The sequence below is a fragment of the Paraburkholderia sediminicola genome (assembly GCF_046027355.1).
GTDB classification, from domain to species: Bacteria; Pseudomonadota; Gammaproteobacteria; order Burkholderiales; family Burkholderiaceae; genus Paraburkholderia; species Paraburkholderia sediminicola_B.
The window spans coordinates 455336-570678 of record NZ_JAQQEK010000002.1 but is presented as its reverse complement, the minus strand read 5'-3'; the positions used below and the strand labels follow the sequence as shown (position 1 = coordinate 570678).

The window sequence follows — 115343 nt, the reverse complement described above, 5'->3', positions numbered from 1 at the left end:
CAGCGCGCTGATGGTATTGCCGGTATCAGCCACCTCCACGGCAAGAATTTCGTCCGAGCGCGCCTTGAGTTGCCTTGCCACCTCCCGGAGCGCTTCCCCACGCGCCTCCACGCCGAGCGCATTCCATGCCGGCCACGCCTGCGTTGCCGCCTTTGCCGCTGCGTCTACGTCCGACGCGGCGGCGGCTGGCGTGTAGCCAATAACCTCTTCGGTAGCGGGATTGATGGACGGAAGCCATTCGCCCGTTTGGCTTGCCGTCAGTTCCCCTCCGATCAGCATCAATCGCTTGTTGTCTTCGCCTAACTTCATCGTCTGCTCCATTGCTTGATACGGATGCCTATGCGCGCTTGTTCACGCCACAAAACCATTCGGCGCGACCTGCGGGACCCTCGCCGGCATGATGCGAGAATCCGCGACCCCTCCGCCGAATAGAAATTATATGCTACATGATCGCTCATTTCGATATATAGGTTATAACCACTGATGCTTTTTTATCTTATTTCGATAAAACTTACACACCTATCGCATAGCACTGTTCCATATCCGCCCATCCAGTTTGGCCGGATTCGCCTTCCCTGCAGCCAGGACGCGACGGGAAACAGTGCATACCTACTACTGGAGATGCCGTGAAACCCGTCACCGTCGACGTTCAAGACTTCATCAACAAGCACCCGTTCTCGGGATATCAATGGCGGATCCTTCTTCTGTGCTTCCTCGTTGTCGCAGTCGACGGGCTTAACACTGCGTCAATGGGTTTCATTGCGCCGGCGCTGGCCGCACACTGGCACGTCTCGAGAGCGGCACTCGCGCCGGTCATGAGCGCGGCACTGTTCGGACTCGCGATTGGCGCGTTGACGGCCGGCCCGATGGCCGACAGGTATGGACGCAAAACCGTGATCGTTGTTTCCGTGCTGACGTTCGGTCTGAGCAGCCTGCTCGCCGCACGGGCCGGTTCACTTTCAATGATGGTCGGGTTGCGCTTCGTAGCGGGACTGGGTCTCGGCGCCGCCATGCCCAACACCAGCACGATGATGACTGAGTACAGCCCCGTATCGCGCCGTTCGTTGTTCGGCACGTTGATGCTATGCGGCTTTACGCTTGGCTCCGCGTCCGCCGGCTTTCTTTCGTCACAGCTCATTCCCGCATTCGGGTGGCGCAGTGTGCTGTTTGCAGGCGGGATCCTGCCGACCGTGCTCGGCATCGTGCTGATCGCCCTGCTGCCGGAATCCGCGCGCTTTCTCGTCGTCCAGCGCGCTCGCGCGGCGCGGATCGCGGCGATCCTGCAAAAGATCGCACCGGCCGAGAATCTCGATGGCGTGACGTTCAGCGTCCCCGAAGCAGCCAACGCCGGCCGGTCGTCCATCCGCGCCCTGTTCACACCGCAGAACGCAGGTGGCACGCTGCTCCTGTGGATGACGAACTTCTTCGGGCAGGTCGTCGTCTATCTGCTGACGGGTTGGCTTCCGACACTCATGAGGGATACAGGCATTCCGATCGAGTCGGCAGCCATGGTTACCGCCATGTTCATGTTTGGCGGCACCTTCGGTGCGGTGTTCATGGGCTGGCTGATGGACAGGATAAACCGGTACCTGGTACTAACCTTGGCGTACGCGGCGGCCGTCGTATTCATCGTCCCGATCGGCTCGCACCCGAGCAGCCTGGTTCTACTGAAAGTGCTGGTGTTCGCCGCAGGATTCGCGATGGGAGCGCAGGCGGCGCTGTCAGTCCTCGCGTCGCAGTTTTACGAAACGCCCTGCCGCGCGACGGGCGTAAGCTGGATGCTCGGAATCGGCCGTATCGGTGGTATCGTCGGCGCGTCTATCGGCGGAATTCTGTTGACGATGGGCTGGGACTTCCAGCTCATCTTCAACAGCCTCGCGGTACCGGTCGCGCTGGCCGCTGCGGCCATTGGCGCGATGGGTATCCAGGCGGGGAAGATTTCGGCACGTGGAAATCGCGAGGCGAGCGTCGATGCCCGGCCGGATCGATCTGCTCGCAGGCAGACCTGAAACCGGAGCAGCGAATCAGGACGGAACGGCAGCCGTTTCGTCGCGCAACTCCATCTCGATCTCCCGCGCACCGGTCGAGACCAGTGCGGCGAGGCGAGCAATCGTTTTCTCGTCTGTCTGCCCGGTCACGACATAGCTGATGCTTCCGACACCCGTCCTGTCAGCCGACAGAATGGCCGCCGCGATCCCGACCAAACCGGTATCGACCTCTCCTCGTGTCACGACACTGCCGGCTTTGCGCCATTCGCCCAACACAGAGCGGAAGGCGGGAAGTGTCTTGCCCAACCCCGCCTTCGCGATCGCTTTGGTGTGCTTCTCAAACAGCGCCTTCACACGCCTCGGCGGCAGATACGCGAGCAGCATCTTCGAAGTCGCGCCATAGAACAGCGGCATAGGCCGTCCCCGCTCGTAGCTGACCGCCGGCGAACTGCCCGGCGCATGCACGCGGTGAATGCACAGGACGCTTTCACCGACTGCACGGCACAGCAACACGACCGAGCCGGGCGGCGCGTAGGCAGACAGATCATTCATGACCGGGCGCGCGGCGATCAGCAGCGGGTCGGTCAACTGCAACTGCCGGTCGAGCTGTGTAATCGCCGGCCCCAGGCCGTAGCGACCAGGGCGGGTCGTGGCGATCAACCCCGCTTCGTCGAGCGCAGACAGATAACGATAGGCCGTGGCAATTCCAACGTCCAGCGCTGCGGCAACGTCTTCCGCGGTCCATTCCGGATGCTCGACCGTGAAGAGTTTCAGGACGGAAAGAGAACGGTCAGATGCGGCCATGGAAAGTATTTATTGGCAGGAAAGTGCTTAAATTTTCTCACCTTTAGATAATTTTGTGCAATCCATGTTAACACCGCGCCCCACATCGATCAAAGATTTGATCGATGTGGGACCAGGGCGGGAAGTCGCCGTCCGTGCGGACGGCTGGATTGCGGCCGATGCGGCCGTATTGAAGAATGCATATTGACCGGACAATCACGGCAGCAGCGATGTCAGCGTCTCGAGTCGTCTGAACTTGCGTCAGATTTCCGTCTTGCGCCGCGCCGCCGCCTGCTCGGCCCACAGGTCCCAGCAGCGGCTGGTCTGAGTCGCGTTGGCCCGGGTAGCGGCGCCGGATTCCGCAGCGGTCAGATAGTCGACTTCCGTACCGAGCGCGATCGCCTGAGTCTGGATCCGCGCGTTGACCTCCGTGTAGACAGCCCGATACACGGACTCGCGCAGGTTGCCACCGACCACGACCGAACCGTGACCGCGAAGCAGAGACACACAGGCGCCACCAAGCGCCTGTGCCAGATAACGGCCTTTCTCCGCATCGCGGATCAACAGGTCGGTTTCATCGCCGAAACCCTCACGGATCTCGAAGCGCGTAGCGCCGTGCAGGAACGAGGCCATGTGAAATACAGGCTTCAGGCTCACCCGGGATACACCGAACGGAATGACGGATGCCGAGTGACTATGCACCACCGAAGCGACGTCGGGCCGTGCCCGATAGATTTCGGCATGGATGAACCGTTCCAGATACACGCCTCGTCCATTCGCATCGATCGGTTCACCATTTTCGTCATGCTCGATGATGTCCTCGGCACGTACCCGCGATGGCGCCATGGAGCGCGAAAGCAGGAAATGCCCCGGCTTGCCGGGATGCCGCACGCTGACGTGCCCAAACGCGTCGACAACATGCTCGTCGAACAGAATATGATTCGCAACGACCAGCTCGGCAATGACCTGTTCTAGGTTCGAATCCATGCGCGTCCCCACGAATTCAGCGTACGTTCGCCATGAGGCCAGACGCCCGGCGCATCGTCAACACTGACGTGTGCCAGCTCCGCCGAGAATTCCAACCGGTTGCCATCCGGGTCCGTGACCATGAAGAAGAGGTTGTTGCCCGGTCCATGGCGGCCCGGCCCGAAGAAAATCGGCACTTCCGCTTTCGCGAACAGGTCGCCCCAATCGCGTATGTCATTCCATTCGCTCGTCTCGTAGCAGTGATGATCCCAGACATTCTGGCTGCCCTGAAAGAACGCGAGCGTGTGGTGTTCGTCGTCAGAACGCATGAAGACCACCATCGGTTTGCCGCTGTCGTCGACCACCTCGTCCGAGATCGCAAAGCCGATGACTTCCGTATAGAAGGCAATCACACGTTCCAGTTCCGTCGTCTGGAATACGGTATGTTGCAGGCGCCCCGGCATACCATTTCGCTGCGCACCGTCAGCCGCCAGCCCAAAAGAAACCAGCCGGCCCTGGGGATCACGAACCATGAACGCGCCGGACCGATACAGCACGCTGTCGGTAGGCAAGCATTGAACGTCGCTCATGGTCAATCGTTGACGCAGTCTGTCGAGGTCCTGCGTGGAGTTGAGCACGAAACCCGAATGAGGCAAACGCCCGCTGCGGGAATCGCTGATTTCCACCGCGCGCGACGGCCCCGTTAGCACGATCCGGTCGTCTGGCGACTCGACATCCTCCAGGCCAAGCCGGGCGCGATAGAAAGCAGCGAGCTGTTGCGGATCGTCCGACACGATATGCAGATGATGCAGTCGTGCCGGCGTGGCCTGCTGAAGCGTAGTTACCATGATATTCCCCTCAGACATGCGATGACGCAGCAGCGGACTCAGTCACCGTTGCAACATCCGCCACACGCTCGTCAAAGCGATCGATACCGAGTCGTGCCGCATAGACAGCGGCGAACCGTGACTGCTCCTCCACCTTGAAAGACCCGGCAACATAGCGATCAGGGCGTAACAGCAGCACACGTCCTTCGTGGTGTGCGAGCGGCGTTTCAAACACGCCATTAACGTCAACAACAACTCTGTGCGAGGCGTCACTTCGAAGCGTCGGAAAGGGCGAACCGGCAGGCAAGACATGCACCCTTGTACAACGTAACGTTCTCCACAGCGGATGATCCAGCGCAGCCAGCCCGCTGACATTGGCCGGACCATACTGGATGAGTGCGAACCCCTGACCAGCCATATCATCAAGCAGGCATGTCCTGCCATCGGCGGTCCGAACCAGGGGTTGCGGCAGCATGCGCCCGCGATAACTCTGTTTGCCGAGATCGTCCTCCGGTCCCAGCAACCCCTCCTTGAAGCGCGGCTTGGGCTTGAACTTCATCTGCAGGAAATAGTCGCGCAGCGGCGGGATATAACCGGCGAAGGTAAAGAACGACTGCCAGAGAAACGCGCTCAGACGCGATGACGGCGCCATCACCGTACCAAGATTGAGCGCAAGACGGATCAACGCCCATGCATGCTCGCGGCGCTCCATCTCATAGGTGTTGAGCACCTGGGCAGGCAAGCGCCCCTCCAGCACAGCGGCGATCTTCCAGCCGAGGTTGAACGCGTCCCGCACGCCGCTGTTCATCCCCTGCCCGGCATATGGCGGAGTCAGGTGAGCGGCGTCACCGGCGAGAAATACCCGCCCCTCCTGCCAGCGTTCAGCAACCCGCGCGTGGAACGTATAGACCACCTTGCGAATGATGTTCGTCTCCCGGTCGCCCCGGAACGGCATGAGCAGTTTCCGGATCGCTGCGGGTTCCATGATCGCGTCGGCGGACTCATGGGGATGAACCAGAATCTCGAACCGCCGCGTGCGGTGTGGCCCAGGCACGTCGACGACAGCCCGCTTCGCGTCGCAGTAGACCCGCATCTGCGAGAACGTATCGTCGTCGTCCTCCGTATCGATGACAAGCCATCGCGACTTGAACGTCGAGCCGACCATCTTGATACCGAGCATTTCGCGAACCGGACTGCGGCCGCCATCACAGGCAATGAGGTACTGTGCGCGAATTTCCATCTGCGCGCCGTCGTGAGCCGTGACCTGGGCGACCACCGCCTTGTCGTCCTGCGTGAAGGACTCGAGCGTATGACCGAACAGCACCTGGCCGCATTCGAACCGGTTCAACCCCTCGCGCACCGTTGCTTCGAACAGAGGCTGCCGGAACGCGTTCCGGCGCGGGAAGCCATATTCGCTGGCAGTCGGAATCACTTTGCCAAAGCACCGCCCACCGTAACGCGTAAAATAATGAACGCCATAACCAGGAACGACGTCTTTCATCACGGGCTCCGCAAGCCCGATTGCCTGCATGGTTCGCAGCGACTCGTCGTCGATCGATACAGCACGCGGCTCTGCGATTGTGGATGGCTTGCGGTCCACGAGAGTGAACTGCACGCCCGCGCTTCCGAGCACATTCGAGAGCGCCAGCCCGGTCGGACCGCCTCCGACTACGAGTACGTCGACATGGATAATCTTCAATTCGTGACTCCATCAGCATCAGCTACCGGCGCCGCCACCAGGGACGCGCACCAGCCGCCCACCGTAAGGCGGGCGCCTCCTGGACATTATTCCTAGCGGGCCTCGTCGACCACCACATTGCGCAGCGTGCCGATGCGGGAGATCTCGACCTCAACCACATCACCAGCCTTCATCCACAAGGGAGGTGAGCGGAAGGCACCGACGCCGCCTGTGGTTCCGGTGATGATCACGTCACCCGGGCGCAGTTCGGTGAACGTGGAGCAGTATTCGATCAATTGACCCACGTCGAAGATCAGATCGTCGGTTTTTGCTTCCTGGACCGCCACGCCGTTCAGGCGCGTGATCAACGTCAGTTTCGACGGATCGCCGACCTCATCGGGCGTGACCAGCCACGGTCCAAATCCGCCGGTTGACGGAAAATTCTTGCCCGGAATGAACTGGATCGTATGCTTCTGCCAGTCCCGCACGCTGCCGTCGTTGTAGCAGGAATATCCGGCGACGTATTGCGCGGCATCCTCTCGACGCACGTGACGCGCGGTCTTGCCGATCACGATTGCCAATTCGCCTTCAAAGTCCAGTTTTTCAGACGCACTGGGACGAACAATCGGGCCGCCGTGTGCGGTCTGCGAATCAGCCCAGCGGGTGAAGATCATCGGAAACGTGGGAATCTCCCGCCCCGTCTCCTTCACGTGCGACAGGTAGTTGATGCCGACGCACAGGATCTTCTCCGGGTCCGGCACAACGGGTAACAGCCTCACATCGGTCAGCGCGATGCGCTCCTTCGCGCCGGCGACCCATTGCGCGATTGCCGGCAGACTCCCTTTCGCCAGCGCCGCCTTCAACGTCCCGCCAACTTCGCCGGCGATGGGCGCCAGATCCACCAGGCTATCGCCATCCACCACGCCGAACGACGTGGCACCCCGATACTCGAAACTCACCAGCTTCATCTCATGTCCCTCCCGGAATCGATGCCTGAATCATAACGCAACTGGAATTCACGTCAACAAATTTATCGTATTTCGATAATTAAGCGTTAACGATAGTTATGTTTGTATTGGAATACGGTCAATATTCACCCCATTGCGCGGTTTCGAACACACCGGCAAACGCCCGGCTGACACAACAACATGAAGGAGACAGATAGATGAAAGCAGCATGGCTGGCGGCCGCGGTCTTATGCACAAGCGCCACAACCGGGTACGCGCAAAGCTCGGTCACGCTATACGGCATCGTCGATTCGTATCTTGGCGTGACCCATGCCACCGGCAAGGGAACGGCAGTCAGTATTGACAGCGCCGGGTATCAGCAAAGTCGTCTGGGCCTGCGGATCGTGGAAGATATTGGTGCGGGCTATCACGTCAACGCGGTGCTCGAGAATGGCTTCTCGCTTTCGCAGGGTTCGGCCGCCGATCCCACACGCGCATTCAGCCGCCAAGCCTGGGTGGGTCTTTCCGGCCCGTTCGGCGAAGTACGCGCGGGGCGGCAAAACTCACCGCAGTACATCATGCTGGCGCAACTCGATGCTTTCTACGGGGCGACCTACGGTTCGATCATCAACAACTCGTCAAGCCTCGGCATCCGCTACGACAACTCGCTCAGCTATATCTCCCCGAGTCTCTATGGATTCAAGGTGCAAGGACTCGTGTCGCTTGGCGGACAGGCGTCGCCGCACACCGGCAACAACGTCTATGTCGCGATGATCGATTATTCGCGCGGCCCCTGGTATTTCGGTCTGAACTACGCCGAACAGAAAAGCCAGAACGCGTCGTTCTCGATCAAATCAACCTTCGCCGCCGCGAACTACGACTACGGTCACGGCCGCATCTACCTGTCTTACTACCGTGGTGACAACCCCGGCGCCAATGCGCCGGCCAACGTGCGCGGCGTGTATGCCAGCATCTACTCGCTCTCGGGCGACTGGCGCATCACGCCGGACCTGGCCGTCGGCGCCGGTTGGGGATGGATTGATGTCAGCGGCGCAAACGCCCCACGGGCATGGCAGGCAAGCGCAATCGGAACCTATGCGCTATCCAAGCGCACGCTCCTGTTCAGCACGCTCGCCTACGTCAGCAACAGTAACGGCGGCGTGTTTTCCCTTGGCGGCGCCGGGCCCATCACGCGCAATGTGCCGCTTGCCGGTGGCAGCGAACTCGGCTTCCAGGCAGGTATCCGCCACACGTTCTAGGTTGGTCAATCCATCACGGATTAAATACGAGGAAATTTCATGCATATCGCTCACGTCACACCGGATGCCACCGGCCGCGGCAAATCTGGACAATCAGACCGGCCATTCGCGATCGGCGGCAGGCACGAAGCGCTCGTGGGCGACGTCATCGACGCGCGCCCCATGTCGGCCCTGCAACGCTTTACCGTGGCCTTATGCATGCTGGTCGCAGTACTGGACGGGTTCGACACGCAGACCATCGGCTTCCTTGCTCCCGCCATCTCCGCCGACCTGCACATTCCGCTGCACCAGTTCGGACCGGTATTCACAGCGGGACTCGTCGGCCTGATGTTGGGCGCGGTCGTATGCGGCACACTCGCCGACCGTTACGGCCGGAAAAAGATTCTGATCGCGTCCACGCTTGCGTTCGGCGCATTTGCACTCCTCACCGCTTACGCGACGACACTGCCACAACTGCTGATCGTCCGGTTCCTGACCGGTGTCGGCCTGGGCGGCGCCATGCCGAACATCGTCGCCATCGCGTCCGAGTTCTCGCCCCGCCGCCTCGCAAGAATCTCCGTGACACTGCTCTTTTGCGGCATGCCGGCCGGCGCGGTGTTAGGCGGGCTGGTCAGTGCGGCATTGTTGCCCCGCTTCGGGTGGCATGCCGTGTTCTATGTGGGCGGAGGCCTGCCGCTGATCATCGCAGCGGCGCTGGCGGCATGGATGCCCGAGTCGGTGCGCTACCTCATCTGTCGCGGCGATGCGAACCTGCGCGTCAATGCAATCATGCGACGGATCGCTCCGGATCTTGACTCGAACGCCGTCGCCTTTGTCGACACCGTCCGCGCTCCAGGTGGCGCAACGATCCGGCAATTGTTCACGGACGGCCGCGCGCCCACCACAATCCTGTTGTGGATCCCCTATTTCCTCAACCTGATGGTTCTGTATTTCTCGATCAGCTGGCTTCCCGCCGTGCTTGTTTTGAACGGGCAGAATGTGTCGATCGGTATCGAGGCAATTACGGCATTCAGCGTCGGCGGCATCATCGGATCGATCGCGCAGGGCAAATTGATGAACCGGTTCGGCGTGACACCGGTGCTCTTTACGGAATTCATCCTTTACATGGCATTTGTTGCGATGCTGGTGCTGTTGCCCCTCGACAGCGCGCTCATTCTGGCCTGCACGCTGGGCGCAGGCTGTGCCGTACAGGGCGCGCAGGCGGGCCTCAATTCGCTCGCGGCGGAAATCTATCCTGTCTCGATGAGGGCGACGGGGGTCGGGTGTGCGCTGAGCGTCGGCCGTATCGGATCGATCCTCGGTCCAATCGCCGGCACCCTGATGCTCGCGCAGCACTGGAATGCCCGGCAGATCTTTCTGTCCGGACTCGTGCCGGGCGCCATCGCCGCACTCGCACTGCTGGGCGGCGCGCTGCTCCAGCAACGCACGCGAATTCCTGCCGGCGAGCAAAGATAACGCGGCGCCGGCAGCAGCTGAACGAGCCGGATCCGTCCACCTTTTCGGCGGAGCTAGTCGCGCTTACATCGATTGGACTGTCATTTCGTCGAAGCCTTGACTGCCAAGGCAGTGAACCCGGGTCCGTTTCGCCTGCGCGGCGCACGGTCCCAGTGCCTGCCACACCGGAATGATCCGCAGCGCGCAGCGGCCCGTGCAGCAATGTTCGCCGGCGTGGTGTCAGCCGGGCGCCTGTCGCGATTTGTCATTTCGATCATTGCGAAAGCCGATGGTCATCCACCGTCTCGCCCTTTGCAGTGTGATTGGCCGCGCATTGCGCTGGCCGCCTTTGAAACGTGAATTGCTAATGCGTCGGCAATGCCGTCAAGTTTTACTAACAGCACCGACGCCTGATGCGTTTGCAATCTGAAGCCTCGACCCATTGAAGAAATGACTTCCCGGCAGGAATGGCGGAAAGCAGGGGTCGTCTCACTCCACGCTCCCGATATATTCCACAGCAAAAAACGCGGCCTTTCTATGCCTCGCAGACCCGGTTACGCCCGGTTGACTTCGCTTCGTACAGGGCCGAGTCAGCCATGTTTACCAGAGTCGCGCCGTCGTGGGCCGCCCGCCCGTGGGACGTCACCACGCCGATGCTCACAGTCACCCGGCCATACCGGCTTTGGACGTGTTCAAGATTGAGATCGAATACGGCGCGTCGAATGGTCTCCGCGACATTCGTGGCGCCCGTCGCGTCGGTATCCGCAAGGGTCACCACGAACTCCTCGCCGCCATATCGGGCCACCTGGTCGGCCGATCGTAGAACGCAAAGACCCACACATTGAGCAACGGCTCTCAGCACCTCATCACCCGCCTGGTGACCATAGTAGTCGTTGTATGCCTTGAACTGATCGATGTCGATGAACAGTAACGAGAGCGGACGGCCAGAGCGATTTGCCCGTTGCCACTCCTTTTGCAGCGTGTCGTCAAAGGTGCCCCGGTTGCTCAATCCCGTGAGGGCGTCCGTACGCGCCAGATGCTGTAGTTTCGATTCCGCAAGCTGTCGCCGCCGTAGTTCTCGCGACAACAGCAAGGATCCGGCCCCAAGGATCATGCTGAACACCGCCATCACGATCTCGAGTCGCCTGGCCCGGCGTTGCCACTCAGCGTAAATGTCGCTCTCCGCAGGCGCCACGTCGACGATGATCGGAAGCCCGGGTAAGTGCTTGTACACGTAGAGCCTGCGGATCCCATCGATTGAGGCAGTGCCCGAGAACGCACCTTCGTTCGTCGACATCGCCTGAATAAACACGGGGGCGTTTCTGATGTCACGCCCGACCACCTTCGGATCGTAGGGCAAACGCGTGATCATGGTGCCGTTAGTCTCGATCACCGCTGCTGTGCCGCGCTCCCCCACGGACAGGCCGTCCAGTAAAGCGCGAAAATAGTCGATACTCAGCGTCCCAACCGCGACACCACCGAAAGAGCCGTCCGTGCGCGTAATCCGGCGACTCAGGGCAATCGTGAGCGCCCCGTCGCGCAGTCGCGACGCGTAGGGTTTGCTGATGTACAGCTCGGTGTTGCCGCTGTCGCGGTGAAAGGTGAAATAGTCACGGTCAGCGAAGTTCCCGACGCGCGCCGGTATGAATCCGGAATCCAGGATGATGTCTCCGCGCTCACTCATCACGAAGATGGAGCCGAGGTATTTGCCTGAGGCGGCACGGTCGAACAACACCCCGTTTCGGATCTTCGCGGGGAGCGACATCACCTGCGGATCCGCGACCCCGTCCACCACCGCCTGCAGCGAAAGATCGTAAAGTTCGATGTTGCGAGCGATGTCCCGCTCGATGACCAGCATCAGGTTCCGTGCGTTCTCCTCAGCGCGGTTGTAGGCATCGTTACGTGACTCGAAAAGCACCCACGCGCAAAGGCTGCACGTGAACAGTATCAGCAGGACGCCACAAACGATCACACCGGATGGCGACAATACCCGCGAGGTGGATGACGAAAGGGATCGCCGCATAGAAAGCGATAGTGACGAACGCATGGAGCCTCATGAAACGAATTCATACCCACGGTCTGAACAAACGTCGCCGCGAACTGGGGGCAGCAGGTGCGCCTGGCGATCAACCAGTCATCGCTATTTCCTGCGACGCACGAAACCCCGAAAATGAATGCGATTATCGCTGCACAGGATCTGACAAAATCATTACTTGAGTAATTTACTGGAAAGCCAAAGACCGCCTTTTCAAATACTTGACGCGACACGCGCGCAGGCATCGCAGGCTAGACGAGTGGGTCGAAGTGAGCTTACCCGTGTTCAGGCGATGGTCTGGCTTGCGGAACGCTAGCACTGCGACCGAACCCGTATGGTAGCAGCGGACAATCATGGTGCGCCGTGTTTGTCGAACGACCGCGAGACGCAGAAAATTCTCACTCATGCCCGGGACGCGAACTCCAGGTACCCCACCCGATGGGGAATGAGCGGTAACGAGTACTCCGTCCTGAACGCTGCATTCGGGTCGCGGTCACCCGGCCAGAACAGCCCGAGGAAATGGCGACGCACCTCCTTCACCTGCTCTCGCATGACCCGGCGTCCGCGACCGTGCGAACATTGGAATGACCTGCGGCCGGCATCTGCAGCCAGTCTCTGATGGAGTCGAGGACGAGAAGGACTTCGCATGACCGAATCCCGGATGGTAACGATCGCCGGTCCGTCGCGCACCCTGGGTAAAAATCGGAACTGGCCTGCGCCTCACGGCGCATCGCTCACCGGGTCTTCATATACGCCGCATACAGCCCGGCATGCAGATCGCGCAGCGCCTTGCGACGTTCGACCAGTTCATGCTGGTTACCCTGCCGCTCGAGGCTGAGGATCTGCAGCAACAGTCGCGTTGCCCGCTCCGGTGCCGTCTGGCGTGACGGCTGCGCCTCACGGAGCAGCGGTGCCAAGGCGGGCTTTTCGGTCAGCACCCACGCGGGAAACCACGCGAGGTCGGCTGTCTGGCCGGCACCCTCGAAATTCGCGTCGAATTTTTGCGCAACGTGTCGATTGACACGTCGGCAAGCCGGTTCAACAAGTCAGCCAGGCTCGTGATGCGTTCTTCACCTTCGCAGTCTCGACCGTTCAGAAGGCGACCCAACCGTTCACCACGGAGTTGCAGCATTCGCCTGAGCTGCTTGAGATCGACAGCGTCCCGCGTCGGTTCCAAGCCTTCGGGTCCACGCCTTCTCCCATCAGGCTGACAAGCGCGTGACCGGCTAGTCCGTTCGCACGCGCGAACTTCCACAGGATCGACACTCGGACCAAAATGCATATTAGCGCCTCGCGCGGTTGGATCAATTGTGCCTCTCCCGCACGTACGCCCGCCCCTTCTCTGTGATCAGACACCCACCGTGTGGGGCCGCCGAAATCAGGTCGCGCTTTTCCAGTTCGGCTTGGATGTCCCATTCAACCATGAGAGGTTGGTCGCTCGCCGCGCGGTGGCTGAGTTCCAGAAGCGTTTCTTGCGCTTTGGTGCTGAGCTCTTGTGCCATGGTTGTCTCCTTCCAGGTCTTCAAGGAATTCCAGTATGAAGCAACGCCCGGTCCTTTCACCGACGCAATGGCGCGCGCCCGCCGTGGTAAGTCTTCACAGTCGCCCCCGAAACGCTCGGCTAACAATGGGTCCCGCGTCGGTCTTGCGACGTTGCCACGCCAACCCTGTTTTCCTCGCGCCATCAAAGCTGCCCTTGGCTGTTCATCTAAGTTCGACCGAAACAAAGCTGCGCGCGTTGTTGCGCTGGATCAGCACCGCTATCTCCTTCGCTGCCTTTGCTTCCAACGCGGCCACTTGCTCCTGCGATTCGACCAGCGTGCCGTTGAGCGACAGGACGATATCGCCGGGCTGGATGCCTGCCGCTGCCGCCGGCCCATGAACCTCGTCGACCATCAGACCTACAGCAAGCCCGCTCGCGCGCCGCTCGCCCTCGCTCAGCGGATGCATGATCAAGCCCAGGCGATCCGTCGCGCCGCCTTCGGTTGGTCGAGCGTTAGGGCTTTCCCCCGACGTGCCAACCGTGACCGTCATCGTCACCGGTCTTCGATTGCGGAATAGCCTAAGTGTGATTTTCGTCCCGGGCTGCAGACTAGCAGCGTCTTCCACGAGTTCGGCGGAGCGATCAATCGTCTTGTCACCGAACTGCACGATTACGTCGCCTGGCTTGATGCCCATCGCAGCAGCCGGTGTGCCGGGCGCGACCGAATTGACCAGCGCACCTGCCGGTCGCGGCAGCCCAAAGGCCACTGCCAATCCCGGGCCGACGTCCTGTACCTCCACGCCAAGACCGCCCGGAGGTACCTTGCGCTGAGTTTGCAACTGCGATCGCACCTTGGTCGCCACGCTGATCGGGATGGCAAAAGTCAGGCTCGTATACCTGTCCGAATCCGAATAAACCTGCACGTCAATGCCGATCACCTCGCCAGCACGGTTGAACAGCGGGCCACCCGAGTTGTCGGGGTTCACGGAGACGTCGGTCTGGAAAAAGGGAAAATTGCTGCCATCCGGTAGCGTGCGGGACGTGGCGCTGACGATGCCGGCTGTGACGGTATTCTGAAAGCGATCGGGCGATCCGATCGTCAGCACCTGTTCGCCAACGCGCACTCGCGACGAGTCGCCAAGTTTGACCGTCGGAAGCTTCGTGGCGTCGATCTGAATCACCGCGACGTCGCTCTGGGCGTCGACAGCCAGCACCTTTGCCTTGAACTCGCGCCGGTCGGTCAGCCTGACGATAATTTCGTCGGCTTGATCCACCACATGAGCCGTGGTCAGAATGAGGCCATCGGGGCTAACGATGAATCCAGAGCCCGCACCCCGTAGAACGCCTGGCGGGTTGCCTTGAGACTCCTGCGGTTGCTGCGGCGTGCGCTTGAAGAACGCAAAAAGGGGATCGTCAGGATCGAGCGACTCGACGGCTGGTGCGGACGTTTGTTGCTCCTGGGCCGTCGTGCTGATATTCACGACGGCGGGCCCGTATTTCTCGACGATAGTGGGGAAGTCGATCGGCGCGGCAGCGTTAGCCGGCGAAACCCGCTTCTCCTTCGCGGGCACCGGAGCCGCGCCCGCGGCTGTCGCCGTTGACTTCAGGCATGGATAGCCGACGAGAAATACAGCCATCACGGCGGTGCGGAACAAGGCGCAGGCAAGAGTGTGGTGCAACACAGCGCACCTCCAAGGCGGTCGTCATGCCGGGGCCGGGCGCGTGAAGCGCCGGTGGCTAACAAGCACTGTGGATAAATTATTTCGCGTGTAGCAACCGGCAACTGTGATACAGCGCACCGATGAAAACGAAAACGAAAAAATCTGCAACGCCCAACGCATTGACAACGGCCATGCGGCCCACCCATGCGATCCACCTTCCGGTTTCACGGATGCGAGCCATGAACGGCCTCAGAAACGGGCCGGGTTACCGTAATCGATGTCTGCTTCCTGGAAGAAAGGATGTCCGCTCAGGGCCATTGGCGTCAGGCCATTCTGTACCACTGCTGGAATGAGCCGTTAGTCCGGCGCCCGGACATCCGGATCACCGGGCTCGGCAGAGTCCGGGGCGGTCATCTCCTTCTCGACGAGTGCACGGGCTGTGCGCCAGTACTCGTCAGCGCACCCTTCCAGGGCGCCGTCCAGTTGCCAGAGTTCGTACGCGCGCGCCCGGATCTTCTCTTCCACAGTCGTGCCACTCATTGCATAGTCTCCATTGGTCACAGGGATACAGATGACGAGCACCAAAATCCACGCCGCGGCCACCGGAAAGCGCGTTCAGCGCCACGATGGCTAGTGCGAACGAACCGAACGCAACCGGATGGCCGTGAATAACACCGTGATGTTTGAGTACGATGGAATATTCCCGGTTAATCTCGCTTCTTCTGCACCAGACGATACGGCTCGCCGGCCAGGAAGCGTTCGAGTCGCTCTCCCGTCGTCGCAATGGCCGATAGCGGCGCCGCCTCAGAACCTATACTCCGGATTCTTTGAATCGAATACCGAGTCGTCGAAACGTTTCAGCGTCACGTCCGTGAATGAAAACTTCTCGAAGAGTTCGAGATCGTTGTCCCACGCTTCGCTCGTGCGAAAAAAGGGTTGCCGCAAGTCGAGGCCGAGCCGCTCCTTCTTTGCATAGAAGTCGGGCCGTCCGGTAGGTGTTTCCCACGTGAACGCTACTACGCGCGCACCATGATCGTTCAGCACCTCGATCTGCGAGGGCTTCTCGACGCCTGCCGCGCGATACTTCTTCAGCTCATCCAGAAACAGATCCGTGAAATAGTCTATGCCCAGCTCACGCACGGTATGGTTCGACTGCGCCTTGACGCGAGCGCCATCGATTGGTACCCAGAAGGACGCGAGGTTGAGGATCCCACCCGGATGCGCGTAAAGCTGGTCCGGATCCTTCTTCTCGTCATAAATCATTTCCTGCCCGGCATTCCTGCCGTCAGCCAGCCACTTAACATAGACTTGTCGCGGCTCCTGACGATAGCGGACCAGCATGTGAGCTGGTTTCGTCTGCCACCTGCCTTTCACGCGTTGTTGGCTGAACGTCTGGAACTCGTATTCCCGGTAGCGCGCGCTACCCGTCTGCACATAGCGAGAAAGCGTGTCGGGCGCGAGCGCTCGAAAGAGTTCGATCAGTTGCGCGTCGTCCAATCTTTCGAGCTCACCGCTTCGGGCGGCGTGGGTTAGCCAGACTATCTGGCGCTCGACAGGCAGACTCGATACCTGTGTGATCGCGACGGGTGACTGATCTCCCGGCGCTGGATGGCCCGCCGGTGTCGGCGCGTCCTCAGCATGCCCCGGCGCGACAATCATCGCAGCCGATGCGAGCGCTAGGGATGCTAGCCTCGCAAACCCTGCGACGCGGGACTTTATTGACGTCTTGGCGACAGGCAGCATGTGGCACCTCGGATTCGCCGATTTTTCGTTAAGACAGCGAGGCAAGCACGATCCACTGCCTTCCGACATGAACCTTGAACGCGTCACCCGTTTCGTGATCAGTTGTCGAACTCAAGTGCGACGTCTCGGCGGTGTCGACCTGCTCATGGAAGCCATCGGCGAGCTTGCTCCTTATGTCCGGTGGCAGCGATCGAACGATGGCAAGGGCAGGCATCCTACAACCCTGAACAATTTCGGACGCTCGGCTGAAAGACCAGAATCGTCTGCCGCGCGACGCGATGCATAGGGCCGCTTAGGGCGAGTGAGCCGGTAACAGACTCATCTTGATTCCGTCCGCGCGTTCTCCGGAACACGCGGGTTTTCTTCAGCCCGAAGCGTATCGCCGAACAGTGATACACATCGAGCGGGAGCGTGTGACAGTCCCTCCCGACGTATGATGGTCGTGCCCTCACGGCTCGATAAACCCATGTGCCACGTAAGCCGCCCTTATCATAGCGATGAGGGTCCATCCGTTTGAGCAGCCGCGCGCAGATGTTCGCGGCGATAGTGATCAATGGACAGCGTCGCCGCAATTGCGAGTACGAATACCCCGACGACCATGCCACCCAGGATTCGATCATGGCGAACTTCCTCTCGCGCGGTCGAGTGCCTCTTCAAGCTCTACTGTAGATGCTGACCGCCGTTGATCGCAACGTTGACCCCGGTCACGAACACGGTCGCGCCAGCGCGCATCCGGACTATAGTTATTGTTGATTAGGGTTGGACGCACGATTCGGACGAAAACGTACGTTGGCTGCGACGCACAATCAATAGAATCAAAGGCTTGGAGTTAGGCGACGATTTTCGTCCGGATCGTGCGTCCACCCGCCATTGGTCGCTCTCTGGGCGTCAGCGCTACACTTGGCGCGTCACCCAGCTTGGGGGACGCCCTGCGTCCAATACCGTACAAACGGATCTGACGGGTCGCGATATGATGGTTTTGAGGGCTGAGACCTAGCCCTCTGTACGAGCCGTTAAGGTCGCCGTCAGCGTCCGCCGACCTATCGCAAAATCCAGGAGGCGAGATGCTCAAGTTGGCGCTGTGGGCCATATTTGCCGTGCCGGTTTTCCTGGCTGGCCAGCTTGTCATACTTGCCCTGCTTCTCATCTTCGTAACTCTGAGCTGCCTGAATAAATTCACCACACCGCACGTTAAGCGGATCTCTGGCGCCCCGAAGGAGTGACGCCGCGATAGGCTGCAGCGCCATTCGCGGCACGGGCAATATGCCGGCGTCCTCTATGTGGGTAGAGGGATTGAGGTGGCGCTCAGATCTGGCCGATGATACCGCCCACCAGGATGCGCGTTTACCCGGTCACGGCTCCGGCGAGCAATATCATCCGCCCCCCGCACACGACACGCTGGTTGCCTGCCTCCGGTCGACGTTTCATGCGCACAGAGACTGGCGGCGTGAGGTTCTCGCCACTCGACACCTCCATAGCGACGTCGCTGTACAAGTGAAACTGCGTGTGCTTCAGTATGGCTCCGCGTAGCTCGGCATCATATGGATGTCCAGCCAGTGCTCGGCTCGCCCGCCGCCGACAGGCACACCGCAGGACTAGTCCAGTACAAGAAAAGTCTGCCCGCCGGATGAGCATTTTGAAGCCCGAATACCTCGCATCGACTCCATGTTGCGGGAACCGGCCGAGCAGCGCGAAGTTTCCACGGGCGGGAACCACCGTGGCCCATGGGCTGTCACTCTACGTCCCTGGAGGAACTTCGCCGGCTTTCCAACGTCCTCACACGCACCTGTAAATATATGAACATCGATACATATCTCGAACGGATGCTCGCACAAAAGATATCGAGGCGCGCGTTCGCGTGTCTCACATCACGAGGTAACGCTTCTTAAGTTTTCCTTCAGTATTCCGCGGTAGATTGGTTCCACACTATCAAGCGTTGCTGATTGCAACTCGGCGCCTAAGCTCGGCAGTAGACGTGGGTGTACATAAAACCTTGAGAGACCTGATGCCACGGGGAAACAGGTGGCGCCGCCATGGCGAATACTCGCGCAGCCTATGTGCTCCAAAGTGGCAAGAGGCTGTTCATGCATCAGCGGCGCTCTGCATCTGGACACACGGAACAGCGCTATCGCTGAAGTTCTCGGCGAATTTCGCAGACTGTACGGCGAACGGGAAGAACCACTCCTTCAGAAACTGCTTGCAGAGGATCTGCGACGTCGAGGCAAACGGGACGCCGCCGCGGCAGTGCTCGCCTTCAAATCGTCAGTTCGTGAGCGTGGCCAGCATGGCTCTGCTAGAGACGTCCATAACTGCTGCCGTTGGCCCCAGCAGAGCACTCCCGAATATTGCTGTTGGCAGAGAAACGGAGCCATAGGCACGGCTACTTACTCAATGGAGATCAACGATGCGACTCCCCAACAGCAGGTTCCGCGTCGACAGCGTTCCCACGTTCTCCGTCGGCCGCTTCTTTGCGCAAGCGCGGATTTTTCAGGCCCACTCCGCCACCCATGAACAGATCGAGATCTTCGCGGCCATCAACCTTCCAGATTTCGCCACTGAGGCTGAAGCGATCGCGTTCTCGAACAAATGGGCGGTTGGGTGGATCCATGAGAATCTTCTCGAAATCACTGCCACGAAGGGCGCATACGCCCAGCGATAGGTAGCGCGGATCCCGGAAACGCCACCCTTTTTTGGGCGCCCCAATTCGGACCCACGACAGTCGATCGTGCCTCACCAGCGAACGGTCTCAGAGACGGCATAAACGAGACAATCGCGACACCGGTTAATATCAAGCACAAGAGGCTCAAAGGATTGGAACCGCGCCCCGAGCGACGACGGTGAAGGGTCTGCTTTTTGTCACAACTACTTGCCTATGGATTTCCGGAGTGCGAGTATCGCCGTGAGGCTCTGTTTCAGTTCCGTCAGCGTCAGTTCGCACGCAGCGTAGTCTCCGCGACCAGCTTGCCGATGCTTTATCCGCTGTTGTTCCTCCCGGATGCGAGATAGCGTCAGGCGTATCACATCGTTCGCCTGTTTCCGGTAGTGCTGACTTTGTTGATCATCCATTGGTCGCCTCTCGAAGTCACTGCTGCAGTATAGGGCAGCAATACATGCCCCGACCTGCCATTGGCCCGCTTGCCCTCGTTATATCCAAATGGGTGCTGTCCTCCTGCAAGCGGACATCAATTTGCGGACGAAGAAGTGCTGTTCATGGCCCGCGTGGCGCCGGGCGTGTCGGTCGCATGTCAACCCGTTGCCAACAGTCGTGCGAGTACAAAGCAGACCTTCGCGGACTTCGTTAATCCGGCGGGACCGGACGTTCAGGGTGGCCGAGGGCGGTCGGCCATTTTCAGAAAGTCCGAGCGCAAGCGCGTCTCAAGTCAAACCGGAAATGCCCGCGATCTGTAGTAGCAGGATCAGGTTCAGAATCACCACTGCGACGGTGCCCGCTACTGCCGCGACTATCGTCAGGCGGCTATTGCAATAGCGTCCCATCAGCGCGCTGCGTGACGTGCATCACACCAGCGCGATCATTGGCACCGGCAAGGCGATGCTCATCACGACCTGACTCCATACCAGCGCACTGGTCGCATCGACACCTCACGCCACCACGACGAACGCCGGCACCATCGTGACGAGCCGCCGCAACCATACCGGAATGCGAAAGCCGACGCCCCCCTGCATGATCATCTGCCCAGCCATCGTGCCGACCACCGAACTCGAGATACCGGACGCGATCAGCGCGCCGAGGAACAAGCCTGCCGCGGCGCTGCCAAGTAGCGGGGTCAAGGTGTGCCAGGCAGTCTCGATACTGGCGATCTCCGGGTGCACCTGGTGGAAAGCGCTGGACGCCATGATCACCATGGCCATATTGATCAGACCCGCCACGCCCAGCGCAACCACCACTTCGATGTTTGAGAATGCGAGCAGCTTCGAGCGCTCGCGCTCGTTGTGCGGCGTCACACGATTCTGCATCAGGCCCGAATGCAGGAACAGGACATGCGGCATCACGGTCGCGCCCATGATCCCGCCTGAAATGGTCAATGCGTTGCGGTCCGGTATGCTCGGCGTAAAGGTATGCAGCAGCACCGCCGGCCACTGAACCGGTGCGATCAACAGTTCAGCCAGATACGAAAGGCCAATCACGCGGACCAGCGCGGCGATGAACAGCTCCAGTGGCCGGAAGCCTTTTCTATCGAACTGCAGCAGCGCATACGTGACGGCGCCGGTGACCGGCATGCTAGCCATCATTGGCAGATGCAGCAGTAATGACACGCCGATCGCGCCGCCCACGAACTCCGCGAGATCGGTCGCCATCGCGGCGATTTCGCTGGTCAGCCACATCACAATGACCCACGGCCCCGGCAACGATTCGCGGCATAGTTCGCAGGGAATACCGCAAAACTCGCGAGACATGCGCGGAGGCAACAGAACGCCCTCAGCGATGCGGCAGCGCGGATCGCAGGTACGAAGACAGGCCGTCCTTCAACGAAGAACAAAAAAAATCACAGAGAAGAGGCAAGTCCTCAAGGACCTTTACGGATTGCGCGAATCGGTGGAGGCAGGTTGCCCGCAAAAATGTTCGTGGCGCTGATTTGGTCACCAGCACGCAGCTGGTGTAGGACACCGCCCAGATTGCGAACATTGACCGTCCGCTCATGGGCGATAACGCTTTTGAGCGACGGCTTTCGGGCAGCGTTCTCCAGAAACCGGTATTGGCCCGACAACCTACACCTCCGTCTGTTTCGCCATCTCAAGTGCGTCATCTACCTCGATACCGAGGTATCGGACTGTATTTTCAAGTTTCGTGTGACCGAGCAACAACTGAACAGCCCTGAGGTTCTTCGTGCGACGATAGATGAGAGACGCCTTGGTCCGGCGCATCGTGTGGGTATCGTAGGCCGTGTCGACCCATTGCCGCCTTCCGGCAGGGTGCGTCTGAACGACAGTTTGCGGGGGCACGTCGGTCATTCGCGCGGTACAGTGGCTAGCACGTCATCAGGAAACTTGAGCATCCCAGGGTACAGTGCACTTCACAGACGAACAAAAAATCGGCCAGAATGAACTCGCTACATCTGCGAGGGAAGGCGATGAAGTCGATCAAATTGCGTGTGCCGCGAGAAGAGGCAGCCGATCTTCCCGACGACCTGGCGGCTTGTTCGACGAATTACACAGGATTCGCTGCTCAGCATGGAGCAAGCCCATGATTGATGGCAGCCAGGATGATCGGCAGCAGAACCGGCTTCACGAAATAGTGATCAAATCCGGCGCGCATCGACTCAGCCCGCTCAAATGGCAACGATAGACCACTCACCGCCACAAGCAGCGGCGCAGGTATCGCCTGAATACGTCGGATCGCTATCGCCACCGCGCGGCCGTCGAGATGCGGCATTTCGATGTCGAGCAACACTGCGGCCGGATACCATATGCAGTATTCGGCGAGCGCGTCAGCACCGTTCCCGGCGGTCCGAATTTCAAAACCCCGATCACAAAAAAACAACGCGTACCCCGCCAACATATCTGCATCGTCGTCAGCGATAAGCAGGCGTGCGCCCACAGCGATGGACATTGGCTTCCCCTAGTTGCTTTCTTATGAGCAATTTAAGGTCCCGGATACAGGTCAGCTCGCCAGTTTGTCGCGATTCACATAGGGCGAACCGTCAGAAACCATACTCATCATGCCGTTAATGCATATCGCGGCAGAGTAATGGTGAAGACGCAGCCGGTGCCCGGCATATCGCGGACACTCAAAATACCGTCGTTGGCCTCAACATTACGCCTCGCGATTGAAAGACCTAACCCCAGTCCGGTTCTATCCTCGCCGTTCTGGGTGAACGGCAGAAACATTCTTTCCGCATCACCGGGTGGGAGACCGCCGCAATGATCCTTCACATCGATCAGGATGCGATCCGACAACGCGTAGGCGTCCAACGTTACCTCGGTGTGGTGGTGAGTGAACTTAAGGGCATTTTGCAGCAGGTTTCCGACCGCCGAATAAAGCTGGTCACGATCCCCGCTGAAGGCAAGCCGCGAATCCACAGCAGAAACCGTCAGTGCGCATCCACGAGTCTGGGCCACAAGGTCAGCGGCATATTTCACCTCAGCGATGAAGTCCGCAACGGAAAACATCCTTGATTGCAAGGAAATTCCAGCTTCCGTACGAACCTCGTCCAGCGAGTGATCGATAAGATCGCGCAAGCCGTTCAGGCTCCGCTCCAAAACCGACCCCGTAGCCCCGGACAGGTTTAAATTTCCGGTCTTGGCTGCGGTAAACGCAAGCGTCGCGGTTTGAAGAAAATTACGCAATTCATGTGCGAAAAAACCCAGTCGCTCATGCATCTGGACGGCTTGCCTGTCCGCGACGGCGAAATCGCGCTGATAGCTGAATTCCGTGACCGCGTCGGCGATGGCATTGTCCAGGCAGCGGTTCAGGGTTCGAAACTCGTCGATCAGAAACGGAGCGTCGCGCTCGTATGCGAGATCTGTAATTGCCTGGCATAGGTCGCCGTAATCGTGAACGACCTGATCGACCGAAAACCCGAGGTCCAACAGCTCCCGCCCGTGCTGCGCCGCTGTCTCGCCGATTTCAGATAAAGATGCCCCGCCACCCGAAGGACCAGAAATCTTGCGACTGTTCATCGGCGCCGATGTCTGTTCCATCCGAAGTGTCCTGATGAGCTGATCCAGGAACAGTGGCACGCCATTTTGAAGTTGCTGCGCAGTTGCCTCGCGCGCAGGCCTTTGCGCTACCTTCGCTCGACACCGTTCTATCAAGGCATCGCGATTGTTCGCCAGAAAAACGTGCATCATGATGCGGCCCCTGGACGCCTACTCCGGCATTTTCGTAAATCACCCGCCGGCGCTGCCGGGCGCCACAGACTTGCGGACTCTTTAGAGTAGTAACTACCTGTACATTTTACGCGCTATGCGGGTTCGGGTACTTCTTTTCGGCGATCGCAGCAAAGCGATCGTACGCGGCACGCGGCTAACCTGTTTTCAGCTCGTCTTTACAAGCCGCGTAGATATTCCAGACGTTCGGCGAACGATAGTCCATTCGCCAGCCGTCCGTGAACAGTTTAGCAAGCGAGGCTGAGTCAGCGAAGTTGGGGCGCTCGGCAAAATCCAGCGCGACTTTCTCCGACAAAGGACTAAGGTACGCGCCCTCCAGCCAGTCGGCTTCTGCTCCATTACCGTTAAACCAGATATTCAGCAGCTCCACGCGACGATCGGTTCGCAGCCAACTGCCCGTACGCGCTCGCGCAACCAGTTGCCCCACCACCAGATAGCAGAGCAGTTCGGCACGGGCTTCGTCATCAAGTTTGCTCGGTTTGGTCATCTATCGTCCGGTGCCGCGTTGGATGGGTGCAAGCTCCCAGTCTACGGCAACGCGCGAGTACAGGGGCGCGTGGAAAGACGGCCGTGCTTGACGTGCATATAGGTTTCGGCGGCGCACGCCTGGATCAACGAGCGCCCGGTAGAGCACGGCGTCCTGTCATTTTGAGATTTTCTCGAGCTCGAGCCCCTTCGTACGCGGCCCCATTAATCCAATCGCGAGCATGACTATTAGCATCGCACCAGCGATAAAGACGAACACCCCAGTAGTGCCAAACTCCTTCAACACCGCGGCAATCAGAAACGCCGTGAAGATTGCGGAAAAGCGGCTCCACGAATAAACGAAGCCCACTGCCCGCGCACGGATGCTGGTTGGAAAGAGTTCGGCCTGATAGGCATGAAAGCTGTACGAAATGATATTACCGGCAAGCGTCAGACACACCCCGAGGCTCACCAGCAACACCGCGCCCGATGCCTGGCTGAACCATACCCCGCAGACAATATTCATGGCCGCCATCACCACAATCACCGTTTTGCGTTCGAAGCGGTCGCCGATAAAGAGCCCGATAATCGGACCGATTGGCGCAGCCAAAGCGATCACGCTCGAGTACATCAGGCTCGTGGTGATCGTAATGCCCTGCTTGATCAGCAGTGTGGGCACCCAATTCGCGAAACCGTAGAAGCCCACGGTCTGGAAGATATTGAAGATCGTCATCATCAGCGTGCGGCTGCGGTACGGCGGCACCCACATATCGCGGAAGCCGCCGCGCGGTGCGACCGGCGCCGGCGGCGCGGGCGGCGGCAACTCGCGCCCGTACTCGCGACGCACTTTCGCTTCAAGTTCGGTCATCACACGATCGGCTTCGGCAAGACGTCCTTGCTGCGCGAGCCAGCGCGGGCTTTCCGGCAACGCTCGACGGATCCACCACACGAAGAGCGCGCCATGTGCGCCGATCAGCACGACCCAACGCCAGCCGTCGAGGCCGAGCAGCGTGCGCGGCACCAGCAGATACGACAGAAACGCCACCACGGGCACCGCGGTAAAGCCGACCGCCTGCTCGCACGCAAACGCGCGGCCGCGAATCTGCTTGGGCACCAGCTCGGAGATGTACGTGCCGATCGTCACCAGTTCGACGCCGATGCCGATCCCCGCCACGAAGCGCCAGAAGTTCAACCCGGTCGCCGTTTCCTGAAATGCCATCACGACATTAGCCGCCGTGTACCAAAGTAGCGAATACGTAAACACGGCCCGGCGTCCGAAGCGATCCGCCAGAAACCCGCACGCGATCGTGCCGATAAAGAGGCCGCTGAACAGCGCCGCGATAAAACTCGCGACGCCGGTCGAGCCGAACAGGCCATGCGTGGTCGCCGTCAGCAGACCGCTTTTGACGAGGCCCGGCGCGACGTAGCCGGAGTACAGCAGATCGTAGAGTTCGAAGAAGAAGCCGAGGCTCAGCAGCACCACCAGCTTCCATATGGAACGCGTGGCGGGCAGCCGGTCGAGGCGCGCGGAAATGCTGCCGGCGTCGAGCGGCGCGGCCGCAGCGGCGCGATTGGCCGCGCTATCGGAATGTGCAGCGCCGCCGCTCTTCTTCGCGAGCGAGCCGGCGTGATCTGGGGATGCCATTTTGTCTGTCTCCTATCCCAAGCAACATCGTTGCCGATGATTCTGGCGAAGATAAGCCTCGCCGGACCGGTCTCATGCCGGCCTCTCGTACTTTCGCGCCTCACACGCACCACGATGCCGGGCCCAAGGTCCGGCCAGCATTCTAGCCGCGTGCGCGCTTCAATTGTTCGAAGGTCGTGATTTTTCCGGCCAGCGCGCTCGCCGCCACCGTGTACGGACTCGCGAGCCACACATTGCCCGGCCCCGAACGGCCCGGGAAATTACGATTGATCGCGCTGATCGTCACCTCGTTCGCCTCGGCCGATTGACCCGGCCCGCAATTCGCGCACGACCCGCAGCCCGGCATGACGAGCGTCACGCCCGCGCGTTCGAAGACCGGCAAATAGCCCTGGTCCTCGCAATACGCGCGCACTGCCATGGTGCCGAACTGCAGGAACAGACGCGTCCCCTCGGGCACGCGAATGCCTTGCTCGACACCCCAGCGCAGCACCTCGTAATAGAAATCGAAGTCTTCGCGCTTGCCCGCGGTACATGAACCACCGTAAGCGATATCGATCGCGACGTCCTGCTCCAGTTGGGGCGCCGGCACGCCATTGCCGGGATCGCCGGGGCGCGCGAGCATCGGCTCGATGGCGTTTGCGTCGATCCGGATCGTGTCGCGATAAATCGCCCCCGCGTCGCTTTTCATCCAGTTTTCAAGCGTGAAATCGACGCCGCGCCGCTCCTTGAGAAACGCCACCGTGCGTTCGTCCGGCTCGACGATGCCGGTGAAGCCACCCAGTTCCGCGACCATGTTGGTCAAGGTCGCGCGCTCATCGATCGACATTGCGCGCACGGCCGCGCCGCCGTATTCGAACACGAGGCCGATCGCGCCGCCCGAGCGGATCGCGTCCATCTGCAGCAGATGCAGCACCACGTCCTTCGCGGTCACGCCGTCGCGCAAATGACCGCTGATTTCGATGCGTAAGGTCTCCGGCACCTTGCAGCGCACATAACCCGTCACCCAGCTATTGGCGATTTCCGTTGCGCCCGCACCGAATGCAAGGCAGCCGAGCGCGCCCGAATGCGGCGTATGCGAATCGGTGCCGCACGCCACCTGTCCCGGCAACGCGTATTGCTCGGCCATCAACGCGTGACAGATGCCTTCGGAGCCCGGCATGCTATCGAGCGCGCCGTGCGAGCGCACCGGATAGTCGCGCGAGAACGACGTATGCCCTTCCATCAGATTGGCGACGCCCGGCAGCAAACCGTCGCGCACGTGCGGAATGCTCTGCGATGCGAGCACCAGATGATCCTGGAACGCGATGATGTGATCCGGCGCATGCAGCGGCGCCGGCTTGCCGAACGCGCGATGCATCAGGTGCCCGCACATGCCGGTGAAGTAGTCATGGCTGAAGCGCCAGTCCGCGGCGATGAACACACCGTCGCCGCGCTGCGCGCCCACGCTGCCCGGATGCAGATGCCGTTCGATGATCTTCTCGACCAGCGTCTTCGGCTCCGCGGCCTGCGCCACATGAACGCTATCGTCCACGCGCGGCGCGGGCCAGTCGGCAAACTTGCTGTAGGCGAGCAGGCCGCCGCTGCGAATGATCTGCTGCGTGAGCGCGTCGCGGCCTTTGAGAAATTCGTCGATGGGTACCGCTTCTCCCGCGATCAAACGATCGAGCACGGAAAAGTCGGTGGTGGTGAGAATGCCGATGTTGTCGCAATTCTGCTGATAGATCCGCTCGAAGCTCTCCGCGACGATCAGCCGGATACCGGCCGAGAGTTCCGCCAACGGACTCGATTCGCGCGATGAACCCTTGCCGTAGCGCTTGCCCGCCACCGTCACCTGGAAGCCGCCGTTCTTCACCGCATCGCGGCCAATCGGCATGCGCTCGCCGGCCTTGAAGCCGACGTACGGATACTGGCCGAGGCGTTCGTCGTATGTGAGCATCACGGTGACCGGCGTGATCTCGTCGGTGGAGACGTTATCGCGTAGCGAGCCGGCCGTGGCGCGCGTGAAGTTCTCGCCGGCGAGTTGCGCCTCGATCACCGCGGGGTCCTGGGACAGGTACAGCACGCGGCCGTCCAGACGAATCGTGTCGCTCATAGGCATTCTCCTTGCGCTCACTATACGGCGCGCGCGGGCAATGCCGAAGTGCCGGTCCGGCAACGCAGACCTCTCGTTTGGCGATGATCGGTGCGATCGTGCCCGACACGGTCCGGGCGTTGGCGCGCCGCCGCCGGCATACGACAGCCGGCAGCCGACACGCCTCCGTCGATTCGTCCGCCGTGGCTCGCGTCAAACGCCCTTGCCGAGAAACCCGACCAGCGCCGCCGCGCTCGCGCTCAACTGGTCGCGCGCCTTGAAGATCAGGATGAGGCGGCGCACCGCCCACGCATCGCTCAAGGACAGCAGGCTCACGTCGAGTGCATTCACATAGAGCAGCCCGACCTGCTCGGGCACGACCGCGATGCCGAGCCCGGCATGCACCATCCGGCAAAGCGCGTCGAGACTGCTGACGCGAATCTTCACGTCGAGTTGCCGCCCCGCAGCAGCCGCCTGCTGCGTGAGCAGTTGCGTCAGCGCGCTCTCGCTGCGCAGGCCGACGAAGCTGTCGTCGAGCAGTTCGTCGAACGTCACACGCAACGCGCCGGCGAGTCGATGGCCGCCCGGCACCAGCACCGCGAGACGATCCTGCCGGTACGGCACCTGTTCGAACGCCTCGCTGCCGGCCACCGGATTACAGATGCCGAAGTCCGCCGCGTGCTCATCGACGATCCGCAGCACGTCGGCGCTGTTTTCCTCTTCCAGTTCGATCGACACTTCCGGGAACGCGCGCCCGAACGCGGCCACGTCTTCCGGCAGAAACTGCACGATCGAGGACAGATTCGCCACCACCCGCACGCGCCCTTTCGCGCCCGACGAAAAGCGCGACAGCTCCGCGCTCATCTGCTCGATATTGCCGATGATCGCCAGCGCGTAGCGCAGCACGGTCTCGCCGACCGGCGTCACGGTGATGCCGCGCGACTGGCGCTGGATCACCGGCAAACCGATCACCGCCTCGATCTCGGCGATGCGCCGGCTGACGGCGGACGATGCGATGAACTCGCGCTCCGCCGCGCGCGCGATGTTGCGCTCCTGGCAGACGGCGACGAACAGGCGCAGCGAGGTGAGGTCGAGTTTCTTGAGAAGGTTTTCCATTGTTGCTTCTTCATACGCGTGAGGCCGAAGAACTCGATAGCGAACCCGGCATCAGGATGAAGGCATCTACGCAAAAAAGATGGGCAAGTGTAACGCTCTTCTCCAAGCCAGAATGCCTGCCATTCCCGCAACCGGCTTTCGATTCGCTTCTTTGCTGCCTACACTAGGCAACGCAACGTAACGCATGCGAAATGTAAGCGACGCGACGCGTCAAGCCGTCACGGCCGCCGTACGAGCCTGGATTCAAACAAGCCAGAAGACGTTATCCGGAGACACGACATGACCTCAGTGCAAGGACGCCGGCGCTTTCTCGGCGCGGCGCTATGCGGGGCCGTCACTGCATGCGGCGGTTCCAATGAATTGAACAATTCGGGCAGCGGCGGCAACACCAATCCAAACGGGCCTGTGCCCGATTCCCAGATCGACGCCGCCCTCGCGCAACTGGACACCCTTGTCAACAATCTCATGACCAGCACCGGCGTGCCCGGTATGTCGGTCGCCGTGGTGCGCAATCTGCAAACGGTCTATGCGAAGGGCTTCGGCACGCGGCTGATCGGCTCGGGCCTCGCCGTGGATGCCGACACGGTGTTCCAGCTCGCGTCGCTGTCGAAGCCGGTCGGCTCCATGGTGGTCGCGCATCAGGTTGGCATCGGCACGGTATCGTGGGATACACCCTTGCGCTCGCATCTGCCGTGGTTCACGCTGGCGGATCCGACCGTGAGCGCGCAAGTCACCGTCGGCGACATGTATGCGCACCGCTCCGGCTTGCCCGATCACGCAGGCGATCTGCTGGAAGACATGGGCTACGATCAGACCACCATCCTCGAACACCTGCGTTTTTTGCCGCTGGCGCCGTTCCGCCGTTCGTATGCCTATACGAACTTCGGCCTGACGGCGGGGGCGATCTCGGTGGCCACTGCCACCGGACTCGACTGGGCAACGTTCTCGGATCGCACGCTCTACCAGCCGCTCGGCATGACGAGCACGAGTTCGCGCTACGCGGATTTCATCGCCCGCGCGAACCGGGCCACCGGTCATGTGCAACGCAACGGCCAATGGGTCGTCGGCTTGGGCTCGATGCCGGATGCGCAAGCGCCCGCGGGCGGCGTGAGCTCCTCCGCGAACGACATGGCGAAGTGGCTGACGCTAATGCTGGGCCAGGGCGTGTTCAACGGCACGCGCATCGTCGACACCGCCGCGCTCAACGCGGCGATCAGCCAGCAATCGCAGATCCAGCCGGCCGGCAACGGCCAGAACGCGTCCTACTATGGCTTCGGCTTCAACGTCGGCACCACCGCGGCGGGGCGCGCGACATACAGTCATTCGGGCGCATTCGGCGCAGGCGCCGCGACCAATTTCGTGGTGGTGCCGTCGACGGGCTGCGCGATCGTTGCGCTCACCAATGGCTATCCGCTCGGCGTGCCGGAAACGCTCACCGCGCAGTTCTTCGATATCGTGCAGTTCGGCTCCATCCAACGCGACTGGTTTGCGGCTTATAGCGAGGCGTTTGCGGACCTCAACAAACCGGCCGGCTCGCTCGTCGGCGTGACGCCTCCTGCAGCGCCGCTGCCCGCGCGGGCGCTGTCCACCTATACGGGCACCTATAACAACGACTATTACGGGCCGATCCAGATCTCGGCGGCGAACGGCGCCCTGCTCCTGACGATCGGCGCCACGCCCTTGCGCCTGCCGCTTTCGCACTGGGACGGCGATACCTTCACCTTCAAGCTCGTCAACGAAAACGCCGCGCCGGGGACGATCTCCAAGGTGTCGTTCCTGAGCACTCAGGTGACGCTCGAGTACTACAACGCGGAAGGCCTCGGGACATTCACGCGTTGATGCCGCGCGTTCATCTCAGGATATCGGCCGCCTTGTGCCGCTCGTCCACGCCGTCGATCAGGATCACCGGCCCGCGCGCATGCCGCGTGCGCAATGGCAGGATGCGCTGATACGCGTCCGATGCGTACCAGGCGCGCGCGGCGGCGAGATCGGGGAACGCAATCGCAATCAGATCGCCGTGCCATTCGCCTTCGAGTATTTCGGGGCGTGCGCCGTGCACGATGAAATGGCCGTCGAACGGCGCGAGCGTGCCGTCGATGCACTCGAGATATTCGACGATGTCGTCACCCAGTTCGACGTCGTGCAGATGGGCAATCGCGTAGGCGGTCATAGTGAGGCTCCTGGCAGTGGGTGGATGCGAAATGAAAATTCGCATACCGCCCATGGTCGCCTCGCGTATGACGCACGTCGATTACGTGAGAGGTAAAGAAAACTAGCGCTCGGCGCGAGCGGTGCGACGAATCAAAGTCAAAGTCCTGGGTTCGTGGCGATCTATTTTCCGCGTTGATCGCCGGTCGTTCGCGCGGTGGTCAGCGGTGAGTGTCCGTTGATATCCCCGCGAACCGCGAGCATTTTTAATAACTTCGCGTCGGCGGCGACTCAGCTGTTTCCTTCTCGCAACAGCCGGCGTCTGATCATTAGCGTTTGAAGAAAAGTTGCCGCCGCCCTATGCTGGATCGAAACTCCTCTTGATTTAAAAGACCTTTTTCGTCGAAGCGACGCATTTCATCACTCCACGAAACAGCTTGTTGTAAAAAAGATAAAAGACTTTGGAACCGGTTCCATTTATCATCCCGCCGGCAATCCGATGACTGCCCGGAACGCAATGGCGCGCTCCAATCTGGTGACTAGAACAACATGCCCTCATCCCCTATTAGCTCTCGCCGCGGCTTTTTACGCACGGCTATCGCTCTGGTTCCGGCCGGCACGCTCGCCGGCTGCGAGGTCAAGCAATCCACGACCGCCGTCGCGCCGGGTCCGAGCGCGAACGCGTCCGGCGCGGACTACAAGCCGCATTTCTTCGACGCGAAGGAATGGGCGTTCATCCACGCCGTGGTCGACCGCCTGATTCCATCGGACAGCGAAGGTCCCGGCGCCGTCGAAGCGGGCGTGCCCGAGTTCATCGACCGGCAGATGGACACGCCGTACGCGCATGGCGCGCTCTGGTACATGCAGGGTCCGTTCGCGCAAGGCGCGCCCGAACTCGGCTATCAGCTGAAGCTGGTGCCGCGCGATCTGTACCGGCTCGGCATCGCGGCCGTCAACGCGTACTGCACGAAGACCTACGCGCATCCCTTCGACGCGCTCGACGCCGCCACGCGCGACACCGTGCTCGGCGCGCTCGAGAAAGGCAAGGTCGATCTCGCGGACGTACCGGCCGAGGTGTTCTTCGGACAGCTGTTGCAGAACACCCGCGAAGGCTACTTCTGCGATCCAATCCACGGCGGCAATCGCGACATGGGCGGCTGGAAGATGATCGGCTTCCCCGGCGCACGCGCCGATTTCATGGACTTCGTCAATCAGAACGGCGCGGCCTATCCGTATGGGCCTGTGTCGATCGAAGGAAAGCGCACCTGATGTCTACTCAAACCAAACCGCACGTCGATGCGGTGATCGTCGGATTCGGCTGGACCGGTGCGATTCTCGCGAAGGAACTCACCGAGGCCGGCCTGAAAGTAGTCGCGCTCGAACGCGGCGAGTATCGCGACACTTATCCGGACGGCGCGTATCCGAACACCATCGACGAGTTGACCTACAACGTCCGCAAGAAGCTGTTCCTCGATCTCTCGAAGACCACCGTGTCGATCCGTCATGCGCCGAACGATACCGCCCTGCCGTATCGCCAGTTGGCTGCGTTCCTGCCGGGCGAAGGGGTCGGCGGCGCGGGGCTGCACTGGTCGGGCGTGCATTTCCGCATCACGCCGGAAGAGCTGCGCCTGAAGAGCCACTACGAGGAACGCTACGGCAAGCGCTTCATTCCCGAAGGCATGACGATTCAGGACTACGGCGTCAGCTACGAAGAACTCGAACCGCATTTCGACTTCGCCGAGAAAGTGTTCGGCACCTCGGGCCAGGCGTACAAGGTCAACGGCAAGGTAGTCGGCGACGGCAACGTGTTCGAAGCGCCGCGCAGCGACAACTTCCCGCTCGCCGCTCAACTGAACACGTATTCGGCTGAGCGCTTCGGCAAGGCCGCGCGCGAACTCGGGCTGAATCCGTACCGTCTGCCATCCGCGAATACGTCGGGGCCGTACACGAACCCGTACGGCGTGCAGATGGGCCCGTGCAACTTCTGCGGATTCTGCAGCGGCTACGCGTGCTACATGTATTCGAAGGCCTCGCCGAATCTGAACATTCTGCCGGCGCTGAAGCAGTCGCCCAACTTCGAATTGCGCTCGCGCTGCCACGTGTTGCGCGTCGAACTCGACGATACGAAAAAGCGCGCCAAAGGCGTGACGTATGTCGATCCGGCGGGCAACGAAGTGTTCCAGCCGGCCGATCTGGTGATCGTCGCGGCGTTCCAGTATCACAACGTCCATCTGCTTCTGCTGTCGGGCATCGGCAAGCCGTATGACCCAATCTCGGGCGAAGGCGTGGTCGGCCGCAATTTCGCGTATCAGAACCTCTCGACCATCACCGCGTTCTTCGACAAGGACACCTTCACCAATCCGTTCATCGGCGCGGGCGGCAACGGCGTCGCGGTCGATGATTTCAACGCCGACAACTTCGATCATGGCCCGCTCGGCTTCGTCGGCGGTTCGCCGTTGTGGGTGAATCAGGCGGGCACCAAGCCGATCAGCGGCATCGCGACGCCGGCCGGCACGCCGAACTGGGGCGCCGACTGGAAGAAGTCGGTGAAGGATCACTACGCGCACACCATTTCGATGGACGCGCACGGCAGCAACATGTCGTACCGCGACGTGTTCCTCGACCTCGATCCGACCTACCGCGATTCGTACGGCCAGCCGCTGTTGCGCATGACCTTCGACTGGAAGGACAACGACATCAGGATGGCGCGCTACGTGACCGGCCAGATGCAGAAGATCGCGCAGCAGATGGGTCCGAAGTCGATCAACGTCTATACGCGCGAATTCGGCGCGCACTTCGACTCGCGCCGCTATCAGACCACTCACCTGGTGGGCGGCGCGGTGATGGGCACCGATCCGAAGACGAGCGTGCTGAACCGCTACCTGCAAAGCTGGGACGTGCACAACGTGTTCGTGATGGGCGCCTCGGCGTTCCCGCAAGGCATCGGCTACAACCCGACCGGCCTCGTCGCGGCGCTGGCCTACTGGTCGGCGCGGGCGATCCGCACGCAGTATCTGAAGAACCCCGGGCCGCTGGTGAGCGTATGACGAAGAAGAACGATATCCAACGCCTCGCGCAGGCGATCAGACGCGTGGGCGCGGCGGCTGTGCTCGGTATGACCACACTTGCCGCGCATGCAGCAGCGCCACAAAACCAGAGCAACGCGGCGCTGATCGCGCACGGCGAGTATCTCGCGCGGGCCGGCGATTGCATCGCGTGTCACTCGGCGCCCACGGGCAAGCCCTTCGCCGGTGGCCTGAAGTTCGACACGCCGATCGGCGCGATCTACTCGACCAATATCACGCCGGACCGCAATACCGGCATTGGCGCGTGGACCTTCGCGCAGTTCGATCGCGCCGTGCGCGCCGGCGTGAAGCCGAACGGCGACACGCTGTATCCGGCCATGCCGTTCCCATCGTATGCACGTCTGAGCGAAGACGACATGCACGCGCTGTATGCGTACTTCACGCAAGGCGTCGCGCCGGTGAACCAGGCGAACAAGCCGGTCGATATCGTCTGGCCGCTGTCGATGCGCTGGCCGCTCGGTATCTGGCGCCATCTGTTCGCGCCCGAGCCGGTTTCGTTCGACGCAAAGCGTTACGCCGATCCGGTGGTCGCACGCGGCGCCTACCTTGTGCAAGGCCTCGGCCATTGCGGCGCGTGCCACACACCGCGCGCGGCGACGATGCAGGAACGCGCGTTGAGCGACCTCGACGGCCCGGCGTTTCTCGCGGGCGGCGCGACGATCGACGGCTGGATTCCGTCGAGCCTGCGCGGCAATCCGCGCACCGGCGTCGGTGCGTGGAGCGAAGCCGATCTCGTGCAATTCCTGAAGACCGGACGCACGCAGCACAGCGCGGCCTTCGGCGGCATGACGGATGTCGTGCAACACAGCATGCAGCACATGAGCGACGCCGATCTCACCGCGATGGCGCGTTATCTGAAGACGCTGCCGTCGACGGATCCCAAGGAAACGCCCTACGCGTACGACGACACGGCCGCGCGCGCCCTGCGCATGGGCGACGCCACGGCTCCTGGCGCCGCCGTCTATCGCGACAACTGCACGGCCTGCCACCGCAGCGACGGCCGCGGCTACAACCGCGCGTTTCCGGCGCTGGGCGGCAATCCGGTCGTGCAGGGCAAGGACGCGAGTTCGCTGATTCACGTGCTGCTCACCGGTAGCACGCTCGAAGGCACGAAGACCGCGCCCTCCTCGTTCACAATGCCGGCCTTCGGCTGGCGCCTGAACGACCAGGAAGTCGCGGACGTGACCAACTTCGTGCGCAACAGTTGGGGCAACACCGGTCCGACGGTCAGCGCGACGGACGTCGCCAAAGTCCGCAAGACCGTCACGGTGCACGCGCCCGAGATGCCGCCGGGCGCTGCGCTGAGCCACTGATCGCACGCGGCGCTGTGGCGTGTCTCTCCAAGGGATGCGCCGCAATCCAGGCAAGCGCCGCCGCGCACACCCTTCCCCCGCTTCACGCAGTCCGCTCCGTTGTTCAGGAGCGGGCTTCCGTGTGCGCGGAAAAAAGAGAGATCGCCATTCAGGCGACTTGAGATAGAAGTTCCAACCAGGCTATGACTACGATGAAAAAGCAATGGATCGCCGCACCCCTTTTGATGTCGTTTGCCGGCATTGCGTCCGCGCAGAGTTCGGTCGTGTTGTACGGCATCGTCGATGCGGGCGTTTCGTACCGCAGCAACGAGCGCACCGGCACCACAGGCAACTATAGCGGCCACTCGAACGTCGCCGTGACGAGCGGCAACCTGTCCGGCAGCCGCTGGGGCATCAAGGGTCAGGAGGACCTGGGCGGCGGCTGGAACGCTTTGTTCCAGCTCGAGGACGGCTTCGACATCACGAACGGCAAGACCGGCCAGAACGGTGGCCTGTTCGGCCGTCAGGCGTACGTGGGTATCGGCAGCAAGCAGTACGGCACGATCACGCTGGGCCGCCAGTACACGTCGCTGAACGACTTCGTCTCGCCCGTCGCCCCGGTGGCGATGGTCGGCGGTTACGGCGCGCATCCGGGCGACATCGACGATCTGGACCAGACCGCGCGCGTCAACAACTCGATCAAGTACACGAGCGCGAACTATGCAGGCTTCACGTTCGGCGCGCTGTACGGTTTCGGCGGCCAGCCCGGCAGCCTGAAGCAGCAGAACACATGGAGCGTGGGCGCCGCCTACGGCAACGGTCCGCTGCATGTAGGTGTCGGCTACGAGCGCTCCGACAATAGCAAGACCGGCACGCAAGACACGACGTACGGCAAGTGGAACGGCACGGACGACGGCCTGTTCAATTCATCGATCAACGAAGGCTACGCGAGCGCGCAATCGCAACAGATCATCGCGACGGGCGCGACGTACGACTTCGGTCCGGCGATCGTCGGCGTGAATTACAGCAACGTGCAATACCGCTCCGGCGCCGACTCGCTGTTCAAGGGACACGCCACGTTCAACATCGCGGGCGTGTTCGGACAATGGACGATCCGTCCGGCCGTGCAACTGTTCGCAGGCTATAGCTACACGCGTGGCGGCGAAGTGGATGGCGTGGATGAACGCGCGCAATATCACAACGTGACACTCGGCGCGCAGTATGCGCTGTCCAAGCGTTCGAGCGTCTACCTGATGGGCGGTTATCAACACGCGTCGGGCGGCACACTGGATGCGCTCGGCAATCCGGTCGCGGCCACCGCGTCGGTCAGCGACAAGGGCAATGGACACTCGTCGGCGGCACAGTCGCAGGCGATCGTCAGCATCGGCGTGCGACACAAGTTCTGATGCTTAAGTGCGGCGCTGGAATGCGCCCCACCGCCGCTTGATCTAGCGCTGCCGTTGCGACTGCGGCGCTAGATCAAGCATCTCCAGATGACGCGCTTCGGTTTCGTCGTCTGCGGGAAACATGCATTCGAGGCGCAGTTCCTGCGCCGCGATCGTTTGCGGCGTGCCCACGCTCGCGACCATCGAGAAATACTTCATGACGTGGCCGTCCTTGACGAAGCCGATCGGGATCACCGGCATGGCCGCCGATGCATCCGCGACCGACGGATGGCCCGGCTCGAAGCCCGTTTGCACATCCGGGTACGCACGCAACGCATCGAGCAACCCGCGCGTCCGGTCATCGATCACGCGTCCCACCGACTCGCGGTAGACCCGCTGAATCAGACTGTCCGCCACGGTCTGCCAGTCGGCCACGAACGGGCGCATGCCGTCCGGATCGAACACCAGATGCAGCATGTTGCGCGGCCCCTTGCGCGCCGCCATGTCGATGAAGCAATTGAAAAAGCGCGGCGCGGCGTCGTTGGTCATCAGCACGTTCCAGTAGCGGTCCATGATCAGCGCGGGAAACGGCTCATGCTGGCGCAGCATGCGTCCGAGCGCTTTCGTGACACTTTGCATTTCCTGCGCATTCCACGCGGCGTCGGCATACATCGGCGCATAGCCCGCGGCCAGCAGCAGCGTGTTGCGTTCGCGCAGCGGGATGTCGAGTGCCTGCGCGATATCCATCAGCATTTGACGGCTCGGCACGCTGCGTCCGCTTTCGATAAAGCTGATATGACGCTGCGAGACACCGGCATTGAACGACAGGTCCAGTTGGCTGATGCCACGTACGTCTCGCCAGTGACGCAACAGGACGCCGAGATCGTTCGGCGGGGCTTTTTTGACTGGGTTCGCAGAATTCATCGTGCTCTTGTCCGCAAAGTCGATACAGATGAAAGGTTCGGTGAGCGGCGAGCGCCGTTCAACCGAACCTCGCCGGTCAGCATACTCGCTTGTGCTGACCGCGCCTTCCCTTACGAGACTCAAGCCTCCCAGACATGGACCTGGAACTGCGGTTCCAGCGGCGGCTGCGTGATGCTGCCCACGTAGTTCGTGATCGTCGAGGCCGCCGCCACCGCGAGCACTTCCAGCACCTGATCGCGACGGAAACCGGCTTCGAGAAATGCGCCCACTTCACGCTCGTCGAGATGGCCGCGCTTCTCGATCGCGGTCTTCGTCAACGTGGAGAGCGCGGCATGTTGGCGGTCCGCAGGCGTGCGGCCTGCGCGAAGCGCTTGCACATCGGCGGGCGTGAGTCCCTCGTTCAGCGCCAATGCGGTGTGAAACGCGACCGCCCACGTGCATGCATTGGTGACCGCATTCGTCAACAGCAGCGTCTGGATCTGCGCTTCCGTGAACGTGCCCGAATGGACTTTCTGGAATAGTTGAATGAAGGCGCCGATCAGCACGGGCGATTCGGCCATGGTCCCCGCGATGTTGGGGATGAAGCCGAAAGTTTGCTGGAGTTGCTGCAATACCGGTCTGGATTGTTCCGGCGCGGAGTCGATGGTGTGAACCTGAAACGTCGACATGATGTGTCCTCGATAGTGAACGCGGTTCGGGATGAACTGCGCGACACCCGAAGACTAGGCGTGAGCGTGAGGCTCGCCAATTACCTCGCATGTAATAGGTTCGGCGCGCTGCGAATACATGCGCGCCGATAAAAAGGCCGGGGTGCGTCAGTGGCAACCCGGCCCGCGTCATCACAGCGGCGTCAAATCAGAACCGGTGAATAATCCCCACCCCCACCGCCACCTGACTACCCGACGAAGACGGCGTGGAGTTGTAGCCATCGCCGAGCGTCGCCGTGGCGTCGATGATCTGCCCCGCGCCATTGGTGCCCAGCGTCTTGCCCTTCGCCTTCTGATACGCCTCCAGCGCGTACAGACCCGTGCGCTTGGACAACGAGTAGTACTGGGAGAGGTTGAACTGGTGATATTGCGCGTTGTCGTCGATGCCGTTCGCGCGCGTCGCCCGCGTGTAGCTGTAGCCCGCGCCGAAATCCCAGGCAATCGCCAGCTTCCAGTGCAGCACCAGACCGCCGGTATTCCAGATCTCCGTATCGTGGAACTTCGAACCGGTGCCCGGAATGTACTGGACGTTCGAATACGTGGCCGTCACATCCCACGCGCTATTGAACGTGTAGCCGCCGCCAACCGCAAAACGCTGCTGTGCCTGCGCGGTCTGATAGCCGTTCGTCAGCGCGGAGACGCCGATCTGCGAGCCGCCGTTGGTGGTGGTCGAATCCGCGCCCCACGCCCCGCCGCCCGACGTCGAGTTGTTGATGCGCGAGAAGCCGACCGCGAGGCCCACCGGACCCATTGCATACTGCACCGCAGTCGACCACGTCGAGCCACGGTTCGTGCTGCCCGCGACACCGCCCAGCGAATACGAGCCGCTCGCCGTCAGGCCATAAAACTTCGGCGACGTGTACTCCAGCGTGTTGTTAGCACGGTAGATCGTGTCGAGGCCGTCGATATCGCCGGGGTGCGCGCCGTAATAGCCGGTGATCCAGGTGGTCGGGCTGTAGGGCGAGAGCAACTGGTAATACGACGCGTATTGCCGGCCCGCCGTGAAGGTACCGTACGCCGGGTTGGTCACGCCGACCCACGCCTGGCGGCCGAACATCGCATTGGTGTATTGCTGGCCGCCCGTCGCCGAATTGAAACCGGATTCGAGCTGGAAGATCGCCTTCGTGCCGCCGCCCAGGTCCTCGCCGCCCTTCAGGCCGAAGCGGCTGCCGGCCCACACGCCAGGCGTCATCTTGACATCTGATTTGCCGCCCCTGGTCGAACCGAGCGTCGACTGATTGTTGGTATACGACAGGCCGTTATCGACAATACCGTACAAAGTCACGCTGCTTTGAGCAAAAGCCGGGGTGGCGGCCGCGATCGCTGCGCCGAACAGCACGGCGTCGACACGTCTGATACTTTTTTTCATGCTCCATGATCTCCAATTGCTACGTCTCTTGTTGAAATACTTTTTGCTACCACCGTGGCGAGCGGGTCATCCAGGCCGTCGCGCTATTGCCCTTCGTTTTGCAGCCGCCGTTTCACCGTCAAGGCCAACGGCACCGTGAAGAAGATGTGCGACATGAATCCGCCGATGATCACAGCGGGGTCGTAATAGTTCGGGTGGTTATCGGAGGCGATCATGATCGCCACATGCATGGCGATCCACGCCAGCACCGCGTAGAACAACGCCACCAGCGTCGCTTCATATCCGCGTCGGCAGAAGTACGGCCAGATAACCGCGAACAGCACGCCCCAGGCGCTCGCGAACACGAAGTGAATCGCCGTGCCCACCACATACGCCCAGATCCCGAGCGACGCCTGCACCTCTTTGCCGAACACGAGGCCGGTCGCGTTACGGGGAATGCCCGCGAGCGGCATCATGTGTTGCGCGCCCACCCACACGAGCGCCTCGTAAATCCAGATGACCACCGCGCCGATCAATCCGCCGGCCACGCCGGCGCGAATCGTCGCCGCGCGGCTCGGCCATGCCGAACGAGGCGCCGACGAGTCCCTCGCGAGTTCCGTTCCGCTCACACTGAAATTGCCACCCATGTCTCTCTCCTTGTAACGCGTCTCACATCAGGGATGTCATACGGGCAGCAGCACGCGAGGTCTTGCGCGACGCTGCCGCCCTTTCTGGTATCGAGTTGGAAACCGCTTCAGAGACGGCGCAGGTCACGTGCGCTTACACGGCGTCGGACTCGGGCAAGCCGACATGTTTCATCGCGGCAAGACGCTGTGGTTCATGCACACATGCGACCTTCCGATGCCACCCATGATCCTTGCCATATCGTTGTCTTCCGATGCTTCCAGCTGCGCGAGACCGCTCGCCGATCGGATAAGCCGCCGCTACCGGCGAGGCAGCCTTCGCAACCCTCTTGGGATACAAAGATAAGAATCGCGCAGGCTTGCAGAAAGTGCGGGTTAACCTCATGCAAACCAGGGAAAATTGCCCAAAACGGTTTGGGTCGCCGCTCTCCGGCTTTCCGAGCGCCGCCGCGACCCGCGCGGCGCATGGCTTCGTCGGTATCCCGAGCATGCGCATCCGGTTCCAGCTCGCGTTCTCGCACAGCCGCTCGCAATAAACAAAACAGATGACCCTGAAACGAAGACGCAAGCCTCTCGAGAAGCGTGGTGTACCGCTGCGCGCATGGCTATACTTGACGGCGTCCAACGAGCCGATATCCATGAACGAGACCACCCAACAGGCGATTGTCCAGACCTTACGCGAGAAGATCCTGGCGGGCGAACTGTCGCCCGGCCAGCGCCTCGTGGAAGCGCAGCTCGCACAGTGGCTCGGCGTATCGCGCACGCCGCTGCGCTATGCGCTGAGCGTGTTGTCCTCGGAGGGGCTGTTGGACCGCTCCGGCGGGCGCGGTTATGTCGTGCGCCGCTTCAGCGTCAGGGACGTGCTGAACGGCATCGACGTGCGCGGCGTGCTCGAAGGACTGGCCGCGCGTTCAGTCGCGGAGAGCGGCGTGGGCCCGGCGCTGGTTGTATCGCTCGACGAGTGCCTGCGCGAAGGCGACGAGATCTTCAGCAAGGGCCATCTGGACCAGGGCGACGACGTGCGCTACGCCGCCATGAATGGGCGCTTTCATTCGCTCATCATCGAGGCCGCGCAAAACACGGCCGTGAGCGCGGCCTTGAGTCTGAACGACAAGATCCCGTTCGTCTCGCCCGCCACGGTCGCCTTCGACGAATCCGCCAGGGAGCGCCAGTTCATGATGCTCATGTACGCGCATCGCCAGCATCATGCGATTGCGGATGCGCTGAGGAAAGGTGAAGGCGCGCGCGTGGAAGCGTTGATGAAGGAACACACGCACATCTCGAAGGAAAGTTTGAACCTGTCGCTGCCCACACTGCATCTGATCGCGGGCGCGGCATGACGAGCGCCACCACGTCCTCCGTCAGCACCCCGGCGTCGGCCAGGACGTCGTCGTCCGCAAGCGGCAAGGAATTGCTCAACCTCGCGCAGTTGCGCGCGTTTCGACTCGTCGCCGACATGGGCAGCGCGACGCGCGCCGCCGCCGCGCTGTTTCGCGCGCAGTCGGCCGTCACGCGTTCCGTGCAGGAACTGGAGTCCGCGCTCGGCGAGCCGCTGTTCGACCGCGGCCCGTCGGGCATGTTGCCGACACCCGTGGGACGCGCCGTGCTGCAGCGTTGCGAACGGATTTTCGCGGAACTGGAAGAGCTCGCGCAATGGTGCGGCGCGCGGCAAGCGCGCCGCCGTCCCGCGGCGGAAGGCGCATTGCCGGCGTATCTGCTCAACACGCGGCGACTGCAACTGTTCGTGGCGCTGGCGCGGCACCGGCACATGCCGAGTGCCGCGAAAACCTTCGGCATCAGTCAGCCTGCCGTGAGCACCGCGATTCGCGTGCTCGAAAGCGGCTCGGGTCTGAGTCTGTTTCATCGAAGCCCGCGCGGCATTCTGCTCACCACCGAAGGCGAAACGTTTCTGCTGCACGTGCGCCGCGCATTGAACGAACTACGGCACGTGCCCGACGATATCGCAGCATTGCACGGCAAGATTCAAGGCTCGGTGACGGTTGGCGCGCTGCCGCTCGGCCGCACGCTGATCCTGCCCAAAGCGATCGCGCGCATGACCTCGGAAAATCCGGGCGTACGGGTCGTCACCGACGAAAGCAATTACGAGGCGCTCGTCGCGGGTCTGCGTGCCGGCGACATCGATTTCATTCTCGGCGCGCTGCGCGACAACGACGCCAGCAGCGGCCTGAAGAACGAGCGCCTGATGTCGGAAGACATGGTGGTGCTGGTGCGCCGCGATCATCCGCTCGCGCAGGCGCGCAACCTGACCATCATGGATTTGCGCGACGCGCAGTGGATCGTGCCGCGCAGCCACGCGCCGGCGCGCGCGCTGTTCGAAGCGCAATTCAAGCGCATGAAAGTGAAGCCGCCCATGCCCACGGTCGAAACCGCCGACCTCGCGGTGATTCGCGGCCTGCTGTTCGGCACGAATATGGCGGCCGCGCTATCGGCGCAGCAGTTGCATCACGAGGTGCAGTCCGGGCAACTGGTGGTGCTCGACGTGCAGTTGCACAACACCCGCCGTGAGATCGGCCTGACCGTGCGCGCGACGGGCACGCCCTCGCCTGCCGCGCGCGCGTTGATCGATGCGATTCGCCTCTCGGTGGTCGATGTCACACGCACGATCAACATCGCCGCGAATTAGTCGCGGTGGACGCGGGCGGCAGCCGAAACGCTTATTCCGGCAGTTTGTCGAAGAAGGCGCGCCAGTCGAATGGCGTGGCTAACGAGCCATAGTCGATCCCCCCTTCCTGCATCGCATCCACGACGTTGTCCTGCAAACGCGCACACGCGTCGCTCATGAATGGCGTGATGCCGGCCTCTTCCAACGTCTGCGAGACTTCGCGCATTTCCGCCGCGCGCCGCCGGCCGTGCTCCGCGACGCGGCTGATCAGATAGCCGGGCACGTCGGCGTCGTCGCGCATCTTCGTGAACGTTTCGGCCAGCGAGGCCAGCACGATCGACTCCGCGTCATAGTGCCGTGCGGCGCGCAGGCACTCCACCGTCAACGCTTCGATGCCTTTGATCATGACGCTGCGGCACATCTTCGCCGCCGACGCCACGCCGACCTTTTCCGACACGGCGCGCACCTTGAGGCCCAACGGCGTGAGCAAAGCCGCGACGCGCGCGGCCTCGGCGCCGCCCAGCAGCATCGGCACAGCGAGACCATAAGGCGGCACGGGCGCCATCACGGCGGCCTCCACATACAGTGCACCGGCGCCCTCGATGCAGGCTTGCGCGTGCTGCTTGGTGCCCGGCGAAACCGAGTTGATGTCGAGGTAGATTTGATCCGGTTCGATGCAGCTTGCGACGGCTTGCGCCACTTCGAGGTCGGCTTGCGCGGTCACCGCGGAGACGACGATCTGCGCGTGGTCGATGGCACTCGCCAGCGTATCGCCGACGCGAACGCCCGCAGCCTGCGCCTTTTCACGCAGCACGTCGCGCCGCAGGTCGAACATCGACACCTGCACGCCTTTCGCGGCCAGCGCCGAACCGAGTATTCCGCCGGCCTCGCCGAAGCCGACGAATGCGATGCGAGAAAGATCGTTCATGGCCGCGTTTCCCAAAGGGAAGCTTCGCGTGAACCCAATGCAACGCACGCGACCTTCGCACGATAGCCAGTCTGTTTGTGGAGAGTGATGACGCTACTTGCCCGCCGCACGAAACCTGCGCTATGCGCGCTCACCACCAGCATTGCCTTGCCTGTCATTTCCACCTCGCCAATGTTCGCCATGTGAGAGTCATCATTGTAGGATCCGACAGCGCGAGGGGAAGCACCGAAAGGGGCACAGTGTCATCCAATCTGTTTATCGGCGCCGCAAAACCGCGTCGCCTGCCCGATTTCCTCATCAACCTGCGAAGGGCCGCGCGTATTTCAACGCCGTGCAGCAAAAGGTACGGCCTACATCACGAACATAGGGATCAGCGCGATATATCAAGCATGGCCGCGACACAGTCGGCGGCAATTGCCCGACAATAGGGGCCGCGACGATCTGGCCGAACGCGTCGTCCCTCTCATCGTCCGGAGACCACGCAATGAATAAACGCCACTTCCTGACCAGCGCCGCGCTGCTGAGCGCGACGGCTGCGCCTGCATTCGGGAGCCAGCGCGTCCGGAAAGAAGCCTGTGCGGCATCGCCCGTCGTCCTGACGATCACCGGCGCGATCAAGCGCCACAATCGCGGCGCGCTCGATCCCGCGTTCGACCAGTTGCTCGCCAAGCATCAGGTGAAGTTTTCGGAAGCGTACGGCGTCGATTTCGCCTCGCTCGCCGGGATGCCGGCTGTGACGATCAAGCCCACTACCGAATACGATTCCCGTCAGCACACCTTGAGCGGCCCGCTGCTCACTAACGTATTCGAACATGTCGGCGCACCCAGCGCGGGCAGCACGCAAATCGTCATGCACGCGGTGGACGGCTACGCGGTCGCGACGACGCTCGACAAGGTACGCGCCTATCAATTCATCGTGGCGACGCAAATGGACGGCAAGCCGCTGCCGCTCGGCGGCGTCGGTCCGCTATGGGCCACCTACGACGCGGACAATATCCCGGAGTTGTCGAGCAAGCCGCTCAAGGACCGCTTCGAACTGTCACCGTGGGGCCTCTATCACCTGCAGGTCACGGAGGCTTAAGGCTAACTGAGGGCACGCCGCCGGCCAGGTTCAACGCTCGCCCGGCGGCAAGAATTCCATCTGCTCTTCGACATACAGCGCGGTTACTCGGCCACGCAATCGAAATCACCGAAAGCCGTTTTCACACATCGACGCAATCGGCCCGCAAGCGCGCCGCGCGATCAAGTAAGCGTGCGCCCCGCCGCGCCGAATCGTTCGACGCACGCCTGCCGCACCCGCTCGACCGGCATCGACCAATCCTCACCCGGCGTGCGGCGGAACAGACGCAGCGTGTGCGGATACCACGGCGAATCGCTGCGATCGTGTAGCCAGCGCCAGTCGATATCTTTTTCCGGCAGCATCACCCAGCACGGCTTGCCGAGCGATGCGGCCAGATGCCCGGTGGATGTGTCCACGCAAATCACCAGATCGAGTTGCGCGATGATCGCCGCGCTGTCCGCGAAATCCGTCACGGCCGAGCCGAGATCGAGCAGCGGTTGATCGGCGGGCGGATGGCGCGCCTCGTCCTCGCCGCGTCCTTTCTGCAAACTCACGAAGCTCAGGCCGGGCACGCTCCAGAGCGGCGCGAGCATGGCGAGCGAAGGGATCGAGCGGTTCACATCGTTATGATGGTTCGCGTTGCCCTTCCACACCAGGCCGATCTTGCGGCCCGGCGGCAGCGCGTCCAATAACGGACGCCACCGCTCGACCAGCGCCGGCTCGGCCGCTAGACGCACAGCGCGCGGAATCGTGTCCATGCTAGTGCGCAGATGCAGCGGCGCGCTCAGCAAGCTCATCCAGCAATCGTAAGTGGACGCCTGTGCGCGCGCGGTGTCGTGATCGAGCACGGCATCGACGCCGTCGACGCATGCCATCAGCCTGTGCAGCGACGGTGCGCACGCAAAGGCGATATGCGCGGCGCCCTGCGCTTTCAGCAAGGCGAAATAACGGCTGAACTGAATCATGTCGCCGAGGCCGTCTTCCTGCCACACGAGCAGGGACTTGCCGGCGAGCGTATCGCCTTGCCACTGTGGGCACTGAAGCATCGATGCCGTCTTGTGATGGACGAAACCGGGCTGCTCGTAGCGGCACTCGTACAGACGCCAGCCCTCTTCGAAGCGGCCCATGCCGAGCAGCAGCACAGCGAGGCCGAATTTCGCATCGCCGTAATCGGCACGTAAAGCGAGCGCCCGGCGATACGCGCTTTCTGCCTCGGGCAGTTGCATGAGTTGCGCCCGCGCCGCGCCGAGGTTGTAATGCGCCTCCGCCATGTCGGAACACACGCTGAGCGCCTGCTCGAAAGCGTCGACCGCCGCCGGCAGTCGATCGAGCCGGCGCAGCACGCACCCCAGGTTGTTGTGCGCATGGACGAGCTCGGGCCGCAGGCGAATCGCTTCGCGGTAAGCCGATTCGGCCTCGAACAGATGCTCGAGTTTGCACAGCGTCACGCCGAGGTTGTAGTGCGCTTCGGCGTAGTCGGGGCGTTGCGCGATGGCTTCGCGATAAGCCGCTTCGGCTTCGGGCAAACGTTCGAAATCGGCAAGCACGGTGCCGAGATTCAGGAGGGCTTCCGCGTAATCCGGACGAATGGAGAGTGCAAGGCGGAAAGCCAGTTCGGCTTCGGTGAGACGAAACGTCGCCTTCAGCACGCCACCGAGGTTGTTGAGCGCCTCCGGATACTGCGGCCGGATGGTCAGCGCCTCGCGGTAGGCGGCGTCCGCTTCGGCGAGACGGCCGAGTTCCATCAGCACGTTGCCCAGATTGTTATGGGCTTCGGCGTGACCTGGCAATCCTGGCAGCGCCTGGCGGAACGCCGCTTCCGCTTCTCGCAGGCGGCGCAGCTCGTGCAGCACGATGCCGCGGTTATAGTGGGCTTCGGCGTAGTCGGGGCGAATCGCCAGCGCCTCACGATACGACGCCTCCGCCTCCGCCTTGTAGCCGAGCCCGTAGAGCACGGCGCCGAGTTGATTGCGGGCGTCGGCGTGGCCGGGCCGTAGTGCGACCAGTCGCCGGTACATCGCCTTGGCCGCCGACAGGCGCCCGAGCGACTTGAGCAGCATGCCGAGACTGCCGTACACCTCGGCATAGCCGGGTTTGAGTTGCAGACAGCGACGCCAATGGCTTTCCGCATCCGCGGGACGCTGCAAGGCGAACGAACAGGCCCCGGCGATATTCAACGCGTCGGCGAGGGCGTCGCCCGGCATCGCATCGCCGTCGACGAGCGGCGTCACCATCGACAAAGCCTCGGCGAATTGTCCGGCCGAGAACAACGAGACGGCCTGCTGGTTGATATAGTCGATCGAGGATGCGAGCTGCGTGTGGTTCATGAGTCGTGGTAACTGAAGGCGGCGATGAGCCGGCCGGGTCGATCGCATGTGCCGCGCCGTAACCGGCGCTTCGGCTGCCGGACCTGGCGTGCCGAAGCCTGGGTGCGGACGGGAAAGCGGAACATGTACCACGCAGCTTACGTGAATCGGCGCGCCTGTAACGCGGCGAAATGAGCGGCTTTCGGCCTTCTAATCCCACGCTATAACCGGCATTACGCGAGAAAAGACGGCGCGGCAATGTTAGAATCGCCCGCGTCCTTACGCCTACCATCATGATTCCACGCTCCCGCAACCGCATGACCGCATGGCTTGGCCTGTTCGCCATGTGGCTCGTCGTGTTCGCGCCGGTCGTGAGTCAGATGCTGGTGTCGAACAGCGCGCACGAGCCCATCGCCGCGCTCTGTTCGGCGCTGCAGCCGCGCGATTTCAGCGTGGTAAGCACGGCGAGCGTGACGGCCCAGCCCGCCCCGGCGCCGGTCCATCTGAGCCATGACGACGCGTTCGGTGCGTGCGGCTACTGTCATCTGCTCCAGCACCACGTCGCCATGCCGACGCTCGCCGCGGCCGAGCCTCCCGCCGCCCTCGCGCTTGCCGGCACCGCGCCGCCCACACTCTCCACCCGCTTCACGCCGCTCGGCGCCTTTCCGTCCGGCCGTCCTAGAGCACCGCCTGTCGTTTCCTGATCGCTATCGGTCCTGATCGCGCATTCGTCGCACCCGTCGAGGGCGCGCGCGATCGCCTATTCCCTGCATCAAGGAAACGTTCATGCTCAACTTCGCCCTGCGAAGGCTGCGCTCCTGCGCCCGCCGTGGCGCGCGTGGCTTCTCGCGTCGACGGCTGTCCCGGCCGTTTTTGTCCGCTTATCTGCCGGCCATCGTTCCGGCGTTCGTGCCGGCTTTAGCGACCTTGCCCGCTCATGCGCAGAGCGCGAGCGCCGAAGCCGCACTGCCCGCCATCAGCGTCAGCGCGAATGCGGCCGCCGCACCTCGCGCCGTCGATCCGAACCTGCCGGCCTCGGTCGAAACCGTCACCCGCGAACAGTTCGACAACTGGAACGTCGTCAACACCGAAGACGTGCTGAAGTACATGCCGAACCTCGCCGTGCGCAAGCGCTTTATCGGCGACCTGAATTCGATCATCGCCGTGCGCGGCACCAGCAACTCGCAAAGCGCGCGAGGTCTGGTCTACGCGGACGGTCTGCTGCTCAGCAATCTGCTCGGCAACAGCTACTCGTTTCCGCCGCGCTGGTCGATGGTGTTTCCCGACGAGATCCAGCAAGTCGATGTGATCTACGGGCCGTTTTCCGCGCTCTATCCGGGCAATTCGCTCGGCGCGACCGTGCTCATCAGCACACGCATGCCGAAACAGTTCGAAGCAACCGCGGACGTCAAGGGCTTCACCCAGCACTTCAGCCTGTTCGGCGTGAACCAGAATTTCAACGGCAGCGAAGCGAGTGCGACGCTCGGCGACCGCATCGGCAAGTTCTCGTTTCTGCTCGGCGTGAATCACCTGGAAAACACCAGCCAGCCGCTGCAATTCGCCACACTCGCCAAGTCCAGCACACCCGCCAAAGCCGGCGACACACCGGTCACCGGCGCGTACTTCTACAACAACCAGACCAACACGCCGACGGCGGTGCTCGGCGTGAACGGCGAAGGCATCGAACACACGGTGCAGGACCAGTTCAAGCTGAAGATGCAGTACGACTTCACGCCGACATTGCAGGCCGGCTTCACACTCGGCTACTGGCATCAGACCTATAACAGCCAGACCTCGAGCTTTCTGCGCGATGCGAACGGCAATCCGGTCTACAGCGGCAAAGTCGCGATCGACGGCTACGAGTACACGATTCCCGCCGCCGCACTCGCGCCGAGTCTAGGACATAGCGAGAACTGGCTCTATGGCCTGTCGCTGAAAACGCGCAATGCCACCGGCTGGAATGGCGAGGCGATCGCTTCGTACTACGACGTCGGCAATAGCGTGGCACGCACCGCGAATTCCGGCGTGCCGGGCAACGGACCCGGCACCGTGATCTTCGGCGACGGCGCCGGCTGGAAAACGCTCGATCTGCGCGGCACCTATACGCCCGCGACGAACCAGCCAGGGCTCGCGAATCACGCGCTGAGCTTCGGCTATCACTACGACAACTACTTCCTCGACAACGAGAGTTACAACACGCTGAACTGGCGCGACGGCGCGGCCACGTCGTTCGCCAATGCGTTCGCCGGCAAGACACAGACCCAGGCGCTCTACGCGCAGGACGCCTGGCGCTTTCTGCCGCGCTGGAAGCTCGTGTACGGCGTGCGGTATGAAGACTGGCAGGCCTATGGCGGCTCGCAGTCGCTGGGCGGCACGACGCTGCCGTATAGCGACGCGAGCCAGCAGCATTTCTCGCCGAAAGCCTCCTTGTCGTTCGACGTCACCGACGATCTGACCTTGCGCGCGTCCATCGGCCGCGCCTATCGCTTTCCGACGGTCAGCGAGTTGTTTCAAGGGCAGATCAACGGCTCCGCGATCGTCAACAACAATCCGAACCTGAAGCCCGAAGACGATCTCTCGAAGGAACTCACCGCCGAATGGGCGCACTGGAACGGCGTGTTCCGCTTCTCGCTGTTTCAGGACGACGTGAAGAACACGATCTTCAGCCAGACCGATACGACCGTGATTCCCAACGTGACGAACTTCCAGAATATCGGCAAGGTCCGCTCGCGCGGCGTGGAAACGAGCTACTCGGGAGAGAACGTGCTGGTGCACGGCCTGGACCTGCTGGCGAGCGTGGCCTATACGCAGTCGAAGATCATCGCCAACGCGCAGAACCCGGCCACGGTCGGCAAATACTTCTACCGGATTCCGCTGTGGCGCGTGGATCTCGCCGCGACGTATCACTTCGACGAACGCGCGGCACTCACGCTTGCCGCGCGCTATTCGGGCCGTCAGTACAACACGCTCACCAACACCGACACGAATCCTGATGTGTTCGGCGGCACCAGTTCGTACACGGTGGCCGACGCGAAATTCACCTACAAGCCGACCAAGCTGAGTGAAGTCGGCATCGGCGTCGACAACCTGTTCGATGCCCGCTACTTCGTCTACCACCCGTATCCCGGCCGCACGTTCTACGTGGAAGCGAAGCTGCGCATGTGAGCGTGCTGAACGTACCGCAGTCGCGTGCGCATCCACGCTATTCGAACCGATCGATTCTTTTTTTCGCTTCAGGAGGATTTCATGTCCACCACCGCTCCCACCGACGCTCGGAGAATCACGCCAGCGACCACGGCGGTCCATCCGGGCTACCGGACGCTCTGGCGCTGGCATTTTTATGCGGGCCTCTTCGTGATGCCGTTTCTGGTCGTGCTGGCGATCACCGGCACGCTGTATTGCTTCCAGCCGCAAATCGAGCCGCTGCTTTATCCGCAGCGCCTGATCGTCGCGCCGCAAGCCGTACCGAGGCTGCCCGAAGATACGCTGCTGGCGAGAGCGCGTGCGGCCATGCCGCCGGATGCTGTCGCAGTGACCGCGATCGTCGCGAGCGCGCCGGAGCGCAGCGCCGAATTCATCTTCCGTCTCGCGGACGGCGATAAGCAGAGCGTCTATGTGAACCCCTATACCGGCGCGGTGCTGGGCATGCTGAGCGTCGAACGCCGCTTCATGCAGGTGGACCGGATGCTTCATCGCAAGCTGTTGCTCGGCAAGCCCGGCGAGTTGCTGATGGAACTCGCGGCATGCTGGACGCTCGTGATGATCGGCACCGGCGTCGCGCTGTGGTGGCCACGCGAGAAAACCACGGCACGTGCGGCGCTGTTGCCGCGCTTCTCGCTGAAGGGACGCGCGCTGTGGAAAAACGTCCACGCCGTGATGGGCATCTGGCTCGCGCTCGGCGCACTCGCGTTCGTATTGACGGGATTGCCGTGGACGGGTTCGTGGGGCAAGCAGTTCAAGGCGCTCGCGACCGCCGCCAATCTCGGCGCGCCGCCGGGTTCGTGGGGTGGTTTGCCGTTGCGATCTGCAATGCCAGGAAAGAGCGGCGCGCAGCTCACTGCGGCGGATACGCACGCGGAAAACGCGGCTGACGATGAACACGCCGAACACAACGGCCACGGCGCGCACGCGGGCAGCATGGAATCGATGCCCGGCATGGTGATGGACGACTTGCCTCTGCCGCTCACGCCCTGGGCCGTCGGCAACACACGCGTGCCCAACTCCAACGCCAACCGCACTTCCGTCTCCGACGAGCCAAACGCCGCGCACCCGCTGCCGCTCGGACGCGTCGTCGCACTGACCGCCTCGCTCGGCGTGACGGACGGCTACAACATCGTGTTGCCTGGTTCCGCGACCGGCGTCTACACCGTCTCGTACTTCCCGGACGATCCGAAAAAAGAACGCACGCTGTACATCGACCAATACAGCGGCGCGACCCTGAAGGACATCCGCTATGGCGATTACGGCGCGGTGTCGAAGGCCGTGTCGTACGGCACGTCGCTGCATATGGGCCGTTATTTCGGCGTCGCCAACCAGATTCTCTGCGCCGCGATTTCGTTAGGACTGGCGGCGATGGCCGTCACCGGCTGCGTGATGTGGTGGAAGCGGCGGCCGCAACGCTCGCTCGGCGCGCCATTGCGCGAACGTGCCGCGCCGCCGATGCGCGGCTGGAAAACCGGCCTCGTGCTGCTCGGCATCGTGTTTCCGTTGATGGGCGCCACGCTGCTCGCGGTGTGGCTCGCGGACCGCGCGATTTTCGGCCGCGGTTCGCGGCGCGCCCGGGTCGTCCAGACGGAGGCTGCGGAACAGTGAGCCGGCCAGCGTTTCCGCGGGGCCGGACCTAGGCTCCCAGAAAACACGTTGCAGCTCTTGATCGTTTACGCTACATTTTGCTCGATTATGAGCGTTTCATAGACCGAGCAAGGTGAAGACATGCAACGAACGCGACAGGAAGCCATCGACGGGCTGCTGCCCGAGCAACGCGAACAGCTGATTCTGGAGCGGCTGCGGGTGCACGGGCGCGTGCTGGCGTCGGCGCTCGCGGCGGAACTCCAGACCTCGGAGCACACGGTGCGCCGCCATCTGCGCGATCTCGCCGATCAAGGCCATTGCAAGCGCGTCTACGGCGGCGCCCTGCTGATCTCACCGGCCGACAAACCTGCGTCGGTGCGCATGGGTGAGGCCGTGGATCGCAAGGCCTGTCTTGCCGCCGCCGCGGTGTCGATCGTCCGCTCGAAGCAGATCATCCTTCTGGATGCGGGTTCGACGAACGTCGCGATTGCCGAGGCGCTGCCCGACAACGCGGACCTGACCGTCGTGACGAATTCGCCCGAGGCCGCCGCTCGTCTCTTGAACCGGCCGGGATTCGAGGTGATGCTCGTCGGCGGACGGATCGCGCGCGGCGCGGCGGGCTCGCTCGGCGCGACCGCCTTGCTGCAGATCCAGCAGATCCGCGCCGACCTCTGTTTCCTCGGCGCCTGCGCACTCGATCCGGACGAAGGCGTCGCCGCCTTCGACGCTGAAGATGCCGAGCTCAAACGGGCGATGCTCAAGGCAAGCGGCCAGATCGCCATCGCCATGACCTCGGAAAAGCTGATGACGGCGGCGCCGTTTTCGGTGGCGCCCGCTTCCGCCGTCGACTACCTGTTCGTCGAAGCCGACGTGAGCGCCGCGCGCCTTACGAGCCTCGAAGCCGTCTGCGACAACGTGATGGTGGCCCGCTCATGACATCTTCCGCTGCTTCCCCTATCAAACCGGTCAAGGAGCGCGTCGCGACCTTGGGCGTGTTTCTCGCCAACGGCTTCGGCATCGGCGCCTGGGCCGTCGAAGTCCCGCGCATCAAGGAGAGCCTGGCGCTGGGCGACGCCGCGCTCGGCATCGCGCTGTTCGCCTTCGCGCTCGGCGCCATTGTCGCGATGCCGCTGGCGGGACAGCTGGCGCCGCGCTTCGGCAGTGGCCGCGTCACCGCGCTGCTCGGCGCGGCATTCGTCATCGCGCTGCCGCTGCCGGCCTTCGCGCCCGGCATGGCTGCGCTGTGCATCGTGCTGTTTCTGCTCGGCGCAGCGAACGGCGCACTCGACGTCTCCATGAACGGCCACGCCAGCACGATCGAAACGCAGTGGCATGCGCCGATCATGTCGTCGTTTCATGCGGCCTGGAGCGCGGGCGGCCTGCTCGGCGCCGCCACGGGCGCGATGCTGCAAAAGAGCGGTGTTGGGGTGATCGGCGGCCTGTTGATACCGGACCTGTTTATCGCCGTTCTGATCGTCGCTGCCGCGGTGCTTGCGTTGCGTGATCTCGGTCCGAGAGCGGCTGCCGCATCGAGCGGCCTGGCGTGGCCCTCGTCCGCCGTGATGAAGCTCGCGATGCTCGCGTTCCTCTGCATGCTGGTGGAAGGCGCGGTCGCCGACTGGAGCGCCGTGTATCTGCGCTCGGCGTTGAACCGGGAGGCGAGCGTCGCCGCGATCGGCTATTCCGCGTTCGCGTTCTCGATGGCGGCGTGCCGCATCGTCGGCGATGTGTCCGTGCGTCGTTTCGGTTCGAGCAAGGTCGTGGCGCTGGGCGGTCTGGTCGCGGTGGCCGGGCTTGCGCTCGTGCTGAGCTGGCCGACGGTCTTCACCGCTTGCGTGGGCTTCGCGATGGTCGGCGTCGGCCTCGCGAATATCGTTCCGGTGATTTTCAGCGCGGCGGGCCGCTCGACACTCACGCCGGCAACCGGCGTGTCGATGGCCGCCACCTTCGGTTATGCGGGCTTCCTGGTCGGGCCGCCGTTGATCGGTCTCGGCGCGGGCCTGCTCGGCCTGCGCGTTGCGTTGTGCGTGCTTGTCATGGCGACGTTGGTCGTCTGTCTGGTCGGCGGCAAGGCGGTGCGCAGCGCGCGGCTTGCTTAGGGCCTGTTCACGCGGATAACGGGCTTGCGCTGGCCGCCAGATGGCCGAGCGCAAGGATTGCGGCCCTAGAAGATGCCCGGAATCACGCGATAACGCACGCGGCCCTTGTAGGTCCGATAACCTTCGTCCGCCGAGAGAAGCTGTTCCTCGCGCACGATACGCCCGATCTGCAACGCGAACTGGCAGCCGTACACCAGCAGGTTTTGCAGACCGAAGTTCACCAGCAGAAAGCCGATGTCGATTATGAAGTAGCCGAGGTACATCGGATGGCGCACGAAGCGATAGGCACCGCGCGATACGACGCCGCGGTTGGCCGGCAAGATGCCGAACGAGCGGCGCAGCGACGCCTTGGCGAACAGTTGCCAGAAGATGCCCAGCAGTTGCAGCGCCGCGCCGACGGTCTCCGGCACGAGCTGCGCGCCGGGTGCGAGACGCACGGCGAGGAAATAGTACGTGCCGCCCATCGAACAAAAGAAGGCGAACGGCCGCCAGTCGCGTTTCATCGGTACCCGCGTGAAGAGCGACAAGCCCACCGTGAAGCACGCGGCGACTACGAGTAATAACAGCGTGATACGCGACGGCTGCGTGCGCCATTCCGCGATCGCGGCATAGGCGAACAGGCTCAGCATGAGCGCGGCGCCCAGGCGCGCAGCCACTTCCACGAGCGCGTGGCGCAGGCCGCCTTCGCCGGCCGCGGAGGCGGACGTGGTGCTCGATACCGAAGCGCCTTGCGGGCTGACGGCGAGTGGCAGGTCTTGCAAAGGTGTCGTCGGTGTCATGGCGCGCTCACTTGGAAATACGAAGGATTTGCGAAGCCAGTTGCGAAAAGCACGGCTTCAGATCCGCCGGCGTCGCGGCGTAGCAATACACGCCGACCGGCTGTTTTGAGTTGTAGCAGCGCGAGGGCGAATCGGCGGTGTTCGCCATGCACTTGAGCACGTCCTGGCCTATTTCATTGTCCGGACCGGCGGGCTGCACCAGTTCGGGTCCGTACCCGAGCGTGAACACGTAGGTGCCTTCGGCACGCGCCGCCGCGGCCATCGCTTCGAGCAGGTTGCGCGACGCGCGGTTGACGTTCACATACGTGATGTCGCCGTTCGGCACGGCGCGCGGCGCGGTCACGGGCCAGATCGGGAAGACCTGTTCGTTCTTGTTATGCGCGTTGTACCAGTTCGGCATGGCCGTCACGAGCTTGGTCACGTTGCTCTGGTAGCAGGGCGAGCCGAGCGTCTGGTTGAGCGAATTCATGTTGTAAAGCCCGGACATCGTGCCCGCGCTGTCCGGGCTCGCGATCGTGCCTGCCGTGTTGTTGCAGCCGCTCTGATTGGTCGTGAAGAACGAAGAGAAACTGTTTGGCGCGCCGTCCGAGAAGAACACGATCACCCGCAAGCTGGACGGCTGCGTGATCACCGTATTCAACTGGTTGCGCGCGTTCCAGATCGCTTCGGCCGAATTGGTGCTGCCATTGAACGAGTATTTTTTGATGTCGGCGGTCATCGTCGCGCGATCGAAACCGCGCGTATTGCCTTTGAACGGCACGTCGACCACGGTGCCATAGGCGAAGTGCATCAGCGCCACACGGTCGTTGGTCACATCGAAATTATTGAGGAAGGCCACCGCGTTCGAGCGTACCGCGGCCGGCACGCCGGAAGTGTTCAGCGAGCCCGTGGTATCGATCACGAACGCCATGTCCAGCGTCTTGCGAATCGCCTGCGAACTCGCGCTCACATTCAGCACGTTGAATCCAAGTACTTTCGTGAAAGTAACCGGCACGCTCGCCTGCGCGGTCATGCCGATGGTCACCGTGCCGGCATTGAACACGATCGACGGCGTACCCGCCGCCACGCTGGAGCCGAGAAAACCCGCCGGATAGTTCGCCGCGAAGAATGCCGTTGCCGCCTGCTGCGCGTTATTGGTCTGCTCCGTCTGATTGCTGCCGCGCGTGACGGCTTCGCCGGCTGCGATCACCGCGCCGTCGGTGGCGGCATCGAGGCGCGCCTTGATCATGTAGCCGAGACCGGAATCCACCGCGAGACCGAGAATCCCCAGCAACGCGATCAGCGACACCGCCACGATAATGCTGACCGATCCCCTCTGCCGTCTTCTGAATGCCGCTGTTGTTTTCGCTGTTGTTGTCATTACTACCCCCGGTCCTGCATTTTTTATTTGGCTCGGCTTTTCGCCGGGTCAGAACACTGTCATTGCATAGAGATTCGGCGAGAGCGCGGGCGTCTGGATGCCGGCGCCCAGTTTCAGCGAACCGATCAGCGGTGTTTGCAGATAGAACGCCTCGACCACATAGGCGATCTGGCCGTCGGAGAGCTTGCCTTGCAGGAGGTTCACTACCGGCGACGTCTTCCCCGCCGCCGGAATGCCGCTGCAACTGCCGGTGTTGTCGGTCGCCCAGCGCGTGCCGCTGTTGCCGCAATTCCACAACTGGCTCGCCGGATAGTAATTGCCGCCGTTCCAGCGATACTGCGCGACCACCACGCCCGTGCAGTTGTTGCCGCTGCTGTCGCAGTTGTTGTTGCCCATGATCTCGGTGATATAGATCATGCCGTGAGCGGTCATGTTCAGCGGCGGCGTGGTCGCGGTGAGCGAGGACATGATGGTCTGCATCGGAAACGTGAGCGACGCGCGCGAGGACAGACTCGCGCCTTCGCGGCTCACGTTGATCAGAATCATCTGCGCCTGGATGTTGCGCGCAATGTCGTACACCGGCAGCGCGAGCGCCACCAGCATCGGCAGCAACAACGCCATTTCCACACTGACGATGCCTTTGGACGCGCGGCGGCTTCGCAAGGAACGTGTTCGCATGTCAGAAGCCCTCGTTGCGCATCGTCGCCGCGACGCTGAAGCCGAAATTGCCGTTGGCGAAGAACGGCTTGACCAGCGGCGTGAGAAGCGGCCAGATGCAGTTGATCTGCAGCACCACGATGTCACCGGGATTGCCGAACATACCGGTGCTGTAACTCGTCTGCGTGTTGTAGGTCTGGCTCGCGCCATTGATGGTGATCACGTAACTCGGCGAGACGAGCGAATAGAGACCCATCGAGCTGTTCTTGATCTCCTGCACGACAGCCAGATAACGTTGCTGGTTGGTCGCGTTCGGGTCGAGGTTGGTCTGCCCCGTCACCGAATAACGCGCGCCTTCCCTCACGGCGTATTGCATGGTCAGATTGACCCACAGCGCGATGCCGAGATCCATGGCGATGCACAGCAGCAAAAACAGCAGCGGCGCGACCAACGCGAACTCGACCGTGGCGACGCCGCGCTGCTTGCATGTAGGTCCGCGCTTGCCCGCGCGCGCCTTTGCGTCAAAGGTAGCCTTCCGGCGAGTGGCTTTCATTTCGTCTCCTTGTCCAGCACCGGCACGGTCTTGCCGCCGAGCGCCGCGCCACGTTCGGCGTGCGCGCGCAGCGGCCAGCAGAACGCTTCCAGCAGCGAGCGAGGTTGCGCGCCGTCGTCGAGACCGGTGGCCGGCCACTCCTCTCTGGCCGGCACCCACTGGGTGTCGAACAGGTGATCCCACAGCGGCAGCAGTTGCGTGAAGTTATGGTCGAAGTGCTCGGGGCGGTTCGAATGATGCAGGCGGTGATATTGCGGATTGTTGATCCACGTGATGTAGCGGCCGAGGTCCACGCGCAGGTTCATATGCGCGAAGTAATTGCCGAACATGAACACGATCGAAGTCGAGGCGACAATCCACGGTTCGACCTTGAACAGCACGCCGACGAGCGGATAGAGCAGACAGCCCCTGATGAGGGATTCGATCCAGTGGTGCCGCCACGTGACCGTGATATTGAATTCGACCGCGCTATGGTGCAGCGAGTGCAGCTTCCACAGCACGGGCCACGTGTGCTGCAGGCGGTGAAACGCATACTCGAGCACGTCGATGGTCAACAGCACGATCACGAACGAAGCCAACGCGCCCAACCCGTGCGAGTTCAGAACCACCAGGCCGCCGCCGAGCGCATTCACGATCGCGATACTCGCCGCCGCCGTCAGCGGCTTCAGCGCTTCCACGATCGCCAGATACACGCCCGCGTAGGCGACGTTGAAACGCTGTCCGGCGCGCGATTGCAACATCGCGGCGGGCCAACGCCGTTCCAGCGCCGCGCCCGCGGCCATCATCACCAGTCCGAGCGCGTACATGCGCAACCACAGGCTTGCGTGTTGCAGGAGGTCAGGAAACGGGCTGGATGCGAACATGGGGTTCCCCGGTGAATGCCTGGCGTTCAACCGCCCGTCATGCTGTTGATGGCTGGGAACAGCTGGCGCACGATCTGGATCGCCGACGGACCGATCAGTACTGTCAGCAGCGTCGGAAAGATAAAGAACATCAGCGGAAACAGGAGCTTCAAGGCGATCTTGGCAGCCTGCTCTTCCGCGCGCAAGCGTCGCTTGGTGCGCAGGTTGTCGGTATAAACACGGAGCGAGTCGCCCACGCTGGTGCCGAAGCGGTCCGCCTGGATCAGCATCGCGGCGAGCGTGTCGATATCTTCCACGCCGGTGCGCAGTGACAGGTTGCGCAAGGCCTTGTCGCGCCCCGAGCCGGCGCGCAGTTCCAGCAGCACCATGTCGAATTCGTCTTTGAGCGCGTGGCTCTTCACGCCGATTTCCTGGGTGACGCGCATCATCGCCGCGTCGAGGCCGAGGCCCGCTTCCACGCATACGGTCATCAGATCGAGCGCATCGGGCAAATCTTCGAACAGCTTACGTTGACGGCTTTCCACGAGGCGCGTCATCACGAGATTCGGCAGATAGAAGCCGAGCGCCGAAGCGGATAGCACCGTCAGCAGCAGATAGATGCGCTCGTCGGCTTCGAAGGCATTGCCGAAAAAGATCAGCGCGACGGCCGGCAGCGCGAGCGCCAGCACCGTCTTGGTGGCGAAATAGACCGCCGGCGCGGACGGTGTGCGGATGCCCGCGTTCGCGAAGCGCAGACGCAGCGCCGACTTGTCCCAGTCCTCTTTCGGCAGCGACAATTTGGCGACCCGCTCGGACATCTTCGTGACGGTCTCGACCCAGCTCTTCTGCGCGCCGGCGTCGGCTTCACTGGCGACGCCCGGCTGACCGAGTTCCTCGATGCGCCGTTGCACAGGATCGGGGCGCAGCAGCGTCATCGCCTTCAGCGCCGCGCCGAACACGATCAGGAACATCACCCCCAGCAGCACGATCTGTTCTATTTTCATGGTCTGCGGGCCGGGCCCGCGCTCCTCGTGTCGAAAGCGGTGGTCTAGATATGGATGCGCACGACTTTGCGCATCCACAAGATGCCGAACAGCATCATCGTGATCGCCACACCGGCGAGCTGCACGCCGGCCGGGTCCTTCCAGAACACGCTGATGTAACCCGGATTGAGCAACGTCAGCAGTCCCAGAAGCGCGAACGGCAATATGGCGAGCACCCAGGCCGACAAGCGCCCTTCCGCCGACAACACGCGCACCTTGCCGAGCAGCTTGAGCCGCTCGCGAATGATCCCCGCGATGGAGCCGAGAATCTCCGCCAGATTGCCGCCCGCCTCGCGCTGGATCAGCACGGCGATCACGAAGTAGCGCAGGTCCTCGACCGGTACGCGGTTCACCATGTTCAGGAGCGCGTCGTTCATCGAGACGCCGTAGTTGATCTCGTCGAACACCAGCGCGAACTCGCCGCCGAGCGGTTCGGGCAGCTCCTGGCCGACCATGCCGAGCGCGGCCGGAAAGGAGTGCCCGGCGCGCAGTGCGCGGGCGATCAGATCGGCCGCGTCGGGCAACTGGCGCTCGAGTTGCCGCACGCGTTTGGTGCGCTTGCGGCGCAGAACCATGGTCGGCAGCAGGCTGGCCACGGCGGCGAACACACCCAACACCAACGCGGGCGCGTGCAGCACGAAGCCTGCAAAGGCGCCCGCAACCGCGCACAGCAACGTGTAAGTGATGAAGCGCGCCACCGACCACTTCAGCCCGGACTGCTGCAACTGACGGTCGAGCGCATGCACACGCGGCATGCGCAGCAGCAGGTTCGTGACGAACGGCGATTCGCTCAACATGCGCTGCTTGAGGATCGAGAGCTGTTGGCTGCTCACATTGCCACCCGCGGACAGCGCGCGAATGCGCTCATCCATGCGCTTGACGCCGGTGCCGTGGTGGCTGCTCCAGAACAGATAGACGGCCTCGATGGCCAGCACGACCGCGAGAAACGCGAGCACCGCAAAGCCGATAAACGACGTGTTCATGTCCCTCTCCTCAAACCCGTTGCGCGTTCATACTTCGAAACGCCGTGCCGGATCGAACATCTGGTCCGGCAGCACGATGCCGAAGCCCGCCAGCCGCTCGCAGAACTTCGGCCGCACGCCGCTCGCGCAGAAATAGCCTTTGATCATGCCGTTTTCGTCGACGCCGGTGCGCTTGAACGTGAAGATCTCCTGCATGTTGATGATGTCGCCTTCCATGCCGGTGATTTCCTGAATGCTCATCAGCTTGCGGCGCCCGTCGGTCAGACGCGACGCCTGCACCACCACCGTGATCGCCGAAGCGATCTGCTGACGGATCGCCTTGATCGGCATCGTCAAACCCGCCATGCCGACCATGTTCTCGAGACGCGTGAGCGCATCGCGCGGCGTGTTCGCGTGCAGGGTCGCCATCGAGCCTTCGTGGCCCGTGTTCATGGCGTGCAACATATCGAGCGCTTCGGCGCCGCGCACTTCGCCGAGCACGATACGGTCAGGGCGCATCCGCAGCGCGTTGCGCACCAGCGAGCGCTGCGAGATTTCGCCCTTGCCTTCGATGTTCGGCGGCCGTGTTTCGAGCCGCAACACGTGCTGCTGACGCATCTGCAGTTCGGCCGCGTCTTCGATCGTCACGACCCGCTCGTCTTCCGGAATGAAGCCGGAGAGCAGATTGAGCAGCGTGGTCTTGCCGCTGCCCGTGCCGCCCGAAATCAGCACGTTCAGCTTCGACTTGATCAGCGCTTCGAGCAGTTGCGCCATCGAGGGCGTGAAGCTCTGGTTGTTCACCATGTCGGTGACGGTGAGCGGATTCACCGAGAAGCGGCGAATCGACACCAGCGGGCCGTCGATCGCCGACGGCGGAATGATCGCGTTGACACGCGAGCCGTCGGGCAGGCGCGCATCGACCATCGGCGTGGATTCGTCGATCCGGCGGCCCACGCGCGAGACGATGCGCTCGATGATCTTCATCAGATGCGCGTCGTCGTAGAAGGTCACGTCGGTGTGTTCGAGGCGGCCGCGCCGTTCCACATACACATGCTGCGACGTGTTCACCAGAATGTCGGAGATGGTCGGGTCGTTGAGCAGCGGTTCGAGCGGGCCGAGGCCGACCATTTCGTCGTGCACGTCCTGGGCAAGACGGCGGCGCTCGAGTTCGTTCATCGGGATCTTGTCTTCGTCGACGATCCGCTCCACCAGTTGCGCCAGTTCGCGCTTGATCTGCTCGGGCGACAAGCGTTGCAGCTTGTCGAGCTCCACCCGGTCGATGATCGCCTGATGAATGTTCATCTTGAGCTGCTGATACGCGCGCCGCGCCGCGAGGCTGTCGGCCGCCGCGCCGGCTGCGGCCGTCGCGGGACTGGCACTGTCGAACGGCAGGGTGCCGCTCTGGATCATCAACTGTTCGCGCAATGACATGGTGCTCTCCGCATTCTTTTCGATGGCAAGCTGGCCTGAACGGATTCGGGCGGCGTGTCCAGACTTCAGTGTCCGTGCTTCAGCTGCGGTGGCGAATTCGGCCGGCCGGCGAACAGACGGCCGAGCACGCTCTTGCGCTCCACAACCGGCAACGGCCACAGCAGCGCGGCCAGTTGCGAGATGCCCCGGGCGAGTGCACCGCCCTTCGCGCCGGTGACGAGCGGCACGCCGTGATTCAACGCCTCGGTGGCCTGCTTCTCATCGCGCGGCAAGTGATGCGCGACCTTCGCGCCGAACGTTTCTTCGAGCGTCGCCAGATTGATGCGCGCGTTCTTGTCGTACTGGTTGACGATCACCTTCACCTTGCTCGCCGGATAGCCGAGCTCCTTGAAAATGTCGAGCATGCGGCGGCCGGCATGCAGGTACAGAATGTTCTGCCGCACCACCATGCAGATCGAGTCGCTGTGATCGAGCGCGTGGATCGCGAGCGGATTGATGTTCTGACCGACGTCGATCAGCACCGCGTCGTATTGCTCGCGCACCAGCGTGAGAATCCGTTCGAGATGCGCGGCGCGCAATTCGCCCGATTTGACCGGGTCGCCCGCGCCGGCCAGCACGTCCAGATTCGCGTGCACGTGCATCACGCAAGATTCAAAGAAAGCGGCGTCGAGCCGGTCGATCTGCGAGCACAGGTCCGCGAGCGTGGCAGGCGGCGCTTTGTCGGCGACCAGCAGGCTCGCGTCGGCGAATTGCTGGTTGAGGTCGATCAGCAGCACGCGCTTGTCGCGCAAGGCGGCCAGCGCGTAAGCGAGATTCACGGCGATCAGGGTGGTGCCGCTGCCGCCCTTGCAGGAAGTGAACGACACCACGCGGCCGTCGCGGCGCACGCCGGCGTGTTTCTTCGCCGAGACGTGGGCGAGCGCGTCGGCGATCTCGCGGTCGTCGAGCGGCCAGGACAGCACGTGCCGCACGCCGACGCGCATCGCCGCCATCAGCAAGGTGGTCGACGGCGCGGGGGTCACCAGCATGCAATGCAGATGCGGCAGGTGGGACAGCACCTCCTCGACGCCGCTCAGATCGCGCGGCGTCAGGTCGGCGTCGTCGACGATCAGCAGATCGGCGCTCTTGATCGCCGCGGCGTGCACGCGCAACTGCTTCGCGGTACCGTGCAGCGTACGCAGACGAAACGCGATGCCGCTTGCCTCGAGACGCGCCGCGATCTGCGGCGCGCGCTCGGCGCTGGACGAAATCAGAAGGGTGTCGATCATGGTAAGTCTCCGCTGGCGCTAAACCGAGCCGCCTGGTTGTGCTGCTTCAATACCCGCTCGATGAGCCGACGCCGATCGTGAAGTTATTGACCGGCGCGGGCGGCGCCGTGAACGATTTGGCATAGCTCTTCTGCGCCGCGGCGGCCGCCGTGCCGTCGATGCCCGCGACCGGATCGGTATTGGCCGAGGCGTTCGGGTTGAGCGTCTGCATTTCCTTGATCTGGTTGACCGAGTCGCCGAACGTCGCGTCCCAGTGCGGCGTCGAGCTCAGGCAGCCGGCGAGCGCGGCGCTCAAGCCGGCGCACAGCGCCGTGCGGATCAGTGTCTTGGTGCTTGTCATGTCGATCTCCGGTAGGCCGCGCATTACTGCGAGGCGTGTGAGTCGCTGGTTTCCGGCGCGGCCGGGATCACAGCCACGGACGCAGCCGCGCTCGGAGCGGGTGCGGGCGCGGGAACCGGCGCAGGTGCGGGTGCCGCGGCGGGTGCCGAAGCCCCTGCAACCGGCGCGGCGCGCTTCTCGCCTTCCATGTGGCCGGTCAGGTACACGTTCCCTTCGCTGGCATCGCCGAAGTGGTCGGTCGGCAGCGGATAGTGCTGCGGCAGCGGCTTGGCGAGGCGCGGCGTCACGACAAACACCAGCTCGGTCTTGTCCTGTTCGTAGCTGGTGCTGCGGAACAGCGCGCCGAGCACGGGCAATTCCGCGGCGCCGGGCAAGCCCTTGATCGAGCCGGTCACATTGCTCTTCAGCAGACCACCGATCGCGAAGCTCTGGCCGTCGAACACCTGCAGCGTGGTGGAGGCGCGCCGCGTCGTGATCAGCGGCAGGATCGAGGTGGTGTTCGAGTTGCCGGCGCTGACCACCACGCCGGTGGACGACAGTTCGGACACTTCCGGCGCCACCTTCAGGTTGATGCGGCCGCCTTCGAGCACGGTCGGCGTGAAGGTCAGGCCGACACCGTACTGCTCTTCCTGCAGCACGATGGTCGTGCCGCCCGAGCCGTTGCTTTGCGGCACCGGAATATAGACCTTGCCGCCCGCGAGGAAACTCGCTTCCTGACCGCTGATCGCCATCAGATTCGGCTCGGCGAGGATCTTCACGAGTTGATCGGTTTTCTGCGCATCGACGGCCATCCTGAGCGGCGAGTTATTTGCTTTCGATGCCGTCAGCGCGCTGAGTCCGCCCGACAGGTAATCGGCCAGCAGGCCGAAGCTCCAGCTGCCGATGCCGCCGTTGATGTTGGCCGCCACGCCGAGCTGGTCGATCAGCGTCTTCGAGACTTCGGCGACCTTCACTTCGAGCATGACCTGCTGCGGTGCGGCCACATGCATCATGTTGATGATGCGTTCGCCGCCGGCGCTGCCGAGCGACGGCGCCGGCATGCCCATCGCGCGAGGCGCGGCGCCGACCGGCAAGGGGCCGCTGCCCATCGGCGCGGCGCCTTGCAAGGCGGTGGTCGGGCGGGCCACGAAGGCACGCGCCAGTTCGAGCACGCGTTCGGCCTTGACCGCGTCGGAGACCGTGCCGGTCAGCACCAGCGTATCGGCGGCGGCCTTGACCTGAATGCCGGTTTCCTCGGGCATCAGCGCGGCGAGGGTTTGTTGCAGCCCGCCCGGATCCGCGCCGACGCTCACGTCGATGATCGTGCAGGAGCCGCTGCGGCCTTGCACGATCATGTTGGTGGTGCCGACGTCGGAGCCGAGCAGATAAAGCGTTTGCGGGGACACGAGCATGGCCTGCACGATCGACGGATTGCCGACGGTGCGGCTCTTCACCGGTTCGCGCACATCGACCATCGCGGATTTGCCGACCGGGATCGTCACCGAGCTATGTTCGGCAACCGGGCCGCTGCAATTCGGTCCGCGGGCAGCTTGCTGCGCGCCGCCGGACGACGCGCCCGGGCCCATGCCGCTGGCCGCGATGGTCAGACGCACCGAACCATTCGACGCCACCGTGAGCGGCACTTCCGGCAAGCCAGGCACACCTGCTGCGGCGTTCTGGCCGGCCGCTTGCGCCACCGGCAGCATCGTCAGATACATGCCCAGCAGCACACAGGTGCAGGCTTCAGCGATCCGGGTTCGGCCGCGCGGCGAGCACGGATTCGCTTCGCGCGGGCCGAACGGGTGCTGCGGCGCGCTAGCGCGCTGAGTGGTTCTGGCGTTCATGTCCTACCCCCGTTATGTGCCGCATTTTTTACGTGCTGGTCTGAATATCAGTCACGCATCGGTCACGGCTTGCAGGCTCGAGCCTGTCAAAAGCATTCTTGTCTTGCGTCAGCGCCGTCGAGTACGCGCACACAGTTGGCCGGCGCGTGCGCCGCTACCTTGCGCACGATGTGCACCGGCTTCGGTTCGGGTGCGGGCACCACGGCGACCGGCGTTTGCAGCAGGCTGGCCTTGGTGGCGCCGGCGGTGTCGATCGCTTTCGGATCGATCTGGTTGCGCAACACCAGCGACAGCGTGCCGATGCTGCGTGCAAGGTCGATCTTCTCGGCCTGTTCCGGCGACACTTCGAGCGTCACCGCGTCGACCACCTTCGGCTTGGTTTCGTCGCGGCCCACTTCCTGCGCGACGGCCAGCACGAGAATCTTTTCGAGCACGATCTTCGAGATGTTCTGATCGCGTTGGGTGCCTGGATCGCGGGCATCCTTCTGCGTGTTGACGATGATGTCGACGTAATTGCCCGGCAGCGCGAAGCCCGCCACGCCGATCACGTCGTTCACGCGCACGGTGATGGCGCGCTTGCCTTCGCCGATCACCGCCGAGAGGCCGCCGAGCGTGCCGACCGGCGTGAGCTTCGCCTCGAGAATCGGCTCGCCGTGCAGCAGGCTTTCCTTCAGCACGCGGCCGTCAAGTTTTTGAATGTCCGTGAACGAACCGGGCGGCACGCTATTGGACGGCCAGTCGGTGAGCTTGAGGAAATCCGGGCCGATCCGTTGACCGAGATTGATATCGGATGCCGCCACCACGACCTTGGTCGTGGCATTCGACGACTGCGAGACCATCCAGCGCGAGGCGAACACCACTGCGGTGAGGCCCGCCAGTGTCGCGATCAGCAGCATCGTTACAGCGCGCGCGTTTTTCATTTTCAACCCCCGATTTTTTGTCCAGCTCCGGCACGCGTCACACGCTGGCGAACAACACGCATGCGCTGCCTATTGCTATCGCGACGCCGTAAGGCATGGTCCCCGTCGCACTACCTTCGGCCACACTGCCGGCTCGCCGCAGCGCGCCGTTGCCCGGCGTCGCGCAACTGATCAGCAATGCCGCCACCCCGCCCAGTCCGGCGCGCATCTGGCGACGCCGCAGCCATATTGCGAGCGACCCGATTCCACCGATCACACAGGTCGCCAAACCAATTTCGAGTGCGCCGTAAGCGCCGCAGAAAGCGCCGATCGCCGCCATCAGCTTCACGTCGCCCGCGCCCAGCAGCCGCATCGCATAGCCCGGCAGGAAAATCGCGCCGCCGGCCAGCATGCCGCCCAACCACATCGTCATTCCGTCGACACCGCCGTGTGTGAACCATTGCACCGGTATCGCCACGATCAATCCCGCCGCCACCAACCAGTTAGGGATCCGGCGCGTTTGCATGTCCCACAGTGCGGCGACCAGTACTAGCGTCATCACGCACGGTCCAACCGGAAAAGGAACCCCGTTCATTGCCTGCTCCGTTTCAAGGATCGAATTGCCCTTCTTTACTGGAGTCGCTTCGTTCGGCGCGGGGCCGTCGCTACCCTGTCCCCGAAGGACCGTCGAGGCAGGGCGGGCGATCGGCTTTGCGCCTGTTGTCGCGTCAGGCCGGAGCGACCACGCCGCTCAACGAGTCGTGGATGATGGTGAAAATGGCGCTCAGCCGTGTGCCTAGTGCAGTTACCGTCACCACAATCGCCACTGCGATCAGGCCGGCCAGCAGGCCGTATTCGATCGCTGCAACGCCGTCTTCTTCGCGCAGAAATTTCTGGATCATGTTCTTCATGCTAACCCCCGTAGAGTGAAAGTTGACTTCGGTTTTGTGCCGTTTTCAGCCGCCTGAAAAACAGGTGCGCCGAAACGGCGTTCAAGCCCGTCACGAGGACGGAAAAAAGGGGCGAGGTCAGCGCTTTGCTTCGTCACGATCACGAGTGGTCGATACCCCGTATCGATCTCCGTGTCGTTGTTTATCGACATCCGTTTTCGCTGGCCCCGCCGCACCCCGTAAAACGCGTGGACTTCCCCGAACGCGGTTCACGAAGACTGCTGTTGCTGCCGGGAATCCTTTGCTGCTTCCCTGCTGCAACGTGTTTTTTCGTTTTGTGACTCTCTATTTGCAACAGGTATGCCAGCAGGCCTCAAAGCCTTGCTGGGCAAGGATTGGCGATTCGGCGGGGGGTACGGGAGGGAGTTCGCAACACGCGATGACTCGGATTTGAGACACCGGAAAGTGCCGGGGCGTAGCCCGCTTGCCATGCTTCGCGCATTATTTCCGGACGGAGGAAAACCCGTAGGACCGTTGGCTGGCAATGGTTCGACAAATGCCTCGGTCAAATTTGCTGCCATTGAGCGGACAAAAGTACGTTTTACTGGGCGCGTCCGGGATGTTGCAAACCTGAGACGGGCGGCTTGAGAGCGGTGCGTTGGCGCGGCGGCCAAACGCGATATCCGCACACTTCGCTATGTGGGGTAACGCGCATTGCGCGATTGACGGTGGATCGCCCCATCGTTCTCGCGTGCGATGAAACGCTGGGATTGATGCCGCGGCGAAAAATTTTTGGGTTGCCGCGAAGAATGCATCCGTTGCCCTCGGACGATGCGCTGCGCCTTGCTGGTAGCGCTTATCAGAGCGACTGGGGGTCCCACTCGGTATCGCGGTTTCGCAAGCGCAACGATAAAACCATCGCTCATCGCGCGCGCCATTGCGACCTGAACAGCGAAGAAGGCCAACGCGTCCGGTTTTGTTCAGCCCTGCGAGCGGGCCCAACAAATGGGTGCGCCCACAACAGTCGGCGAGGACATCGGCTATGAACTGTGAGCGCCTTCATGCGCCACATGTAACGGAGCGTAAAAGGCACTGCCAGCGCCACCCGACTAATGCGACGATGGCGCCGCTCCGCCTGCACCCCACCAAGGCCGCGTACGCCCTGAAGCTCGATCGGGACGACGGGAACGGCATGCTCGTCCCAACACCTCGTTACAAATCGACACTCAAAGCGCCCAATTGGCGGTCAACACTGAGTGACGCGTTGCGACTGCGCGCGAAACCCGGCCAGCGAGGACACGATCACGGTCGAAACCGTATGGGCTTCGCGCAGCAACCCTCCAGAAGTCTTTCGTCGTTTCACGTCAACCTCATTGCGGTGAAAACATGCAGCAGACTTTCATACCCGTGCGACGCTTCAAAAAGAACACGGCCGGTCGCGACTTCGTCGTAGGCGATCTGCATGGCTGTTTTAGCCGGCTTCGAAAAGAACTGGAACTGCGCCGGTACGACCCGTCTCGCGACAGGCTGTTCGCCGTCGGCGACCTGGTGGATCGGGGCATCGAATCGCCGGCCGTGCTCGAGTTCGTGGATCGATACCGGATTCAATCGGTTCGCGGCAATCATGAGGACACGATCGTGCGGTGGCACCGCCACGGCGGCAAGCACGCGTCGATTCGATCCAGCGGCGGAGAGTGGCTGTTCGATATGGCCTACGACAAAGCGGCGTTGGACGACATCGTGACGTATATGGCGGCCCTTCCCTACGCGATCGAAATCGAAACGGACGACGGTCTGGTCGGAATCGTGCATGCCAATGTGCCCATGCAATCGTGGCCGAAGATGGTTCAGGCGCTCGAACAGGAGGACCGTAACGGGCCGGTGCGCCGAAAGGTGATCTGGGATCGCTCGCGCTGGATCCCGGGCAAGGCGGCAGGTCTTGTTTCCATGCGGCGGGCCTTCGCGCAACTGTGGCAACGATTTGCTTCAGGACGGGGGGACCCCGGCGGCCGCATCGACGGCGTGGCCGCTGTCATCGTCGGGCACACGCCGGTGCGGGAGCCGAAGGTTCGGGGCAACGTCATCAACGTCGATACGGGGCTCGTGTATGGCGGAGCGCTGACGCTGCTGCGTCTGGACCAAATACCCATGCTGCTCAATCGCACCGTCCGCGAGCAACCGGCGTTCGGCCGGTCGAAGGGATATCCGGCGGGTTCGGGGGTGTGAGGGGACGGGCGATTGTGCGCTCGCCGTCCGCAATTCCGTCCGCCCACGCCAACCGTATCGCCGGCATCACAACCTGTACACCCGCTCCGCGTTGTCATGAAACAGCGCAGCCCTGTCGTGCGCGGAGAAGTCTCGGGTAATCTCCTTGAACGCGTTGAACACGTCGTCGTAACTGCTGAACAGCTTGTCGACCGGAAAGTTGCTCGCGAACATGCAGCGCTCCACGCCGAATGCTTCGATCGCGTGCAGGACGAATGGACGAATGCTGTCCACGGTCCACTTCCAGTCGCCCATGCCCAGACCGGAGATCTTGCAGAACACGTTGTCCGCTGAAGCGAGCAAGGTCATGCTCTTTTTCCATGCTTCGATCTCTTCGGGCTCGCGGTCGACCGGCATGCCGGTGTGGTTGAGCACCATCGGCGTATCGGGGAAGTCGCGCGCTAGCGCGAGCGCCTCTTCCATCTGCGTGTAGTAGAGCTGTAGATCGAACGACAAGTCGTGCTCCTTTAGCAGCGCATAACCGCGCCGCCATTGCGGATCGCTCATCAGATGCGGGCTGTCGATAAACGTCTTCACCGGATCTTGATGTCGGCAAGAAAATCGCCGATCAGATAGTCCTTGCGAATGGCCGAATAGTCACCGAACACGCGCTCGAGCATCGGCCCCTGCAACCACGGATAGTTGCCGGTCTTCAGATCGTACAGGTCATGATGCGGGTCGATGATAGGCAGATTTAACGATTGCGCGCGCCGTCAACAAGTAACGCTGCTCAGCCATGTCCTTTCTCCTTTCGCGTTTTCCGCGCACCACGTATGTTTTGCGAGTGCGTAGTACGACGTTCACCAGTACGCCGCATAGGCGCTAACCAGTGAATGCCTTTACTCGATATGGGAGCGAACAGGACGAGAGCGCTGCGTGTGAGCGTCGGCTGATCGCGCGCTCACCGGGAAAGTCGGATAATCCATTACTGTCTCCTGCACAGTTGTTGCACTGCGCAACCTATGTTTATGATTAGCCGCTCCGCGGCAGTGAAACTGCCGGTTCAGTATCGAGAGGACTTCATGCATCCCTCGCTGCGCGGCTTGTCGACAGAATGGCAGTGCGAATGGCGTGCGAACAAGGCGGTTTCATTCAACTGCATCTGAAAAAAATTTCACTATGCGCATTCCACCGGTCAAAGCCATCGTCGCGTTCGAGAGTGTGGCCAGAACGAAAAGCGTCAACCGCGCCTCCGAAGAACTCGGACTGACCGCGTCGGCGGTCAGTCATCAGATCAGCAATCTCGAGTCGGTAATCGGCCAGCCGCTCTTCTATCGTTCGGGCCGTGGACTCGTCCTCACGCCGACCGGCGAGCGTTACCTGTCCGATGTGACGGGATCACTGGCGGATCTGAGCCGCGCGACCGAACGCGCGTCGAGCCGCACCGACGTCGATATCTTGCGGGTGCATTCCAGCCCGAGCTTCGGGCTCATGTGGCTGCTGCCGCGGCTCGCGTCGTTTCAGGAGGCCAATGGCGATATCCAGTTGAATCTCGCCTGCTCATACGAGGACGTCTCGTTTACCAGCGGCTATTACGACATCGACCTGCGCCACGGCTACGCGAATTGGCGAGATCTGGAAGTTCGAACGCTGCGCGGCGAATACATCGCGCCGCTCGCGTCGCCGAAATATCTGGAGAACAATCCGGTCAAAACGCCTGAAGATCTGCTGCAACATCGGCTGATCTACTCGGAGACGCCGCTCGTGCAGTGGAAGCAGTGGTTCGGGCGCACCGGCGTGTCGGCCGCCCATAAGACCTTCGACTTTTCCTTCGACCGGTCGTACATGTCGTTGGAGACGGCGGCGCTCGGCCTCGGCATCGCGCTCGAAAGCGTGATGCTCGCCTCGGTTCGGATCAAGGAAGGCGCGCTCGTGCCGGTATTCGACGACACCCACGCCGTGGAAGTCGGCGCGCATCATCTGGTCTATCCGCCGCAAAACGCCGAACTGCCGCGCGTCACGCGCTTTATCGCGTGGATCGAGCGCGAGGTCGGGCGCATGGAGCGCAAGGCCTGAGATCGGCGTCGGTTTTTGCAGGGTTTTCCAACACACACTTGAGCATGTGATTGCCGCGTCGCACCATGCGGCGCATACGCTCCCCCAGCACGTCACCTGAAAATTTCTCAAACATAGTTGAGCAGTACGTCGTTGATGCGACCGGCCGCGCGGTAGACACTTCGGCCATCACATCAACACTCAGGAGACAACCATGCTGCTCGAGAACAAAGTCGTCATCGTGACCGGCGCCGCCTCACCGCGCGGAATCGGCAAGGCAACCGCCAAGGCACTCGCAGCTCAAGGCGCGCGCATCGTCATTCTCGATCTGCGCGAAGAAGATGCGCAGCGTGCCGCCGCCGATCTCGGCGACGCGCATCTGGGCCTCGCCTGCGACGTCACCGACAAAGACGCGTGCGTCTCAGCCGCCAAAGCGACACTCGATCGCTATGGCCGCATCGACGGCCTCATCAACAACGCCGGCATCACGCAGCCGGTGCGTACGCTGGACATCACGTCCGAAAACTTCAACGCGATCGTCGACGTTAATCTGCGCGGCACGCTCTATATGTCGCAAGCCGTGCTGCCGGCCATGAAGGAACAGAAAAGCGGCAGCATCGTCTGCATGTCGTCGGTCTCCGCGCAACGCGGCGGCGGCATTTTCGGCGGCCCGCACTACAGCGCGGCGAAAGCCGGCGTGCTCGGTCTCGCGCGTGCGATGGCCCGCGAGTTCGGCGGCGATAGCATTCGCGTGAACTCGATCACACCTGGTCTGATCCAGACCGACATTACCGGCGACAAGCTCACCACGGAAATGCGCGCCGACATCATCAAGGGCATTCCGCTCGGCCGGCTCGGCGAGGCGAGCGACGTGGCGAACGCATGCCTGTTCCTCGTCAGCGACCTGTCGACCTATCTCACGGGCATCACGCTCGACGTGAACGGCGGCATGCTCATTCATTGACGCGACGCCGCGCGCCGTGAGCGGCTGCGTGCCAGGCACCCGGGCCTACCCGGGGCACGGAAGGAGACAAACATGAAATCGAAATACCCCGCGGCATCCATTGCCGCCGACATACCGAACCAGGCGGACTCGACGAGCTTCGAGTCGAAAACCTACGCGAAAGTCAGCCGCCGCCTGATCCCATTCCTGATGCTGTGTTATCTCGGCGCTTACCTCGACCGGGTCAACGTCGGCTTCGCGAAGCTGCAGATGCTCAACGACTTGCGCTTCAGCGAAACCGTATATGGCATGGGCGCAGGGATTTTCTTTCTCGGCTATTTCCTCTTCGAGGTGCCGAGCAACCTGGTGCTGCATCGTGTCGGCGCGCGCAAGTGGCTCGCGCGGATCATGCTGACGTGGGCGGTGATCTCCGCGTGCTTCGTCTTCGTGAAATCGCCTACGGCCTTCTACGTGCTGCGTTTCATGCTCGGTGTCGCCGAGGCCGGTTTCGCGCCAGGTGTGATTCTCTATCTGACCTACTGGTTTCCGGCCGCGCGCCGCGCCAAGGCGCTGTCGCTGTTCTTCATGGCGATTCCGCTGGCCGGCATTATCGGCGGCCCGCTGTCGGGCTGGATCATGCATTCGCTGCAAGGCGCGATGAACATGGCCGGCTGGAAATGGCTGTTCCTGCTGGAAGCACTGCCCTCGCTCGTGCTCGGCATCGCGATCCTGCTCTATCTCGACGACGGCATCGCCAAAGCGAAGTGGCTGACGGACTCCGAAAAGACACTGCTCGCCCGCAATGTGGCCGGCGACAACGCGCATAAGATCGCCCACGTCTCGGTCAAGTCGTTCATCGGCGACCGTCGCTTGTGGCTGATGGCGGCAATCTATTTCTGCGTGGTGCTCGGCCAATATGGGCTGACGTTCTGGCTCCCGACCATCATCCGCAAATCCGGCGTCGCTGATCCGCTGTGGATTGGCGTGTTCACCGCGATTCCTTATCTGTGCGCCATCATCGCGCTGCCGTTGGTCGGCATGAGCGCGGACCGTCATCGCGAACGCCGACTGCATCTGGCGATTCCGATGTTGATCGCCGCCGCGGGTTTCATCGTGCTGCCGGCAATCGGCAGTGTGCCGGCCTCCATCGTCTGTCTGAGCGTTGCTGCCGCCGGCATTCTCGCGTCCTCGTCGCAGTTCTGGTCGTTGCCGACCGCGTTGCTCGGCGGCATGTCGGCCGCGGCCGGGATCGCGGCGGTGAACTGCGTCGCCAATCTCGCGGGCTTCTTTTCGCCGGCGATCGTCGGCTGGCTCAACGACCTGACAGGCAAATCGACCGCCGGGCTGATCTTTATCTCGGTGGCCGTCACGCTCGGCGCTTGCCTCGTGTTTCTGGTGCCCGCGAGGTCCGTGAACCGCTGAACCCTTCTTACTCTTTACGACTGATCACAGGAGACAACATGAACAGTCCAGAACGCGTGCCGACGGCAACCCTTGCCGAACACGCATACCGTATCCGTAGAAACGCATTGTTGATGGGTGAGGTCCAGGGCCAGGGTTATATCGGTCAGGCGCTCGACATCGCCGATGTTCTCGCTGTCGCTTACTTCGGGGCCATGCGCTACCGGCCGGAAGATCCCGATTGGGAAGAGCGCGACCGCTTTCTCCTCTCGAACGGGCATTACGCGATCGCACTGTATGCGGCGTTGTTCGAAGCCGGCATTCTGCCCGCTGAAGAGCTCGAAACCTACGGCAGCGACGACAGCCGGTTGCCCATGTCCGGCATGGCGAGCTACACGCCCGGCATGGAGATGTCCGGCGGCTCGCTCGGTCAGGGCTTGACCATCGCGGTAGGCCGCTGCCTCGGCCTGAAGCGCAAAGGTTCGAAGTCTTTCGTGTACACGCTGTTTTCCGATGGCGAACTGGACGAAGGCGCGATCTGGGAAGGCTTGATGTCCGCGAGTCACTGGAAGCTCGACAACCTGATCGCCGTGGTCGACGTGAACAACCAGCAGGCCGATGGTCCGTCGACGCAGATCATGGCGTTCGAGCCGCTCCTCGAAAAACTGGAAGCGTTCGGCTGGTTCACGCAGCGCGTGGACGGCAACGATATCGCCGCCGTGGCCGCCGCGTTCGATGCGGCCCGCGCACATCCTGAAGCGCAACCGCGCATCATCATCGCCGACACGCGCATGGGTTGCGGCGTGCCCTTCCTCGAACAACGCGAGAAGAACCACTTTATCCGCGTCGAAGCCCATGAATGGCAATTGGCGCTGCAAGCACTCGAAGTAGGGAGACAAGCATGAGCAACGCAACCACGAGCAAGCCGCGCCTGAAGACCTCCGCGATGATTGCGTCGATCGCGAGCGAAGGACAGGTCACACGTTCCGCGCCGTTCGGCCACGCGCTGGTGGAACTGGCGCGGCAAAAGCAGAACGTGATCGGCATGACGGCCGACCTCGGCAAATACACCGACCTGCATATCTTCGCCAAGGAATTTCCGGAGCGCTTCTATCAGATGGGCATGGCCGAGCAATTGCTGATGGGCGCGGCATCGGGATTCGCGCATGAAGGCGCGCAGCCGTTTGTCACGACCTACGCGGTTTTCGCCACGCGCCGCGCGTACGACTTCATGCATCAAACAATCGCCGAAGACAATCTCGACGTGAAAATCATCTGCGCGCTGCCGGGCCTGACAACCGGCTACGGTCCGAGTCACCAGGCCGCGGAAGATCTCGCCCTGATGCGCGCCATGCCGAACATGACCGTGATCGATCCCTGCGACGCGCTCGACATCGAGCAGATGGTGCCCGCGATCGCCGCGCATAAGGGCCCCGTCTATGCGCGCCTGCTGCGCGGCAACGTTCCGGCGGTGCTCGACGAATACGACTACACGTTCGAACTCGGCAAGGCGAAGCTGCTGCGCGACGGCGCGGAAGTGCTGGTCATCTCGTCCGGCATCATGACGATGCGCGCACTCGAAGTGGCGAAGGCATTGGAGAACGATCGGATCGGCGTAGCCGTGCTGCATGTGCCGACGATCAAACCGCTCGACACGGAAACGATCGTGCGCGAAGCGAAGCGCTCCGGGCGGCTCGTGGTGGTGGCCGAGAATCACACGGTGATCGGCGGTCTGGGCGAGGCGGTCGCCGCGGAACTGATGCGCGCGGGCGTGTCCTGCCACTTCCGGCAAGTGGGCCTGCCCGATGCGTTCCTCGATGCCGGCGCGCTGCCGACATTGCACGACCGTTACGGCATTTCGACCGCCACGATGTCCGAGGCGATCAAGGGCTGGCTGAACTGAACGTGTGCTGTTGGACGACGCCGGCATGCAGCCGGCGTCGTTTCCTCAATACAGCGCGGCCGAGCGGATCGATTCACCCGCCGGCGCCACGCCGATGATAAACAACTCACTTCAGCCCGCGGCGACGACGTCGATCCGCAACGCTTCCCCACCCGCCGCGATCGCGAGCAGGATGTCGACGTTGGGGTGCGCGCCCGGCCGATTGCGCGCATCGGCGGTGTGCTCGGCGAACACGACGAGGCCGTGTTCGGCCGCTTTGGCGTCGAGCGTGCCGAACGTCTGCTTCAGATAGTTGTACACCGCGAGCGAACCCTGCTTGCCCGGCTTGTTCTCGATGCTGGCCACCACGACGCCCTTGCCGTCCACCAGATCGATACGCGCGATACCGTCGATGCCCGGCATCTGCGCGAGGTTGTCCTTGAATACGTTGCCCGGTTGAATCATTGAAACCACTCCTTGTTCGGAAAATTGCGGCGCGGGCCGTATCTTATCCGATAGGGTGTGTCATAGCCGAGCGCGGCCGTCACGGCGTCCAGCGATACACCACCATGCTCGAACCGTTGTAGTTGTCTTTCGTGATCACATACTCGCCCGCGGCTCTGAGATACGCACGCAGGCCGTACATCGAATCGACGTCGTTGCCGACATCCACGGCGCCCGGATTCGAGTTGATCAGCGTGGTGACGAGCTGGCCAGTGGTGAGATTGAAGGCGTCGATATTGGGCACCGTGTGCACGTAGCCGACGAACAGATAATTGCCCGCCGCCGTGATCGACTTGGGATTGGCGCTGGTGAGCGTGATCACCGGATCGGGCCGCGTGGTGTTGCCCGCGCTCCAGCCATGATAGACCTCGATCCGCGACTGCATGGCGGTCCAGTCCCAGCTTCCGGCAATACCTTGCGCGAGGATCATGGTGTCGCTCTCCGCGAGGTAGAGGATGCGCGTGAGCGGCCGGATGCTCTGCGGAATGGAGATCGTGACCGCCCGTCCCCAGGTCGGTTTGCCGTTGCCGTCGAAGCCGGTGAGCGGATAGTGGTAGATGTGATTCGTCCGGTCCAGACCGGCCCACACGTCGCCCCTGCTATCGATGCTGAAACCGCCCGTGACCTGCAGGTTCGTATTGAACGCCGCCCCCGGAATCGACGCGTCCGGAATCGCAATGTAGCCGCTCGCCGGATTGAAATGAAAAAAGTAGAAGCTGCCCGGGTTCTGTCCGGACGCCACCAGAATCCGGTTTCCGCCGACCGTGACGAGTTGGCCGAAGTGTTCGTTGCGCTGCGTGTCGTTCATGTTCAGGCGCGGATCGGACGGATACGTGAACGGATCGACCGTGTTCGCGACGAAGGTGCCGCCCGCCGTGCCGGTGTAAATGTGCGTGCCGCTGTAGAAGTAGGCACCGTCGGTCGATGGGTCCGGGGCCGCGACCGCCTCGAAGTTGAGCGACTGCAGCTTCCACTCGAGGTTGCCTGCGCTGTCGTAGGCGTGAAGGTCGGTGGCGCCGTTGCGCCCGAGATCCCAGCCGCCGCCCCACGGATTGTTGAGCACGTACAGGTTGCCGGCGGCATCCTTGCCGATGCCGACCACGCGTGTGAAGCGCTTATCGCCCACCTGCCCTTTGATACCGCTGGTGGTGTCGAGATAGCCGCCCTGAATGCCGAATGTGCCGGCGAGCGTCGGCGTGCCCGCGATCGTGTAGCGCTTGATGTTCATGTCCGGCCCCTGGTCGCCGACCATGAGTTGCCCGGACGCGGCATTGAAATACAGCGCCGACGGCCGCGACGTCGCCGGCATCTGGATGGTGTTCAGCTGCGCGCCAGTCGGACTGAACTCGACGATCGAGGCCGCGCTCTGCTGCGCGACCCACAGATTGCCGGCGCTATCCAGCGCCAGCGCGCCGGGACTCGATACCTTGATGTCCTGTTGCCAGACGCCGTCGGTCGTGAAGACGCGCACGCGATTGCCGTAGAAGTCGCTCGCATACAGCAATGAGCCCGCGGTAGCGAGCCCGGTGATGACATCGGCATGCGGTATCGAGGTCCACACGCTGACGGGGATGATCAGGTCGCGCGTCTGCGTGGCGCGGTTGTAGCGTCCCACCGAGCCGCTGCCGAACGACCTGTTGTATTGCAACGCTGCGAAGATCGACGTGGCATTGCCGGTAATGGCGCTGCCCTGGAAGTCGGCGTGCGTGCCGATCGAGCCGAGGCTCTGGCCGTTCTGATAGATCGCCACGCCGCCCTCGTTCTCGTCCCACAACGAAGCCGTGTAGATCACGCCTTCCGGCGCGACCCACAGCGAGCGCGCGGTGTTGCCCACGTGCGCGGCGAGTGTGCCGAACGTATTGCCCAGCCAGTCAGTGCTGTATTGCGCGTAACAGGTGTGCGCGAACATGACGATCGCCGCGCACAGGAGCGCGGCACGGATGCGGTGCTTGACCATGAGTGATGCTCTCCGAACAATCATTTCTCGACAATGTAACTCCCCAGATATGAAAAGCCGGTGATTGGTATGAAGATAGGCTCATGGCGCAGCAGTTAAACCATGCAGCGTGCATGTAAATGGAAATAGGCCGCGCACCAGCAAGCGGAACACCCCTCTTTTTCGCACTTTACCGACGGCTGATCTCAGGCGCACAATCTCTGCGAATAGGACGGTCCACCGTCTTCTCCGGTCATTCAGACCGTTCGCGCCGATGCGGCATCCGGCAGCAAGCTCACCACGGCGCGCAGCACGCGCCCTCCATTCGGAACGCCCCATGAGCAATAAGTCGTCAAGCAGACGTGAAGACCTGGTGCCCGGCGGCAGCCGCCACCATCAGATTTTTCCAACGCTCGATGAACGTCAGTTTGCGGTGCTGGAACGATACGGCGAACGGCGCCGGCTGAAGGCAGGCGATATCCTGTTCACCGAAGGCGACCGGCACATTCCCATGTTCACCGTCGTCTCCGGCGCGATCGAGGCGACCCGAGGCGCCGGCGACAAGCACCACGTTCTGGGCACGCACGGCCCCGGTTGCTTCACCGGCGAAGTGGGAACGCTCGCGGGCCGCGGCGCGGTAGCGACGGCCCGCGCCATCAGCGATTGCGAAGTGATCGTGATCGACGAGGAATCGCTGCGGGCGCTCGTCGTCGCGGAAGCGGAGTTGAGCGAAACGATCATGCGCGCCTATATCCTGCGGCGCGTCGCGTTCATTCAGGATCAGCACGGCGGTCTTCTGGTGATCGGCAGTTCGGCTTCGTGGAGCACGCTCGTACTGCGGCATTTCCTGAGCCGCAACGCGCAGCCTTTCGCCTACTTCGATATCGTCGAGCACGAGGAAGCCAAGGGGTTGCTCGAGCGTTACGACGCAACCGAAGCCGATATACCCGTGATCGTCACCCTGCAAGGCAACGTGCTCAAGCAGCCGACCAACCGCGCGGTGGCCGACGCGATCGGCCTGAGCCCCGACCGGCTGAACGGCGAACGGTTCGACGTGGTCGTGGTCGGCGCCGGACCGGGAGGTCTTGCGGCCGCGGTGTACGCGGCCTCGGAAGGACTGAGAGTCGCGGTGGTCGACACCAAGGCGCCCGGCGGCCAGGCCGGCACCAGTTCGAAGATCGAAAATTACTTTGGATTCCCGACCGGCATCTCGGGGCAAGCGCTTGCCGGCCGCGGATTGTCCCAATGCCGCAAGTTCGGCGCGGAAGTCGGCGTGCCCATCGAAGTGCTCGGCATCGAATGTGAGAACGCGCCGCCCTTTCACCTGCGCCTCAATTACAACGAGCATGTGTATGCCAGCGCGGTCGTCATCGCGACCGGCGCGCGCTATCGGAAACCGCTGCTGCCGCGCCTCGAGGAATTCGAGGGAAGCGGCATCTATTACAGCGCGACCTTCATGGAGGCCGCGTTCTGCCACAATCAGGAACTGGTCATCGTCGGCGGCGGGAATTCCGCCGGCCAGGCCGCGGTGTTCCTGTCGGGATTCGCGCGTCACGTGCATATCGCGATTCGCGGCGACGGACTCAGCGCGAGCATGTCGAACTACCTGATCAGACGGATCGAAGCGGCGGCGAACATCAGCGTTCATGTGCGCACGCAGATCGTCGAACTGAACGGGGAGGCCCAACTCGAATCGATCAAGTGGGACCGTCAAGGCCACATCGAGGAGAAGCCGATCCGCCATGTGTTCCTGTTTCTTGGCGCGCAACCGAGTACTGGCTGGCTCGGCGATTGCGTCGCACTCGACAAACACGGCTTCGTGCTCACCGGTCCCGATGCGATTCCGCAGTGGTCGTCGGACCGCCCTCCTCATTACCTGGAGACGAGCCGGCCCGGCATCTTTGCTGTAGGCGACGTGCGCAGCGGCTCGGTGAAGCGCGTTGCGGCCGCCGTCGGCGAGGGAGCGGCCGCGATCCAGTCGCTGCATCAATATCTGGCGCTCAACAGGTGAAACCGGGCTGTGAGCACCTGGCGGCCAGCGACGAGGGCAATTAGGTTTTGCGCAGATTCCTCAGCATCAACCGCGCTTCCAGACCGCCGCCGGGACGGTTGTGCAGTGTGAGTGTCGCGTCCATCGCCATCGCAAGTTGTCGCGCGATGGCGAGCCCCAGCCCAGTGCCACCCGTATCGCGATTGCGTGACGCCTCGAGGCGGTAGAACGGCTCGAACACCGCTTCCAGCGACTCGGCCGGTATGCCGGGGCCGCGGTCGAGCACGGCGATCGCTGTCTCTCCGCTGGGCAAAGTGGCGGCCGTGATCTCGGCAGCGCCGCTGAACTTCAGCGCGTTGTCCACCAGGTTGCCGAGTATGCGGCGCAATGCCTGCGGGCGCGTCACCAGCGAATCGCCAAGCCGTCCTTCCAGGCTGACCGCCTGGCCGGCGTCGACATAGTCGCAGACGAGGCTGTCGAGCAGCGCGTCGGGATCGACGCGGCAAGGGACTTCGGTCGCGCCGTGCAGCGTGCGCGCGTACGTCACGCCCTCCTTCACCAGGCTTTCCATTTCCTGCAGATCCTGGCGCAGCTTCGCGCCCTGTGCATCGTCGTCCATGACGTCGACGCGCAGGCGCATCCGCGTGATCGGTGTTTGCAGATCGTGCGAAATCGACGCCAGAATCTGCATGCGTTCGGTCATGTAGGTGGCAATGCGGTCCTGCATCGCGTTGAAGGCGCGCGCGGCGCGCGATACTTCAGACGGTCCGTCCTCCGGCAGGCGCGCCGCCTTCAGGTCGGGACCGAGCGTATCGGCGGCGAGCGCCAGTTGATGCAACGGCCGCGTGGCGACCCGCACCGCCAGCCAGCAGCACGCGACCAGCACCGCCAGTTGCAACGCCAGCACGAGCGGCAGCCAGCGCGACAGCGGCGCGCCCGACATGGGACGCATATCGATCGTCAGCGGCGTGCCGTCGCTCAGTTGCAGATGAACCTGCAGGCGCTCCTTGTCGCCGGGGACGGCATTCACCGTCAGCGGATAGTGCCTGCCGATGCCGTCCGCGATGGATTGCGCGACACGCTCGGACAGATGCGCATCGATCGGGCTGCCGGCAATGCCCGGACCCAGGATGAACTCGTAGCTGCGGCGTGCGAGCCGCGGCAGCCACTGCGCGCGTTCGTTCGGCGGCAAATGATCGAGCAGCGCCACCGAGCTGCTCACTTCGCGCTCGATGTAACCCATCATCACGTTGGTCATGGTCTGGTCGCGCTCGGTCAGCGTGAGCCAGAACGACAGCGTCTGCGCCAGCGCGAGGCCGACGAAAAGAATCAGCGCGAGCCGCGCGAACAGCGTGCGCGGCCAGTGCAGCCAGGACCAGCGGTTCATTGCGGATCCTCGATGGCGGTCACCGCCGCGGAAAACACATACCCCTCGCTGCGCAGCGTCTTGATGTAACGCGGCTCGCGCGCGACATCGCGCAACCGTTGACGCAGACGGCTCACCATCAGATCGATCGAACGGTCGAACTGATCGGCCTGACGGCCCTGCGTGAGGTTGAGGAGCTGGTCGCGCGTCAGCACCCGCTGCGGATTGTCGAGAAATACGCGCAGCAAGCGGTACTCGGCGCCGCTCAATGCCACCATGGTGCCTTCGGCGTCGAGCAGATGGCGCGCGGTGGTGTCGAGGCGCCAGTCGCCGAAGGCCAGCATCGGCGCGGATTCCGTCACCTGCATGCCGGGTGGCAGCATGCGGGCGCGGCGCAGCACGGCGCGAATGCGCGCGAGCAGCTCGCGCACGGCGAAGGGCTTGGGCAGGTAGTCGTCCGCGCCCATCTCCAGGCCGACGATACGGTCGGCCTCCTCGTTGCGGGCCGTCAGCATCAATACCGGCACCGCGCGGAATTTGCCGGCTCGCAGCTCGCGGCACAGCACCAGACCGTCCTCGCCGGGCATCATCAGATCCAGCACGATCAGATCGGGCGCGCCCTGCTCCAGCGCCGCGCGCATCTGGCGCCCATTCGCCGCGAGCGACACGCGCATGCCGTTCTTCTCGAGATAACCTGCCAGCAATTCGCGGATGCCGCGGTCGTCGTCGACAATCAGTACGTGATCGATGGTTTCCATCAATGCATCATCTCTTTTGGCGTTTCAACTGCACCCGGCTCGCGTACATCAATGAACACTGCACCGGATGCGCCAGTTCGGCGGCAAGGCCGCCGCTCAAGAAGACGACGATAGCCAGCAGGCGTTTCATGCGTCCTCCAGCACGGAGAGGCTCGCGCCGTCCGCGACTCCCGCTTCCGGACTATACGGGTCGACGCCCGCGAGGCAACCGATGTTGACTCGCCACTGCTGCGGGTCCTTACGCGTCTGATGAAACGGATAGATACCGCAGTGTTTGCAAAAATAGTGCCGGGCCACCCGCGTGTTGAACTGATAGAGCGTCAACGAATCTTCGCCGCTCAGGATCTTCAACTGGCCTGCCGGGAACAGCGGCGTCATCAACGCACCCTTGCGGCGGCACAGGCTGCAGTTGCAACGCCCAGCCGGCGTGATCGGGGTACGCACTTCGAATTTGACGGTCCCGCAATGGCAGGAACCTTGCAGCAAGTCGGCGCTCATGGTGCTCTCCGTGATTGGCAATGCCTGCTTTATAGCCTGGCTCGCCCGGCGAATTGTGTCGCAGTGTATCTGGACCTCGTACAGATACACAACATTGCACCCATGCGGTTTGGGCGACACATGCCAGATACCTGCGGACGCTTCAATACGATCATTCGCGGCCGATATGCGAACTGCCGTTTTTAGCCTCTTCCTGAAAGGACACTGACATGCTCTCCGCATCCAAGATCAAAACATTCGCCGTCGCAACCGTGATCGCCGCCGCAGCCGCGAGCGGCATTGCCGCCTTCGCGGGGTCGCCCGAACCGAGCGCGCCCGCGCTCGGAACCAACGCGGCGGCTCCCGAATTCACCGGCATTTCGCAATGGCTCAACAGCGATCCGCTGACGCTGCAGCAACTGCGCGGCAAGGTAGTGCTGGTCGATTTCTGGACCTACACCTGCGGCAACTGCATCAACACGCTGCCCTACGTGAAAAGCTGGAATCAGAAATACAAGGACCAGGGTCTGACGGTTATCGGCGTGCATACGCCCGAGTATCCGTTCGAGCGCGATACCGATAACGTGAAATCCGCCATCAAGCGCTTCGGCATCACTTATCCGGTCGCGCAGGACAATCGCTATGCGACCTGGAACGCGTACAACAATCAGTACTGGCCGGCTTTCTACCTGCTCGACAAGCAAGGCCGGATCGTCTACACGCATTTCGGCGAAGGCGACTATGCGAAGACGGAAGCGAAGATTCAAGCCCTGCTCGCGCAGCAAGGATAAACGCGGGTTCGTATCGGAATGTATCCGCGGTTTCCGGCGATACACAACATTGCAATTCGCCGCTTTCCCGACACATGCCCGATACACCCGCGCGGTTCAATACATCAACGCCGCTTCTCTGAAAAGAATCGCATCGCAGCAAGTCCAGGTCGACCTCTGCTCGTGCTTTCTGATCCGCGGACGTCTCTTATCCAACCGTTCAAGGAGAACGATATGAAAGTTTCCATGATTGCTTTGACTCTTGCTGCATGCGTGGTTGGAAGTGTTGCTCACGCCGCGGTTCCGACGCCCTCGACCGCCACCGTGGATTCTTCGCAGATCGCACAGGCGGCGCAGCCGCAATGGTCCGCGAGCGTGGCCAGCGCCACTTCGAAAACGCGTGCACAGGTTCGCCAGGAACTCGTGCAAGCCGAGAAGGATGGTCAGCTCGCCAACCTGAACCGTTCGCTTTATATGGGTAGCTGAGTAACGGTTTGGCGTTGATGTTGGCGTCACGAGGAGCGCTCCGGGCGCTCCGTGTGGCGTGGGTGCCCGGTGATCCGCCGCGCCCATGCCCGTTTAAATTCACGCCCGCGAAGACGTCTTGACGCGGCATTGAACGGAACCGCGTCCGTCACGCTGCTTGAGTGGTTCGCGCGATGAGCGCTTGCACGGCGCGCAGGTCGGCCGCCGAGGCCGGCGAAAACACGACCATGCTTAGGCCGTCGCCGCCATCCACGGCGAAGGCCGAATACTCGAGCGTGATCGGCCCGGCTTGCGAGTGGCGCAGGCGCTTTATTCCAATCCAATGACTGCGCACGTCGTTCTCCGCCCAGAGGCGGCGAAAGTCCGCGCTGCTCGCCTGCAATTCGGCGGCAAGCGTCGCGGCTTCCGCAGACCCGCCGATGCGCGCGATATCGATGCGAAAGACGGCGAGTGCGGCACGCGCGCTTTCCTCCCAATCCGGCTGGCTTTCTCGCACTGCCGGATCGCCGAACAGACGCCTTAGCACGTTGCGCTCGCGCGCCGGCACGGCCGCGTAGTCCCCGAGCACCGCGACCGCTGCCGCGTTCCAGGCCACGACGTCCCACGTCGGCGTCTTCACGATGGCGGGACTGCTGGGCATGCCGTCCAGTACGCGCTGCAAGGCCGGCGTCACTTGCGGCGGCGCAAACGGGCTGAGCGGCGGCGGTCGCTGCTGGGCCAGCAGGAACAGCATCTCGCGGCCGGCGGCGTCGAGTTCCAGTGCGCGGACGAGCCGCTCCAGCACCTCGTTCGACGGCAGGCCGCCACGTCCCTGCTCCAGCCACGTGTACCACGCGACGCTGACGTTCGCCCGTGCCGCCACTTCCTCACGCCGCAATCCCGGCGTACGACGCCGGCTCGGCGCGTCCGGCCCCGGTTGCAAACGCGAACGGCGATCGCGCAGGAAGCTGCCCAATGAAGTGCATGCAGCGCCGAGCGGATCAGGCAGAGTGTTGACGGGCATAGGGGATCTCGACAATTCGCGGGTGCGTCGGAATGCGTGGATTCGCGGCGGGGCCGCTGTCGATACTCTAGCGCGAATGGGTACCTGGATGCTGCGGGGCGCGCGTTAGCCTATTCTCCGCCCGCGGTAACTCAGTACTCGACGAGAATGGTCACGCGACGATTCGCGGCGCGCGCGGCCACGTCATCGCCGATGATCAAGGGGAAGTTGTCGGCCCGCCCGATCGCGGCCATTCTGTGCGCTTCGATGCCTTTGTCCGCGAAGAAGCGAACCACCGCGCCGGCCCGTGCAGAAGACAGCTCCCAATTGGATTCGTATTTCGCCGTCGAGATAGGCGCGTTGTCCGTGTGCCCTTCTACAAGAATATTGTTCTTCGACCGGTCACGCAGCACGCCGGCAATCTGATTCAACACGCCGAATGATTCCGGCAATAAACGCGCGTCGCCCGAATTGAACAGAATTTTTGCGTTGATGGCGATTTCCACGCCTTGAGCCGCGTTCGAAATCGTAATCTGGCGATTGTCCTGAAGCGGCTCCAACAGAGAAAGAAGCCGCTTCTTCGAGGCATCCGGCGTTGCGGACGTCGCCTCGGTCACCACGTGGCGCTCCAGCGCCTTGATTTCGAGCTCCCTCGTTTTTGACAATTGGAGCACATAGAGCGCGAGGAACAACACCATCAGCGTGGTGATGAGATCAGCGTAGGAGATCAGCCAGCGCCCGGACTTCTCTTCGCCTTCGTCGGCGGTGTCATAGCCGGTCTTGTCCGCCGTGAGGCGCTTGTTACCCGAGGAGGTGTTCATACCCAAAAAGCCTGCATCCGAAATTACGTGTGATGGGTCCCGGCCCGCTCGTTATCTGCACGACCGGAACCGGCTAGCCCAGCAACTCGGCCGATCTTTCCCGCACGTCGCCCGCGAGCCGCGTCTCGATGGTGTGAGGCGACTCCTTGCGCGAGATCGCGAGCAAGCCGTCGAGATATAAACGCCGGAAGCGCAATTCACTATCGACCTGCGCCCTGATCTTTCCGTACAACGGCAGAAAGACCAGATTGGCAAGAGCAAGGCCATATAGCGTCGCGACGAAAGCCACCGCGATGCCTTGCCCGAGTTGCGCGGGCTCGAGCATATGGCCGGTCACCTGAATCAGACCAAGCACGGCGCCCAGAATGCCGAACGTCGGCGCGTAACCGCCTGCCTGTTGCCAGATCCGTGCGGCCGCCATGTGATTGCGCTCATACGCATCCAGCTCCCGTTGCAAGGCGTCTTCGAGCACCGCTGTCGATACGCCGTTTGCCAGCAACTCCAAACCTCGTTTGGCAAACGGATTGATGCCGCCCGCCTCGATCGACTCGAACACCAGCATGCCGTTCAGCTTGGCCTGATCGCCCCATTCGAGCAGGACGGACAGGCTCTCGCGATCGACCTGCCGCGCCCTCACAAAAGCCAGGCGCAGTTGCTTGATGCCGTCGTAGAACCTCGCCCAGGTGTTCTGAATCATCACCGCACCGAGCGTGCCGCCCAGAACGATGACGAACGCCTCCAACTGAAACAGCGAAGTAAAGTGCCCGCCCTCGAGCGAAAAACCCGCGACGATCGCCGTCACGCCGAACACCGCGCCAAATAGCGTCAAAAGATCCATACGTCCTCTCGAATAGCCGCCCGCGCCCTCGAACCTCGAAGGCGACAGTGCCTGCCGTTTGCGTGTTGCGCGTCAGGCATCCAGATTGGACAGCGGCGCGACCGTGGCCGCTGGAGCTTTGATCGCTCGCACGGTCTCGAGAAAGCGTTCTTCAATCTCGGCAATTTCGAGCGGATCGATCTTGATCTCACGACGCATGACCCACGAGACTTCTTTCTTTCTTGCCTCCGTCATCACCGAGAGCAGGCGCTCGGCGATCGGCTGGCCCGTCACGGCGGAAAGCAGTTTCGCGAGGTCGTATGTGTCGAATGCGCTCACCGCTTCGAACAAGGTTCGTTGGTCGACAAACTCCAGATCGTCGAGCGACTTCAGCTCGCTCAGACCACGAGTATTGCGGCGCGAAAAATAGCTGATGCCCTTTTCTTCGACGTAGTTCAGCACCTTGGTCTTGCGAAAAGCGAAGATGTCTTCCGCGATTTCAGCGTGGGACAGCTTGTTGAGAATCACCTTCTTCTCGACGCCGATCAAGGCTTCCAGATCGTCCAGTTCGATCAGTTCCAACTCGCTGCTGATGGAGAGATCGAGATCGTGGTCCGCCACCTGTTGGGCGCGCTCGGTGATTCGCACCGGATCGAACGTGACCAGTTGCCGGCTCGTCGCGCCGTCCTGCGCGGAATAGCGCGCCGATGTGCTGCTCGCGCGCTCGGACCGGCCCGGTTCGAGCGAGACGAGATTGAGTTTCTCCATCCGTTTGAGCATGGCCATCACATGCGGACGCGAATGGCCGGCAATCGCATGGCACTTCCTGATCACTTCGGGCAGAGGTACCGAGAATTCCTCGCCTTGCGCGCGGCGCATGCGGCCGTCCGGTCTGTCGGCGTTCTCGCCGCCCGCCATCAACGAAAGGACATGCGCGTACGACACGACGCCCGGCAGAAAGTCAGCGTGCGTGTTGGTGGCGAGGATATCGTCCTTCTTTTTCACCCGCCGGATCAGCGTGCGTACGATATGGCGAAGCAACGGCGAGACGCGCTCGAGTTCTTCCTCCACCACGTTCGCCGCGATGACGGTCAATTGGCAGAAGCTCAGCGCTTTCGCGGTGTGCGCCCGTGGTTCAGGCGGCAACAAAGCCGCCTCGCCGAAAAACTCGCCTTTGCCTAGCGTGGCGAGAATCACTTTCTTCTCGTCGCACTGGGTGGAGATTTCGACTTTGCCATCCGCAATGACGTAGACGACGGCGTCGCCCGCGAAGCCTTCGGAATAGATGACTTCGCCCGGAGCCGCTGTACGCGACCATGGCGATCGTTGGTGATTCAAGATGATTCCCCCGAAGAGCTATTTCCTCGTCCAGCGCTCGCCGTGCTGAAGGCTCGCGCATGTCCGATGGTCCACACAATCTGACTGGATAACGACATGCCAAACGCAAAGCTTTAATAAACGTAATCATCAGACTTAACAGCGCAAACGTTTGGGAGCCTTGCTGGATAAGGCTTTACGCGATACGGCTTTTTTCGTTCCATGACAGAAGCGCTCGCCGCCGACGCGCCAGACGTTCATGAAAATGTAAGGCTCAAATTTTTCACCACAGTCGCGAAAAAAATTTGGAATAAGCGGAAACCCGAGGTGTTTGCCCCTACATGACAGCGACGAACGCTGCACGGTAGTGACGAAATAGGCATGTACGCGCTGCTCTCATTGCAAGCGGGTCATGTTAGTGGACGAGCAAAGACGTAGCTTCACTTGATTCGCAAGGCATCTTCAATCTTTTACTAGTTAGGTATCCAAATGAAAAGCAAATTTTCCATCATTCTCTCGCTGATCGTTCTCGCTTCGGCAGGTTTCGCTACCCAAGTCTCGGCGAAGGAACATATGCACACGAACACGCAGCAGTGTGTCGGCCCCGCTGGTTTCTGCACCCCGTACTTCGGCAGCTAAATCAGCACACTTTCCAGGCAATCGTCGCCTCTCAACTCATCGCATTTCTAAGGAATTTTTATCATGAAAAAAGCTCTTGTTTGTTTCGCTCTCGCCGTCGGCACGTTGGCCGCTCCTGTTCTGAGCTTCGCACAATCGAATGCCCCTGTGACACGCGCCGAAGTGCGGGCCGATCTGGTGCGCCTCGAACAGGCCGGCTACAACCCTTCGCTCGGAGATGACGCTAATTACCCGGCCGCCATTCAGGCAGCCGAAGCAAAGGTCGCCGCGCAAGACGCCTCGCAAACGACTCAGTCGTCGTACGGCGGCGTGGCACAGAACGGTAGTTCTTCGACCGGCATGCGCAAGCACGCGTCGACGGATTCCAGCTGCGTCGGCCCCGTCAGCTTCTGCAACGTCTTCTTCGGCAGCTAAATGACACGTATCGGGAATCCTGTTTCTCCCTTTAGATCAACAGGATTCCTACTTTTCACAAGCCATTCGAAATATTTCTTCAAGAAGAATCTCTTACTTATAAACCGGAGTTTGTCATGAAAGTTTTGCCTCTCGTCGCCACGGCCTTGTCGTTGTCTGCCGCCCTTTTTGCCTCGACTGCCGCGATGGCGCAAGACGCCAAACCGCAGAACGCGCCGGTCCACAACATCGTTCTCGTGCACGGCGCCTGGGTGGACGGCTCGGGCTGGAAACCGGTCTATGACAGACTGACCAAAGACGGTTATCACGTCACCATCGTGCAGGAACCGCTGACCTCGCTCGACGATGACGTCGCCGCGACCAAACGCGTGCTCGATCAGCAGAACGGCCCGACGATTCTCGTGGCTCACAGCTACGGCGGCTCGGTCATCACCGAAGCCGGCGTGAACCCGAACGTGGTGGGCCTGGTGTACGTGGCCGCGCACGCACCGGCCGTCGGCGAAGATGAAAGCGACCTCGGCAAAGGCATGCCGAGCTACACGTCAAAGCAGCCGGGCGCGATCATGAAGACCGGCGACGGATACACTTATCTGAATCCCGCGGACTTCCCCAAGGATTTCGCTGCTGATTTGCCGCTCAAGCAAGCGCAGTTCGAATCGCACGCGCAAATCCTGACGGCCGCGAAAGTCTTCTCGGCGCCGATGACGGTCGCCGCGTGGACGACCAAGCCGAGCTGGGGCATCGTAGCGGCCGACGACAAGATCATCAGCCCAGATCTCGAACGCTGGTATTACGCACGCGCACATAGCCATACGACGGTGATCCCGGGCGCGAGCCACTCGGTCTACGAATCGCGGCCGAAGGAAGTGACAGCGGTCATCGAGGACGCGGCGAAGCACGCGCAGTCTTGAACTCGCGTATGGACAATCCAGAGCGATTCGCAGAACCTCATTTCACCAGACAATCGCTCTCTGTCCGCCACGCTGCTCTCAGCGTGGCGATGCTCGTGCCTCTTCAATAAGCCATTCCCTGAACTTTAGCGCCGACGGCTGCAACTTCGTGGCAGATGGATGAACCACGCCGTCAACGACGGCAACAGTTGCCTGGTCGGCTCGACAAGACCGCTCGACACGCGATCAAAACCACCTCGTCGCCGCGTCAGTCGGCGCGCGACATGCACAGCCAATAAGACGCGCCGAACGACGACAGCGGCTGCCCGGAACCGGGCAGCCGCGCGCCTGTGAATTGTGCTCGCCATCTCATTCCATGCCTCAAAACCAACGCGCCATCAACTTGTCATTGTTTTCCGCGAATGTAATGATATAACATTCCGACTGCGTGCCAAATGACCACCGCAGCCCAAAGGAGATCCACGCCGCCAGACGGCGCCGCACGCGTTCACCCAAGGAAAACCGTCGACCAAGACAGAAAAAACGCATCCACCCAGTCGCCAACACACTCAAATACATAACGATGAAAAACCGCACGCGCGTCTCCTCGGCAGCCTTGCTGCTGTTCGCAATGGCCGCCCACGCCCACGCCACAACCGACGAAAGCTCCGTAACCGGCGCTGTCACAGATGCCGCCGGCCAACCTGTCAACAACGCCACCGTGATCGTGCAGAACGCGAGCGGCGCCGCTGTCAGCGAGGCGAAAACGAACGCCGAAGGCCGCTTCGCCATCGCGCACGTGACACCGGGCACCTACGCGGTCGTCGTCACCGCGCCGGGCTTTGCGAGCGGCAACAGCATCACGACCACTAGCGCCGGAACGGAAAGCACCGTCAGCGTCAGTCTCGCGAAGAGCGGCACACTCGACGTTCAGGTGAACGCGAAGCGACTGGACCGCGCACGCAATGGGTTGTTGCCGGAGACCGGCAGCAGCGTGTACCGCTTCAGCCAGGCCGATATCGATGCGCTACCCGCGGGCCAGGACACGCCACTGAATCAGGTGCTGCTCCAGGCGCCCGGCGTCGCAGCCGATTCATACGGCCAACTGCACGTGCGCGGAGACCACGCGAATCTGCAGTACCGCATCAACGGCATCGTCATTCCCGAACCGATCAGCGGTTTTGGGCAAGCGCTCGACACGCGCATCATCGACCAGGTCAATCTGCTCACCGGAGCGTTGCCGGCACAGTACGGCTACCGCACGGCCGGTGTCGTGGACATCCGCACGAAGACGGGCGATGCGGGCGACGGCGGCACGATCGATGTGTTCGGCGGCAGCCACCAGACCCTCAAGACCAGCGCGGACGTGTTCGGCACGCAAGGCCCGTTCAGCTATTACTTCAGCGGCTCGCTCGGCGTCGACAACCTCGGCATCGAGAATCCCACTGCAAGCGCGAACGCCATTCACGACCACACCCGTCAGGGCGATGCGTTCGGTTATATGTCGTACATCATCAATCCGCTCACGCGGGTGAGCCTGATGTTCGGCACCACGAGCAACCAGTTCGAAATCCCGAACACGCCCGGTCTGCCGACCAATTTCACGCTCAACGGCAACAACACGTTCGATTCGAGTCAGTTGAACGAAACGCAATCGGAGTTGAACAATTTTGCCGTGGTGGCGCTTCAGGGCACCAATGGCGGCGCACTCGACTACCAGGTCGCGCTATTTACCCGCTACACGAGAACGCAATTCAATCCCGACCCGGTTGGCGACCTGCTCTTCAACGGCGTTGCATCCCAGGACTTTCACAGCAACTCGGCCAATGGCGCGCAAGTGGACACCACGTGGCGGCTCAATGCCAGGCATACGATTCGCGCCGGCCTGTTCTTCCAGCAGGAGCACGCTGTATTCGACGACAGCGTCAACGTCTTCGCAACGGACGCCGACGGCAATCAGCTATCGGACCAGCCCTTCAATATCCACGACTCGAGCAGCAAAACCGGCTACCTGTACAGCGCTTATGTCCAGGACGAATGGAAGATCACCGACAAGCTCACGCTCAACTACGGGCTGCGTTACGACAAGATGGACGAGTACGTCAGCGCGAGCCAACTGAGTCCACGTATCGGGCTCGTCTATGCGCTGACATCGACTACCACCTTTCACGCCGGCTACGCGCGCTACTTCACGCCGCCCGCGTTCGAACTGGTATCGGGCTCGACCATCAGCCGCTTCAATGGCACGACCAATCAGAGTCCGTCGAGCCAGAACGATCAGGTACAACCCGAACGCAGCCACTATTTCGATCTCGGCGTCACGCAGCGCCTAGGTTCGAACGTGACAGTCGGCGTGGATGCTTACTATAAGAAATCCACCAATCTGCTCGACGAAGGGCAGTTCGGCTCCGCCCTCATCTTCACGCCGTTCAACTATCAATACGGACGCGTGTACGGACTCGAGTTCACCGCGAACTACAAGCAGGACAACGTGTCCGCCTATCTGAACCTCGCCTACAGCCGCGCGCAGGGCAAACAGATCGACTCGGCCCAGTTCAATTTCGAAGCGGACGAACTCGCCTACATCAGCGACCATTGGGTGTATCTGGATCACGACCAGCGCGTGACCGCGTCATTCGGCGGCACGTACGACCTCGGCAGAACGACGTTCACCTTCGACGGCCTCGTGGGCAGCGGCTTGAGAAGCGGCTTTGCCAACACCGATCGCCTGCCCGTCTATGCGCAGATCAATCTCGGCGTGATCCAGCATTTCAACCAGCCTCTCGTCGGCAAGTTCGATGCGCGGTTGCTGGTCGTCAATGCATTCAATCGGGTCTATGAGTTGCGCGACGGCTCGGGCATCGGTGTGGGCGCGCCGCAATACGGCCCGCATTTCGCCGTCTATGCCGGTATCACCAAGCATTTTTAAATCTGTCACACGGCAACGAGGTCGGTCATGCAGGATTGGATGAATATTCTGGCGGCGGTACGTGTGGGCGGATGGGTTATTTATCCGCTCACGGTACTCGCTGTTCTGGCGGTTGCGATCGTTCTCGATCGCGCCTATGTGTTTTTGCGTTTTGGCCGTTTGCCGCCAGGCATTCACGCCGCGCATGAAATTCACTCGCCTAGATCAACCGTTCATCTGGACAACGGATTGAATAACGCCGCGCGTCAGAACGCATTCAGGCGGATGAACGCACCGTGGCTTCCCGATCCGTCCGTTCCACTGTGGCTGCGCGAAGCCAATGCGCAGTCGGTCGCTTCGCAAATCGAGCGCGATATGAGCAAGGGTTTCTGGGTGCTGGAGACGATCGTCACGGCCGCGCCGCTGCTGGGCCTGCTCGGCACCATTGTTGGCATGATGCATTCGTTTCAGTTGTTCGGCGGCACGGGGCTGGTCGATCCAGCCGGTGTTACCGGCGGCGTCGCTCAGTCGCTGGTGGCGACTGCGATCGGTCTCGTCGTCGCGCTGTTCGCACTCTTCGCATTCAACTATTTTTCCCGGCGGCTTGAACGTCTGATGGATGAACTCGAATCGTTCGCGAACACGCGGCTCGGTGAATTCCGCCTTGCCACCGCCGCTTCGGGAGCGCAGTCGTGAAGTTCAAACGCTCGCGCGCGGCCAGGCGCGGCCGCATCGAAATCATTCCGATGATCGACGTGATGTTCTTTTTGCTGGCGACGTTCATGCTCGCATCGCTCGCCATGCAGCGGCTCGATGCCGTCAAGCTGACGTTGCCCGCCGGCCGCGCGCAGCAGATGGCCGCGCAAGAACCGCTGACCATCTCGGTCGATAGCCGCAATGAGATCTTCGTGAACCATCTGCCGGTACGTCCCGATCAGATCGAGTCGACGGTAAAGCGCCTTTTGCAGCCCGACGCCAATGTCGTCATTGCCGCCGACGACGCAGCTGGCCACGGCGCAGTCGTGCAGGCCATGCTCGCCGCACGCCGCGCCGGCGCGGCGCGGTTTCTGATCGCCGTGCATCGTGAATAGCGCGATGCGTCTGACCACCACCGTCGATGATTCGCCAAAGCTTCGGATCGGTCTGGCGATCTTCATCGCGCTCGCAGTCTGGCTCGTGTTTCTGTTCGCGCTCGGACATTGGCTCGACGCAACGACATCCGAGCCGGCACCAGACACACCGTTGGAGATGCGCGTGGTGGAACTCGATCCACCGCCGTCAATGCATACCGAGCCAACGCCTGCGGTCAAGCTACCGCGACCGGCCGAGCCACACGCGCATGCCGTGCCGAGACACACTGAAGCACCCGCTCCGCGGATGCCGACGCCGGATAGGCACCCAGCCGAGATCACTGCTCCCAATGAGCCCAGCGCGCCCGCCGAGTCTCCCGCGCATTCCACCAACTCGTCGGAGGAAAGGCAAAGCGCATCACAACCCGCCATCTCCCCCGGCGATGCAGCCGCACGCTCCATCGAGCAACCGTTGCCGGAGTTGCCCGACGATCTACGCGAGCAGGCCTATCAAACCGTCGCGACCGCGCGCTTCGTGATTCATGCCGATGGCTCGGTCGATGTCGAACTGCTCAAGCCGACGCCCAATCCTCGCATCAACCAACTTCTTCTCGAAGCCCTTCGCAAATGGCGCTTCTTTCCGGCATTGCAGGGCGGCCGTCCGGTCGAGAGCCGGCAGGACGTCCGTGTGCATTTCAATGTGAACTAGCGCGCCGAGGCGTGTCGTGCCCGCCGACGCGCCATCATCACCGGCAACTACTGCGCACTGGCAGTCGTCGCATTCGCCAAGGACTCGCCCTTCATCTTCCGAACCGCATCGGCCGCCGAAGGCGCGAGGTTCTGCCCGGCCAGCGACGCGTCGAACGCTTCGCGGCGCGCCTGCTTCGCCTGCTCGTAGTCCGCGTCCAGTTCAGCGATACGGCGGTCGTACCAGCTCTTCACGCAAGCCTGATCGGTACAGTTGTGCTGGCGCCAGAGCCATTGATGCGTGCGCGCCGCTTCAAGCGCCGCCATGTCGAGCGTGGTGTTTTTCGCGCGTTGCCAGGCGGCTGCGAGACGGTCGTCGAGGGCCGACAGCGCCAGATCTTTACAGACGATCTTTTCCGAAGCGGACGACTTGCTCGTGCACTTGAAGCTTGCCGCGGACGCGTCCGCGGCAAGCGTGGCGCCTGCTACCAGTAAGCCGATCGACAGCAATGCGGACGGCGTCGCGAGACGTTGAAGGGTGCGGGAGAAAACGGTGTTCAAGGTGGACATACCGGGCCTCTGTTCAGGGAAGTAACCAGGCTCAGGCGTGGCGAGACGATGTCGCGGCCTGCTGCCATGCAATCAGGGATTGCGATAGCCGTGACAGCAGGATAGCGACCGCGAGATGGCGCGATGGCGGGAGAACACGCCGTGATTCAAAAGTGCTTACACGATATTTCCGCGCAGCGCCGATGACATCGATGCCGGTATCGATCAAAGCAGCGATTGCGAAAGTTATGCAATCCAATCGATTTTTCTTATCGCGCGGACCGACACACGCGGCGGAGCTACTCCATGTGCTGCCTCGTCGAATCGCGCGACACCCCGCCCTACCTCATTGATTTTGATGCGCTTTCTAATTAATGAAGCGCTCCAGATTGCGTCCCTAATTCGCTGCAACGGGCAGAAAGATTCGGATAGCTTATTTTGATCGTCCTTCCGTCAGCCGTGCCACACCTTCTTTCCTATACGACGCCCGCCTATATTGAACCCGCGCACCGAAGTCGATTGCGGTGCGCGGCAAGCGGTCCCCATTCCGACGGCCGCGGACAGTGTCCGCCCCGCATTAATCGACGACAACGACAGGAGACAAAGATGCCTGGTCTTTTCAAAACAGGATGTGCAACCCGAGGCTGGCTGCTAGCAATACGGGCCTGGCTTCTTCAACGGACCGTCAGTGGCAGATCGTTTACCGCGCTATTGAGCGCCGCGCTGATTGCGATGCTCGGCATGCCGATCAACGCAAGCGCTGCCACCACTGGTTTGGCCAACCTCCCCGCCGTCATGCCCGCCATGAACTGCGCCGCCGTGATGAGCATGGACCTCAGCGGCGTCACCGACGGCACGGTCACCATCACATCGGCGACGGTGCTCCCCGCGGGCACCGTCGTGGGACAGAACACATTGCCGGCGGCCGTGTGCGACGTGAAGGGGACGATCGGACCGGGCGCCTCGCTGTTCGAGTTGCAACTGCCTACACAAGGCTGGACACAGCGCTACTTGCAGGCCGGTTGCGGCGGCCTGTGCGGCAACCTGTCCGTCAATGCGCCGATGGCGTCGACCTGTGTGCCTGTCACCAACGGACAGATCGCGATGGCCGCGACCGACATGGGTCATGAAGGTGGCAACGACGGCTCGTGGGCGCTCAATCCTCAAACGAAGATCGATTTCGCGTATCGCGCGGAGCATGCCACCGCACAGGTGTCCAAAGCGATCATCAACAAGTTCTACGCGCGGCCAGCGAAGTATTCGTACTTCGATGGTTGTTCCGATGGCGGCCGTGAAGCGTTGATGGAAGCACAGCGATTCCCGGATGATTTCGACGGCATCGCGGCGGGCGCACCGGCAAACGACCTGATTGTGCAGAACACGTTCCATCACGCGTGGCCCGCGGTGATCAATCTCGATCCCAAGACCGGCAAGTACATTCTGCTCGCGAGCAAGCTGCCGCTGATTCACGCTGCCGTGCTGCAAGCGTGCGACAGCATCGACGGTGTGGCTGACGGCGTGATCGATAATCCGCAGGTATGCCACTTCAATCCGCAGTCCATGCTGTGCGCAAAAGGCCAGGCGACATCCACCTGTCTCTCGCAAGCCGAAGTGAATGTCGTACGCGAGATTCATGACGGTGCCACCGATGCGAACGGCGTCCACCTCGAGCAGCCGGTCTCGCGTGAATGGGGCGGCGAGCTGAACTGGAGTCTGTTCGTGCCGACCACCGACGCCGGTCCGAGCGGGAGCATCAACTTCGTTTTGCCGTTCCTGCAGTACCTCGACTATTTCAACGGTTCGAATCCTTCCGCCACCTTGAGCAACCTCAAGTTCACGATCGAAGGCTTCATGAAGACCGTGCCAGTGTCGAGCTATCTCGCCGCGACCGATCCGGACCTGAGCCCGTTCGCCCGCCGCGGCGGCAAGCTGATCCTGTGGCATGGCCTCGAAGATCAGCACATCACGCCGCGCGGCACCATCGAGTACTACGAGCAGATGAAGTACTACATGGGTAGCGACAAGATCGATCAATTCACAAGGCTCTATCTGTTCCCCGGCGTCGCGCACTGCGGTGGCGGCAACGGCCCGAACACATTCGACATCGTGACGTCGGTGATGGCATGGGCGGAGACCGGCACCAAGCCGGGCAAGATCGTCGCCTCGATCGTGGATGCGAACGGTCAAACGACGCGCACGCGTCCAGTGTTCCCGTATCCGGCAGTGGCTCACTACACGGGCTCGGGCAGCACGGACGACGCAGCCAACTTCGTCGCCTCCACGCCGTCGTCGGATCCGCACGTCGATCTGCACTGGATCGGTGAGTGGCTCTACTCGCCGGGTTATGAAGCCTGGTGTCAGACCCACGGTTCGGATCTGATCTGCAAAGGGGGCAATAACTGGAGCAGTTATCGTAAGGGTCCGACTCGGTGGGATAACAACTGAGATCAGACCGGCTTTACTGAACGGACTGCGTTCCTGCTATTCGCACCTCTCGCGAGGTAACGCGGACAGCAGGAGCGCCACCCGAAACAAAAAAAGCCCGCTTTCGCGGGCAACCCTTCTCGACACGACACACAACCCCTTCAACCCTTCGTCGCCCCAAACGTCAACCCGGCGACAAAATGCTTCTGCATCGCAAAGAACATCGCCACCGACGGCAATGCCGCGAGAATCGATCCCGCCGAAACGAGATTCCACGCCGTGGTCCACTGCCCTTTCAATGCGGCCACGCCCACGGTAATCGGCGCGGCATCGTCGCCTTGGGTCAGACACAGCGCCCAGAAGTAGTCATTCCAGACAAACGTGAACACAAGAATCGCCAATGCCGCGAGCGCCGGCCGGATCAACGGCAGCACGATCTTAAAGAAAACCGTCCACTCATTCGCGCCCTCGATGCGCGCCGCCTCGACCAGTTCGAACGGCAACTGCTTGATAAAGTTACGCAGAAACAGCGCGCAAAATCCGGTCTGAAACGACACATGAAACAGAATCAGCGCGCTGACGGAATTGAACAGGCCGAGTTGCAACGACAAATCCCGCACCGGAATCATCAACACTTGCACCGGCACGAAATTCCCCGCCACGAACGTCGCGAACAAAGTCGAATTGCCACGGAACCGGTAGATCGCCAGAGCGAAGCCGGCCATCGCCGCCAATGCAATCGAGCCGACCACGGCAGGCACCGTGATCAACACACTGTTCCAGAAGTAATGCAACATCGGCGACGTGGTCAACGCCTCGCGATAGTTATCGAACATCGCGAAGTGCCTCGGCCAGCCCCAATAGTTGCCCTCACTCAACTCTTCGGTCGAACGCACGGACGTGACGAGCACCGCGATCATCGGCAGCAGCCAGATCAATAGCGCGACCGGCAACGTCAGTTTATACATGCGGCGAGTGGCTGGCTTCCATTTGTCGATGGGAATCGGAAACATGGTCGGCTCCTTATTGCTCGGCCCGCAGCATCCGCCGCAAGTGGTAAACGATGTACACCAGCATGATGGCGAACAGCACGACCGCCACCGCCGCCGAATAGCCGATGCGGTAGTACTTGATCGCCTGGTCGTACATGTAATACGCGAGCACGGTCGAGCTTTCGAATGGCCCGCCGCTCGTCATCACCGAAATCAGATCGAAACTGCGCAGTGCGCCGATGATGGTCACGACGATCGCCATGAACGTGGTCGGTCGCAGTTGCGGCAGAATCACGTGCCACAGCATCGACCAGCCGCGCGCGCCTTCCATGCGCGCGGCCTCGATCTGCTCGGCGTTCAGCGACGTCAAGCCGGTCAGATAAAGAATCATGCAATAGGCGGTTTGCGGCCACAGCGCCGCGAACACGATCCCGAACGTCGCATAACGTGGGTCGCCGAGCACCGGCACGCCGTGGCCGAGAATCATCGCGAGCAGGCCGAAGGTCGGGTCGTAGAACCACGAGAAGATCAAACCCACCACCACGCCCGACAACACGAACGGCGCGAAGAAAAGCGATTTGACGATACGGATGCCGGCCACCGCCTGATTCAAATACAACGCGACGGCGAGTCCCATCGGCGGCGCAAGCAGGAACAGCAGCAGCCAGATGACGTTGTTCTTGAGCGCCGTGTAGAACGTCTGCGCATGGAACAACTCCACGTAGTTCGCGAGGCCGACGAACGACGGCTCGCTCATGCCGTCCCAGTTGAAAAAGCTTAAGCGGATGGTCGACAGGATCGGCCACACCACGTAGATGGCCACCATCACGCAGGCCGGCGCGAGGAACAGGAACGCGGCGCGCCGCTGCCGGCGCGCGGTGGGCGACGGACGGCGGCGCCGTGCAGCGCCAGGCTTGCCGCCGCGCAAGGCACCGCCCGGCGTGGGCAAGCCCGGACCGCCGGGTTCGGCAGGACCGCCGACAGTGTGACGGGTGACGGAATGCGACACGATCGTTCTCTCCAGATCGGATGCAACGGAAGGCGGCCTCGCGGCCGCCACCGCTCACTTCTTGTAGATCCGCTTGCGCGTCTGCTCGAGTTGCGCGAGCACGTCGTCGAGCTTCGTAGGGTCGGAGATGAACTGCTGCATCCCCTTCATGCCTTCGTCGGCCATTTCCTTGGTCATGTCGCGATCATAGAACTGGGCAATGCCGCCCTTGGTGTTCGCAAGAATCTGGAAGCCGATCTTGGAGATCGGATCTTCCGGTTCCGGCGACTTGCTGTTCGCCGACAACGAGCCGAGCCCGGTTGCCAGCTTCGCGCCGATTTCCGGTGTCTCGACGAACGCGAGGAACGTGTGCGCGTCCGCCTTGTTCTTCGCCTTCGACGGAATATGCAGCGACTCCACCGGACCGTCTTCGGCGGTCGGCACCTTCGCGTCGATGATCGGGAACTGGAAGTAGCCCATTTCCGGCTTCACGTTCGGCGGAAAACCGGCGGTGATGAACGTGCCCATCAGCATCATCGCGGCCTTGCCCTGGAACAGGAACGGCTGCACCGAATCGAGATCGTAGGAAAGCGAGTTGTCGATGAAATAGCCCGCGTCGATCAATTGCTTCCACGTCGTGTAGACCTTCTTCACACGCGGATCGGTGTACGCGATCTCGCCCGCCATCAGCTTCTGATGGAACGCGTTGCCGTTCAAGCGCAGGTCGAGGTAATCGAACCAGCCGGCCAGCGTCCACGCGTCGCGGCCCGCCACGGCGATCGGCGTGATGCCGGCGGCCTTCAGCTTCTTGCAGTCTTCGAGAAACTGATCCCACGTTTTTGGCTCGCCGCTAATGCCGGCCTTCTGGAACAGATCCTTGCGATAGAACATGCCCCACGAGTAGTACACGGTCGGCGCGGCATACTGCTTACCCTTATACGACGATGCTTCCTTGGTCGACGCATACATCTCGTTCCAGCCGTTCTTCGCCCAGTCGCCGCTCAGATCTTCGAACAGGCCGCGCTGCGCGTAATAGGCCATGCGTTCGCCGTCATGCCAGTTGACGATGTCGGGTGCGACGGTGGTCAGCCAGCCGGGCAATTGCACCTTGTACGCTTCTTCATCGACGAACGACACCTTCACGTCGATGCCGGGATGCGCCTTCTTGAAGTCGTCGACGACCGACTGCCAGACCGCGCGTTGGCTCGCGCCCTTGAACGCGATATTGGCCGTGAGCGTACCCGCCTGGGCCGTGCTGACGGCTGACGTCCCCGCAGCCGCGGCGGCCAGCGCGAGTGCCAACAGAATCTTGCGTGGTTTCATTTTCATGTTGCCTGTCTCCTTGATTCCTTGATTTTGCGTCGTTGTCGTTACTGCATGGAATTTCGTTGGACACTGCGTCGGGGCATCAACTCGTCATTGCGTTCGATAGACGGCCACGCTCTGCGGTTCGATTGCGTGCGAGCCGATCACGAAGGCATCGTCGGCTACATCGGCGAGCGTATGCGTCGCGTCGCCGTAGTTGAACACATAGGTCAGCGCGCCGCGGCGGCTCACGCGAACGCTATCGCCGAGCGGCATCGTTGCCACACCCGCTTCTTGCGCGATCCGCGCAAACAAGCGCACCGTCAGTGCATCGTCGAACAAGCTCGCAAGGTAGTGGAATGAGCCACTTCGCACGTATGCGGGATGGCCGTCCGCGAATCGGGCGCGCACGTCGAGCGAATCCGCCGCGTCGCTTTCGATGAAATCGCGCCAGTGACGCGCGAGGCCGTCTGCTTCAGCCGAGTCCTGACTTTCGGACAGTCGCACCGCTTCAGTCACATTCGGCCGCATCGATTCGACGCGCCACACACGCAGCGGCAACACCGAAGCGAGCGCGCCAGGCGGCAGGTTCGCGGGAATCTGCAAATCGGCGGTCTTCGAACCCGTGCGCGGACCAAGCACGACCTGCGCGCCGGACTTTGCCAGACGTGCCGCAAAATCAGCAGGCACGACCGGCAGCGGCGGCACGACGATCAGGCTGTAGCCATCGAGCGGCGCGTCAACCGGCACGATATCCACATCGAGTCCGAGCGCCCGCAATGCCGAGTAATACTCGAAGGCGAAGCGCGGATAATGAAAGTCCGCACCCTGCGGATGAATCTCGAACAGCCACTTCGCCTCGTAGTCGTAGACGAGCGCGACTTTCGAACGAATCGCCGCGTTAGCGTCGGCGTTCGCGGCGAGCACCGTGCGAATCTCGCCGGCAACTTGCGCCGCCTCGTTGCCACCCACGTCGAGCCGGTTATCGGGCGTGTTCAATCCCGCATGCATCTGTTCCTGCGCGAACGGCGCCTGACGCCAGCGGAAGTACGACACGCAGCCCGCGCCGTGCGCGAACGCTTCCCAACTCCACAGCCGCACCATGCCCGGCAACGGCGCCGGATTCCACTGCGCCCAGTTCACCGGACCCGGCTGCTGCTCCATCACCCAGAACGGCAGCTTCGACATGCCACGATAGACGTCGTGATTGAACGACGCGAAGTCGGGATGGCCACTGCGCAGCCAACGCGCCTTCACCTCCGGCGCGAACCATTGCTCTTCGAGCGCGCCGAGCGGATAGCTGTCCCACGTCGCCACGTCGAGATCGGCGGCCACCTTGTAGTGATCGAACTCGGTAAAGAGCTGCATGAAGTTATGCGCGACCGGCCGACCCGGCGAATGCGCGCGGATGATCTCGACCTGCATGCGGTTGTAGCGCGCCACCTCGTCGGACGCGAAGCGCCGGTAATCGAGGCGATGCGAAGGATGCGCTTCCGTCACGGTCGCCACCGGCGCGTCGATTTCGTCGAAGCTGCGGTACTCCATGCTCCAGAACACCGTGCCCCACGCGCGATTCAATGCGTCGATGGTGTGATAGCGCGCTTTGAGCCACTCGCGAAAGCGCCCCACCGCCGCCGGCGAATAGCTGACCACCGTGTGATGGCAGCCGAATTCATTATCGGTTTGCCAGTAGGCGACCGCCGGATGCTTGCCGTAGCGCTCGGCCACCGCCGTGCAAATCCGCTGCGACGCGGCGAAATACGACGGCGACGAGAAGTCGTAATGACGCCGCGAACCAAACGCACGAGGGCGTCCGTCCGCGCCGATCGGCAGTATGTCGGGGTGGCGGTCGATCAACCACTTGGGCGGCGTCGCCGTCGGCGTGCACATCACCACCTGCAGGCCAGCCGCGCCCAGCACATCGATCGAGCGGTCGAGCCAGTCCCAATCGTATTCGCCCGGCGTCGGTTCGATCCGGCTCCAGGCAAATTCGGCGATCCGCACCTGTTCGATGCCGAGGGCTTTCATCCGGCGAGCGTCGTCTTCCCACATCGACTCCGGCCAGTGTTCCGGGTAATAACAGACTCCAAGGCGCATCCGAATGTCCTCTATGCGTAGTGTTCGACGGATTCGAGCGAAGCGGCGGCAAAGCCGTCTTCGGTAAACAAATGGCAGGCGGGACGGGGCACGCGCAAGCTCGCGCGCTCGCCGGGCGCGAGGCGTGTATTGCCCGGCGCTTTGGCGATCAGCGCGGCGCCGCCGGGCTGATCGAGGTGGACGTAGCTGTGTTCGCCGAGCTGTTCGACGAGCGACACCGTGCGCGTCAGCACGGCGTCGTCAGGCGCGACGGAGGACGCGTCGACAAACTCCAGGTGTTCAGGGCGCACGCCGAGCGTGACCGCTTGCGAGGTTTGCAGCCCCGCGCCATTCACCGGCACCCGCACGGTTTCCTCGGTGTGATCGAGCGTGACGGTTACGCCTTGCGCATCGACCGAGGCCACTCTCCCGGGAAGAAAATTCATCCGCGGCGAGCCGATGAAACCCGCGACGAAACGGCTCTTCGGACGGTGGTACAACTCGAGCGGCGCGCCGATCTGCGCGATGCTGCCGTAGCGCTCGGTGTCCTTGCCGGCATGCAGCAGCACGATCTTGTCGGCGAGCGTCATCGCTTCGATCTGATCGTGCGTCACGTAGACCACGCTGGCCTTGGCAAACTGCTTATGCAGCCGTGCGATCTCGATACGAGTCTGGCCACGCAGCGTGGCGTCGAGATTGGACAGCGGCTCGTCGAATAGAAACACGCCGGGCTCGCGCACAATGGCACGGCCAATGGCCACCCGCTGCCGCTGACCGCCCGACAACGCCTTGGGCTTGCGCTCGAGCAACGCTTCCAGTTGCAGAATGCGCGCGGCCTCCCGCACCTTGCGGTCAATCTCAGGCTTAGGGGTTTTAGCGAGCTTCAGGCCGAACGCCATGTTCTCGAACACGCTCATATGCGGAAACAGCGCGTAGCTCTGGAACACCATCGCCACGCCGCGTTGCGCGGCCGGCACGTCGTTCATGAGTTGCCCGCCGATCGACAAGTCGCCGTCGCTGAGGTCTTCGAGGCCGGCGATCATGCGCAGCAAGGTGGACTTGCCGCAGCCGGACGGACCGAGAAACACGCAGAACTCGTTTTCGCCGATCTCGAGATCGACGTCGCGGATCACCAGCGCGCCGTCGCCATACGCCTTCTGCACGCCTCTTAACGAAATGCTCGCCATCGCATCGACTCCGTGATTTAATCGGCTCGAAGTCGGAGATTAAGCGCTTAATCAGCAAGGCCGAAAAAAATCGATCGCTTGGGATCGTTGGGGCCTTGCCTGTCTCCGATATCGTTTTGTCTGTGCGACAAATGGTGCCGCGCCTTGGCTCGCGATGCAAATGTCGGGCAGCCATCCCAAATATTGATAACACCATGCCCACACTCAGCGAAGTCGCGCGTCATGCCGGCGTCACCCCGGCCACGGTGTCCAACGTGCTGCGCAATCGCGGCCGGGTCGGCGCGACCACCCGACAGCGCGTGCTCGAGGCCGTCGAAGTACTCGGCTACCGGCCGCATCTGGCCGCCCGCGCCCTCGCCGAAGGTCGCGCGCCGACGCTCGCGCTGATGGTGTCGAGCATCGCCAATCCGTTCTATCCGGAATTCGCGCTTGCCGTCGAACGCGCGGCGCGCACCAGCGGCCACTTCGTGATCATCTGCAATACGAACGAAGATCCGCTGACCGGCCGCGCCTATCTCGACCAGATCGCCGGCACGCTCTCCGAAGGCGTGCTCGTGACGAATGCGAACCTCGATTTCGCCGACCTTCATACGACCGAGTCGCGCGGCACGCCGGTGGTGCTGTGCATGTGGGAACGGCCTAACGAACCGCCGGGTCTGCCGTGCGTCGCGGTCGATTTCCGGCGCGCGGGCGAACTGGCCGGCGCGCATTTGCTGGAGCTCGGCCATCGGCGAATCGGTGCGATTGTCGGCAGTAAAGCGTCAGGCATTCACGCGGCTCGCTACGAAGGTTTCGTCGATGCGCTGCGCGCCGGGGGCGCGCCGAAGGGCCGCGTGAAACATGCGGCCGATACGATACAGGGCGGCTATGCCGCGGCACGCGCGCTGCTGGAAAGCGATCCGAAGCTCACCGCGATCTTCGCGACCAACGACCTGCCCGCGCTCGGTGCGATGCACGCCGCCGCCGACCTCGGCCTGAGCGTGCCGGCGGACCTGTCCGTGATCGGCATCACCGACATTCAGCTCGCACGCGAGTCGCGCCCCGCGTTGACGACGGTCGCCGTACCGACGGTCGAAGTCGCCGGGCTCGCCGTGTCGCTGCTGCGCGAGCTGATCGAGACATCGTATGGACAGGCGGGTCGCGGCGCGGCCAGCGTGCCGATGCGGATTGCCTCGCCGCCCGAACTGGTCGTGCGCGCATCCACCGGTGCGCCGCGTCCGCGGTAATGTGGCCGTAACCGCATCGCGGACGTCACGTAGGTAATCCTTCATTCGCGCACGCCGCCTTCCCGGCAAACACACGCACCGCACGGGTAAGCCGGTTCGCCACGAACATCACGATAAACACAGTGTCCGCACACTTCAGGGTTCGCTGAATACCCTCGCGACGCAAGCCATTTGCGCTCGATAAAACCTCAATAAGCCTTCAATTACCTTTCAACAGAGCCAGGACTTTCCCCAAGCCCGAATGCTCGATCTCGCACCGCACCACACAGCCGAACCCTTGCCACATAAGGCGTGCAGCCTTCCGACGAGTTTTCACCCGCCATCTTCCATTCCGATCATTTCCTTGACGAGCGTCGACGCGCCTGCTGTACTAAATCAACCAAAGTGATTTAGGCGGCGCGAATCGACCCGAGTCCAGGTCGTTTCGAACCACCTTCATCCTGCATCAGGCCATAAACCAGGTTGTCAGCGCGCAGCGTTCGCGCAGGCAGCCGCCAGCAGTCCACAACGTCGTTGCCAAAAACCGGAGGAGCGTCCCATGAATCTGAATTCCCGCAGGCTTCCTGTCGCCAGGAAAATCGTGTCGATGTGCGTCGCGGCATCGGCGGTATGGTGTGCGAGCGCAAGCCAGGCGGCTGACCAGCCTGTCGTCGGCCTCATCACCAAGACCGACACCAACCCGTTCTTCGTGAAGATGAAACAGGGCGCCGAAGCGGCCGCCTCGAAAGACGGCGCGAAGCTGATCACCGCCGCCGGCAAGTTCGACGGCGATAACGCGAGCCAGGTCACCGCCATCGAAAACATGATGACGGCCGGCGCGAAAGCGATTCTGATCACGCCAAGCGACACCAAGGCGATCGTGCCGAGCATCAAGAAAGCGCGCGCGGCCGGCGTGATGGTGGTCGCGCTCGACACGCCGACCGATCCGCAGGATGCCACCGACGCCCTCTTCGCCACCGACAACTTCAAGGCCGGCGTGCTGATCGGCAAATACGCGAAAGCCGCGCTCAACGGCAAACCCGCGAAGATCGCCACGCTCGATCTCGCGCCCGGCGTCTCGGTCGGCGTGCTGCGCCATAACGGCTTCCTGGAAGGCTTCGGCGTGAAGGAAGGCGATCCCTCGGTGGTCTGCAGCCAGGACACGCGCGGCGATCAGGCCAAGGGCCAGACGGCGATGGAAAACTGCCTGCAGAAGTCGCCTGACATCAACGTGGTCTACACGATCAACGAACCGGCCGCAGCGGGTGCTTACCGCGCGCTCAAGGCGGCGGGCAAGGACAAGAGCGTGATGATCGTCTCGATCGACGGCGGCTGCGAAGGTGTGCGCAACGTCAAGGCCGGCGCCATCGCCGCGACCTCGCAGCAATATCCGCTCAAGATGGCCTCGCTCGGCGTGACGGCCGGCGTCGAGTATGCAAAGACCGGCAAGAAGGTCTCCGGCTATCAGGACACCGGCGTGACGCTGATCACCGACAAAGCGATGTCCGGCATCGACAGCAAGGACACCAAGTTCGGCCTCGACAACTGCTGGGGCAACAAGTAACACGTACTGAGTAGGGCGGCCCGCTTCGCCGGGCCGCCATCGGATTTGCCGCGTGGCCAGAACGCCACGCTCATGCATCGAGGTCATCCATCATGTCGACTCCTTCCGCGCCCGCCGGCCACCCGCGTTCGTTCGCCGAGCGCATGCCATCGCTTGCCGAAGTCGGGCCACTCATCGCACTAGTACTGGCTTGCGGCTTCTTCATTTCGCAAAGCAACCGCTTCCTGTCGTTCCAGAACCTCTCGCTGATCCTGCAGCAAACCATGGTGGTCGCGGTCATCGCCATCGGCCAGACGCTGATCGTGCTGACCGGCGGCATCGATCTGTCGTGCGGCATGGTGATGGCGTTCGGCTCGATCATCATGACCAAATTCGCGGTCACGCTCGGCGTGCCGCCGGCCCTCGCGATTCTGTGCGGGGTTGGCGCGAGCACGCTGTTCGGCGCGCTCAACGGCGTGCTGATCACGCGCATCAAACTGCCCGCCTTCATCGTCACGCTGGGCACGCTGAATATCGCGTTCGCGCTCACGCAGATCTATTCGAACGCCGAGAGCGTGTCGAACCTGCCGGACGCGATCATGTTCTTCGGCAACACGTTCAAGCTCGGCCCCGCGGATGTCACGTATGGCACCGTGCTCACCTTGCTGATGTATCTGGCCACGTGGTTCGTGTTGCGCGACACCGTGCCGGGTCGGCATCTCTACGCGCTGGGCAACAACCCCGAGGCCGCGCGCCTGATGGGCCTGTCGTCGCAGAAGATCCTGCTGACCGTGTATTCGCTGGCCGGTGCGATCTACGGCATTGCCGCGCTGTTGTCCGTGTCGCGTACCGGCGTGGGCGATCCGCAGGCGGGGCAAACCGAGAATCTCGACAGTATTACCGCGGTCGTGCTCGGCGGCACGAGTCTGTTCGGCGGACGCGGCTCGATTGTCGGCACGTTGCTCGGCGCGTTGATCGTCGGCGTGTTCCGCAATGGTTTGACGCTGATCGGCGTCTCTTCGGTCTACCAGGTGTTGATCACCGGCATGCTGGTGATTCTCGCGGTGGCCGCGGACAAACTTTCCCATCGTCGCGGTTGAACAACTGGAGTCCGTCATGTCGACACCTATTTCCGCTTCTGCCGCGATGCCCGTTCTGCAGGCACGCGGTCTCATCAAACGCTACGGCAACGTGACCGCGCTCGACGGTTGCGATTTCGAAGTGCTGCCCGGCGAAATCATGGCCGTGATCGGCGACAACGGCGCGGGAAAATCGTCGTTGATCAAGGCCCTTTCCGGCGCCACGGTGCCGGACGAAGGCGAGATTCTGCTCGACGGCAAGCCGGTCAAATTCCGAAGCCCGCTGGATGCCCGTGCGCAAGGCATCGAGACGGTGTATCAGGAACTCGCGGTGGCGCCGGCCATGAGCATCGCCGAAAACCTGTTTCTCGCGCGCGAACTGCTGAAACCCGGCTGGCGCGGCTCGATCTTCAAGATGATCGACAAGCGCCGCATGCTGGACGAAGCGACCGCGCATATGAAAGACCTGCAGATCGGCATTCGTTCGATGCGCCAGGCCGTCGAAACGCTCTCGGGCGGCCAGCGCCAGGGCGTGGCCGTGGCGCGCAGCGCGGCATTCGCGCGGCACGTGGTGATTCTCGACGAACCCACCGCCGCGCTCGGCGTGAAGGAAGGCAACATGGTGCTGGAATTGATCCGGCGCGTGCGCGATCGCGGCTTGCCGGTGATCCTGATCAGCCACAACATGCCGCACGTGTTCGAGATCGCGGACCGCATCCATATCCAGCGACTCGGCCGGCGCGCGGCGCTCGTGAACAGGAAAGACATCCACATGTCAGAAGCCGTGGCGATCATGACGGGCGCAAAGGAAGCGGACGTCAAGGCGATTGCATGATGCGTGCATCCTGCTGAGCGGGCGCCCACCATGGAAACCACCGGCACCCGCTCGCCCCTCAAACGCACGGTCGGCTCGAATCAGGTCGGCATGCGGCAGTTCAACGAGCGCATCGTGTTGCAGGCGATCCGCTTGCATGGGCCGCTGCCGAAAGCCGACGTGAGCCGCCTAACGCGTCTTTCGATGCAGACAGTGTCGATGATCGTAGAGCGTCTCATCGACGACGGCCTGCTCGAAAAGCAGGCTCGCGTGCGCGGCAGGATCGGCCAACCGTCGGTGCCGATCGCGTTGCGTGCGCAAGGCGCGTACACCATCGGCATCAAGGTGGGACGCCGCAGTCTCGATGTGCTGGCCATGGATTTCGCCGGCCACGTGGTGCATCGCGATGTCTTCGACTACGCCTACCCGGATCCGCGCACGTTGTTTCCCGCGCTCGAAAGCAAGCTGGCGCGCGTGAATCAGACGCTCGGCGCCAAGGCCAGCCAGGTGGTCGGCGTGGGCGTCGCGGCGCCCTTGTGGCTCGGCGGCTGGCGCGACTTTCTCGGCGCGCCGCCCGACGCGCTGGAAGCGTGGCACGAGATCGATCTGCGCTCGCGCATCGCCACCATGACGGGCCTGCCCGTCGAGTTCGCCAAGGACACCACGGCCGCCTGCGCCGCCGAACTCGTAATGGGCCAGGGTCGCGGCATCCACAACTTTCTGTATCTGTTCGTCGGCACGTTTATCGGCGGCGGTCTCGTGATCGACGGCCGTTTGCATGGCGGCCCGCATGACAACGCGGGCGCGGTCGGCTCGATTCCGTTGCGCGAAGGCGGCCCGCGCAAACCCGCGCGCCAACTACTGCACGCGGCGTCGGGCTTCGTGCTCGAAAAACTCTTGACCGATGCGGGCGCGCCGGCCGCGGCCGCGCACGATCATCGCGCGTTGTCGCCGGAAATGTGGCGGCACACCGAACAATGGCTCGATAGCGCGTGCCCCGCGATCGCCAACGCGCTGACCAACGCGGCCGCCCTGCTCGATCTCGACGCGATCGTGATCGACGGCGAACTCGACCGGCAACTGGTGCGGGAAATCATTCGACGCACCGAGCGCGTGCTCGACCGCTTCGAATGGGAAGGCATGGTGCGTCCGCAATTGCTGGAAGGCGCGATCGGCGCCGATGCGCGTGCGATGGGCGGCGCGATTCTGCCGCTCTACGCGCATTTCGCGCCGGTGCATGAACTCTTCCTGAAGCCGGCGGCGGAGACGGTTTATTAGGCGCTGCCGGTGCGGTCCATCGACACCGGCGTCCTTCACCCCATATTCATTGCGCGGCGACCTTGGCGACGGAAGCCGTCTTCGCAGGCGGATTGTCCAGCAACGGCTGCAACACCGGCGCCAGAGACTTCAGCAACTGCACCGACAGCGCGCTCGTGAATTCGTAATGCGCGGCATACGGTTCATGCACCCACGCGGTCAAGGTGCCGTAGAACCGGTCGCCCATCGCGAACACGAAGGTCGCGCTGCGGTTCACCTTGCGCGACTCGATCAGCCGCGCGCCTTTGGCGAACACATTGAAGCGCTGATCGCCGGTGCCGGTCTTGCCGTACACCTGGAGCGTCTGGCCGTCGGGGAACGTCATGCCTTGCGCGAGACGCCTCGCCGTACCGCCCGTCACCACATCGCGCAACAGCACTTTTACGACGCTTGCGATTTCCGGCGACAACTGCTGCTGCGGCGCCACCGCCGCGCGCTGGAAATGCGTTTCGTAAGGCGTGTCTTTCGCGAAGTCGAGTTGCGTGAGGCTTTCGGTCGGCACCTTGTTGCCGTTGTTGGCGATCACGCCGATCAGTTGCGCGAGCGCGGCCGGCCGGTCGCCCGACGCGCCGATTGCCGCGGCATACGAAGGCGTGAGCGTCGCGAACGGATAACCGAGCGCCTGCCATGATTTGCCGATGGCATCGTAGGCACGCAGTTCGACCATCCGTTTGATGCGGCGGTCCTGCGTCGCGTGATAGCGCGTCTTGAAGAGCCACGAATACGTCGACAGACGCACGTCGCGGCTCGCGTTCTGGATCTGCTCGAGCGTGGCGTCGGGATGCTCGCGCAGATAGTTGAGCGTCCACAGCTCCAGCGGATGCACGCTCGAGATATAGCCGCGATCGTTCAGATTGAAGCGGTCGATTGCGTATTTGGCATACAGGTTAGCCAGGTCTTCGTCGTCCAGCACGGAGGCAGCGGGCGTGTTTTTCAGCGCCGCGCGCATCCTGGCGTTGAACCACGCATTCGACTCGTCCGGCGCGACGCTGCGCAACACCGTCGCCACCTTGGGCGGCGATTTACGCACGCCGAGCAGCAGCAGCGCCAAGGCCTGATCGGATGTCTTGCCGTGATACTTCGTGTAGAAACGATTCATGTACACGCGGCTTTCCTGATCGGCGAAGCGCGTCAGATACATCTTGCGGATCGCCGGATCGCCCAACCATTGCGCCGACGGCCCGGTGGTCTGCACCATTTCGTAATGGACGATGTCGCGCATCAGCCGCACGAACACCAGATTCACCGAATGCTGGAACGCGCGGTGCACAGTCAGGATGCGGCCGTTGTCATCGGATTCGAAATTGTTGAAGGTTTGCGCGCCGCCGCCCGTGTAGAACGTTTCACCGGGACTAGCCGAGTATTTGCGCTCCACGGCCGCGTCGAGCATGGCTTGCAGCGAACGGTCCGAAGTGTGCGCGAGATAGTCGAGCGCCCAACGCGTGAGCTGGTCGTTCGGATCGTACTTGACGGCTTTCAGCTCCGCTGTGCTCAGCGGTGCATAACGCTTGTGCAGATCGGAGACGATCTGCAAATACGTCACCACGGTACGCAGTTTCGCCGTCGAACCGAGATTCAGACGCGCGCCGGAGTTGATGTCGAACGGCTGGTTGACGCTGTCGGTTTGCACCCGCACGAGGTTGGCGCCATCGCGCCGCTCGAACAGCGTGAAGCTATAGGCGATTCTCGACGGATCGTCCGACGCGCGCAGCATTTCGAAACCGACCAGACCCGCCGCTTTCGCGCCGTCGCGCGTGGCGGCGGCGGCGAGCCGGTCGCTCACGGCCTGCTGAACGGCGTTGTTGAGCGTGCCTTTCGCCTGCAGATCGAGGCGGTCGAGTTCGTAAAAACTCGGAATGCCGAGCGCCGCCAGCAGATGCGAACGCATGGACGTCACCGCCTTGCGCGACACGAAGGAATCCGTGCTGGCCATTTTGACGGGCGCGCGGTGCAAATCGACCACCGCGGACAGCGCGGCGTCGCGCAACGGAATCGAAACGACGCCGCCGTTCGCCAGCAGCCGCAGATAACTGTCGGTCAGCCGTTCGAGCTCCTGGTAGCCGTGATGCAGGAAATACGACGGCGCGCGTTGCGCGATCATCAACGAAAGCACCTGGCGGAACGCCACGCCCTGCTCCGGCAGATTCTGTTCGGTCGACGGCGCTGCCAGGATGCGGTTGACGTCGTTGAAATCGCGGCCATACCAGGCGGCGAGACCGTCGCCAATCCCGTTGATTTCGCCGATGCCCGGCTGCGCCGCGAGCGGCACCGAGTTGAGATAGTGGACGACGATCTGCCGGCGCGCCGGCATGGTTTGCGGTCCATTCAGATAGGCGCGCACCGAAGCCGACGCGATCTGCCGCAGTTTCTCCGGCGGCGTCGCCGTGCGGCCGCCCGCGGAGTGGCGGAATTTTTCGATCTGCGTGGCGAGCGTGCTGCCGCCGGGCTGCGACTGATGGTGATTGAATACGCGCACGCCCTGGTCGGCCAATGCACGGCTGAAGCGTCCCCAGTCGATTGCCGGATTGCGGTTCGGCTGGTTCGGATCGAGCAGATAGCGGTCTTCGATAAACAGCAGCGAATTCACGACCAGCGGTGGAATCGCGTCGAAGTCGTCGTACACGCGGCCGGGAAACTGCGCGGCAAAGAGCGGCGCGCCGGTGCCGTCGAAGAGTTGCAAGCCCGCCCGATCTTTTTCTTCGTACGGAAGAAAGAGGCCGTTATCCGCCAGCGACAGCATCCGCTCGGAATCGCGCGCCTGGGTGGTGATTTCGAAGCCGCGTTGCAGCAGGCGCTGCTGGATCGACGGCAGCAGCGCATAGCCCAGACGGCTGTCGTAAGGGCCTTTGTCGGCTTCGGGAAAACGGATGGAATGACTGGGACCGTCGGCGACGGAAAAGCCCACGTCGCGAGTCAATTCGGAGAGATAGTGCGCCTGCAATCGCGAGGTTTCGATCTCGTTCTGGCAAAAGCGTGCCGCCAATGCCAGCGCGAGCAAAAATGCCGCCACCAGCGTCCATTTGAACCACTTGCGGACAGACGTCGTGCCCGTCGCGCGAAACGGTAACCGAACCAGCGGCCGATTCATGGTGCTCTCCCCGAGCGGGCACCGGTTTCTTCTGGCCCGGCGCACCTTCGAAGCAGTGTAGCGCGGAACGCGAAACCGCGATCGGTTCGGATTTACCCGAGAGTGTCGCCGCTACAACACCCTATTGCGAGGCATGGCGCGGCGTGAATTGCCATGCGATATTGAGCGTCTTGCCTGTGATGAAAAACCGCCGCTTCAGGCGGTTTTTTGCTTTCTCGCCGGGCGTTCCGGCAACCGTCCTTGCGCCTGTTCGATCGGCTGCGCGCACAGCAATTCGATGAACTGTTCCGCCGGTGGCGATAGCACGCCGCCCTTGCGCGTCACGATGCCGAAAGTTTGCGAGGGCGACTTGAGCTTCACCGGCACGAGACGCAGCATCTTTTGCCGGACGAACAAGGCGGCGATCGCCGTCGGCAATAACGAAACCAGGTTGTGACTACTTTGCAGGAGCGCGACCGTCACGAACGTCGAGGCCGTCGAAACCGGGTTATCCGGCATCTCCAGACCGGCCAGATCCATCTCACGTTCGAGCAGCGCGTGCAACGGCATATGCGACGGATACATCACCCAGCGGTGGCTAGCCAGATCGCGCAGCTTCACCTCTTTCTTCGGCAACGGCGGATGGCCGTAGCCCACCACCACCGAGAGCGGCTCGTCGCCTAGCGGACGATAGTGATATTTCGACGGATCGGCCGCCACCGCCGCGCGGCCGATCACCAGATCGAGCCGGCCGTCGTCGAGTTGCCGCAGCATGCGCGCGCTCGTGTCTTCCACCACTTCGACGGAAAGATTCGGCTGGCCCACATGCAGTTGATTCAGCGCCGGCACGACGCACTCCGGAATCGCCCCCATGATCGCGCCGATCGCGAGACGCCCGCCGCGCCCGGATCGTATCTCGGCGACGTCCTGGCACAGCGCGGTGAGATCGGTCGTCACGAGGCGCGCGTAGCGGATCACGCAATGGCCGAGCTGGTTCGGGATCATGCCGCTTTTCGAGCGCTCGAAAAGTGGCGCCTCGAGCATCGACTCCAGTTCCTGCAAGGCTTTGCTGGCGGCCGACTGCGTCATCGACATCGCACCGGCGGCTTTGTGCAGCGACTTCAGGTCGTCGAGCGCGATCAGCAATTGCAGTTGCTTCATGCGCAGCTTCGACAGCAGGACGTTGAGGGTGTCTTTCATGCCGGGTGAGTCGCAAAAGCGATCACAAGATGGAAACAATTCAATATACCTGCCGTACTCACCGCCGTATAGTCGGCTGCGTTGCATGGGACCAGAGTAAGCGCTAAAGCGCCAACTCTGGTCGACCGCCGTGCATGGGACCAGAGTAAGCGCTAAAGCGCCAACTCTGGTCGACCGCCGTGCATGGGACCAGAGTAAGCGCTAAAGCGCCAACTCTGGTCGACACGGAGACATCCCAACCCACGAAAACGCAAACCATCATGACCCAGTCACCCCATCCTGCTGCATTGCGCGGCGTGTTCCCCGTCGCACCGACCATCTTCGACGACGCCGGCCGTCTCGACCTCGAAGGCCAGAAACGCTGCATCGACTTCATGATCGACGCGGGTTCGAACGGACTGTGCATTCTCGCCAACTTCTCCGAACAGTTCGCGCTGTCCGACGAGGAGCGCAACACGCTCATGCACGTCGTTCTCGACCACGTCGCGGGCCGCGTGCCGGTGATCGTCACGACCACGCATTTCAGTTCGTACCAGTGCGCCGAGCGCAGCCGCAGCGCGCAGGCCGCGGGCGCCGCGATGGTCATGGTCATGCCGCCGTATCACGGCGCGACGATCCGCATCGGCGAACGCGGCATCTACGAGTTCTACCGAACCGTGTCGGACGCGATCGGTATCCCGATCATGATTCAGGATGCGCCGGTCAGCGGCACCCCATTATCCGCGCCGTTTCTCGCCCGCATGGCGCGCGAGATCGAGAACGTGTCGTACTTCAAGATCGAAGTGCCGCAGGCGGCGAACAAGCTGCGCGAGCTCATCGAACTGGGCGGCGATGCGATCGTCGGTCCGTGGGACGGCGAAGAGGCGATCACGCTGATGGCCGATCTGGATGCGGGCGCAACCGGTTCGATGACGGGCGGCGGTTACGCCGACGGCATCCGTCTGATCATCGACGCGTATGCGGCCGGCGACACCGAGGCGGCCGCCGCGCACTATCAGCAGTGGCTGCCGCTGATCAATTACGAAAACCGCCAGGGCGGCCTCGCATCGTGCAAGGCGCTGATGAAGGAAGGCGGCGTGATCCGCTCGGACGCGGTACGCCATCCGTTGCCGCAGATGCATCCGGCCACGCGTGACGGACT

General features: G+C 62.4%; 101 protein-coding genes and 4 pseudogenes (2 of these 105 running past the window's edge). 43 read left to right on the top strand and 62 right to left on the bottom strand.

Annotation, left to right across the window (positions count from 1 at the left end; all coding sequences use genetic code 11):
* On the bottom strand, nt 1-309 hold the 5' end (the start) of the coding sequence (locus PQR42_RS05830; protein WP_408493586.1) for an aldehyde dehydrogenase family protein. It extends 1146 nt beyond the left edge of the window; 309 of the gene's 1455 nt are visible here — the first part of the coding sequence; it begins with the start codon at nt 307-309; its stop codon lies beyond the left edge, outside the window.
* A gap of 317 nt (nt 310-626) precedes the next feature.
* Here PQR42_RS05830 and PQR42_RS05825 point away from each other — a divergent pair, with 317 nt between their 5' ends.
* A complete protein-coding gene (locus tag PQR42_RS05825; RefSeq protein ID WP_408382993.1) occupies nt 627-2009 on the top strand; it encodes an MFS transporter in 1383 nt (460 codons plus the stop codon).
* A 15-nt stretch (nt 2010-2024) separates the two neighbouring features.
* Here the strand turns inward: PQR42_RS05825 and PQR42_RS05820 are convergent, their stop codons facing one another.
* The 5 genes from PQR42_RS05820 to PQR42_RS05800 form a co-directional block, all read right to left on the bottom strand.
* Nucleotides 2025-2792: an IclR family transcriptional regulator gene (locus PQR42_RS05820; RefSeq protein WP_154563621.1), complete on the bottom strand. Its 768-nt coding sequence runs from the start codon at nt 2790-2792 to the stop codon at nt 2025-2027.
* Between the two features lie 240 nt (nt 2793-3032).
* Nucleotides 3033-3758 carry a class II aldolase/adducin family protein gene (locus PQR42_RS05815; protein ID WP_408216514.1) on the bottom strand — a complete coding sequence of 242 codons (726 nt, stop codon included), beginning with the start codon at nt 3756-3758 and terminating at the stop codon, nt 3033-3035.
* Nucleotides 3743-4585 carry a VOC family protein gene (locus PQR42_RS05810; protein ID WP_408382991.1) on the bottom strand — a complete coding sequence of 281 codons (843 nt, stop codon included), beginning with the start codon at nt 4583-4585 and terminating at the stop codon, nt 3743-3745. Before PQR42_RS05810 ends, PQR42_RS05815 begins: the two co-directional genes overlap by 16 nt.
* Nucleotides 4586-4595: 10 nt before the next feature.
* Entirely contained in the window at nt 4596-6263 is a 1668-nt protein-coding gene (locus PQR42_RS05805) for a bifunctional 3-(3-hydroxy-phenyl)propionate/3-hydroxycinnamic acid hydroxylase (protein ID WP_408382989.1), read from the bottom strand.
* Between the two features lie 92 nt (nt 6264-6355).
* Entirely contained in the window at nt 6356-7210 is an 855-nt protein-coding gene (locus PQR42_RS05800; protein WP_408216524.1) for a fumarylacetoacetate hydrolase family protein, read from the bottom strand.
* A 197-nt stretch (nt 7211-7407) separates the two neighbouring features.
* Here PQR42_RS05800 and PQR42_RS05795 point away from each other — a divergent pair, with 197 nt between their 5' ends.
* Both PQR42_RS05795 and PQR42_RS05790 read left to right on the top strand, forming a co-directional pair.
* Nucleotides 7408-8448, top strand: coding sequence for a porin (locus PQR42_RS05795; RefSeq protein WP_408382987.1), 1041 nt, complete (start codon nt 7408-7410; stop codon nt 8446-8448).
* 135 nt (nt 8449-8583) lie between these two features.
* Entirely contained in the window at nt 8584-9903 is a 1320-nt protein-coding gene (locus tag PQR42_RS05790; RefSeq protein WP_408382985.1) for an MFS transporter, read from the top strand.
* Between the two features lie 514 nt (nt 9904-10417).
* Here PQR42_RS05790 and PQR42_RS05785 read toward each other — a convergent pair.
* Nucleotides 10418-11929: a sensor domain-containing diguanylate cyclase gene (locus tag PQR42_RS05785; RefSeq protein WP_408382983.1), complete on the bottom strand. Its 1512-nt coding sequence runs from the start codon at nt 11927-11929 to the stop codon at nt 10418-10420.
* 8 nt (nt 11930-11937) lie between these two features.
* On the opposite strand from PQR42_RS05785, the gene PQR42_RS05780 reads away from it, so the two are divergent.
* The gene (locus PQR42_RS05780) at nt 11938-12099 is read left to right on the top strand and encodes a hypothetical protein (protein WP_408216535.1); all 162 of its coding nucleotides are present in this window, start codon (nt 11938-11940) and stop codon (nt 12097-12099) included.
* Nucleotides 12100-12651: 552 nt separating this feature from the next.
* Here the strand turns inward: PQR42_RS05780 and PQR42_RS05775 are convergent.
* The 5 genes from PQR42_RS05775 to PQR42_RS05755 all read right to left on the bottom strand — a co-directional run bounded on the left by PQR42_RS05775 (nt 12652) and on the right by PQR42_RS05755 (nt 16804).
* Nucleotides 12652-12834, bottom strand: coding sequence for a hypothetical protein (locus PQR42_RS05775; RefSeq protein ID WP_408449930.1), 183 nt, complete (start codon nt 12832-12834; stop codon nt 12652-12654).
* 387 nt (nt 12835-13221) lie between these two features.
* A complete protein-coding gene (locus PQR42_RS05770) occupies nt 13222-13419 on the bottom strand; it encodes a hypothetical protein (RefSeq protein WP_408216542.1) in 198 nt (65 codons plus the stop codon).
* A gap of 202 nt (nt 13420-13621) precedes the next feature.
* Entirely contained in the window at nt 13622-15082 is a 1461-nt protein-coding gene (locus tag PQR42_RS05765) for a trypsin-like peptidase domain-containing protein (RefSeq protein ID WP_408382981.1), read from the bottom strand.
* A gap of 336 nt (nt 15083-15418) precedes the next feature.
* Nucleotides 15419-15601, bottom strand: a complete 183-nt coding sequence (locus PQR42_RS05760) for a DUF2934 domain-containing protein (protein WP_408216547.1) — start codon at nt 15599-15601, stop codon at nt 15419-15421.
* Between the two features lie 264 nt (nt 15602-15865).
* Complete coding sequence (locus PQR42_RS05755; protein ID WP_408382978.1) at nt 15866-16804, bottom strand: DUF1571 domain-containing protein; 939 nt, start codon at nt 16802-16804, stop codon at nt 15866-15868.
* Here PQR42_RS05755 and PQR42_RS05750 point away from each other — a divergent pair.
* From PQR42_RS05750 to PQR42_RS05740, 3 genes are all read left to right on the top strand, one after another.
* On the top strand, nt 16803-17090 hold the full coding sequence (locus PQR42_RS05750; RefSeq protein ID WP_408493585.1) for a hypothetical protein: 288 nt from the start codon (nt 16803-16805) through the stop codon (nt 17088-17090). The two genes, PQR42_RS05755 and PQR42_RS05750, sit on opposite strands and share 2 nt — an antisense overlap.
* Nucleotides 17091-17868: 778 nt before the next feature.
* On the top strand, nt 17869-18027 hold the full coding sequence (locus PQR42_RS05745) for a hypothetical protein (protein ID WP_408216553.1): 159 nt from the start codon (nt 17869-17871) through the stop codon (nt 18025-18027).
* Nucleotides 18028-19208: 1181 nt separating this feature from the next.
* Complete coding sequence (locus PQR42_RS05740; protein WP_408216555.1) at nt 19209-19463, top strand: hypothetical protein; 255 nt, start codon at nt 19209-19211, stop codon at nt 19461-19463.
* Nucleotides 19464-19666: 203 nt separating this feature from the next.
* Here the strand turns inward: PQR42_RS05740 and PQR42_RS05735 are convergent, their stop codons facing one another.
* The 9 genes and pseudogenes from PQR42_RS05735 to PQR42_RS05695 form a co-directional block, all read right to left on the bottom strand.
* The gene (locus PQR42_RS05735; RefSeq protein ID WP_408216558.1) at nt 19667-19870 is read right to left on the bottom strand and encodes a hypothetical protein; all 204 of its coding nucleotides are present in this window, start codon (nt 19868-19870) and stop codon (nt 19667-19669) included.
* Between the two features lie 309 nt (nt 19871-20179).
* Nucleotides 20180-21190, bottom strand: a pseudogene (locus PQR42_RS05730) (Nramp family divalent metal transporter); the annotation flags it as partial.
* Nucleotides 21191-21532: 342 nt separating this feature from the next.
* Nucleotides 21533-21712, bottom strand: a pseudogene (locus PQR42_RS05725) (integrase); the annotation flags it as partial.
* 277 nt (nt 21713-21989) lie between these two features.
* Entirely contained in the window at nt 21990-22373 is a 384-nt protein-coding gene (locus tag PQR42_RS05720) for a response regulator (RefSeq protein WP_408216561.1), read from the bottom strand.
* Between the two features lie 107 nt (nt 22374-22480).
* A complete protein-coding gene (locus PQR42_RS05715) occupies nt 22481-23614 on the bottom strand; it encodes a sensor histidine kinase (protein WP_408382974.1) in 1134 nt (377 codons plus the stop codon).
* Nucleotides 23615-23789: 175 nt separating this feature from the next.
* Nucleotides 23790-24140, bottom strand: a complete 351-nt coding sequence (locus PQR42_RS05710; RefSeq protein WP_408216567.1) for a hypothetical protein — start codon at nt 24138-24140, stop codon at nt 23790-23792.
* Between the two features lie 156 nt (nt 24141-24296).
* A complete protein-coding gene (locus PQR42_RS05705; protein WP_408382972.1) occupies nt 24297-25763 on the bottom strand; it encodes an MFS transporter in 1467 nt (488 codons plus the stop codon).
* Nucleotides 25764-25905: 142 nt separating this feature from the next.
* Nucleotides 25906-27855 (bottom strand): aconitase family protein, encoded by a 1950-nt coding sequence (locus tag PQR42_RS05700; RefSeq protein WP_408493584.1) that lies wholly within the window; start codon nt 27853-27855, stop codon nt 25906-25908.
* A gap of 192 nt (nt 27856-28047) precedes the next feature.
* Complete coding sequence (locus PQR42_RS05695) at nt 28048-28950, bottom strand: LysR family transcriptional regulator (RefSeq protein ID WP_408382968.1); 903 nt, start codon at nt 28948-28950, stop codon at nt 28048-28050.
* 279 nt (nt 28951-29229) lie between these two features.
* Between PQR42_RS05695 and PQR42_RS05690 the strand changes: the two genes are divergently transcribed.
* A complete protein-coding gene (locus PQR42_RS05690; RefSeq protein WP_408382966.1) occupies nt 29230-30789 on the top strand; it encodes a serine hydrolase in 1560 nt (519 codons plus the stop codon).
* A 10-nt stretch (nt 30790-30799) separates the two neighbouring features.
* Here PQR42_RS05690 and PQR42_RS05685 read toward each other — a convergent pair whose 3' ends face one another.
* Nucleotides 30800-31120, bottom strand: coding sequence for a DUF1330 domain-containing protein (locus PQR42_RS05685; protein WP_408178220.1), 321 nt, complete (start codon nt 31118-31120; stop codon nt 30800-30802).
* 527 nt (nt 31121-31647) lie between these two features.
* On the opposite strand from PQR42_RS05685, the gene PQR42_RS05680 reads away from it, so the two are divergent.
* The 4 genes from PQR42_RS05680 to PQR42_RS05665 all read left to right on the top strand — a co-directional run bounded on the left by PQR42_RS05680 (nt 31648) and on the right by PQR42_RS05665 (nt 36882).
* Nucleotides 31648-32367 (top strand): gluconate 2-dehydrogenase subunit 3 family protein, encoded by a 720-nt coding sequence (locus tag PQR42_RS05680; protein ID WP_408382964.1) that lies wholly within the window; start codon nt 31648-31650, stop codon nt 32365-32367.
* Nucleotides 32367-34145 carry a GMC family oxidoreductase gene (locus tag PQR42_RS05675; RefSeq protein WP_408382962.1) on the top strand — a complete coding sequence of 593 codons (1779 nt, stop codon included), beginning with the start codon at nt 32367-32369 and terminating at the stop codon, nt 34143-34145. Before PQR42_RS05680 ends, PQR42_RS05675 begins: the two co-directional genes overlap by 1 nt.
* Before the next feature lie 68 nt (nt 34146-34213).
* Nucleotides 34214-35497 carry a c-type cytochrome gene (locus tag PQR42_RS05670; protein WP_408383029.1) on the top strand — a complete coding sequence of 428 codons (1284 nt, stop codon included), beginning with the start codon at nt 34214-34216 and terminating at the stop codon, nt 35495-35497.
* Nucleotides 35498-35688: 191 nt separating this feature from the next.
* Nucleotides 35689-36882, top strand: coding sequence for a porin (locus PQR42_RS05665; protein WP_408382960.1), 1194 nt, complete (start codon nt 35689-35691; stop codon nt 36880-36882).
* Between the two features lie 42 nt (nt 36883-36924).
* On the opposite strand, the gene PQR42_RS05660 is transcribed toward PQR42_RS05665, so the two are convergent.
* From PQR42_RS05660 to PQR42_RS05640, 5 genes are all read right to left on the bottom strand, one after another.
* Nucleotides 36925-37785, bottom strand: a complete 861-nt coding sequence (locus tag PQR42_RS05660; RefSeq protein WP_408382957.1) for a helix-turn-helix domain-containing protein — start codon at nt 37783-37785, stop codon at nt 36925-36927.
* Nucleotides 37786-37904: 119 nt separating this feature from the next.
* Nucleotides 37905-38453 carry a carboxymuconolactone decarboxylase family protein gene (locus tag PQR42_RS05655; protein ID WP_408382955.1) on the bottom strand — a complete coding sequence of 183 codons (549 nt, stop codon included), beginning with the start codon at nt 38451-38453 and terminating at the stop codon, nt 37905-37907.
* Between the two features lie 187 nt (nt 38454-38640).
* Complete coding sequence (locus PQR42_RS05650; RefSeq protein ID WP_408382953.1) at nt 38641-39861, bottom strand: porin; 1221 nt, start codon at nt 39859-39861, stop codon at nt 38641-38643.
* 83 nt (nt 39862-39944) lie between these two features.
* The gene (locus tag PQR42_RS05645) at nt 39945-40487 is read right to left on the bottom strand and encodes a hypothetical protein (protein WP_408382952.1); all 543 of its coding nucleotides are present in this window, start codon (nt 40485-40487) and stop codon (nt 39945-39947) included.
* A 133-nt stretch (nt 40488-40620) separates the two neighbouring features.
* Nucleotides 40621-41124: a hypothetical protein gene (locus tag PQR42_RS05640; RefSeq protein ID WP_408216603.1), complete on the bottom strand. Its 504-nt coding sequence runs from the start codon at nt 41122-41124 to the stop codon at nt 40621-40623.
* Here PQR42_RS05640 and PQR42_RS05635 point away from each other — a divergent pair.
* Nucleotides 41123-41824 carry a GntR family transcriptional regulator gene (locus PQR42_RS05635; RefSeq protein WP_408216606.1) on the top strand — a complete coding sequence of 234 codons (702 nt, stop codon included), beginning with the start codon at nt 41123-41125 and terminating at the stop codon, nt 41822-41824. The two genes, PQR42_RS05640 and PQR42_RS05635, sit on opposite strands and share 2 nt — an antisense overlap.
* The gene (locus PQR42_RS05630; RefSeq protein ID WP_408382951.1) at nt 41821-43128 is read left to right on the top strand and encodes a LysR family transcriptional regulator; all 1308 of its coding nucleotides are present in this window, start codon (nt 41821-41823) and stop codon (nt 43126-43128) included. The genes PQR42_RS05635 and PQR42_RS05630 overlap by 4 nt, the downstream gene beginning before the upstream one ends.
* A gap of 31 nt (nt 43129-43159) precedes the next feature.
* Here PQR42_RS05630 and PQR42_RS05625 read toward each other — a convergent pair whose 3' ends face one another.
* The gene (locus tag PQR42_RS05625; protein WP_408382949.1) at nt 43160-44035 is read right to left on the bottom strand and encodes a DUF1932 domain-containing protein; all 876 of its coding nucleotides are present in this window, start codon (nt 44033-44035) and stop codon (nt 43160-43162) included.
* A gap of 484 nt (nt 44036-44519) precedes the next feature.
* On the opposite strand from PQR42_RS05625, the gene PQR42_RS05620 reads away from it, so the two are divergent.
* The gene (locus PQR42_RS05620; RefSeq protein WP_408382947.1) at nt 44520-45116 is read left to right on the top strand and encodes a putative pterin-binding protein; all 597 of its coding nucleotides are present in this window, start codon (nt 44520-44522) and stop codon (nt 45114-45116) included.
* A 161-nt stretch (nt 45117-45277) separates the two neighbouring features.
* Here the strand turns inward: PQR42_RS05620 and PQR42_RS05615 are convergent, their stop codons facing one another.
* Nucleotides 45278-47422 carry a tetratricopeptide repeat protein gene (locus PQR42_RS05615; RefSeq protein ID WP_408382945.1) on the bottom strand — a complete coding sequence of 715 codons (2145 nt, stop codon included), beginning with the start codon at nt 47420-47422 and terminating at the stop codon, nt 45278-45280.
* A gap of 272 nt (nt 47423-47694) precedes the next feature.
* On the opposite strand from PQR42_RS05615, the gene PQR42_RS05610 reads away from it, so the two are divergent.
* From PQR42_RS05610 to PQR42_RS05590, 5 genes are all read left to right on the top strand, one after another.
* The gene (locus tag PQR42_RS05610) at nt 47695-48105 is read left to right on the top strand and encodes a DUF2946 domain-containing protein (RefSeq protein WP_408382943.1); all 411 of its coding nucleotides are present in this window, start codon (nt 47695-47697) and stop codon (nt 48103-48105) included.
* 82 nt (nt 48106-48187) lie between these two features.
* Nucleotides 48188-50566 (top strand): TonB-dependent receptor, encoded by a 2379-nt coding sequence (locus PQR42_RS05605; protein ID WP_408382941.1) that lies wholly within the window; start codon nt 48188-48190, stop codon nt 50564-50566.
* A gap of 81 nt (nt 50567-50647) precedes the next feature.
* Nucleotides 50648-52213 (top strand): PepSY-associated TM helix domain-containing protein, encoded by a 1566-nt coding sequence (locus PQR42_RS05600; protein WP_408382939.1) that lies wholly within the window; start codon nt 50648-50650, stop codon nt 52211-52213.
* A gap of 120 nt (nt 52214-52333) precedes the next feature.
* Complete coding sequence (locus tag PQR42_RS05595; RefSeq protein ID WP_408382938.1) at nt 52334-53128, top strand: DeoR/GlpR family DNA-binding transcription regulator; 795 nt, start codon at nt 52334-52336, stop codon at nt 53126-53128.
* Nucleotides 53125-54291 (top strand): MFS transporter, encoded by a 1167-nt coding sequence (locus PQR42_RS05590; protein ID WP_408382935.1) that lies wholly within the window; start codon nt 53125-53127, stop codon nt 54289-54291. Before PQR42_RS05595 ends, PQR42_RS05590 begins: the two co-directional genes overlap by 4 nt.
* A 65-nt stretch (nt 54292-54356) precedes the next feature.
* Here PQR42_RS05590 and PQR42_RS05585 read toward each other — a convergent pair whose 3' ends face one another.
* From PQR42_RS05585 to PQR42_RS05520, 14 genes are all read right to left on the bottom strand, one after another.
* The gene (locus PQR42_RS05585; RefSeq protein ID WP_408216633.1) at nt 54357-55070 is read right to left on the bottom strand and encodes a methyltransferase family protein; all 714 of its coding nucleotides are present in this window, start codon (nt 55068-55070) and stop codon (nt 54357-54359) included.
* Between the two features lie 7 nt (nt 55071-55077).
* Entirely contained in the window at nt 55078-56430 is a 1353-nt protein-coding gene (locus PQR42_RS05580) for a vWA domain-containing protein (RefSeq protein WP_408382933.1), read from the bottom strand.
* A 48-nt stretch (nt 56431-56478) separates the two neighbouring features.
* Nucleotides 56479-57108, bottom strand: coding sequence for a TadE/TadG family type IV pilus assembly protein (locus tag PQR42_RS05575; RefSeq protein ID WP_408216639.1), 630 nt, complete (start codon nt 57106-57108; stop codon nt 56479-56481).
* Between the two features lies 1 nt (nt 57109).
* The gene (locus PQR42_RS05570) at nt 57110-57640 is read right to left on the bottom strand and encodes a TadE family protein (protein ID WP_408382931.1); all 531 of its coding nucleotides are present in this window, start codon (nt 57638-57640) and stop codon (nt 57110-57112) included.
* Nucleotides 57637-58503: a sterol desaturase family protein gene (locus PQR42_RS05565; protein ID WP_408216645.1), complete on the bottom strand. Its 867-nt coding sequence runs from the start codon at nt 58501-58503 to the stop codon at nt 57637-57639. The genes PQR42_RS05570 and PQR42_RS05565 overlap by 4 nt, the downstream gene beginning before the upstream one ends.
* 26 nt (nt 58504-58529) lie before the next feature.
* Nucleotides 58530-59486 (bottom strand): type II secretion system F family protein, encoded by a 957-nt coding sequence (locus tag PQR42_RS05560; RefSeq protein ID WP_408382929.1) that lies wholly within the window; start codon nt 59484-59486, stop codon nt 58530-58532.
* A gap of 44 nt (nt 59487-59530) precedes the next feature.
* The gene (locus PQR42_RS05555) at nt 59531-60508 is read right to left on the bottom strand and encodes a type II secretion system F family protein (protein ID WP_408216650.1); all 978 of its coding nucleotides are present in this window, start codon (nt 60506-60508) and stop codon (nt 59531-59533) included.
* A gap of 27 nt (nt 60509-60535) precedes the next feature.
* Nucleotides 60536-61918 (bottom strand): TadA family conjugal transfer-associated ATPase, encoded by a 1383-nt coding sequence (locus PQR42_RS05550; protein WP_408382928.1) that lies wholly within the window; start codon nt 61916-61918, stop codon nt 60536-60538.
* Nucleotides 61919-61983: 65 nt separating this feature from the next.
* Entirely contained in the window at nt 61984-63186 is a 1203-nt protein-coding gene (locus tag PQR42_RS05545) for a CpaE/TadZ family protein (protein WP_408382925.1), read from the bottom strand.
* 46 nt (nt 63187-63232) lie between these two features.
* Nucleotides 63233-63526, bottom strand: coding sequence for a hypothetical protein (locus tag PQR42_RS05540; RefSeq protein ID WP_408216658.1), 294 nt, complete (start codon nt 63524-63526; stop codon nt 63233-63235).
* A gap of 23 nt (nt 63527-63549) precedes the next feature.
* Nucleotides 63550-65349: a type II and III secretion system protein family protein gene (locus tag PQR42_RS05535; RefSeq protein ID WP_408382923.1), complete on the bottom strand. Its 1800-nt coding sequence runs from the start codon at nt 65347-65349 to the stop codon at nt 63550-63552.
* Nucleotides 65350-65435: 86 nt separating this feature from the next.
* Complete coding sequence (gene cpaB, locus PQR42_RS05530; protein WP_408216664.1) at nt 65436-66269, bottom strand: Flp pilus assembly protein CpaB; 834 nt, start codon at nt 66267-66269, stop codon at nt 65436-65438.
* Nucleotides 66270-66306: 37 nt separating this feature from the next.
* Complete coding sequence (locus PQR42_RS05525) at nt 66307-66843, bottom strand: A24 family peptidase (RefSeq protein ID WP_408216667.1); 537 nt, start codon at nt 66841-66843, stop codon at nt 66307-66309.
* A gap of 133 nt (nt 66844-66976) precedes the next feature.
* Nucleotides 66977-67159 (bottom strand): Flp family type IVb pilin, encoded by a 183-nt coding sequence (locus PQR42_RS05520; RefSeq protein ID WP_408216670.1) that lies wholly within the window; start codon nt 67157-67159, stop codon nt 66977-66979.
* Between the two features lie 1365 nt (nt 67160-68524).
* On the opposite strand from PQR42_RS05520, the gene PQR42_RS05515 reads away from it, so the two are divergent.
* A complete protein-coding gene (locus tag PQR42_RS05515; RefSeq protein ID WP_408382921.1) occupies nt 68525-69364 on the top strand; it encodes a metallophosphoesterase in 840 nt (279 codons plus the stop codon).
* Nucleotides 69365-69430: 66 nt separating this feature from the next.
* Here the strand turns inward: PQR42_RS05515 and PQR42_RS05510 are convergent.
* A pseudogene (locus tag PQR42_RS05510) lies at nt 69431-70095 on the bottom strand (amidohydrolase family protein).
* A gap of 427 nt (nt 70096-70522) precedes the next feature.
* Here PQR42_RS05510 and PQR42_RS05505 point away from each other — a divergent pair.
* The 5 genes from PQR42_RS05505 to PQR42_RS05485 all read left to right on the top strand — a co-directional run bounded on the left by PQR42_RS05505 (nt 70523) and on the right by PQR42_RS05485 (nt 75645).
* Entirely contained in the window at nt 70523-71419 is an 897-nt protein-coding gene (locus PQR42_RS05505; protein ID WP_408382919.1) for a LysR substrate-binding domain-containing protein, read from the top strand.
* A 193-nt stretch (nt 71420-71612) separates the two neighbouring features.
* On the top strand, nt 71613-72362 hold the full coding sequence (locus PQR42_RS05500; protein ID WP_408216677.1) for an SDR family NAD(P)-dependent oxidoreductase: 750 nt from the start codon (nt 71613-71615) through the stop codon (nt 72360-72362).
* Between the two features lie 72 nt (nt 72363-72434).
* Nucleotides 72435-73763 (top strand): MFS transporter, encoded by a 1329-nt coding sequence (locus tag PQR42_RS05495; RefSeq protein WP_408382917.1) that lies wholly within the window; start codon nt 72435-72437, stop codon nt 73761-73763.
* Nucleotides 73764-73801: 38 nt separating this feature from the next.
* Entirely contained in the window at nt 73802-74647 is an 846-nt protein-coding gene (locus PQR42_RS05490) for a transketolase (RefSeq protein ID WP_408382915.1), read from the top strand.
* Nucleotides 74644-75645: a transketolase family protein gene (locus tag PQR42_RS05485; protein ID WP_408382913.1), complete on the top strand. Its 1002-nt coding sequence runs from the start codon at nt 74644-74646 to the stop codon at nt 75643-75645. The genes PQR42_RS05490 and PQR42_RS05485 overlap by 4 nt, the downstream gene beginning before the upstream one ends.
* 111 nt (nt 75646-75756) lie before the next feature.
* Here PQR42_RS05485 and PQR42_RS05480 read toward each other — a convergent pair whose 3' ends face one another.
* Complete coding sequence (locus PQR42_RS05480) at nt 75757-76089, bottom strand: DUF2322 family protein (RefSeq protein ID WP_408216688.1); 333 nt, start codon at nt 76087-76089, stop codon at nt 75757-75759.
* A gap of 79 nt (nt 76090-76168) precedes the next feature.
* Nucleotides 76169-78085, bottom strand: coding sequence for an SMP-30/gluconolactonase/LRE family protein (locus tag PQR42_RS05475; protein ID WP_408382911.1), 1917 nt, complete (start codon nt 78083-78085; stop codon nt 76169-76171).
* 316 nt (nt 78086-78401) lie between these two features.
* Between PQR42_RS05475 and PQR42_RS05470 the strand changes: the two genes are divergently transcribed.
* The gene (locus PQR42_RS05470) at nt 78402-80075 is read left to right on the top strand and encodes an FAD-dependent oxidoreductase (protein ID WP_408216693.1); all 1674 of its coding nucleotides are present in this window, start codon (nt 78402-78404) and stop codon (nt 80073-80075) included.
* A gap of 40 nt (nt 80076-80115) precedes the next feature.
* Here PQR42_RS05470 and PQR42_RS05465 read toward each other — a convergent pair whose 3' ends face one another.
* From PQR42_RS05465 to PQR42_RS05450, 4 genes are read right to left on the bottom strand one after another with little or no spacing between them, the layout of a single operon-like run.
* Complete coding sequence (locus PQR42_RS05465) at nt 80116-81441, bottom strand: sensor histidine kinase (protein ID WP_408382909.1); 1326 nt, start codon at nt 81439-81441, stop codon at nt 80116-80118.
* Entirely contained in the window at nt 81438-82178 is a 741-nt protein-coding gene (locus PQR42_RS05460; RefSeq protein WP_408216698.1) for a response regulator, read from the bottom strand. Before PQR42_RS05460 ends, PQR42_RS05465 begins: the two co-directional genes overlap by 4 nt.
* 7 nt (nt 82179-82185) lie before the next feature.
* Entirely contained in the window at nt 82186-82308 is a 123-nt protein-coding gene (locus PQR42_RS05455) for a hypothetical protein (RefSeq protein WP_408216701.1), read from the bottom strand.
* Entirely contained in the window at nt 82305-82676 is a 372-nt protein-coding gene (locus PQR42_RS05450) for a GFA family protein (protein WP_408382907.1), read from the bottom strand. Before PQR42_RS05450 ends, PQR42_RS05455 begins: the two co-directional genes overlap by 4 nt.
* Nucleotides 82677-82885: 209 nt before the next feature.
* Here PQR42_RS05450 and PQR42_RS05445 point away from each other — a divergent pair, with 209 nt between their 5' ends.
* Nucleotides 82886-83446: a thioredoxin family protein gene (locus tag PQR42_RS05445; RefSeq protein WP_408382905.1), complete on the top strand. Its 561-nt coding sequence runs from the start codon at nt 82886-82888 to the stop codon at nt 83444-83446.
* A gap of 213 nt (nt 83447-83659) precedes the next feature.
* Nucleotides 83660-83911: a DUF4148 domain-containing protein gene (locus PQR42_RS05440; RefSeq protein ID WP_408382904.1), complete on the top strand. Its 252-nt coding sequence runs from the start codon at nt 83660-83662 to the stop codon at nt 83909-83911.
* A gap of 148 nt (nt 83912-84059) precedes the next feature.
* Here PQR42_RS05440 and PQR42_RS05435 read toward each other — a convergent pair whose 3' ends face one another.
* The 4 genes from PQR42_RS05435 to PQR42_RS05420 form a co-directional block, all read right to left on the bottom strand.
* Nucleotides 84060-84914 carry a helix-turn-helix transcriptional regulator gene (locus PQR42_RS05435; RefSeq protein ID WP_408216713.1) on the bottom strand — a complete coding sequence of 285 codons (855 nt, stop codon included), beginning with the start codon at nt 84912-84914 and terminating at the stop codon, nt 84060-84062.
* 131 nt (nt 84915-85045) lie between these two features.
* Nucleotides 85046-85714 carry an OmpA family protein gene (locus PQR42_RS05430; RefSeq protein ID WP_408216716.1) on the bottom strand — a complete coding sequence of 223 codons (669 nt, stop codon included), beginning with the start codon at nt 85712-85714 and terminating at the stop codon, nt 85046-85048.
* Between the two features lie 73 nt (nt 85715-85787).
* Nucleotides 85788-86552 carry a flagellar motor protein gene (locus PQR42_RS05425; RefSeq protein ID WP_408216719.1) on the bottom strand — a complete coding sequence of 255 codons (765 nt, stop codon included), beginning with the start codon at nt 86550-86552 and terminating at the stop codon, nt 85788-85790.
* A 72-nt stretch (nt 86553-86624) separates the two neighbouring features.
* The gene (locus tag PQR42_RS05420; protein WP_408382902.1) at nt 86625-87869 is read right to left on the bottom strand and encodes a Crp/Fnr family transcriptional regulator; all 1245 of its coding nucleotides are present in this window, start codon (nt 87867-87869) and stop codon (nt 86625-86627) included.
* Nucleotides 87870-88337: 468 nt separating this feature from the next.
* On the opposite strand from PQR42_RS05420, the gene PQR42_RS05415 reads away from it, so the two are divergent.
* The 7 genes from PQR42_RS05415 (at nt 88338) to PQR42_RS05385 (ending at nt 94478) form a co-directional block, all read left to right on the top strand.
* Complete coding sequence (locus tag PQR42_RS05415; RefSeq protein ID WP_408216726.1) at nt 88338-88487, top strand: hypothetical protein; 150 nt, start codon at nt 88338-88340, stop codon at nt 88485-88487.
* Nucleotides 88488-88550: 63 nt separating this feature from the next.
* Nucleotides 88551-88901 (top strand): DUF4148 domain-containing protein, encoded by a 351-nt coding sequence (locus PQR42_RS05410; protein WP_408382900.1) that lies wholly within the window; start codon nt 88551-88553, stop codon nt 88899-88901.
* A 116-nt stretch (nt 88902-89017) separates the two neighbouring features.
* Nucleotides 89018-89812, top strand: a complete 795-nt coding sequence (locus tag PQR42_RS05405) for an alpha/beta hydrolase (protein ID WP_408382898.1) — start codon at nt 89018-89020, stop codon at nt 89810-89812.
* 562 nt (nt 89813-90374) lie between these two features.
* A complete protein-coding gene (locus tag PQR42_RS05400; RefSeq protein WP_408382896.1) occupies nt 90375-92720 on the top strand; it encodes a TonB-dependent receptor in 2346 nt (781 codons plus the stop codon).
* Nucleotides 92721-92747: 27 nt separating this feature from the next.
* Nucleotides 92748-93395, top strand: coding sequence for a MotA/TolQ/ExbB proton channel family protein (locus tag PQR42_RS05395; RefSeq protein ID WP_408382894.1), 648 nt, complete (start codon nt 92748-92750; stop codon nt 93393-93395).
* The gene (locus PQR42_RS05390) at nt 93392-93790 is read left to right on the top strand and encodes an ExbD/TolR family protein (RefSeq protein ID WP_408216739.1); all 399 of its coding nucleotides are present in this window, start codon (nt 93392-93394) and stop codon (nt 93788-93790) included. Before PQR42_RS05395 ends, PQR42_RS05390 begins: the two co-directional genes overlap by 4 nt.
* Nucleotides 93791-93794: 4 nt before the next feature.
* Nucleotides 93795-94478, top strand: a complete 684-nt coding sequence (locus PQR42_RS05385) for an energy transducer TonB (RefSeq protein WP_408382892.1) — start codon at nt 93795-93797, stop codon at nt 94476-94478.
* 47 nt (nt 94479-94525) lie between these two features.
* Here PQR42_RS05385 and PQR42_RS05380 read toward each other — a convergent pair whose 3' ends face one another.
* A complete protein-coding gene (locus PQR42_RS05380) occupies nt 94526-95026 on the bottom strand; it encodes a lysozyme inhibitor LprI family protein (protein WP_408382890.1) in 501 nt (166 codons plus the stop codon).
* Between the two features lie 708 nt (nt 95027-95734).
* Here PQR42_RS05380 and PQR42_RS05375 point away from each other — a divergent pair.
* Nucleotides 95735-97450 (top strand): annotated as a pseudogene (locus tag PQR42_RS05375) (tannase/feruloyl esterase family alpha/beta hydrolase); the annotation flags it as partial.
* Between the two features lie 140 nt (nt 97451-97590).
* Here the strand turns inward: PQR42_RS05375 and PQR42_RS05370 are convergent.
* The 5 genes from PQR42_RS05370 to PQR42_RS05350 all read right to left on the bottom strand — a co-directional run bounded on the left by PQR42_RS05370 (nt 97591) and on the right by PQR42_RS05350 (nt 103977).
* Nucleotides 97591-98442 carry a carbohydrate ABC transporter permease gene (locus PQR42_RS05370; protein WP_408217938.1) on the bottom strand — a complete coding sequence of 284 codons (852 nt, stop codon included), beginning with the start codon at nt 98440-98442 and terminating at the stop codon, nt 97591-97593.
* A 10-nt stretch (nt 98443-98452) separates the two neighbouring features.
* Nucleotides 98453-99430: a carbohydrate ABC transporter permease gene (locus tag PQR42_RS05365; protein ID WP_408217941.1), complete on the bottom strand. Its 978-nt coding sequence runs from the start codon at nt 99428-99430 to the stop codon at nt 98453-98455.
* A 54-nt stretch (nt 99431-99484) separates the two neighbouring features.
* Nucleotides 99485-100738, bottom strand: a complete 1254-nt coding sequence (locus PQR42_RS05360) for an ABC transporter substrate-binding protein (protein WP_408217944.1) — start codon at nt 100736-100738, stop codon at nt 99485-99487.
* Nucleotides 100739-100825: 87 nt separating this feature from the next.
* Nucleotides 100826-102811: a beta-galactosidase gene (locus PQR42_RS05355; protein ID WP_408493583.1), complete on the bottom strand. Its 1986-nt coding sequence runs from the start codon at nt 102809-102811 to the stop codon at nt 100826-100828.
* 11 nt (nt 102812-102822) lie between these two features.
* Nucleotides 102823-103977, bottom strand: a complete 1155-nt coding sequence (locus PQR42_RS05350; RefSeq protein WP_408382886.1) for an ABC transporter ATP-binding protein — start codon at nt 103975-103977, stop codon at nt 102823-102825.
* A gap of 194 nt (nt 103978-104171) precedes the next feature.
* Here PQR42_RS05350 and PQR42_RS05345 point away from each other — a divergent pair, with 194 nt between their 5' ends.
* From PQR42_RS05345 to PQR42_RS05325, 5 genes are all read left to right on the top strand, one after another.
* On the top strand, nt 104172-105203 hold the full coding sequence (locus PQR42_RS05345; protein ID WP_408382884.1) for a LacI family DNA-binding transcriptional regulator: 1032 nt from the start codon (nt 104172-104174) through the stop codon (nt 105201-105203).
* A gap of 538 nt (nt 105204-105741) precedes the next feature.
* A complete protein-coding gene (locus PQR42_RS05340; RefSeq protein ID WP_106301095.1) occupies nt 105742-106746 on the top strand; it encodes a sugar ABC transporter substrate-binding protein in 1005 nt (334 codons plus the stop codon).
* 92 nt (nt 106747-106838) lie between these two features.
* The gene (locus PQR42_RS05335; protein ID WP_408217957.1) at nt 106839-107825 is read left to right on the top strand and encodes an ABC transporter permease; all 987 of its coding nucleotides are present in this window, start codon (nt 106839-106841) and stop codon (nt 107823-107825) included.
* Between the two features lie 16 nt (nt 107826-107841).
* Nucleotides 107842-108639 (top strand): ATP-binding cassette domain-containing protein, encoded by a 798-nt coding sequence (locus PQR42_RS05330; protein ID WP_408217960.1) that lies wholly within the window; start codon nt 107842-107844, stop codon nt 108637-108639.
* A gap of 30 nt (nt 108640-108669) precedes the next feature.
* Complete coding sequence (locus tag PQR42_RS05325; RefSeq protein WP_408217963.1) at nt 108670-109896, top strand: ROK family transcriptional regulator; 1227 nt, start codon at nt 108670-108672, stop codon at nt 109894-109896.
* Between the two features lie 46 nt (nt 109897-109942).
* Here PQR42_RS05325 and PQR42_RS05320 read toward each other — a convergent pair whose 3' ends face one another.
* Together PQR42_RS05320 and PQR42_RS05315 are read right to left on the bottom strand one after the other, a co-directional pair.
* The gene (locus tag PQR42_RS05320) at nt 109943-113023 is read right to left on the bottom strand and encodes a transglycosylase domain-containing protein (protein WP_408382882.1); all 3081 of its coding nucleotides are present in this window, start codon (nt 113021-113023) and stop codon (nt 109943-109945) included.
* Between the two features lie 195 nt (nt 113024-113218).
* A complete protein-coding gene (locus tag PQR42_RS05315; RefSeq protein WP_408382880.1) occupies nt 113219-114202 on the bottom strand; it encodes a LysR family transcriptional regulator in 984 nt (327 codons plus the stop codon).
* Between the two features lie 260 nt (nt 114203-114462).
* On the opposite strand from PQR42_RS05315, the gene PQR42_RS05310 reads away from it, so the two are divergent.
* Nucleotides 114463-115343, top strand: the 5' portion of a protein-coding gene (locus tag PQR42_RS05310) for a dihydrodipicolinate synthase family protein (RefSeq protein WP_408382878.1). 52 nt of this gene lie beyond the right edge of the window; 881 of the gene's 933 nt are visible here — the first part of the coding sequence; it begins with the start codon at nt 114463-114465; the stop codon falls past the right edge of the window.

Excerpts from the sequence above, each read along its gene's own strand:
- PQR42_RS05820 (WP_154563621.1), bottom strand. The coding sequence starts at position 2,792 with ATGGCCGCATCTGACCGTTCTCTTTCCGTCCTGAAACTCTTCACGGTC.
- PQR42_RS05815 (WP_408216514.1), bottom strand. The coding sequence starts at position 3,758 with ATGGATTCGAACCTAGAACAGGTCATTGCCGAGCTGGTCGTTGCGAAT.
- PQR42_RS05810 (WP_408382991.1), bottom strand. The coding sequence starts at position 4,585 with ATGGTAACTACGCTTCAGCAGGCCACGCCGGCACGACTGCATCATCTG.
- PQR42_RS05800 (WP_408216524.1), bottom strand. The coding sequence starts at position 7,210 with ATGAAGCTGGTGAGTTTCGAGTATCGGGGTGCCACGTCGTTCGGCGTG.
- PQR42_RS05795 (WP_408382987.1), top strand. The coding sequence starts at position 7,408 with ATGAAAGCAGCATGGCTGGCGGCCGCGGTCTTATGCACAAGCGCCACA.
- PQR42_RS05785 (WP_408382983.1), bottom strand. The coding sequence starts at position 11,929 with ATGCGTTCGTCACTATCGCTTTCTATGCGGCGATCCCTTTCGTCATCC.
- PQR42_RS05780 (WP_408216535.1), top strand. The coding sequence starts at position 11,938 with ATGAAACGAATTCATACCCACGGTCTGAACAAACGTCGCCGCGAACTG.
- PQR42_RS05770 (WP_408216542.1), bottom strand. The coding sequence starts at position 13,419 with ATGGCACAAGAGCTCAGCACCAAAGCGCAAGAAACGCTTCTGGAACTC.
- PQR42_RS05760 (WP_408216547.1), bottom strand. The coding sequence starts at position 15,601 with ATGAGTGGCACGACTGTGGAAGAGAAGATCCGGGCGCGCGCGTACGAA.
- PQR42_RS05750 (WP_408493585.1), top strand. The coding sequence starts at position 16,803 with ATGTGGCACCTCGGATTCGCCGATTTTTCGTTAAGACAGCGAGGCAAG.
- PQR42_RS05755 (WP_408382978.1), bottom strand. The coding sequence starts at position 16,804 with ATGCTGCCTGTCGCCAAGACGTCAATAAAGTCCCGCGTCGCAGGGTTT.
- PQR42_RS05745 (WP_408216553.1), top strand. The coding sequence starts at position 17,869 with ATGCTCAAGTTGGCGCTGTGGGCCATATTTGCCGTGCCGGTTTTCCTG.
- PQR42_RS05740 (WP_408216555.1), top strand. The coding sequence starts at position 19,209 with ATGCGACTCCCCAACAGCAGGTTCCGCGTCGACAGCGTTCCCACGTTC.
- PQR42_RS05735 (WP_408216558.1), bottom strand. The coding sequence starts at position 19,870 with ATGGATGATCAACAAAGTCAGCACTACCGGAAACAGGCGAACGATGTG.
- PQR42_RS05720 (WP_408216561.1), bottom strand. The coding sequence starts at position 22,373 with ATGTCCATCGCTGTGGGCGCACGCCTGCTTATCGCTGACGACGATGCA.
- PQR42_RS05715 (WP_408382974.1), bottom strand. The coding sequence starts at position 23,614 with ATGATGCACGTTTTTCTGGCGAACAATCGCGATGCCTTGATAGAACGG.
- PQR42_RS05710 (WP_408216567.1), bottom strand. The coding sequence starts at position 24,140 with ATGACCAAACCGAGCAAACTTGATGACGAAGCCCGTGCCGAACTGCTC.
- PQR42_RS05705 (WP_408382972.1), bottom strand. The coding sequence starts at position 25,763 with ATGGCATCCCCAGATCACGCCGGCTCGCTCGCGAAGAAGAGCGGCGGC.
- PQR42_RS05700 (WP_408493584.1), bottom strand. The coding sequence starts at position 27,855 with ATGAGCGACACGATTCGTCTGGACGGCCGCGTGCTGTACCTGTCCCAG.
- PQR42_RS05695 (WP_408382968.1), bottom strand. The coding sequence starts at position 28,950 with ATGGAAAACCTTCTCAAGAAACTCGACCTCACCTCGCTGCGCCTGTTC.
- PQR42_RS05690 (WP_408382966.1), top strand. The coding sequence starts at position 29,230 with ATGACCTCAGTGCAAGGACGCCGGCGCTTTCTCGGCGCGGCGCTATGC.
- PQR42_RS05685 (WP_408178220.1), bottom strand. The coding sequence starts at position 31,120 with ATGACCGCCTACGCGATTGCCCATCTGCACGACGTCGAACTGGGTGAC.
- PQR42_RS05680 (WP_408382964.1), top strand. The coding sequence starts at position 31,648 with ATGCCCTCATCCCCTATTAGCTCTCGCCGCGGCTTTTTACGCACGGCT.
- PQR42_RS05675 (WP_408382962.1), top strand. The coding sequence starts at position 32,367 with ATGTCTACTCAAACCAAACCGCACGTCGATGCGGTGATCGTCGGATTC.
- PQR42_RS05670 (WP_408383029.1), top strand. The coding sequence starts at position 34,214 with ATGACCACACTTGCCGCGCATGCAGCAGCGCCACAAAACCAGAGCAAC.
- PQR42_RS05665 (WP_408382960.1), top strand. The coding sequence starts at position 35,689 with ATGAAAAAGCAATGGATCGCCGCACCCCTTTTGATGTCGTTTGCCGGC.
- PQR42_RS05660 (WP_408382957.1), bottom strand. The coding sequence starts at position 37,785 with ATGAATTCTGCGAACCCAGTCAAAAAAGCCCCGCCGAACGATCTCGGC.
- PQR42_RS05655 (WP_408382955.1), bottom strand. The coding sequence starts at position 38,453 with ATGTCGACGTTTCAGGTTCACACCATCGACTCCGCGCCGGAACAATCC.
- PQR42_RS05650 (WP_408382953.1), bottom strand. The coding sequence starts at position 39,861 with ATGAAAAAAAGTATCAGACGTGTCGACGCCGTGCTGTTCGGCGCAGCG.
- PQR42_RS05645 (WP_408382952.1), bottom strand. The coding sequence starts at position 40,487 with ATGGGTGGCAATTTCAGTGTGAGCGGAACGGAACTCGCGAGGGACTCG.
- PQR42_RS05635 (WP_408216606.1), top strand. The coding sequence starts at position 41,123 with ATGAACGAGACCACCCAACAGGCGATTGTCCAGACCTTACGCGAGAAG.
- PQR42_RS05640 (WP_408216603.1), bottom strand. The coding sequence starts at position 41,124 with ATGGATATCGGCTCGTTGGACGCCGTCAAGTATAGCCATGCGCGCAGC.
- PQR42_RS05630 (WP_408382951.1), top strand. The coding sequence starts at position 41,821 with ATGACGAGCGCCACCACGTCCTCCGTCAGCACCCCGGCGTCGGCCAGG.
- PQR42_RS05625 (WP_408382949.1), bottom strand. The coding sequence starts at position 44,035 with ATGAACGATCTTTCTCGCATCGCATTCGTCGGCTTCGGCGAGGCCGGC.
- PQR42_RS05620 (WP_408382947.1), top strand. The coding sequence starts at position 44,520 with ATGAATAAACGCCACTTCCTGACCAGCGCCGCGCTGCTGAGCGCGACG.
- PQR42_RS05615 (WP_408382945.1), bottom strand. The coding sequence starts at position 47,422 with ATGAACCACACGCAGCTCGCATCCTCGATCGACTATATCAACCAGCAG.
- PQR42_RS05610 (WP_408382943.1), top strand. The coding sequence starts at position 47,695 with ATGATTCCACGCTCCCGCAACCGCATGACCGCATGGCTTGGCCTGTTC.
- PQR42_RS05605 (WP_408382941.1), top strand. The coding sequence starts at position 48,188 with ATGCTCAACTTCGCCCTGCGAAGGCTGCGCTCCTGCGCCCGCCGTGGC.
- PQR42_RS05600 (WP_408382939.1), top strand. The coding sequence starts at position 50,648 with ATGTCCACCACCGCTCCCACCGACGCTCGGAGAATCACGCCAGCGACC.
- PQR42_RS05595 (WP_408382938.1), top strand. The coding sequence starts at position 52,334 with ATGCAACGAACGCGACAGGAAGCCATCGACGGGCTGCTGCCCGAGCAA.
- PQR42_RS05590 (WP_408382935.1), top strand. The coding sequence starts at position 53,125 with ATGACATCTTCCGCTGCTTCCCCTATCAAACCGGTCAAGGAGCGCGTC.
- PQR42_RS05585 (WP_408216633.1), bottom strand. The coding sequence starts at position 55,070 with ATGACACCGACGACACCTTTGCAAGACCTGCCACTCGCCGTCAGCCCG.
- PQR42_RS05580 (WP_408382933.1), bottom strand. The coding sequence starts at position 56,430 with ATGACAACAACAGCGAAAACAACAGCGGCATTCAGAAGACGGCAGAGG.
- PQR42_RS05575 (WP_408216639.1), bottom strand. The coding sequence starts at position 57,108 with ATGCGAACACGTTCCTTGCGAAGCCGCCGCGCGTCCAAAGGCATCGTC.
- PQR42_RS05570 (WP_408382931.1), bottom strand. The coding sequence starts at position 57,640 with ATGAAAGCCACTCGCCGGAAGGCTACCTTTGACGCAAAGGCGCGCGCG.
- PQR42_RS05565 (WP_408216645.1), bottom strand. The coding sequence starts at position 58,503 with ATGTTCGCATCCAGCCCGTTTCCTGACCTCCTGCAACACGCAAGCCTG.
- PQR42_RS05560 (WP_408382929.1), bottom strand. The coding sequence starts at position 59,486 with ATGAAAATAGAACAGATCGTGCTGCTGGGGGTGATGTTCCTGATCGTG.
- PQR42_RS05555 (WP_408216650.1), bottom strand. The coding sequence starts at position 60,508 with ATGAACACGTCGTTTATCGGCTTTGCGGTGCTCGCGTTTCTCGCGGTC.
- PQR42_RS05550 (WP_408382928.1), bottom strand. The coding sequence starts at position 61,918 with ATGTCATTGCGCGAACAGTTGATGATCCAGAGCGGCACCCTGCCGTTC.
- PQR42_RS05545 (WP_408382925.1), bottom strand. The coding sequence starts at position 63,186 with ATGATCGACACCCTTCTGATTTCGTCCAGCGCCGAGCGCGCGCCGCAG.
- PQR42_RS05540 (WP_408216658.1), bottom strand. The coding sequence starts at position 63,526 with ATGACAAGCACCAAGACACTGATCCGCACGGCGCTGTGCGCCGGCTTG.
- PQR42_RS05535 (WP_408382923.1), bottom strand. The coding sequence starts at position 65,349 with ATGAACGCCAGAACCACTCAGCGCGCTAGCGCGCCGCAGCACCCGTTC.
- cpaB (WP_408216664.1), bottom strand. The coding sequence starts at position 66,269 with ATGAAAAACGCGCGCGCTGTAACGATGCTGCTGATCGCGACACTGGCG.
- PQR42_RS05525 (WP_408216667.1), bottom strand. The coding sequence starts at position 66,843 with ATGAACGGGGTTCCTTTTCCGGTTGGACCGTGCGTGATGACGCTAGTA.
- PQR42_RS05520 (WP_408216670.1), bottom strand. The coding sequence starts at position 67,159 with ATGAAGAACATGATCCAGAAATTTCTGCGCGAAGAAGACGGCGTTGCA.
- PQR42_RS05515 (WP_408382921.1), top strand. The coding sequence starts at position 68,525 with ATGCAGCAGACTTTCATACCCGTGCGACGCTTCAAAAAGAACACGGCC.
- PQR42_RS05505 (WP_408382919.1), top strand. The coding sequence starts at position 70,523 with ATGCGCATTCCACCGGTCAAAGCCATCGTCGCGTTCGAGAGTGTGGCC.
- PQR42_RS05500 (WP_408216677.1), top strand. The coding sequence starts at position 71,613 with ATGCTGCTCGAGAACAAAGTCGTCATCGTGACCGGCGCCGCCTCACCG.
- PQR42_RS05495 (WP_408382917.1), top strand. The coding sequence starts at position 72,435 with ATGAAATCGAAATACCCCGCGGCATCCATTGCCGCCGACATACCGAAC.
- PQR42_RS05490 (WP_408382915.1), top strand. The coding sequence starts at position 73,802 with ATGAACAGTCCAGAACGCGTGCCGACGGCAACCCTTGCCGAACACGCA.
- PQR42_RS05485 (WP_408382913.1), top strand. The coding sequence starts at position 74,644 with ATGAGCAACGCAACCACGAGCAAGCCGCGCCTGAAGACCTCCGCGATG.
- PQR42_RS05480 (WP_408216688.1), bottom strand. The coding sequence starts at position 76,089 with ATGATTCAACCGGGCAACGTATTCAAGGACAACCTCGCGCAGATGCCG.
- PQR42_RS05475 (WP_408382911.1), bottom strand. The coding sequence starts at position 78,085 with ATGGTCAAGCACCGCATCCGTGCCGCGCTCCTGTGCGCGGCGATCGTC.
- PQR42_RS05470 (WP_408216693.1), top strand. The coding sequence starts at position 78,402 with ATGAGCAATAAGTCGTCAAGCAGACGTGAAGACCTGGTGCCCGGCGGC.
- PQR42_RS05465 (WP_408382909.1), bottom strand. The coding sequence starts at position 81,441 with ATGAACCGCTGGTCCTGGCTGCACTGGCCGCGCACGCTGTTCGCGCGG.
- PQR42_RS05460 (WP_408216698.1), bottom strand. The coding sequence starts at position 82,178 with ATGGAAACCATCGATCACGTACTGATTGTCGACGACGACCGCGGCATC.
- PQR42_RS05455 (WP_408216701.1), bottom strand. The coding sequence starts at position 82,308 with ATGAAACGCCTGCTGGCTATCGTCGTCTTCTTGAGCGGCGGCCTTGCC.
- PQR42_RS05450 (WP_408382907.1), bottom strand. The coding sequence starts at position 82,676 with ATGAGCGCCGACTTGCTGCAAGGTTCCTGCCATTGCGGGACCGTCAAA.
- PQR42_RS05445 (WP_408382905.1), top strand. The coding sequence starts at position 82,886 with ATGCTCTCCGCATCCAAGATCAAAACATTCGCCGTCGCAACCGTGATC.
- PQR42_RS05440 (WP_408382904.1), top strand. The coding sequence starts at position 83,660 with ATGAAAGTTTCCATGATTGCTTTGACTCTTGCTGCATGCGTGGTTGGA.
- PQR42_RS05435 (WP_408216713.1), bottom strand. The coding sequence starts at position 84,914 with ATGCCCGTCAACACTCTGCCTGATCCGCTCGGCGCTGCATGCACTTCA.
- PQR42_RS05430 (WP_408216716.1), bottom strand. The coding sequence starts at position 85,714 with ATGAACACCTCCTCGGGTAACAAGCGCCTCACGGCGGACAAGACCGGC.
- PQR42_RS05425 (WP_408216719.1), bottom strand. The coding sequence starts at position 86,552 with ATGGATCTTTTGACGCTATTTGGCGCGGTGTTCGGCGTGACGGCGATC.
- PQR42_RS05415 (WP_408216726.1), top strand. The coding sequence starts at position 88,338 with ATGAAAAGCAAATTTTCCATCATTCTCTCGCTGATCGTTCTCGCTTCG.
- PQR42_RS05410 (WP_408382900.1), top strand. The coding sequence starts at position 88,551 with ATGAAAAAAGCTCTTGTTTGTTTCGCTCTCGCCGTCGGCACGTTGGCC.
- PQR42_RS05405 (WP_408382898.1), top strand. The coding sequence starts at position 89,018 with ATGAAAGTTTTGCCTCTCGTCGCCACGGCCTTGTCGTTGTCTGCCGCC.
- PQR42_RS05400 (WP_408382896.1), top strand. The coding sequence starts at position 90,375 with ATGAAAAACCGCACGCGCGTCTCCTCGGCAGCCTTGCTGCTGTTCGCA.
- PQR42_RS05395 (WP_408382894.1), top strand. The coding sequence starts at position 92,748 with ATGCAGGATTGGATGAATATTCTGGCGGCGGTACGTGTGGGCGGATGG.
- PQR42_RS05385 (WP_408382892.1), top strand. The coding sequence starts at position 93,795 with ATGCGTCTGACCACCACCGTCGATGATTCGCCAAAGCTTCGGATCGGT.
- PQR42_RS05380 (WP_408382890.1), bottom strand. The coding sequence starts at position 95,026 with ATGTCCACCTTGAACACCGTTTTCTCCCGCACCCTTCAACGTCTCGCG.
- PQR42_RS05370 (WP_408217938.1), bottom strand. The coding sequence starts at position 98,442 with ATGTTTCCGATTCCCATCGACAAATGGAAGCCAGCCACTCGCCGCATG.
- PQR42_RS05360 (WP_408217944.1), bottom strand. The coding sequence starts at position 100,738 with ATGAAAATGAAACCACGCAAGATTCTGTTGGCACTCGCGCTGGCCGCC.
- PQR42_RS05355 (WP_408493583.1), bottom strand. The coding sequence starts at position 102,811 with ATGCGCCTTGGAGTCTGTTATTACCCGGAACACTGGCCGGAGTCGATG.
- PQR42_RS05350 (WP_408382886.1), bottom strand. The coding sequence starts at position 103,977 with ATGGCGAGCATTTCGTTAAGAGGCGTGCAGAAGGCGTATGGCGACGGC.
- PQR42_RS05345 (WP_408382884.1), top strand. The coding sequence starts at position 104,172 with ATGCCCACACTCAGCGAAGTCGCGCGTCATGCCGGCGTCACCCCGGCC.
- PQR42_RS05340 (WP_106301095.1), top strand. The coding sequence starts at position 105,742 with ATGAATCTGAATTCCCGCAGGCTTCCTGTCGCCAGGAAAATCGTGTCG.
- PQR42_RS05335 (WP_408217957.1), top strand. The coding sequence starts at position 106,839 with ATGTCGACTCCTTCCGCGCCCGCCGGCCACCCGCGTTCGTTCGCCGAG.
- PQR42_RS05330 (WP_408217960.1), top strand. The coding sequence starts at position 107,842 with ATGTCGACACCTATTTCCGCTTCTGCCGCGATGCCCGTTCTGCAGGCA.
- PQR42_RS05325 (WP_408217963.1), top strand. The coding sequence starts at position 108,670 with ATGGAAACCACCGGCACCCGCTCGCCCCTCAAACGCACGGTCGGCTCG.
- PQR42_RS05320 (WP_408382882.1), bottom strand. The coding sequence starts at position 113,023 with ATGAATCGGCCGCTGGTTCGGTTACCGTTTCGCGCGACGGGCACGACG.
- PQR42_RS05315 (WP_408382880.1), bottom strand. The coding sequence starts at position 114,202 with ATGAAAGACACCCTCAACGTCCTGCTGTCGAAGCTGCGCATGAAGCAA.